Annotated in this window: 103 protein-coding genes, 3 tRNA genes and 1 pseudogene (2 of these 107 cut by a window edge); 54 read left to right on the top strand and 53 right to left on the bottom strand. The window is 43.8% G+C overall.

Features of this window, described 5'->3' with window-relative positions:
* The 12 genes from fabF to rlmN form a co-directional block, all read right to left on the bottom strand.
* On the bottom strand, nt 1–675 hold the 5' portion of the coding sequence (gene fabF, locus AXF12_RS00810; protein WP_066427733.1) for a beta-ketoacyl-ACP synthase II. The gene continues 576 nt to the left of window position 1, outside the view; 675 of the gene's 1,251 nt are visible here — the first part of the coding sequence; the start codon lies at nt 673–675; the stop codon falls past the left edge of the window.
* A 102-nt stretch (nt 676–777) separates the two neighbouring features.
* A complete protein-coding gene (locus AXF12_RS00805; RefSeq protein WP_002675303.1) occupies nt 778–1,014 on the bottom strand; it encodes an acyl carrier protein in 237 nt (78 codons plus the stop codon).
* Nucleotides 1,015–1,351: 337 nt separating this feature from the next.
* Nucleotides 1,352–2,506, bottom strand: a complete 1,155-nt coding sequence (locus tag AXF12_RS00800) for a hypothetical protein (protein WP_066427732.1) — start codon at nt 2,504–2,506, stop codon at nt 1,352–1,354.
* A 25-nt stretch (nt 2,507–2,531) separates the two neighbouring features.
* Nucleotides 2,532–3,104 carry a c-type cytochrome gene (locus AXF12_RS00795; RefSeq protein WP_066427730.1) on the bottom strand — a complete coding sequence of 191 codons (573 nt, stop codon included), beginning with the start codon at nt 3,102–3,104 and terminating at the stop codon, nt 2,532–2,534.
* Nucleotides 3,097–3,633: a DUF3341 domain-containing protein gene (locus AXF12_RS00790; RefSeq protein ID WP_066427728.1), complete on the bottom strand. Its 537-nt coding sequence runs from the start codon at nt 3,631–3,633 to the stop codon at nt 3,097–3,099. The genes AXF12_RS00795 and AXF12_RS00790 overlap by 8 nt, the downstream gene beginning before the upstream one ends.
* The gene (gene nrfD, locus AXF12_RS00785; protein WP_066427726.1) at nt 3,623–5,026 is read right to left on the bottom strand and encodes an NrfD/PsrC family molybdoenzyme membrane anchor subunit; all 1,404 of its coding nucleotides are present in this window, start codon (nt 5,024–5,026) and stop codon (nt 3,623–3,625) included. Before nrfD ends, AXF12_RS00790 begins: the two co-directional genes overlap by 11 nt.
* Before the next feature lie 2 nt (nt 5,027–5,028).
* Nucleotides 5,029–8,079: a TAT-variant-translocated molybdopterin oxidoreductase gene (locus tag AXF12_RS00780; RefSeq protein ID WP_066427724.1), complete on the bottom strand. Its 3,051-nt coding sequence runs from the start codon at nt 8,077–8,079 to the stop codon at nt 5,029–5,031.
* A 21-nt stretch (nt 8,080–8,100) separates the two neighbouring features.
* Nucleotides 8,101–8,838, bottom strand: a complete 738-nt coding sequence (locus AXF12_RS00775; RefSeq protein WP_082752951.1) for a cytochrome c3 family protein — start codon at nt 8,836–8,838, stop codon at nt 8,101–8,103.
* An 888-nt stretch (nt 8,839–9,726) separates the two neighbouring features.
* Complete coding sequence (locus AXF12_RS00770) at nt 9,727–10,452, bottom strand: DUF6261 family protein (protein WP_066427723.1); 726 nt, start codon at nt 10,450–10,452, stop codon at nt 9,727–9,729.
* A 673-nt stretch (nt 10,453–11,125) separates the two neighbouring features.
* Nucleotides 11,126–13,966, bottom strand: coding sequence for a leucine--tRNA ligase (leuS, locus tag AXF12_RS00765; RefSeq protein ID WP_066427722.1), 2,841 nt, complete (start codon nt 13,964–13,966; stop codon nt 11,126–11,128).
* 99 nt (nt 13,967–14,065) lie between these two features.
* A complete protein-coding gene (locus AXF12_RS00760; protein WP_066427721.1) occupies nt 14,066–14,554 on the bottom strand; it encodes a hypothetical protein in 489 nt (162 codons plus the stop codon).
* A 106-nt stretch (nt 14,555–14,660) separates the two neighbouring features.
* A complete protein-coding gene (rlmN, locus tag AXF12_RS00755; RefSeq protein WP_066427719.1) occupies nt 14,661–15,710 on the bottom strand; it encodes a dual-specificity RNA methyltransferase RlmN in 1,050 nt (349 codons plus the stop codon).
* Between the two features lie 377 nt (nt 15,711–16,087).
* On the opposite strand from rlmN, the gene AXF12_RS00750 reads away from it, so the two are divergent.
* On the top strand, nt 16,088–16,627 hold the full coding sequence (locus tag AXF12_RS00750; protein WP_066431648.1) for an isochorismatase family protein: 540 nt from the start codon (nt 16,088–16,090) through the stop codon (nt 16,625–16,627).
* A gap of 62 nt (nt 16,628–16,689) precedes the next feature.
* Here AXF12_RS00750 and AXF12_RS00745 read toward each other — a convergent pair whose 3' ends face one another.
* Nucleotides 16,690–18,336 carry an MFS transporter gene (locus AXF12_RS00745; protein ID WP_066427717.1) on the bottom strand — a complete coding sequence of 549 codons (1,647 nt, stop codon included), beginning with the start codon at nt 18,334–18,336 and terminating at the stop codon, nt 16,690–16,692.
* 751 nt (nt 18,337–19,087) lie between these two features.
* Here AXF12_RS00745 and AXF12_RS00740 point away from each other — a divergent pair.
* From AXF12_RS00740 to dusB, 12 genes are all read left to right on the top strand, one after another.
* Nucleotides 19,088–20,203: a glycosyltransferase family 4 protein gene (locus AXF12_RS00740; protein ID WP_066427715.1), complete on the top strand. Its 1,116-nt coding sequence runs from the start codon at nt 19,088–19,090 to the stop codon at nt 20,201–20,203.
* Between the two features lie 21 nt (nt 20,204–20,224).
* Entirely contained in the window at nt 20,225–21,541 is a 1,317-nt protein-coding gene (locus AXF12_RS00735; protein WP_066427713.1) for a hydroxymethylglutaryl-CoA reductase, degradative, read from the top strand.
* 109 nt (nt 21,542–21,650) lie between these two features.
* The gene (locus AXF12_RS00730) at nt 21,651–22,598 is read left to right on the top strand and encodes a transporter (RefSeq protein WP_066427711.1); all 948 of its coding nucleotides are present in this window, start codon (nt 21,651–21,653) and stop codon (nt 22,596–22,598) included.
* Nucleotides 22,585–23,706, top strand: coding sequence for a GNAT family N-acetyltransferase (locus tag AXF12_RS00725; protein WP_066427709.1), 1,122 nt, complete (start codon nt 22,585–22,587; stop codon nt 23,704–23,706). The genes AXF12_RS00730 and AXF12_RS00725 overlap by 14 nt, the downstream gene beginning before the upstream one ends.
* A gap of 13 nt (nt 23,707–23,719) precedes the next feature.
* Nucleotides 23,720–24,088 carry a four helix bundle protein gene (locus AXF12_RS00720; protein ID WP_066427705.1) on the top strand — a complete coding sequence of 123 codons (369 nt, stop codon included), beginning with the start codon at nt 23,720–23,722 and terminating at the stop codon, nt 24,086–24,088.
* A 76-nt stretch (nt 24,089–24,164) separates the two neighbouring features.
* Nucleotides 24,165–24,881, top strand: a complete 717-nt coding sequence (locus AXF12_RS00715) for a ZIP family metal transporter (protein WP_066427703.1) — start codon at nt 24,165–24,167, stop codon at nt 24,879–24,881.
* 122 nt (nt 24,882–25,003) lie between these two features.
* A complete protein-coding gene (locus AXF12_RS00710) occupies nt 25,004–25,261 on the top strand; it encodes a FeoA family protein (protein ID WP_066427701.1) in 258 nt (85 codons plus the stop codon).
* A 34-nt stretch (nt 25,262–25,295) separates the two neighbouring features.
* Nucleotides 25,296–27,293, top strand: a complete 1,998-nt coding sequence (gene feoB, locus AXF12_RS00705; RefSeq protein ID WP_082752950.1) for a ferrous iron transport protein B — start codon at nt 25,296–25,298, stop codon at nt 27,291–27,293.
* A 24-nt stretch (nt 27,294–27,317) separates the two neighbouring features.
* Nucleotides 27,318–28,085: a patatin-like phospholipase family protein gene (locus tag AXF12_RS00700; RefSeq protein WP_066427696.1), complete on the top strand. Its 768-nt coding sequence runs from the start codon at nt 27,318–27,320 to the stop codon at nt 28,083–28,085.
* 81 nt (nt 28,086–28,166) lie between these two features.
* Complete coding sequence (gene hflX / locus AXF12_RS00695; RefSeq protein WP_066427694.1) at nt 28,167–29,369, top strand: GTPase HflX; 1,203 nt, start codon at nt 28,167–28,169, stop codon at nt 29,367–29,369.
* Nucleotides 29,370–29,378: 9 nt separating this feature from the next.
* Nucleotides 29,379–30,320: a transporter gene (locus AXF12_RS00690; protein WP_082752949.1), complete on the top strand. Its 942-nt coding sequence runs from the start codon at nt 29,379–29,381 to the stop codon at nt 30,318–30,320.
* Entirely contained in the window at nt 30,314–31,288 is a 975-nt protein-coding gene (gene dusB / locus AXF12_RS00685; RefSeq protein ID WP_066427690.1) for a tRNA dihydrouridine synthase DusB, read from the top strand. Before AXF12_RS00690 ends, dusB begins: the two co-directional genes overlap by 7 nt.
* Nucleotides 31,289–31,300: 12 nt before the next feature.
* Here dusB and AXF12_RS00680 read toward each other — a convergent pair whose 3' ends face one another.
* The 3 genes from AXF12_RS00680 to AXF12_RS00670 all read right to left on the bottom strand — a co-directional run bounded on the left by AXF12_RS00680 (nt 31,301) and on the right by AXF12_RS00670 (nt 35,459).
* Nucleotides 31,301–32,131: a hypothetical protein gene (locus tag AXF12_RS00680; RefSeq protein WP_066427687.1), complete on the bottom strand. Its 831-nt coding sequence runs from the start codon at nt 32,129–32,131 to the stop codon at nt 31,301–31,303.
* 78 nt (nt 32,132–32,209) lie between these two features.
* Nucleotides 32,210–34,597 carry an outer membrane beta-barrel family protein gene (locus AXF12_RS00675; protein ID WP_066427685.1) on the bottom strand — a complete coding sequence of 796 codons (2,388 nt, stop codon included), beginning with the start codon at nt 34,595–34,597 and terminating at the stop codon, nt 32,210–32,212.
* Between the two features lie 418 nt (nt 34,598–35,015).
* On the bottom strand, nt 35,016–35,459 hold the full coding sequence (locus AXF12_RS00670; protein ID WP_066427684.1) for a hypothetical protein: 444 nt from the start codon (nt 35,457–35,459) through the stop codon (nt 35,016–35,018).
* Nucleotides 35,460–35,572: 113 nt separating this feature from the next.
* Between AXF12_RS00670 and AXF12_RS00665 the strand changes: the two genes are divergently transcribed.
* Entirely contained in the window at nt 35,573–37,735 is a 2,163-nt protein-coding gene (locus AXF12_RS00665; RefSeq protein ID WP_066427681.1) for a S9 family peptidase, read from the top strand.
* Nucleotides 37,736–37,798: 63 nt separating this feature from the next.
* Here AXF12_RS00665 and AXF12_RS00660 read toward each other — a convergent pair whose 3' ends face one another.
* Nucleotides 37,799–39,163, bottom strand: coding sequence for a UDP-N-acetylmuramoyl-tripeptide--D-alanyl-D-alanine ligase (locus tag AXF12_RS00660; protein WP_066427679.1), 1,365 nt, complete (start codon nt 39,161–39,163; stop codon nt 37,799–37,801).
* 35 nt (nt 39,164–39,198) lie between these two features.
* Entirely contained in the window at nt 39,199–41,997 is a 2,799-nt protein-coding gene (gene polA, locus AXF12_RS00655; RefSeq protein ID WP_082752948.1) for a DNA polymerase I, read from the bottom strand.
* Nucleotides 41,998–42,471: 474 nt separating this feature from the next.
* Here polA and AXF12_RS00650 point away from each other — a divergent pair, with 474 nt between their 5' ends.
* From AXF12_RS00650 to AXF12_RS00630, 6 genes are all read left to right on the top strand, one after another.
* On the top strand, nt 42,472–43,251 hold the full coding sequence (locus tag AXF12_RS00650) for a class I SAM-dependent methyltransferase (protein WP_066427675.1): 780 nt from the start codon (nt 42,472–42,474) through the stop codon (nt 43,249–43,251).
* A 142-nt stretch (nt 43,252–43,393) separates the two neighbouring features.
* The gene (locus tag AXF12_RS00645) at nt 43,394–44,449 is read left to right on the top strand and encodes a cation:proton antiporter (protein WP_317045034.1); all 1,056 of its coding nucleotides are present in this window, start codon (nt 43,394–43,396) and stop codon (nt 44,447–44,449) included.
* A 2-nt stretch (nt 44,450–44,451) separates the two neighbouring features.
* Nucleotides 44,452–44,976 (top strand): cation:proton antiporter domain-containing protein, encoded by a 525-nt coding sequence (locus AXF12_RS12685; RefSeq protein ID WP_317045037.1) that lies wholly within the window; start codon nt 44,452–44,454, stop codon nt 44,974–44,976.
* A 31-nt stretch (nt 44,977–45,007) separates the two neighbouring features.
* Nucleotides 45,008–45,973, top strand: a complete 966-nt coding sequence (gldB, locus tag AXF12_RS00640) for a gliding motility lipoprotein GldB (protein ID WP_449384834.1) — start codon at nt 45,008–45,010, stop codon at nt 45,971–45,973.
* On the top strand, nt 45,973–46,305 hold the full coding sequence (gene gldC, locus AXF12_RS00635) for a gliding motility protein GldC (RefSeq protein ID WP_066427671.1): 333 nt from the start codon (nt 45,973–45,975) through the stop codon (nt 46,303–46,305). Before gldB ends, gldC begins: the two co-directional genes overlap by 1 nt.
* Before the next feature lie 30 nt (nt 46,306–46,335).
* Nucleotides 46,336–47,817, top strand: a complete 1,482-nt coding sequence (locus AXF12_RS00630; RefSeq protein ID WP_066427669.1) for a bifunctional ADP-dependent NAD(P)H-hydrate dehydratase/NAD(P)H-hydrate epimerase — start codon at nt 46,336–46,338, stop codon at nt 47,815–47,817.
* Nucleotides 47,818–47,878: 61 nt separating this feature from the next.
* Here AXF12_RS00630 and AXF12_RS00625 read toward each other — a convergent pair whose 3' ends face one another.
* Nucleotides 47,879–48,817 carry an SPFH domain-containing protein gene (locus AXF12_RS00625; RefSeq protein ID WP_066427668.1) on the bottom strand — a complete coding sequence of 313 codons (939 nt, stop codon included), beginning with the start codon at nt 48,815–48,817 and terminating at the stop codon, nt 47,879–47,881.
* A 317-nt stretch (nt 48,818–49,134) separates the two neighbouring features.
* On the opposite strand from AXF12_RS00625, the gene AXF12_RS00620 reads away from it, so the two are divergent.
* From AXF12_RS00620 to aspA, 7 genes are all read left to right on the top strand, one after another.
* Entirely contained in the window at nt 49,135–51,411 is a 2,277-nt protein-coding gene (locus tag AXF12_RS00620; protein ID WP_066427667.1) for an inorganic phosphate transporter, read from the top strand.
* 99 nt (nt 51,412–51,510) lie between these two features.
* Nucleotides 51,511–51,765 (top strand): hypothetical protein, encoded by a 255-nt coding sequence (locus tag AXF12_RS00615; RefSeq protein ID WP_143325026.1) that lies wholly within the window; start codon nt 51,511–51,513, stop codon nt 51,763–51,765.
* A gap of 343 nt (nt 51,766–52,108) precedes the next feature.
* Entirely contained in the window at nt 52,109–52,252 is a 144-nt protein-coding gene (locus tag AXF12_RS12185; protein ID WP_159429712.1) for a hypothetical protein, read from the top strand.
* Between the two features lie 132 nt (nt 52,253–52,384).
* On the top strand, nt 52,385–53,575 hold the full coding sequence (locus AXF12_RS00605) for a phosphoglycerate kinase (protein ID WP_066427663.1): 1,191 nt from the start codon (nt 52,385–52,387) through the stop codon (nt 53,573–53,575).
* A 207-nt stretch (nt 53,576–53,782) separates the two neighbouring features.
* Nucleotides 53,783–54,919 carry a glycosyltransferase family 4 protein gene (locus AXF12_RS00600; RefSeq protein WP_197697144.1) on the top strand — a complete coding sequence of 379 codons (1,137 nt, stop codon included), beginning with the start codon at nt 53,783–53,785 and terminating at the stop codon, nt 54,917–54,919.
* A gap of 47 nt (nt 54,920–54,966) precedes the next feature.
* Nucleotides 54,967–56,433 (top strand): RNA polymerase factor sigma-54, encoded by a 1,467-nt coding sequence (rpoN, locus tag AXF12_RS00595; RefSeq protein WP_066427661.1) that lies wholly within the window; start codon nt 54,967–54,969, stop codon nt 56,431–56,433.
* A gap of 145 nt (nt 56,434–56,578) precedes the next feature.
* Complete coding sequence (gene aspA / locus AXF12_RS00590) at nt 56,579–57,970, top strand: aspartate ammonia-lyase (protein ID WP_066427659.1); 1,392 nt, start codon at nt 56,579–56,581, stop codon at nt 57,968–57,970.
* A gap of 172 nt (nt 57,971–58,142) precedes the next feature.
* Here the strand turns inward: aspA and AXF12_RS00585 are convergent, their stop codons facing one another.
* The 10 genes from AXF12_RS00585 to AXF12_RS00545 all read right to left on the bottom strand — a co-directional run bounded on the left by AXF12_RS00585 (nt 58,143) and on the right by AXF12_RS00545 (nt 70,430).
* Nucleotides 58,143–62,444 carry a cobaltochelatase subunit CobN gene (locus AXF12_RS00585; protein WP_066427658.1) on the bottom strand — a complete coding sequence of 1,434 codons (4,302 nt, stop codon included), beginning with the start codon at nt 62,442–62,444 and terminating at the stop codon, nt 58,143–58,145.
* A gap of 192 nt (nt 62,445–62,636) precedes the next feature.
* Nucleotides 62,637–63,440 (bottom strand): type I methionyl aminopeptidase, encoded by an 804-nt coding sequence (gene map, locus AXF12_RS00580; RefSeq protein WP_066427657.1) that lies wholly within the window; start codon nt 63,438–63,440, stop codon nt 62,637–62,639.
* An 88-nt stretch (nt 63,441–63,528) separates the two neighbouring features.
* On the bottom strand, nt 63,529–63,891 hold the full coding sequence (locus AXF12_RS00575; protein WP_066427656.1) for a four helix bundle protein: 363 nt from the start codon (nt 63,889–63,891) through the stop codon (nt 63,529–63,531).
* A gap of 89 nt (nt 63,892–63,980) precedes the next feature.
* A complete protein-coding gene (gene pgi, locus AXF12_RS00570) occupies nt 63,981–65,597 on the bottom strand; it encodes a glucose-6-phosphate isomerase (protein ID WP_066427654.1) in 1,617 nt (538 codons plus the stop codon).
* 38 nt (nt 65,598–65,635) lie between these two features.
* On the bottom strand, nt 65,636–66,049 hold the full coding sequence (locus AXF12_RS12020; RefSeq protein ID WP_074860847.1) for a PIN domain-containing protein: 414 nt from the start codon (nt 66,047–66,049) through the stop codon (nt 65,636–65,638).
* A gap of 13 nt (nt 66,050–66,062) precedes the next feature.
* Nucleotides 66,063–66,422, bottom strand: a complete 360-nt coding sequence (locus AXF12_RS00565; RefSeq protein ID WP_066427653.1) for a hypothetical protein — start codon at nt 66,420–66,422, stop codon at nt 66,063–66,065.
* Between the two features lie 18 nt (nt 66,423–66,440).
* Nucleotides 66,441–67,733 (bottom strand): M23 family metallopeptidase, encoded by a 1,293-nt coding sequence (locus AXF12_RS00560; protein ID WP_082752947.1) that lies wholly within the window; start codon nt 67,731–67,733, stop codon nt 66,441–66,443.
* A gap of 385 nt (nt 67,734–68,118) precedes the next feature.
* Nucleotides 68,119–68,532: a hypothetical protein gene (locus AXF12_RS00555; protein ID WP_066427652.1), complete on the bottom strand. Its 414-nt coding sequence runs from the start codon at nt 68,530–68,532 to the stop codon at nt 68,119–68,121.
* A gap of 147 nt (nt 68,533–68,679) precedes the next feature.
* The gene (locus tag AXF12_RS00550) at nt 68,680–69,753 is read right to left on the bottom strand and encodes an MBL fold metallo-hydrolase (RefSeq protein WP_231909883.1); all 1,074 of its coding nucleotides are present in this window, start codon (nt 69,751–69,753) and stop codon (nt 68,680–68,682) included.
* A 74-nt stretch (nt 69,754–69,827) separates the two neighbouring features.
* Nucleotides 69,828–70,430: a nitroreductase family protein gene (locus tag AXF12_RS00545; RefSeq protein ID WP_066427651.1), complete on the bottom strand. Its 603-nt coding sequence runs from the start codon at nt 70,428–70,430 to the stop codon at nt 69,828–69,830.
* Between the two features lie 351 nt (nt 70,431–70,781).
* Between AXF12_RS00545 and AXF12_RS00540 the strand changes: the two genes are divergently transcribed.
* Together AXF12_RS00540 and AXF12_RS00535 are read left to right on the top strand one after the other, a co-directional pair.
* A complete protein-coding gene (locus tag AXF12_RS00540; RefSeq protein WP_066427646.1) occupies nt 70,782–71,288 on the top strand; it encodes a hypothetical protein in 507 nt (168 codons plus the stop codon).
* Nucleotides 71,289–71,410: 122 nt separating this feature from the next.
* On the top strand, nt 71,411–71,767 hold the full coding sequence (locus AXF12_RS00535; protein ID WP_143325025.1) for a hypothetical protein: 357 nt from the start codon (nt 71,411–71,413) through the stop codon (nt 71,765–71,767).
* Nucleotides 71,768–71,834: 67 nt separating this feature from the next.
* On the opposite strand, the gene AXF12_RS00530 is transcribed toward AXF12_RS00535, so the two are convergent.
* Together AXF12_RS00530 and AXF12_RS12420 are read right to left on the bottom strand one after the other, a co-directional pair.
* On the bottom strand, nt 71,835–72,353 hold the full coding sequence (locus AXF12_RS00530) for a transposase (protein ID WP_231909884.1): 519 nt from the start codon (nt 72,351–72,353) through the stop codon (nt 71,835–71,837).
* Nucleotides 72,354–72,389: 36 nt separating this feature from the next.
* Nucleotides 72,390–72,662 carry a transposase gene (locus AXF12_RS12420; protein ID WP_231909885.1) on the bottom strand — a complete coding sequence of 91 codons (273 nt, stop codon included), beginning with the start codon at nt 72,660–72,662 and terminating at the stop codon, nt 72,390–72,392.
* Nucleotides 72,663–72,725: 63 nt separating this feature from the next.
* Between AXF12_RS12420 and AXF12_RS00525 the strand changes: the two genes are divergently transcribed.
* The 3 genes from AXF12_RS00525 (at nt 72,726) to aspS (ending at nt 75,726) form a co-directional block, all read left to right on the top strand.
* Entirely contained in the window at nt 72,726–73,145 is a 420-nt protein-coding gene (locus AXF12_RS00525; RefSeq protein WP_066427644.1) for a hypothetical protein, read from the top strand.
* Nucleotides 73,142–73,294 carry a hypothetical protein gene (locus AXF12_RS12180; protein WP_169792823.1) on the top strand — a complete coding sequence of 51 codons (153 nt, stop codon included), beginning with the start codon at nt 73,142–73,144 and terminating at the stop codon, nt 73,292–73,294. The genes AXF12_RS00525 and AXF12_RS12180 overlap by 4 nt, the downstream gene beginning before the upstream one ends.
* A 686-nt stretch (nt 73,295–73,980) precedes the next feature.
* Complete coding sequence (aspS, locus tag AXF12_RS00520; protein WP_066427643.1) at nt 73,981–75,726, top strand: aspartate--tRNA ligase; 1,746 nt, start codon at nt 73,981–73,983, stop codon at nt 75,724–75,726.
* Nucleotides 75,727–75,810: 84 nt separating this feature from the next.
* Here aspS and AXF12_RS00515 read toward each other — a convergent pair whose 3' ends face one another.
* A complete protein-coding gene (locus AXF12_RS00515) occupies nt 75,811–76,227 on the bottom strand; it encodes a hypothetical protein (protein WP_066427642.1) in 417 nt (138 codons plus the stop codon).
* 280 nt (nt 76,228–76,507) lie between these two features.
* Between AXF12_RS00515 and mutS the strand changes: the two genes are divergently transcribed.
* The 14 genes from mutS (at nt 76,508) to AXF12_RS00445 (ending at nt 93,337) form a co-directional block, all read left to right on the top strand.
* The gene (mutS, locus tag AXF12_RS00510) at nt 76,508–79,099 is read left to right on the top strand and encodes a DNA mismatch repair protein MutS (RefSeq protein ID WP_066427640.1); all 2,592 of its coding nucleotides are present in this window, start codon (nt 76,508–76,510) and stop codon (nt 79,097–79,099) included.
* A 54-nt stretch (nt 79,100–79,153) separates the two neighbouring features.
* Nucleotides 79,154–80,053, top strand: a complete 900-nt coding sequence (locus tag AXF12_RS00505) for a DUF4421 family protein (protein ID WP_082752946.1) — start codon at nt 79,154–79,156, stop codon at nt 80,051–80,053.
* A 242-nt stretch (nt 80,054–80,295) separates the two neighbouring features.
* Nucleotides 80,296–81,321 (top strand): META domain-containing protein, encoded by a 1,026-nt coding sequence (locus AXF12_RS00500; protein ID WP_066427636.1) that lies wholly within the window; start codon nt 80,296–80,298, stop codon nt 81,319–81,321.
* A 371-nt stretch (nt 81,322–81,692) separates the two neighbouring features.
* Nucleotides 81,693–82,337: a peptidoglycan-binding protein LysM gene (locus AXF12_RS00495; RefSeq protein WP_066427634.1), complete on the top strand. Its 645-nt coding sequence runs from the start codon at nt 81,693–81,695 to the stop codon at nt 82,335–82,337.
* Between the two features lie 210 nt (nt 82,338–82,547).
* Nucleotides 82,548–82,629, top strand: a tRNA-Leu gene (locus tag AXF12_RS00490).
* 55 nt (nt 82,630–82,684) lie between these two features.
* A complete protein-coding gene (locus AXF12_RS00485) occupies nt 82,685–83,968 on the top strand; it encodes a Na+/H+ antiporter NhaC family protein (protein ID WP_066427632.1) in 1,284 nt (427 codons plus the stop codon).
* 427 nt (nt 83,969–84,395) lie between these two features.
* Entirely contained in the window at nt 84,396–85,349 is a 954-nt protein-coding gene (locus tag AXF12_RS00480; RefSeq protein ID WP_066427630.1) for a PorP/SprF family type IX secretion system membrane protein, read from the top strand.
* Between the two features lie 8 nt (nt 85,350–85,357).
* The gene (gene folB / locus AXF12_RS00475) at nt 85,358–85,720 is read left to right on the top strand and encodes a dihydroneopterin aldolase (RefSeq protein WP_066427628.1); all 363 of its coding nucleotides are present in this window, start codon (nt 85,358–85,360) and stop codon (nt 85,718–85,720) included.
* 39 nt (nt 85,721–85,759) lie between these two features.
* Nucleotides 85,760–85,830: transfer RNA gene (locus AXF12_RS00470), tRNA-Cys, on the top strand.
* A 51-nt stretch (nt 85,831–85,881) separates the two neighbouring features.
* Entirely contained in the window at nt 85,882–86,262 is a 381-nt protein-coding gene (locus AXF12_RS00465) for a hypothetical protein (protein ID WP_066427625.1), read from the top strand.
* Nucleotides 86,263–86,370: 108 nt separating this feature from the next.
* Complete coding sequence (locus AXF12_RS00460) at nt 86,371–86,850, top strand: regulatory protein RecX (RefSeq protein WP_066427623.1); 480 nt, start codon at nt 86,371–86,373, stop codon at nt 86,848–86,850.
* A 32-nt stretch (nt 86,851–86,882) separates the two neighbouring features.
* Nucleotides 86,883–88,541: a DUF6909 family protein gene (locus AXF12_RS00455; protein WP_066427621.1), complete on the top strand. Its 1,659-nt coding sequence runs from the start codon at nt 86,883–86,885 to the stop codon at nt 88,539–88,541.
* A gap of 159 nt (nt 88,542–88,700) precedes the next feature.
* A complete protein-coding gene (locus AXF12_RS00450) occupies nt 88,701–91,415 on the top strand; it encodes a TonB-dependent receptor (RefSeq protein ID WP_066427620.1) in 2,715 nt (904 codons plus the stop codon).
* Nucleotides 91,416–91,471: 56 nt separating this feature from the next.
* On the top strand, nt 91,472–93,337 hold the full coding sequence (locus AXF12_RS00445; RefSeq protein WP_066427614.1) for a DUF5689 domain-containing protein: 1,866 nt from the start codon (nt 91,472–91,474) through the stop codon (nt 93,335–93,337).
* Nucleotides 93,338–93,380: 43 nt separating this feature from the next.
* Here AXF12_RS00445 and AXF12_RS00440 read toward each other — a convergent pair.
* The 5 genes from AXF12_RS00440 to AXF12_RS00420 form a co-directional block, all read right to left on the bottom strand.
* Nucleotides 93,381–93,456: transfer RNA gene (locus AXF12_RS00440), tRNA-His, on the bottom strand.
* A gap of 66 nt (nt 93,457–93,522) precedes the next feature.
* Nucleotides 93,523–94,200 carry a RadC family protein gene (gene radC / locus AXF12_RS00435; protein WP_066431635.1) on the bottom strand — a complete coding sequence of 226 codons (678 nt, stop codon included), beginning with the start codon at nt 94,198–94,200 and terminating at the stop codon, nt 93,523–93,525.
* A gap of 10 nt (nt 94,201–94,210) precedes the next feature.
* Nucleotides 94,211–95,188, bottom strand: a complete 978-nt coding sequence (locus AXF12_RS00430) for a bile acid:sodium symporter (protein ID WP_066427612.1) — start codon at nt 95,186–95,188, stop codon at nt 94,211–94,213.
* 2 nt (nt 95,189–95,190) lie between these two features.
* On the bottom strand, nt 95,191–96,357 hold the full coding sequence (locus tag AXF12_RS00425; protein WP_066427610.1) for a THUMP domain-containing class I SAM-dependent RNA methyltransferase: 1,167 nt from the start codon (nt 96,355–96,357) through the stop codon (nt 95,191–95,193).
* 62 nt (nt 96,358–96,419) lie between these two features.
* Nucleotides 96,420–97,178 (bottom strand): DUF6261 family protein, encoded by a 759-nt coding sequence (locus AXF12_RS00420; protein ID WP_066427608.1) that lies wholly within the window; start codon nt 97,176–97,178, stop codon nt 96,420–96,422.
* 215 nt (nt 97,179–97,393) lie between these two features.
* On the opposite strand from AXF12_RS00420, the gene AXF12_RS00415 reads away from it, so the two are divergent.
* On the top strand, nt 97,394–98,095 hold the full coding sequence (locus AXF12_RS00415; protein WP_066427606.1) for a hypothetical protein: 702 nt from the start codon (nt 97,394–97,396) through the stop codon (nt 98,093–98,095).
* 7 nt (nt 98,096–98,102) lie between these two features.
* Entirely contained in the window at nt 98,103–99,083 is a 981-nt protein-coding gene (locus AXF12_RS00410; protein ID WP_074860924.1) for a DUF3800 domain-containing protein, read from the top strand.
* 459 nt (nt 99,084–99,542) lie between these two features.
* Here the strand turns inward: AXF12_RS00410 and AXF12_RS00405 are convergent, their stop codons facing one another.
* From AXF12_RS00405 to AXF12_RS00335, 15 genes and pseudogenes are all read right to left on the bottom strand, one after another.
* Nucleotides 99,543–101,429 (bottom strand): amidophosphoribosyltransferase, encoded by a 1,887-nt coding sequence (locus AXF12_RS00405; RefSeq protein ID WP_066427602.1) that lies wholly within the window; start codon nt 101,427–101,429, stop codon nt 99,543–99,545.
* 54 nt (nt 101,430–101,483) lie between these two features.
* Nucleotides 101,484–102,422 (bottom strand): mevalonate kinase family protein, encoded by a 939-nt coding sequence (locus AXF12_RS00400; protein WP_066427600.1) that lies wholly within the window; start codon nt 102,420–102,422, stop codon nt 101,484–101,486.
* Nucleotides 102,423–102,440: 18 nt separating this feature from the next.
* Entirely contained in the window at nt 102,441–102,665 is a 225-nt protein-coding gene (locus tag AXF12_RS00395; RefSeq protein ID WP_066427599.1) for a hypothetical protein, read from the bottom strand.
* Between the two features lies 1 nt (nt 102,666).
* A complete protein-coding gene (locus AXF12_RS00390; protein WP_231909955.1) occupies nt 102,667–103,266 on the bottom strand; it encodes an SDH family Clp fold serine proteinase in 600 nt (199 codons plus the stop codon).
* A 25-nt stretch (nt 103,267–103,291) separates the two neighbouring features.
* The gene (locus tag AXF12_RS12370; RefSeq protein WP_066427592.1) at nt 103,292–103,516 is read right to left on the bottom strand and encodes a hypothetical protein; all 225 of its coding nucleotides are present in this window, start codon (nt 103,514–103,516) and stop codon (nt 103,292–103,294) included.
* A 174-nt stretch (nt 103,517–103,690) separates the two neighbouring features.
* The gene (locus AXF12_RS00380) at nt 103,691–104,584 is read right to left on the bottom strand and encodes a hypothetical protein (protein WP_066427589.1); all 894 of its coding nucleotides are present in this window, start codon (nt 104,582–104,584) and stop codon (nt 103,691–103,693) included.
* A gap of 18 nt (nt 104,585–104,602) precedes the next feature.
* A pseudogene (locus AXF12_RS12750) lies at nt 104,603–105,250 on the bottom strand (DKNYY domain-containing protein).
* On the bottom strand, nt 105,175–105,381 hold the full coding sequence (locus AXF12_RS12015; protein ID WP_066427577.1) for a DKNYY domain-containing protein: 207 nt from the start codon (nt 105,379–105,381) through the stop codon (nt 105,175–105,177). The pseudogene AXF12_RS12750 and the gene AXF12_RS12015 overlap by 76 nt, the downstream one beginning before the upstream one ends.
* An 89-nt stretch (nt 105,382–105,470) precedes the next feature.
* Complete coding sequence (locus AXF12_RS00360) at nt 105,471–106,472, bottom strand: diphosphomevalonate decarboxylase (protein WP_066427575.1); 1,002 nt, start codon at nt 106,470–106,472, stop codon at nt 105,471–105,473.
* 17 nt (nt 106,473–106,489) lie between these two features.
* Entirely contained in the window at nt 106,490–106,660 is a 171-nt protein-coding gene (locus AXF12_RS12175) for a hypothetical protein (protein ID WP_159429717.1), read from the bottom strand.
* Nucleotides 106,661–106,664: 4 nt separating this feature from the next.
* The gene (locus tag AXF12_RS00355; protein ID WP_066427572.1) at nt 106,665–107,276 is read right to left on the bottom strand and encodes a DJ-1/PfpI family protein; all 612 of its coding nucleotides are present in this window, start codon (nt 107,274–107,276) and stop codon (nt 106,665–106,667) included.
* Between the two features lie 81 nt (nt 107,277–107,357).
* Nucleotides 107,358–108,215 (bottom strand): acetyl-CoA carboxylase, carboxyltransferase subunit beta, encoded by an 858-nt coding sequence (gene accD / locus AXF12_RS00350; RefSeq protein ID WP_066427567.1) that lies wholly within the window; start codon nt 108,213–108,215, stop codon nt 107,358–107,360.
* A 206-nt stretch (nt 108,216–108,421) separates the two neighbouring features.
* A complete protein-coding gene (locus AXF12_RS00345; RefSeq protein WP_066427564.1) occupies nt 108,422–108,841 on the bottom strand; it encodes a hypothetical protein in 420 nt (139 codons plus the stop codon).
* A gap of 202 nt (nt 108,842–109,043) precedes the next feature.
* Nucleotides 109,044–110,102: an RHS repeat domain-containing protein gene (locus AXF12_RS00340; RefSeq protein WP_066427562.1), complete on the bottom strand. Its 1,059-nt coding sequence runs from the start codon at nt 110,100–110,102 to the stop codon at nt 109,044–109,046.
* Nucleotides 110,103–110,231: 129 nt separating this feature from the next.
* Nucleotides 110,232–110,669 (bottom strand): hypothetical protein, encoded by a 438-nt coding sequence (locus tag AXF12_RS00335; RefSeq protein WP_066427560.1) that lies wholly within the window; start codon nt 110,667–110,669, stop codon nt 110,232–110,234.
* Between the two features lie 391 nt (nt 110,670–111,060).
* On the opposite strand from AXF12_RS00335, the gene AXF12_RS12680 reads away from it, so the two are divergent.
* The 5 genes from AXF12_RS12680 (at nt 111,061) to AXF12_RS00310 (ending at nt 113,817) form a co-directional block, all read left to right on the top strand.
* Nucleotides 111,061–111,192, top strand: a complete 132-nt coding sequence (locus AXF12_RS12680) for a hypothetical protein (RefSeq protein ID WP_317045042.1) — start codon at nt 111,061–111,063, stop codon at nt 111,190–111,192.
* Between the two features lie 68 nt (nt 111,193–111,260).
* The gene (locus AXF12_RS00325) at nt 111,261–112,181 is read left to right on the top strand and encodes a hypothetical protein (protein ID WP_066427559.1); all 921 of its coding nucleotides are present in this window, start codon (nt 111,261–111,263) and stop codon (nt 112,179–112,181) included.
* A gap of 71 nt (nt 112,182–112,252) precedes the next feature.
* Nucleotides 112,253–112,624 carry a hypothetical protein gene (locus AXF12_RS00320; protein ID WP_143325044.1) on the top strand — a complete coding sequence of 124 codons (372 nt, stop codon included), beginning with the start codon at nt 112,253–112,255 and terminating at the stop codon, nt 112,622–112,624.
* 451 nt (nt 112,625–113,075) lie between these two features.
* Complete coding sequence (locus AXF12_RS00315) at nt 113,076–113,324, top strand: GlsB/YeaQ/YmgE family stress response membrane protein (protein WP_066427554.1); 249 nt, start codon at nt 113,076–113,078, stop codon at nt 113,322–113,324.
* Nucleotides 113,325–113,409: 85 nt separating this feature from the next.
* Nucleotides 113,410–113,817, top strand: a complete 408-nt coding sequence (locus tag AXF12_RS00310; protein WP_066427552.1) for a SlyB protein — start codon at nt 113,410–113,412, stop codon at nt 113,815–113,817.
* A gap of 74 nt (nt 113,818–113,891) precedes the next feature.
* On the opposite strand, the gene AXF12_RS00305 is transcribed toward AXF12_RS00310, so the two are convergent.
* Nucleotides 113,892–114,278, bottom strand: a complete 387-nt coding sequence (locus tag AXF12_RS00305; protein WP_066427551.1) for a hypothetical protein — start codon at nt 114,276–114,278, stop codon at nt 113,892–113,894.
* Nucleotides 114,279–114,564: 286 nt separating this feature from the next.
* On the opposite strand from AXF12_RS00305, the gene AXF12_RS00300 reads away from it, so the two are divergent.
* Nucleotides 114,565–115,343, top strand: the 5' portion of a protein-coding gene (locus AXF12_RS00300; protein WP_066427550.1) for a DUF3108 domain-containing protein. It continues 25 nt past the right edge of the window; only the first 779 of its 804 coding nucleotides appear in the window; it begins with the start codon at nt 114,565–114,567; its stop codon lies off the right edge, out of view.

The raw sequence follows: 115,343 nt of genomic DNA, 5'->3' as shown, positions 1-115,343 counted from the left end.
ATCGAAAGGGCGTGAAGCCTTTGATGGATCTTCATTAAAAGTAGAAAGTGCGTGCAGCGCATTGAATCCGCCAATACCCGCAATGGTTACCGCAGCTTCCGAGCCTCCCGTTACGATCATATCCGCATAGCCAAAGCGAATGTAATTGAGCGAGTCAATCATCGCATTGGCAGCCGAAGCACACGCCGATACAGTCGTGAAGTTCGGACCTCTAAAGCCATACTTCATCGAGATAAGTCCCGAGGCAATATCAGCGATCATCTTAGGGATAAAGAACGGATTAAACCTCGGTGTGCCATCACCCCTTTCAAAGGCGATCACCTCATTCTGGAAAGTCTCCAAACCACCAATACCCGATCCCCAGATAACTCCCACACGGTCGTGATCCACCTTCTCAAGGTCAATCTTCGCATCGCGCACCGCCTCATCGGCAGTTACCATCGCATACTGAGTGAACTTATCCATCTTGCGCGCTTCCTTCTTGTCGATAAAATCCTCAACATTAAAGCCCTTTACTTCACAAGCAAACTGAGTCTTAAACTTTGAAGCGTCAAAGTGGGTAATAGGCGCAGCACCACTTTTGCCAGCCACCAAGCCTTCCCAATACGCCGAGGCAGTATTCCCAATCGGGGTAAGTGCCCCTATTCCTGTAACTACTACACGTCTTCTTTCCATATACGTTTTCAGTTTAGCATTTAGGTTCTTGCTTCTAAAAATCAAAAAGGTACTAAGCTATAAGCCAATCTCTTAGCTTATAGCCTACTACCTTTTAGCCAATTATTGCTTAGCGTCTTCGATGTATTTGATTGCCTGACCCACAGTCGCAATATTCTCTGCTTGGTCATCTGGGATTTGAATATCAAACTCTTTTTCAAACTCCATAATCAATTCAACGGTGTCTAATGAATCAGCTCCTAAATCGTTTGTGAAGCTTGCTTCAGCTGTTACTTCATTTTCATCTACGCCTAACTTATCTACGATAATGGCTTTAACTCTTGATGCAATGTCTGACATAATTTTCTTTATTTATAATTATAATTACTGAGCGCAAAAGTAGAAAAAAAAAATGAATCCCCAACCTTTTTTGTATGAATATCACAAAAAAATTCTTCATAATTCACTTAATTCTATTGACTTTCAGTAACTTAAAAAATCGAACCCAAAGCGTTTTTTCTCTAAATCCCCCTCGAATTTCTCTAAAAAACACAAAAATCACCTTCTATATAGGTGTCAAATCTCCCGAAAAATCATCCTGAAAAATACATCCTCCTCTATCGAAGCCCAAACGGATCGATAACGGATCAGTAACGGAACCACCCCCGATCGCTCCCGCTTCAATTCTCTTCTAAAATCAGATTCCCCGTCTGAAAGCCCTACATACCACCAGCATAAATACACCCGTGATAGTCAATAGAGCTGAAAACTCTGCCATACCAAACCCCCAATAACTGCCCACCGTCGCAGGGTAAACCATCAAGTAAAAGTCCAGAAAATGAGCCACTAAGATGACCGCCGCCATAGCAGCAACCCATCCTCGGCGAGCCTTCGCCCTACTGGAGATGAGTCCCACCAGAGGCACTGCGAACCCCAGCACAATCGTCGCTATGAGTAGTCCCTTATAGCCACCTAACAATCGTGGCACAAAATAAATAGCCTCCTCAGGAATATTTGCATACCATATCAATAAGAACTGTGAAAACCACAAATACGCCCAGAAAATCGAGAAAGCAAACAGATATTTCGCTAAGTCGTGCAAGTGGGTAGTACCTACCTCAGGCAGGTAGCTGCTCTTTTTTAAGAGAATAACTATTATAGTGAGCAACGCAATCCCTGATACAAAGAAACTACTCAGTACATACCACGCCCAAAGGGTGCTGTACCATTGGGGCTCTAGACTCATAAGCCAATCCCAGCTACTGAGCGATTCTGTGATGAAAAAAAACACTAAAAACCCTGCCGACAGCTTAAATAGTCGCTGTTCATACTTCACATTGAGAGTATGGGCGTAGGTGAGCGACGTCCTGCGGATATAATACCTAAAAGCGCTCCAGAGAAGAAGATACACCCCTGAACGCACCATAAAACCCGTTGGATTGAGAAAAGCCCGCTTACTTTTTAATACATCTGCGGTGGGGGAGGAGACTGCCTCCATCCAAGGGAATAACTTCGCATAGCCTAAGCAAGCTAAAACCAAAATAAGCCCTACCACAGCGCCGCCCCAAAAAATATAAGCACTAATGCCTTCCATTACACCGTTGAGAGGCTTGCTCCACTGGGATTTTGTAACTCGGTTGATACAATAAAACACCAGCACCCCTAATGCCATCAGCAAATAGAATAATGCCACAGTATACAAAGCTACCCACGGGCGATTTTGCAGCTCTTCAGCGTATGCCTGTGTGTTTCCCATTGCCTTGCCAAAGGAAAAGAAAAATCCAAGTAGACCTATTGCTATCATTAGCAAGGAAAGGTAGTTGAGCTTTTTATGAAAGATATACTTTTGCATAGACGGTCATTGTTAAGGATACATTTTAGGGTTTTAAAGCATCGTTGCGTAGTTTTTCTACATATAACACTACTTCCCAGCGCTCTTTTTCGCTGAGCTGATAAGAGAAAGCCCCCATTGTGCCACGTCCGTAATACATTACGTGATAGATGCTTCCCTGTGTGATGGGGCGCATCTTGTAGGCTGGCACACCGCTTATCTTCTCTGTTGTTACCAAATTGCCCTGCCCATCGCCTTTTACCCCGTGACAGAGGGCGCAATAAATATCGTACAATGCCTTTCCTTCGGTGAGAAGCTCAGGTTTTTGTGCTACTTCCTTTGCCAAAGGATTGATAAGCGAATCTCTGGCGGCATTATAGCCTTCCGCTGTATTGGGATACGGATATGGTAGCGCCCCGCGGCTTACCGTGTGCTCGGGAGGCAGTTGCGCTTCGGTATTGTTAGGCACTACGCCCTTGGGGATGGGTTCATAGGTGGAATACGCCGCACTTTCCGCCATATCAGGAGTGTACTGCCCTTTGGGTTGCTCCCTATTGGTGCAAGCGCCTAAAGCGAGTGCAAACACTCCGTAAATCACTATGTGAAAACGTTTATTCATCGGTATTTTCTTCTATGATGGCAATGTGAAGCGGATGAGTTTCCGCAAAGAGGCTTTCTACTTGTATGAGTGCCGTTGTGGGGACTTCAATTTCCAGTAAAAACTGGTCGGAAGTGGTTCTCGGGTTGGGATTGTCTGCCTTTTTGAAGGGGAAGAGCTTACTTCTCCATAGAAAAGTGAGTACCAACAGATGGGCGGCGAAAAAAATAGTAAACTCAAAGAGTGTAGGCACAAAGGAAGGTGAGTTCAGCCAAAAAGTAGCATTCGGCTTGCCACCGAAGTTCTGTGGCCAATCGACAATCATCGTATAATAAGTAAGCCACGCCGCTACGAGCAAACCAAGGCTTCCATACACAAAGGCAGCAATACTCAGACGTGACTTTTTGAGCCCCAAGGCTTGGTCGAGCCCGTGCACAGGGAAAGGGCTGTATACCTCGCCAATGATAAACCCTTGTGCGCGCGCTTTTTCAACCCCTTTGAGAAGAAAGGCGTCGTCGGTGTAAACTATATGTATCGTTTTAGTGTTCATCGGTTGTGCTATTTTGAGAGTCGGCTACTGCGAAACTTTCAGCCGAAGTTTTCAACACAGTTTTAAGTTCTGCTTGTGCGATAAGCGGAAACGTTCTGGCATAGAGCAGGAACAATGCAAAGAAAAAGCCAATGGTTCCTAAGAAAATACCTATATCGACATAAGTAGGCGAAAACATCGTCCACGACGAGGGTAAATTGTCACGATGCAGCGATGTTACGATTATTACGAAGCGTTCAAACCACATTCCTACGTTGATAAAAATACTTATAATGAACGTCGCCCATAGATTGTATCTTATTTTTTTACTCCACAACACCTGCGGAAGGATAACGTTACAGCTGATCATTATCCAATAGCCCCACGCATAAGGACCCGCAATGCGATTTAAAAAAGCATATTGCTCTGCTGGGTTGCCCGAATACCAAGCCATAAAGAGCTCGCTTAAGTAGGCGACGCCAATAATGCAACTGGTCACGAGCATTACCAAGTTCATTTTATCGAAATGATAAGGCGTAATGTAGCTCTCCAATCGGCAGGCTTTGCGTGTGAGAATCAAAAGTACGTTCACCATTGCAAATCCTGAGAAAATTGCCCCAGCAACAAAGTACGGAGGGAAAATAGTGGTGTGCCAACCTGGCACTACGGACGTCGCAAAGTCAAACGAGACAATTGTATGCACCGATACTACTAACGCCGTAGCTAAACCAGCTAGTGTGAGCGACACTTCCTCGAACCGCTGCCAGTTCTTAGCTGTTCCCACCCAACCAAAGCTCATTAGCGCATAGAGCTTCTGTTTGTATTTCGACTTTACCTTATCCCTTAGCATTGCAAAGTCAGGCAGAAGCCCAATCCACCAAAAAACTAAGGAGACAGATAGATAGGTACTGATAGCAAGCACATCCCACAATAGGGGAGAGTTAAAATTCACCCACAGCGATCCCATTGTGTTAGGATAAGGAATGTTCCAAAACACTTTCCACGGTCGTCCCATATGTATAATAGGAAAAATGCTCGCTTGCAGCACCGCAAAGATGGTCATCGCCTCTGCACTTCGATTGATGGCTAACCGCCACTTTTGTCGGAAAAGTAAAAGTACCGCAGAAATCAACGTTCCAGCGTGGCCTATACCTACCCACCACACAAAGTTCGTAATATCCCAAGCCCAGCCGACTGTCTTATTCAAGCCCCAAACCCCTATGCCTTCTGTCAGTGTGAGATACATACAGTAGCCGCCCCACGCGAGGAAAGCCAATGCCGCACCCATACAAAGCCACCAAGTGCGACTTGTTTTCGCCTCGACGATCGCACTAATGTCATCGCTTACACTGAGGTAGCTTTTAGCCCCTTGCAATAGGATATCTTCGGTATGTGGAGGGTTGTTTTGGCTCATAATTATTCATCTAAAGGTAGGTTATCACTTTTTCGCACATTTCTCACTTTCGCCTGATAGAACACATTCGGACGCGTGCCTATCTCCTCCAATAAGGCATAGGAACGCTTATTTTCTATTTTTTCTCGCAATCCGCTGGAAGGATCATTAATATCATCAAACATCATCGCCTCACTATTGCAAGCAGCGGCGCAAGCACACGCATTTTTGAATTCCCCCTCAGCCACAGGGCGGTTTTCCTTTTTCGCTTTGAGAATAATCGCTTGGGTTTGCTGAATGCAGAACGAACATTTCTCCATCACCCCACGCGAACGCACTGTTACATCTGGGTTAAGCACCATCCGCCCGATATCATCGTTCATATAGAAGTCAAAAGCGTCGTTCTCACTGTACTCAAACCAGTTGAAGCGCCGCACTTTGTACGGACAGTTGTTAGCGCAGTAGCGTGTGCCTACACAACGGTTATACACCATTTGGTTTTGCCCTTGCGCTCCGTGAGAAGTGGCTGCAACGGGGCAGACAGTCTCACACGGGGCATTATTACAGTGCTGACACATTACGGGCTGAAAATTCACCTGTGGATTGCCTGACGCCTGCTCTAAGCGATGCAGTACGCCGATAGTTTCCAATCCCTCTGCTTGGTCGAGCAGTTTTGCATCATTGATAAAGCTATCGGTCGAGGAGTAATACCTATCGATGCGCAACCAATGCATATCGCGCGAACGTCGCACTTCCTCCTTGCCTACTACGGGCACATTATTCTCAGCGTGACAGGCGATAACGCAAGCCCCGCATCCTGTGCAAGCGTTGAGATCAATCGAAAGTTTAAACAAATGTCCTGCGGTAGGTGCCTCACTTTCCCAAAGAGAAACCGCCTCTTTTTCCTTTGGTGGATCGCTATGTAAAAAATCTTCGAGAGTCGTCTCCTTGATAATCGAACCGCGCCCCATCAAAGTGTTATGTAGCTGAATGCAAGCAAATTCATGTTCGCCCTCCGCCTTTTCCACGCGGATGTTTTGCACTTTGGCAAACTCACTGTACAGCACATACGCATTTACGCCCACTTGCATTTCCTTCTTCAAGCCCTCTTTTTGTCCGTAGCCCAATGACAAACCGATAGTTCCGCCTGCCTGCCCTGGTTGGATGAGTGCGGGCAACATAATCTTCTTTTCGCCTGCGATGAGCGTAATTTTGTGCCCATTCAAGGCGCCGTCCGAGGTGTGCCAATTGCGAATACCGAGCAACTTTGCATCTATTACGGATAGTGTGGCGTAGTTATCCCAAGTAGCGCGCGTAATGGGGTCGGGCAGCTCTTGTAACCACGGATTATTCGCCTGCCTACCGTCGCCAAGGGCAATTGTAGGATACAAAATGAGTTGAAATCCGTCGGTGGGCCTTTGTATAAACGTGTATTGGCACGCCTTGCCCAAAGGAACCAAAAGTGCAGGTTTTTTATGGTTTTCTTCTCCTTGGACGATGAAATACCCGTCTTGAAGCGCCTTTTCCCACGAGCTTCCTTTGAGAATGTGCCTCTTCCAATGGCTTTTTAAGTAGTCATAATAGGTTTTTTCAAATCCAAACCACTCCATTAATGCATCTTGAAGCTGTTTTGTGTCAAAAAGTGGACGAATTACGGGTTGTTGCAGCGTGTAATGCGATTTTTTGAAGCACACATCGCCCCATTGCTCTAAATAATGATGCAAAGGCGCTACATACGAGCTGCAAATGGCTGTTTCATCCAAATGTTGGGTAAAATCGACGATGAAATCCACATTTTTGAGGTATTTTTTAAATCCATTACCGAAGGAAAGCGTATATACAGGATTTAAATTGTGTATCAACAGCACTCCTACTTTTTTATTTTCGAGTTGATCGAGCAAGTGCGCTATTTTTCCGTAATCTCCCTTGCGAATGAGCAACGGCTCGTGAGAGAGGTAGGCTTCACAATGCAAATGCTCGTTGAGCTCCATTGCTGCCTGTTGCAAATCGCGATCGTCAAAATCACTGACAATCAAAGGGTTTTTGGCTTGCTTTACTTCCTCACATAGCTGTTGAACGATCTTTTGCAATCGCCCTTCGAGTGCCTCTTCCTGTGGATTGCCAAAAAGTGCGTTGTAAAAGGCTTTCATCACCTGTGCGCACTCGTAAGGCGTGAGCATTATGCGCCAATCCGCATTAGCGCCCGAAAGTGAGAGATTACTTTCCAATTGAATGTGGCGCGACATCCCCTTTTCGCTTGGCACTCTGCCTTTCGCATACGTATCCTCGTAGGATTTGCCATTCCAATCACCTAAAAAGTCCGCAGCAAAGGAAATTATTAAATCACTTTTTGAGAAATCGTAGTCGGGAAGCGCTCTCTGTCCGTACAAGCGTTCGTAAGCTGCGAGGGTAGGCTCGTACGAAATCGCATCGTATTCCACGACGGAGAAGAGAGGCACTTTGCGCTGAATATCTTCGATGAGCGCATATGTAGAAGGACTGGCTAGGGTTTGCGTGAGGAGTACAATCTCCTTGTGCTCGGAAATAGCTTTTGAGATGGCTTTTTGTGCTTCTTGTGAAAGAAAATCCCACGATACAGTCTCTTTTTTGGCGTTGGTAGGCTTTTTTACCCGCGAATTATCATACAAACCCAGCACTGAAGCAATAATGCGCGCATTAGTACAGCTAAAAGTACCTGCTTCTTTATTTCTTTCGATAAAAATAGGTTGCCCTTCTCGCGTTTTTACTAAAATAGAAGCAAAATCATAGCCATCGTTGATAGAAGTAGCATAATAATTGGGAATACCTGCCCGCAGCTGCTCGGGTGCCACTAAATAAGGAATACTTTTCCGTACTGGTCCCTCGCACGAAGCCATTGCGGCTGCCATAGTGCTAAACCCAACGAATTTTAAGAAATCTCGGCGTGAGGAATGGGTATTTTTAAGCATAGAAGTCTCGCCGATAAATTCCTCTATCGGTATCTCCTCAGCAAACTCTTTAAGTTGATCGTCAGAGAGTTGATATTCTGGGCTGAGTTCCTCTATATTTTTCCAATACTGCTTTTCCTCTGCCATTATTTTGAAAAATATTGCGGATTAATAGTGACATTTGCTACATTCGGTACCACCCAGCTGTGCGACGGTCAACCGCTTCACACCGAGCTTTTTTGCTAGCCGCGCGTGCTCCTCTTTGTAATTTTGATAGTATTTTCCGTTAAGATTTTGCACTTCCATCGTGCGGTGACACTCGATGCACCAACCCATTGTGAGCGGTGCTGCCTGTCGAACAGTTTCCATTTTAGAAACTTCCCCGTGACAGACTTGACAATCGAGTTTGCCCAAAACTACGTGCTGCGAATGGTTAAAATGCACGTGGTCGGGCAAATTATTAACCCTTACCCATTGGATAGGCTTTTTCTGCCCCGTATACTGGAATGTTTGCCCGTTGAAACCCACATACTTATACAGTTTTTTGATTTCGTTGTCGTAGAGAGGCTTATTCCTATTAGCTTTTTTGCTGCCATCTCCGAAGTATTCATTAATCTCCGTGTGGCACGTCATACAAACGCTTAGTGGTGGAATATCGGCTATACCACTGCTTCTCACCCCCGAATGGCAGAACTGGCAATCGATCTTATTGTCGTCAGCGTGCACTTTGTGCGAAAAATGAATAGGCTGCACGGGCTCATACTCTTGGTTAGTGGTTTGCTGCATTAAAAAGTAGTACACCACATAGGTAATCGCCAGGAAGAGCAACACGCCCACTACCCAAACTAAGTACCTGAGTTTGTAGTGTTTTTTTCTTTTTCGTGCTATGTGAATACCGCTGTTCATCTTATGGGTGAAATACGCTGCAAAGTTATAAAATAATTTTGGAATAGACAAGTATTTTTTTCAGTAAAAAAGAAAACGACCTTATGACAGGACAAGGTCGTTGATGAAATTTAATGTGAAATGAAGTATTAACATAAAAAAGAATAGGATGCAAGTAAAATGGAACTGCACACGCACCCTATTCGGATAGCTCAATCATATAATTTTTGTACATATATGGTCTTGCCAAATTACTATGATTAAAAAAAATAAAGTATCTCAAAAAAAGAGATGTAGAGGGAGGGTACCCTCCACACCTCATATCGTCAATATATATAGCGAACAACGAAAAATATTTATTCCATTTTTTTAAAAAACTCCTATGGCAAAGAAGCAAAATCTCGATTTTTAAAAAAAGAAGGCGCAGCTAGAAAAAACTATTATGACAATAAGCAATTTCAAACCCCAACGCTGCGCCTTCCGTACAATGTTTATATTACTATGGAAAGCAAATCATAAAAAATCTAATCACGCACTTTTACAACTATTTCCGCTAATATACTGACTAATTTCTCAAAAGAAACAATACTGCAATATATTTCTTTACTATCTTTTCAATGAACTTATGAAGTAACTTTTACTTCTATCTTTTTTTAAAAGAAAGGTGTAGATTAGTAATTAATAATAATAAGTTTTTTAAAAGTTTTAAAATGAGCTTAAGCCTACACCTTTCAATGTATCAATAACTTTAGTTTTTTCCAACAGTCTTAATGAATTTGAGTAGTAATTATTAATTTGTAATCAAATCATTTTTAAAATCAAAAGGTGCATTAAAAAACTGTAAAAAAAAGCTTTACTATAAAATAACTTACCAAATGAAAGAATAATGCGCCTTTCGATTTTTCATAACTAATTCTTTTTCTTTCTCACTTTCTTTCCACTCCTTAGTTTGATCGCTGCATTCGTGTCAGTGATGATCTGCACAATGGTGTCGTAAAAGTGTTTGTACTTTTTCTCATCTACCATCTTCATAGTATTTGCATAAGGCACTAACTTTACATTAATGCGATCTAAAAGCGTTTTTTTCAGTGCAGTTGCATTCTCCGTCTGTGCCTGCTTGGCTACGGCTTTCTCGTAGGTTACGCGCATTGTGTGGAACTTTGTTTGACTATCCTTCAAGTCGTCTACGCACTCTTTAACCCCAGTGAGGTTTGCAGTGAGGGCTACTGGCTCCTCTCCAGCAAAAGCCTGCAACAAAGATTCAATCATCGACGATTTGTCGGCGTAATTTTTTCTTAATATCTTTACACAGTACTTATTATAGAGCTTGTGTAGCTTTTCGGCAGGCTCTTTTAGGGTAGGTATAGGCATAGCGCTATAGCCTAAAAGGGCGCGGTTGAGGTTGCTTAGCGATTTGTTGCGCACTCTATCTGCCTTTAGCAATTCCGAGACACCTGTGTCGCGCTTAATGGCTTCGGTGATTTGGTCAGAGAGTTTTTGGATCTCAGCAAATAAAGAAGTCAGGAAGGCATCTTTACTCAATCCTGATTCACTCTTATATAAGGTGATCAATCGGTCGGAAGTATCATCTACTTCTGTTACTTTCGCACGTTCTAATAATTTTAGTGTTGCCATAACCTTTTTATAAGTAACTTTTGTTTTACGCGGCAAAGATATGGTGACTTTTTGAAACGTGCAAATTTTTTCGGCAAAAAGTTTTGTAAAGTTATCAACAAAGTTATTAACAATTTCAATAATACAATGATTTACAATGATTTATAAGTAAAAAATTTTTGTTATTTTATATCTTTTATCCGTAGTTTTTATGCTTAATATATAAAATATTTCTCCTTTAATAGGTGCATCACCCGATGACACATTTTTATAAACCTATATGAAACGTTATCAAAAATAAAAACACAAAAAGCAACAATGTAGCAGTCGTATTACTTTTTTGTGTTTTATTCTTATAAAATGTTGCAGTTTGTAGTCATTTTTATTTTTTATCTTATTAAACTACGCAATGGTTGAAGGAAATAAAATTTTATATCATCCCTAAAAATGTTTTTTAAGAAATAATAAGGTTATAATTTATAAAAATGGAGTGTGTTGTAGGTATAATTAGTGTTTATTTTTATCGTTTTATAGACGATTTTTGTAAAATAAAGTTGTATTTTGCTTTTCTTTTATAAAAATAGGTATATTATTGATTTATAAAGAAAGCTATCGGAATAGGACAAAAAAAATACTGCATCACTATCTCAGCGATGCAGTATTAACAATAAACTTAATTAACAATCAATACAATTTACATAACAATATTTATAATTTTGTTAGGAACAACAATAACTTTCTTTGGTGAGGCGCCAGCGAGCTGTGCAACGGTTTGCGCATCGGCAAGGATGGCTTTTTCAATTTCAGAAGGCGCCATATCGGCTGGGAAATCTCTTTTGAAGCGCACTTTCCCATTGAAGGACACGGGGTACTCCTTAGTGCTCTCCACCAAGTACTTATCCTCGTGAAGGGGGTAAGGAGTGTATTCCACACTCTGGTTGTGCCCCAGTAGGTGCCACAGTTCTTCAGCGATATGCGGCGCAAAGGGCGATAGTAGCACTACCAGTGGCTCCAACACTGCCCTACTGCGACACTTTTGGGCGCTGAGCTCATTGACGCATATCATAAATTGGCTTATAGAGGTGTTAAACGAAAACGACTCTATATCTTCATTCACCTTTTTAATAGTCTTGTGAAGTGATTTTAGCATTCCTTCGGTAGGTGTCTCATCATTCACTTGAAGTCCGTTTTCCCCTGCGTAGAGGCGCCATAGTTTGCGCAAAAAGTTGTATACCCCTGAGATGCCAGCCGTATTCCAAGGTTTAGCTTGATCTATCGGTCCGAGGAACATCTCGTACAGGCGCAATGTATCGGCACCATACTGCATACAGATATCGTCAGGATTGACAACGTTGTACTTCGATTTGGACATCTTTTCTACTTCGCGTCCACAGAGGTACCTGCCGTCTTCCAACTCGAATTCGGCGTTAGCATAGTCGGCACGCCAGCTTTTGAATTTATCAATATCCAACTCGTCGGTAACATCCTTCAGTAGGGAAATATCGACGTGCAAAGGTTGTACTTTTCTGCCATTGATGCGGTTTTTGCTCACGAAGGTGTTGGTTCCTTCCAGACGATAAGCAAAGGCGCTCATTCCTAAGATCATCCCTTGGTTGATGAGCTTTGTAAAGGGTTCCTCAACGCTTACCCTACCGATGTCTTTGAGGAATTTATTCCAAAAACGGCTGTACAGCAAGTGCCCAGTGGCGTGCTCACTACCCCCGACGTATAAATCTACGTCGCGCCAGTAATTCACTTCGGCACTTTCGGGGAAACCTTCGCGGTGGGCGGCATCGCGCATATACGAAAGCCAGTACCACGAGGAGCCAGCCCACCCAGGCATCGTATTGAGCTCCATCGGGAAGACGGTAGTGTTGTTCACTTTTGCATTTTCGACTACCGCGCCGCTTTCAGTGTCCCACGCCCACACAGAAGCGTTCCCCAACGGTGGTTCGCCCGTTTCCGTTGGTAAATATTTCTCTACCTCTGGCAGGAGGATGGGGTAATATTTTTCGTCGATCAGTTGTGGCAAATTATTGACGTAATACACGGGGAAAGGTTCTCCCCAATAGCGTTGTCGAGAAAAAACAGCATCTCTCAAGCGATAATTCACCTTGCGGGCACCTGATTTCGCAGCGATTAAGGTTTCTATGGCTTTGGTGAAGGCTTCTTTGTAGTCCAAACCGTTCAACACGTCGGAGTTTTGCAACTTGAAGCCGCCTTTTTCGGTGTACGCCCCCTCAGAAATGTCTTTATCAAAGATGTTTTTGATAGCTGGCATCCCTGTTTTTCCTTTAAAAAATTGTGCAAAGGCGAAATCACGGTCGTCGCCTGCGGGTACTGCCATCACAGCGCCCGTCCCATAATTGGAAAGCACGTAGTCGCCCACCCAAATGGGTATCGGCTGGTGGGTAAGCGGGTGTAGGGCGTAGGCACCCGTAAACACCCCCGAGATGGTTTTAGTATCCGCCATACGATCGCGTTCCGACCGCTTGGAAGCCTCCTCTTTGTATTGCAAAACGGCTTGCTGCTGGGCTGTCGAAGTGATTTGCTCCACCAGTGGATGTTCAGGCGCAAGGGTGAGGTAAGTTACGCCGTAAATAGTGTCGGGGCGCGTGGTGAAGACCTCGATTACAGGGTCATTTTCATTACTATTTTGAAGGTGAAAAGTAATACTGGCGCCGACGGATTTACCTATCCAATTGCGCTGGCTTTCCTTGATGGATTCGCTCCAATCGATGGATTGTAAGCCAGTGAGTAGGCGCTCAGCGTACGCCGTAATGCGCATACTCCATTGTGTCATTTTCTTACGGATCACAGGGTGGCCGCCACGCTCTGAGCGACCGTTAATCACCTCGTCATTCGCAAGGACGGTGCCCAGCGCAGGACACCAGTTTACTTCCGTCTCGGCGAGGTAGGTAAGTCGGTATTTCAAAAGGATTTCCTGCTGGCGTTCAGGCGGAAAAGCGTTCCACTCTTCGGCACTAAAGGTAGGTGTGTCGTCGTCGCAAGCGGCATTGACCTTTCCGTTGCCTTGGGAGGTGAAAATGTCGATGAGGGCGCTTATCGGCTGGGCTTTATCGGCGTTTTTGTCGTACCAAGCCTCGAACAGCTGAGCGAAGATCCATTGTGTGTTCTTGTAGTAATTAGGGTCGGAGGTTTTAACCTCTCTGCTCCAATCAAATGAGAAGCCCATCTTGTCGAGCTGCTCTCTATAGCGGGCAATGTTCTGCGCCGTGGTGATGGCAGGGTGTTGCCCAGTGGCAATGGCATATTGTTCGGCAGGAAGCCCAAAGCTGTCGTAGCCTTGTGGGTGTAATACGTTGAAACCCTTATGGCGCTTGTATCTCGCTACGATATCACTGGCAATATAGCCGAGTGGGTGCCCGACGTGCAGCCCAGCCCCCGATGGATAAGGGAACATATCCAGCACATAGTATTTCGGCTTGTCGGTAGCGTTGTTTGCCTTGAAAGTCTGGTGCTCCGCCCAATAGGCTTGCCAGAAGGCTTCTATCTTTTTATGATCGTAATTCATTGTCCTAAAATATTCTTATATACTACATTACCATTGTTAAAAGCACATAATATTGCATTTAAATACATTATCGTTTGAGTGGATTTTAACATTCATAAGTTATTCAATGCGTTCGTAGCGTAGAATATATTTAACAACGCTTGCTTTGAATCGCGTTTCAGATACGTGTTTATCTCTTGGTGCAAGCTCAAAGGCGTCGTCTGTGATGCTATCTATTTTTAGTTTCTCTCCTTCCCCAGGATGTCCAGGATATTCTGTGAGAATTGTTCTTCCTGACACACGATATGTAAAATCTGTTGTTAGTGAAGGGGAAGCCTTCTTATAATCGGTTGGACATTCTCTGTAAAGAAATACTTGCCCTGACTTTTGAACATTTATGAGTAAATGCTGACACTCATAAGGTGGTGATGCATAGGGGATACGTTCTACTTCTTTATTATTGCCGTTCAAGCCAATGGCAATCATTTTCCATCTGCCTACAAGCATTTTTTCGATAGTAGCATCATTAGGCATTTTGTCATCGTCTTTACTTCCACACGAAGAAAGGAAAGCAAACATCATTACGGATAAAAAAATAAATCTTTTCATTGTTAAATAAATTAAAATTCTTTTCACCGTGCAAAGATACGTTTTTTATTTTACACACGGTTATTCTACACGAATTTTTACAAGATTTTTCTAATATTGCGCCTATCTATTCTTTGGCAGCCTTGTTTGCCAATTGCCCACAAGCGGCATCAATGTCTTTCCCTCGTGAGCGGCGCACCGTAACGGTAATCCCTGCGTCTTCAAGCATTGTTTGATACATTGTGAGGCTTTCGGCAGCGGCTTGCTGGAAGTTGCCATCGTCAATAGGGTTGTATTCTATTAGGTTCACCTTTGAAGGGGCAAACTTGCAGAATTTTATCAGTGCGTCGACGTCTTTCTTCTGGTCATTGATGCCTTTCCACACCACGTATTCGTAAGTAATCCTGTTTTTTGTCTTCTGGTACCAGTGGGAAAGGGCTTCTCGAAGTTCAGAAAGCGGAAACTGCGTGTTGAAAGGCATAATGCTGGTACGCACCTCATCGATCGCTGAGTGGAGAGAGACTGCCAACTTAAACTTCACGCCATCATCCGCCATTTTCTTAATGAGTTTCGGCACTCCCGAAGTCGACACTGTGATGCGCTTGGCTGACATCCCCAAACCCTCCTCCGAGGTGATTTTATCAATAGCTTTAAGCACATTGTTGTAGTTCATCAGCGGTTCACCCATTCCCATAAACACAATGTTTGATAAAGGCCGACCGAAAAACATTTTGCTCTGGTCATCAATCACTTTCACTTGGTCGAAAATCTCATCAGGAAGCAAATTGCGCATACGTTTCAAACGCGCTGTAGCACAAAACGAACAATTCAAGCTACACCCCACTTGGCTTGACACACAGGCAGTAGTTCTGTTCTCCGTCGGGATGAGCACCGATTCCACCAGCAACCCATCGTGTAGCCGCACGGCATTCTTGATAGTACCATCATCGCTGCGCTGCATCACATCCACCTTGATGTGGTTAATGGCAAAATGCGCCTCAAGCATCTCGCGGGTTGCCTTCGGAAGGTTCGTCATATCCTCAAAACGATGCAACCCCTTATTCCAAAGCCACTCATACACCTGATTCCCCCTGAAAGCCTTATCTCCATTAGCCTCAAAGAAGCTCCTGAGTTCCTCCTTGGTCAAGGCGCGTATGTCTCTTTTTGTATCCTCCATAGCGGGTGCAAAGATACAAAAAAGTAGCGAACTGCTAAAATTTCAATAAAAAATCCTATCTTTGCCCTTTCAATAAAGTAAGAACTTGTTTAAACTTTTCCCTTTGCGCTATTCACGGATCGCTTTCACGATCTGGGCTGGCCTTGGAGGCGTGGCTGAGTAAATCAGCGGCACGAGCGTGGAAAATCTTTTCTGTTCGAGCGATAGCGAGTTAAAAGATTTTCAGCGAGGGACGTTGATTTACTCGCCTAAGCATCCACAGCCTTGAATTTTTGGTTCTTTTGTTTCAAGACAAAAGAACAAAGAAATAGGAAAGGATGATTAACATTGGATATATCAACAACAGGTTTAAAAGTTTAAACAGAAATCAAATCAATATGTTACAAATCCAACAAACACAGTTAGTCGTATTAGACATTCAAGGAAAGCTCTCCCAGATCGTTTATAAGTCCGACGAGATGCTTGCCAATAGCCGTATTATGGTGCAAGGAGCCCAAGCACTCGGCATTCCTATCCTTTGGGTAGAGCAAACCCCCGACAAGCTCGGAGCTACCCATCCCTCGCTTGTTGCCCTTCGGACAGACAACGGAGCGATAACGAAGAAAACCTTCTCCGCCTATGGCAACCCTGAGTTCGTCGAGAGGCTGCAAACTCATTACCGTCCGCAGGTGCTCCTCATTGGGATAGAAACCCATATATGTATCTACCAAACGGCGCTCGATATGCTCGAGGCAGGCTTTGAGGTTTATGTCGTAGCCGATGCCGTTTCCTCGCGCACCGCCGATAATAAAGCCACAGCCCTTGCAATGCTACAAAGTGAGGGTGTAAAGCTCACCACCACCGAGTCAGCGCTCTTTGCCCTATTGCGCACCTCAGAACACCCTCAGTTCCGCACAGTGGCAAAGCTCATAAAGTAAACGAAAATCCCCTATGCGCTCTGTATGGCACATAGGGGACTTCTATGAAAAAGCAAATTTAATTATTCTTCTCCGCTTGATTTACTTCTTAAGGGGCGTACCAACAGCAAATTGTAAAGGTATAACGACACCACTGCGAAGATGCCTACCCCGCAGATCACCAGCCATAGCTTATTGGGGTGATAAGTGTCCCATAGCTGTTGTGTTAGCTCCCAAGGCTGCATCTGCAACTGGTTGGCAGCCTCGTTGAAGAACACTTTCTTTGAAGGCAAAGGCAAGGCACTAATGTCGATAGCGTGTTGCTCGGCATAGAGGCGCACCTGTTGCACCACAGCGCTCCAATCCACGTTCTCTTGCCCTATCTGGAAAGTACTGCGGAATTGCTCAGTATTCATACTCAATGCCTGCGACGCCTGCTGAGTATACACATCACTGCTTACCACCTCAGGGATGTTCATTCCCTTAGCACCCATATATTTCTGCAAAAGTGTAAACTTATCCGACCACGCTTGGTACAAGTCCCCAGCGATAAAGCCCGTAAAGAAGTTGCCTGCCGCCACAGGTAAGAAATACGTCCCTTGGTAGAGCGCTTCTTTCCCTTTTGGGGTAATCATTGCAATAAATGAAGATAGGGTAGGGCTTGAAGCCATTTCGCCAATAGCAAAAATCATCGTACCGAGCACAGTAAACACCCAATTATGAGTGAAGAACGTCAGGCTCACCCCAATAGTGGCGATGATAGCCCCACGGATCATCGCGTGTATGTGCTTCATCTTAGTGACGAAGTACGATACCATCACCTGCAAGAGGATGATCATCAGTGAGTCGATGTTAGTGAACCACTCGGGCTTCACTTGTCCATCTTGGGTAAGTAGCTGCCCTAAGAAAGGCAGGTGCTGGTTGATCCAATTGCTCAAGGCTGATGAGTTTACCCAGTCCTCAATGAAGTTAGGCAGGGTATAGAAAAGCTGGTTGAACATCGTCCAGAAAGCCATCATCAGTATAAGGAGGATGGTAAGGCGCTTGTCCTTGAGTGCATCGACGATATTCATTACAGAGTTCTTGATCTCAGTGAGGATGGGTTGTTTTTCTTTGTGGGCTACTACGGGCTCTTTAAAGAAGAACAACACTGTCAGTAGGTTGATGGCGATAACCACCGTAGCTTGAATAAAGATGATCTTCCAGCCAAACTGGGTGCGCAAATACGACGACATAGCAGGACCCACAAAGCCCCCAATGTTTACCATCATATAGAAGATGCCGAAGCCCAGCGTGCCCGTGGTCTCGTCGGTGGAGCGTGCTATTAGTCCTGAGGCTACAGGCTTAAAGAAGGCAGCGCCAAGGGCTACCATCAGGAAGACCATATACATTGCCCAGTAGGAGTGTACGGTGCCCATCAAGAAGTAGCCTACCACCATTATTGTGAAGGCAATCACCAGTGAGAGTTTGTAGCCTATGCGGTCGGCAATTACTCCGAAGAAGAGCGGTAGTAAGTACAAAATGGCGGTTACATTGCTCATTATATTTCCCTTCTGGATATGGTCGAAGCCTAAGCCTCCTTCATCAGTGGAACCTACTAAGTACAGCCCTAATAGGGTGAAGATACCGTACCACGCCCAGCGCTCCATCAATTCTAAAAAACTCGCGAGCCAAAAGGTAGGGCTCATCGATCGGATCGTTTCCTTAAACGATTTCTTATTCTCTGCCATTGTAAATGAATAGTGTTTTTAATTTCAGGGGTGCAAGTTACGCACATTTTCCGAACTGAGAAAATAATTTCCTAAAAAATGTGTATTTTTAACAAACAGCACACCCTTTGTTAGCCTTTTAACAAAACCTATTTACCCCTTTTAAGAAAGTTAAACTTTTTAACTTCTTTTGTCTTGATACAAAAGAAGCAAAAAATCAAGGCTCTGGATGCTTAGGCGAGTAAATCAACGGCTCTCGCTGAAAATCTCTAAACTCGCTCCCTGCGGTCGCTCAGACAGTAGAGATTTTCAACGCTCGTGCCTATGATTTACTCAGCCACGCCTCCAAGGCCAACGCAGATCGTGAAAGCGAGCCGTGAATGACACAAGGGGAAAAAGTTTAAACAAGTTTTAGTACAAAGTTATGACCGTGCAAAGTGTGTAAAAGGGGTGTTTTTGATACCTTTGTAACTCGTTGATTGTTCGGTGGTTTTTTGCTAAACCTAATACTAACCTAATACTAACTTAATACTATGGTAATACTATTGTTCGGCGTTCCTTCGGGATTCCTTCGGCGTTCCTTCGTGATGTGTCCGTAATGTATCCGTAGTGTGTCCGTAATGTGTTCGAGATCCTTGCGAGATCGGTGGTGCTTTGGCAGAGGAATCGTTGAGGGTGGTACATAGATTTCGTGCTATTGACTACGCAAACGCATCAAAGTTTTGCTATTCTCAAATAAATGTGTACTTTTGCCTCTTCATAACCAATAGCGATGAAGATAGGCATTGATGCCAAAAGGGCATTCCATAACAACCGAGGGTTGGGCAATTACAGTCGCGACCTCATACGTCTCTTGCAAGAGCACCGCGTAGGGCAACTCTATTTGTTCAACCCCAAGGAGCGTACTCGTAGCGACCTTACCCTTGATGGAGACACTGTTGTCATTACTCCTGAGTCCTTTCTGGGGAAGTGTTTTAAGGGGCTTTGGCGCAGTTTTGGCATTGGCAAGCTCGCCGCTCCGCTTGGGCTCGATATTTATCACGGGCTTTCGGGTGAAATCCCTGCGGGGATCTACACTCATACGCGTACGGTGGTCACTATTCACGACCTTATCTTTATGCGCTATCCTGAGCTTTACACTTTCTTCGACAGGAAGATACATTATTACAAGTTTCTTTATGCGGCGCTGAAATCGCACCATATCATTGCTATCAGTGAGCAGACTAAGGAGGATATCGTTAAATATCTGGGGGTTTCGTCTGATAAAGTGTCGGTGGTTTACCAAGGTTGTCATAAGGCTTTTAAGCAATCTTACACTGAGGAAGAGAGGGTGCGTGTACGCCAGAAGTACAACCTCCCCGAGCGCTTTGTGCTGAGTGTGGGGGCTATTGAGCCGCGCAAGAATGCCTTAGAGATTGTAAAAGCGATTAAAGACCTTGACCTTCATCTGGTGCTGGTGGGGCAGAAGACGGCTTATTATCATCAGATCGAAGGGTATTGCGAGGTGTATCACCTCAAAGAGCGTGTGCATCACTTGCAAGGTATCTCGATGGAGGAACTGGCGGTGGTCTACCAATTGGCAGAAGTGTTTTGCTACCCCTCTCTATTTGAGGGTTTTGGCATTCCGATTATCGAGGCGCTCTTCTCACGTACCCCAGTGATTACCAGCGAGGGCAGTTGCTTTGCTGAGGCAGGGGGCGCCCACTCGGTATACGTTCACCTCAATAACGCCGCCGAGGAAATTAAACGGGCTATTATTAATATCACTGAGAACCCACAGTTGCGCCACACGATGGTAGAGGAGGGCTATGCCTATGCCCAGCGCTTTACTGATGAGGCGGTATATAATGCGCTTATGGGGGTGTATCAGAAAGTGCTTAATCTATAACGAATTAAAGAATGAAAAAATATGAACACTGACAAACGTGTAGAGGGCTTTTCAAAGCTCACCAAAGAAGAGAAAATACAATGGCTGTGTAGGACGTATTTCTCTGAGGAGACATACGCAGCGACGTATTTCAACCGCTATAATAATGCCGATGCAGCTTTGCAAAAACGCCACGATGAGTTTATCGAGAACGCTGTGGCAAATTACTACTTGCCCTTTGCGGTAGCACCTAACTTTTCTATCAATGGCAAGGTGTATACGGTGCCGATGGTTATTGAGGAGAGTTCGGTGGTAGCGGCTTGCAGTAGGGCGGCGAAGTTTTGGCAGAGTAAAGGAGGCTTTCAGGCAGAGGTGCTCTCTACTGAGAAAAGCGGGCAGGTACATTTCTTCTTCTATGGTGAGAAGGAACATCTGCAAGCCTTTCTCAGTGCTATTAAGACGAAGATGCTCGACAATTGCAAGCCTATCACTGCCAATATGGAAAAGCGCGGTGGGGGTATTACCTCTATCACCTTGCTCGACAAGACCGATGAACTGCCACATTATTACCAGCTTTTCGCCACTTTCGAGACCTTGGATGCAATGGGGGCGAACTTTATCAACTCTTGCTTGGAGAGTTTTTCGAATACTTTTAGGGCAGAGGCAGCACACGACCCAAATATTGATGGCAACTACGAGATCGTGATGTCAATCCTCTCTAACTATGTGCCTAAGTGTTTGGCAAAGGCGAGTGTAAGTTGCCCTGTGGAGCTGCTTACAGTAGGCGATATGAGTGGCGAGGAGTTTGCCCAGAAGTTCGTGCGAGCGCTGGCAGTTGCCAATGCCGATGTATACCGTGCGACGACTCATAACAAAGGGATTATGAATGGTATCGACTCGGTGATTTTAGCTACAGGCAACGACTTTCGCGCCATAGAGGCAGGTGCGCACGCCTACGCAGCACGCTCGGGTAAGTACCAAAGTTTGACAAGAGCTTTGGTGGAGAATGGTATTTTTAGTTTTGAAATAGAAATCCCTTTAGCCTTAGGAACTGTCGGTGGGCTGACCACCTTGCACCCCTTGGCTAAGACTGCTTTGCAGATACTCGAAAACCCCAATGCCGAGACCTTAATGCAGATCGTTGCTTGTGTAGGTTTGGCGCAGAACTTCTCCGCAGTGAGCTCGCTTATCACCCTTGGTATTCAGAAAGGGCATATGAAAATGCACCTGATGAATATCCTTACGCAGTTAGGTGCTACCGAGACAGAGAAGCAATATGTGGTAGATTATTTCAAGAATAAAACTATTTCCCATAGCGAAGTGGAGAAGCTCCTTGCCGATTTGCGTAAAGATAAATAAGAAAAAGAACTTCTTTTATTTGTTTAATACATAAAATAGAACTACCTTTGTCGCCTTAAATTGCAAGAAGTGTATTGTAGGCTTCTTTGCTACTAAACTCGTACAAAAGATGAAAAAGTTATTTTTATTACTGCTAATCAGTGTATTACCAGAGGCTTTGCAAGCGCAATACACTGAGATTATCAACTCTAACCTACCAGGGACCTCGCAGAGTGCTTATGCTGTGGGGGGGCGTGTGCTGCAATTTGAGGGTGGTGTATGGTTTGAAAAGAACCAACATAAGTACACCGACACCCGTATGGACTTCACAGGGGTGAACTACGCCGTGCGCTATGGCTTTTGGCGTGAGCAGTTTGAAATGATGCTCAACGGTACCCTTGCTTACGACTACACTACCGCACCCGCAGGCAACAGTTCGCACTTCGGGTTCGTCAATAATACCGTTGGGGCAAAGTACCTCATCTTTAAACCTGAGTTTTTAGACGAAGAAAAGAGTATATACAGCTGGCGTGCTAACAACTCTTTCCGCTGGAAGAACCTCACCCCCTCAGTGGCGGGCTACCTCGGGCTGAACTTCCTGCCCAACAAGCGTTATTTCTACGAGACTATCCCCGTGCTCTCGCCCAAAGCAGCTGTGATATTGCAAGCAGAACCCATACCGCGCGTAGTGTTCGTGCTCAACGGCATTGCCGACCGCTTCTTGGAGAAGCACCCCGAGTACAGCTTTATTGCTACCGTTACCCACAACCTACGCGATGGGCGTTTTAGCATCTTCGTAGAGCAGCAGGGCGTAAGCAGTTATTACTACAAGGATGCCATCACTCGTATGGGAGGGGCTATGTTGCTCGGCGATTTAGAAAACGCCATACAACTCAACGCTGAAATGGGCTTCGGCTGGAAGGATACCCCCTCGCGCTATATGGGGCTCATAGGTGCCTCGTACCGCATCGACAATCACAACAGTTTTATAAAGAAAAAGCTAAAAGAACAAGTAGAGCCTACAAAGATTAAAGGAGCTAAAAAACCTAAAAAGAGAAAAAAGAATGATCTTGATTAAAGAAGTCGTTACCGAGAAAGAACTCACTGGGTTCGTCAAATTCCCAATGCAACTCTACAAAAACCACCCCTATTGGGTGCCACCACTCATCAGTGAGGAGCGCGCCGTCTTCGACAAAACCCAAAACCCCGCCTTCGACAATGCCCAAGCGTGGTTCTACCTCGCCTATAAGGACGGCAAACCCGTAGGGCGCGTGGCTGCCATCATCAATCAGTACGACCTCAAGGCAGGCGTGAAGAAACTGCGCTTCGGCTCGTTGGATATGGTAGACGACCTCGAGGTTACCCGCGCACTGATCGACAAGGTAAAGGAAAAAGCCCGTGAACACCACCTCGCCTATATCGAGGGACCTATGGGCTTCTCTAATATGGACAAGGTAGGCGTGCTCACCGATGGCTATGACCATATAGGAGCGATGGCAACTTGGTACAACTATCCTTACTACAAAGCCCATTTAGAAGCACTTGGGCTTACCAAGGAGAAGGGCTACATCGATATGTCGTTCTTGGTAGAAAATGCTAAGCCTGCAATCTTTAAGAAAACCGCCGAAGCCATCAAAAAGCGCTATGGCGTGCGTCTGCTCGATACACGCACCAAGGACGATGTGCTCAAGCACGTAGATGCCCTCTTCGACCTCTACAACGACACCTATTCAAGGCTTGCATCGTATGTGCCTGTAAGCGAGCGACAACGCGAGTACTTTAAGAAGAAATACGTACCCTTTATCAACCCTGAGTACATACGCTTTATAGTGGATAAAGAGGGCAAACTGATATGCTTTGCCATCGTATTGCCGTCCTTCTCTAAGGCACTACAAAAAGCCAAGGGCAGTCTTTTCCCTTTTGGCTTTTGGCATCTACTCAACGCCAAGAAAAAGCACGACACGGTGGAATTCTACCTCATAGGCGTAGCCCCTGAATACCAGAGCAAAGGCATTCCTGCCCTGCTCTTCGACTATTATTACGACGTATTTACCAAGAACGGCGTTACGCACTGCGTCATCACTCCCGAACTCGAGGACAATATCCCTATTCAACAACTCTGGAAGAGCTTCGACCCTATCATCCACGCTCGCCACGCAACCTACAAAACAATGATTAATGAGTAAAGAGTAGAGAGTAATGAAGAATAATATTACAAAAGAGAAGAGTTTTCTTTTTGCAATACGAATAGTAAACCTCTATAAGTACTTGACTGAAAGTAAACGAGAATTTGTGCTATCCAAACAAGTACTGCGAAGTGGTACAGCCGTAGGGGCAATGATTAGAGAGGCAGAGTATTCAGAGAGCAAAGAAGATTTTATTCATAAGTTAGCCATAGCACAAAAAGAAATGAATGAAACCCTCTATTGGTTAGAACTACTTTTCAGAACTAATTATATCAATACAGAAGAATTTGACAGCATAGCAAACGAAGGAGTAGAAATTATGAAATTACTTGTAAGTAGTACAAAAACAGCAAAAAACAACCTAAAAAAGAGAGAACAATGAGTAATGAGTAGAGAGTAAATTGCTAACGCGCCGAACTCATTACTCTCTACTCATTACTCTCTACTCATTTAAAAAGATGAATTATTTACTTCCTTTTCTCGCCGTAGTGTTAGGCTATGGCATTGTGATACTCTTTCAGCCTGAGCGACAGCGTTATATCAAACTGTTGTTGTCGTTCAGTGGGGCTTATTTGCTCGCGCTGACCGTCTTTGTGCTCCTGCCCGAAGTCTACCATACACACAATGAGGCATTAGGCAGTGGGGTAGGAGAGGGGCACGACACGCACTACATCGGGCTGTTCGTTACCGCGGGGGTACTCTTGCAGATCGTTTTAGAGTTCTTTTCCCACGGGGCTGAACACGGGCACCCCGACAATGAGGCGCACCCCACAGCAGCCTTTCCCCTTGCACTCTTCGTCAGCCTGAGCATTCACTCCCTCCTTGAAGGCTTCCCACTCTCGCACAGCCATAATGAGAGCTTGGTATATGGCATCTTCGTCCATAAGCTCCCCATAGCCATAGTGCTTACGACCTTCTTTGTGCACGCAGGTGTTAGCCATTGGAAGACGGCACTGTTTCTACTTTTATTTGCTTTGATGACCCCGTTGGGCACTTACCTGAGCAGCACTGTGCCTTCATTGGTACATTACCACACTGAGCTCTCAGCGGTGGTTATTGGTATTTTCTTGCATATCTCAGCAGTTATTTTGTTTGAAAATGCTGAGGGACATCGCTTTAATTTACTGAAATTTATTAGTATCCTTGCAGGTTTTGCGCTTGCGTATTTAACGTAGGTTTGTTGGGGGTTCGTTCGGGCTTCGTTTTTTCAAGTAAATTACAAAGGTTATTTCTTGTGTATTCCACTTTTAGTTGTACCTTTGCGCTCTGATATTCATTCTAAATAAAAAGAAGTCTTATGGAGCCTACAAATGTTAAGCCCTTTACTATTGCCGACCTCAGCAAGGGTGAACGCGGCGTTATCACTGCTATCGATGCCCAGCGGGTGCCGCTTAAGCTCATTGAGCTGGGCTGCTTTATAGGTAGTGAGGTGCAAATTCTTCAAAAAGCGGCTTTTGGCGACCCTATCTATATGAATATGAACAATTCATATCTCTCCATTCGCAAAGATATGGCGCAGATGATTGAAGTAGAGAAGTTAGATAACAGCAATTAGGAATCAATACCTGAAAAGAAAGCAGCAATCAGTGATGAAAAACAATATCAAAATAGCACTTATCGGCAATCCTAATGTAGGAAAGACCTCTATCTTCAACGCTTTGACCGGATTGAACCAAAAGGTGGGCAATTACCCTGGCATTACCGTGGAAAAGAAGATTGGTTCCTGCAACTTAACCCAGCAGCTCAAGGCTGAGATCATCGATTTGCCTGGTACTTACAGTCTTAACCCCAATTCGATGGACGAACAGATGGCAGTGAGCGTGCTAAGCGATCCGCAGGGAGAAGATTACCCCGATGTGGTGGCTGTGGTGTGCGAAGTGGAGAACTTAAAGCAGAATCTGTTGCTCTTCACCCAAGTAAAAGACCTCCATTTGCCCACCGTGCTGGTGATCAATATGGCCGACCAGATGCAGCGCAAGGGTATCAGCATTGACGTCGAAGCATTGGAGCAGGCACTCCATACAAAGGTGGTGCTGGTGAGCAGTCGCAAAGGTACAGGCATCGACACGCTCAAAAAGATGCTCGCCGACTACCAAAGTTTGCCCACCGATAGCTGTGCCGACCTCTCGCGCTTGGGTGAAGCCAATACTGCAAGTGAAGCGGAGGTGCGTCGCATCAAACAGCGCGAGACCATCCTCCGCTATGAGTGTATTAACGCCGCCTTGAAACAGGGCTACACCGTCGATAGAACAAAAGCTACCACCCTGCGCGCCCGTTTGGATAGGGTGCTCATTCACCCCGTGTTAGGGCAGGTGATTTTCGCGGCGCTATTGCTGCTGATCTTCAAATCGGTGTTTGATTGGGCGGAAGTGCCCAAGGGTTGGATTGAGGACGGTATGGCTAAGCTCATTGAATGGGCGGAAAGTGTGCTGCCTGCGGGGGCACTCACTGACCTTTTGTGCAAAGGTATCTTGGCGGGGATTACTGGGATCGTCTCCTTCGTGCCGCAGATCGCCATTTTGTTCTTTCTCATCTCCCTTTTGGAAGAAAGCGGCTATATGAGTCGCGTCGTATTCCTTATGGATAACCTAATGCGCCGTTTTGGGCTCAATGGAAAGAGCGTAGTGCCGCTTATCTCGGGTGTGGCGTGCGCAATCCCTGCGATTATGATCGCCCGCAACATCGAGAACTGGAAAGAGCGACTAATCACCATCCTCGTTACCCCCTTTATGACCTGCTCGGCGCGTTTGCCTGTATATTTGATTATCATAGAGCTGGTAATCCCTGATGGGGATTTCCTGTTTGTCAGCTATAAGGCTTGGGTGTTCTTTGCGATGTACGCTTTGGGTTTTGTGATGGCACTGCTCTCGGCAATGTTACTCAATGCGGTGCTCAAAATGCCTAAATTACAGAGTTTTTTCATCGCTGAGATGCCTGATTATAAGTTGCCAATGCTTAAGAATGTTGGTATTACAGTGTATGAGAAGACTAAGGGCTTTGTATTTGGTGCGGGTAAGTATATCTTGGCAATCTCAGTGATACTGTGGTTCTTGGGGTCGCACGGTGCGGGAGAGCGTTATAACAGTATAGAGACACGAACAGATAGCTTAGCTGAACAGCAAGGCTGGAGTGAGGATGAAAAGGCACATTATATTGAAGGTGAACAATTGGAATACTCCTTCCTCGGGTATTTGGGTAAAGGTATCGAGCCTGTGTTCCGCCCGCTGGGTTATGATTGGAAAATCAGCATCGGAGTGCTCGCATCCTTTGCCGCTCGGGAGACTTTTATCAGTACGCTCTCTACTGTATACAGCTTAGGCGGCGATTTGGACACCGAGGAGGACAGCGGGCGGCAAACTATCCTTGAGCGAATGCGCTCGGAGGTGCGCCCTGACGGCACGCCCGTCTTTTCACTTGCTACAGGCATCTCCCTTCTGCTCTATTACGCCTTTGCGATGCAATGTCTCAGCACGGTAGCCATCGTAAAGAAAGAAACCAACGGCTGGAAATGGGCTTTGCTGCAAATGCTCTTTATGTCGGGGGTTGCTTACATCGCAGCGATGATCGCCTACCAGCTTTTGAAGTGAATTAACAATAAATAAACCTTTGATATGAAGCAATTAGGATTAGTATTCTCGGGCGGGGGCATACGTGCGTTAGCTCACGCGGGACTGTTGAAAGCCTTAGAGGAAGAGGGCATCGCCCCAGCAGTAATTGCTGCTACCAGCGGCGGCGCATTGGTCGGTGGGCTCTACGCCTCGGGCATCAAAGCCGAAGCAATGTTCGATTTCTTCACCCAAACGCCGCTTTTCAAGTTCTCGCACTTCACTTTTAAGAAAGTAGGTTTGCTCGACAGTGCCAAATACCCCAAACTCTTCAAAAAATATATCCCTCAGCAGACCTTTGAGGAGCTTGAGACCCCCTTATGGGTCGCCACCACCAACCTACTCAGCGGCAAGGTACAGTATTTTGGCAAAGGCGAGCTCATACGCCCGTTGGTAGCTTCCGCAGCGCTGCCGCCCTACTTCTCGCCCGTGAAAATAGGCGACGGGCTCTACTGCGACGGCGGCGTGCTCGACAATTTCCCCATCGACGCCCTCAAAGGGCAGTGCGAGGTGGTCATCGGAAGCTTTATCAACCCCTTAAAGACCGTTACGGAAGCACACTTAGGCAGCACGCTCAAGTACTTACAGCGCATTTATGACATTATGCTCGATGGACACTACGCCCGCAAGTTCAAGAAGTGCGATTTGCTCTTCCTACATCAATTGGACAACATCGGGGTGCTTGACGTCAAAGAGTTAGAAGCCGCTTTCACCTACGGTTACCAGCAAACTAAGGCACGTATGGGCGAAATCATCGCGCTTTTGCAGGCGTAGAAAGAGTGAATTGAAAGAGGAATACTGTTTATTCTTCAAAAAAGTACTACCTTTGCCGAAATTTTCTGATAAAACAGCAATATGCTTGAAAAAACAGACCTTAGTTATGAGAAAGTGGTGCTGGTGGGAATCGTAAACCAGAGCCAAGATGAGCAAAAATCAAAGGAATACTTAGACGAGTTGGAGTTTCTGACTTTTACGGCTGGGGGTGAGGTGCTGGCGCGCTTCACCCAAAAGCTTGATGTGCCTAACCCCAAGACGTTCATCGGTACGGGAAAGCTGGAGGAAGTGGCTGCTTTTGTGGTGGAAAATGAGGTGGGTACGGTGGTCTTTGACGATGAACTGACACCTGCCCAACAGAAGAACATCGAACGTGAGCTTAAGGTGAAGATTCTCGACCGCACGGGGCTTATCTTAGACATCTTTGCACAGCGGGCACAGACGAGTTATGCCCGCACACAGGTTGAATTGGCGCAGTATGAGTATCTATTGCCGCGCCTTACGGGCTTGTGGACGCACCTCGAGCGGCAGCGTGGGGGTATTGGTATGCGTGGGCCTGGAGAGACGGAGATAGAGACTGACCGCCGTATCGTCCGCGATAGGATTGCGCTGCTGAAAAAGAAACTTACGGCTATCGATAAGCAAATGGCCACGCAACGTAGCAATCGTGGGGCATTGGTGCGGGTGGCACTCATTGGGTATACCAATGTTGGGAAATCAACCCTGATGAATGTCATTAGCAAGAGTGAGGTGTTTGCTGAGAATAAGCTCTTTGCCACATTAGACACGACGGTGCGCAAGGTGGTGATTGAGAACTTGCCGTTCCTTTTGAGTGATACGGTGGGGTTTATACGCAAGTTGCCTACGCAGCTGGTGGAGTCGTTTAAGAGTACGCTCGATGAGGTGCGTGAGGCGGATTTGCTGCTGCACGTGGTGGATATTTCGCACCCTAATTTTGAGGAGCATATCGCTTCGGTGAATCAGATACTGGGGGAGATTGGCTGTGCGGATAAGCCTGTGATTATGGTTTTCAACAAGATAGATGCGTACCGCCACGAGGTGATCGCCGCTGATGATTTGGCTACGGAGCGCACCTCTCGGCACTTTACATTGGAAGATTGGCGGGCGACGTGGATGCAGAAGATGGGTGCGGATGTGCTCTTTATTTCTGCCCTCAACAAGGAGAATTTAGAGGAGTTTCGGCAGGTGGTGTATGAGAAGGTAAAGGGGATACACATCACGCGGTTTCCGTATAATAATTTTTTGTATGAAAAAATAGAATAATATCTCTCAATGAAAAGAATATTTTTAATAATTGTACTACTTAGTTTTTCTTTGGGGTGGAGTGTAGAACTGCCACCACCTCCAAACCCGTCTCTGTCGCTTCCTTGTCCCCCTTTACTTGTCATTGATGGCGTTCCGTATGATACTTGTGAAGGAGAGTACAAAGGTAAAAATTTTGAGGAGATCCTTCTAATGTTGAATATAGAAAATGAGGATATTATTGGGCTTAATGTATATAATGGGAGTACAGCTATAGCACTTTATGGTAATGCTGCAGTAAATGGTGTTATAATACTCACTACTAAGCGTGCGAACCCTATCAATACCGATCGCCCTGACCAGAGTGAGGGTACGTATGTGATGCACAAAGGGAGTTTTCAGATAGAGAATGGGGTGCAGTTGGGCAAAGAGAGTGCTGAGAACGACTTGATGTTGCGCTATGGTTTGGGCAGTGGTACTGAGGTGCGCTTAGAGGGTGATTTTAACCTCAGAGAGCGTCCGCTGCTTGAGGAACTGACGCTCAGCGCAAAGAAGCGGCTCTTCAAGGGTAAGGGCCGGCTACCTGAAATAACCTTAGTGGGGTACGCGGAGTATGAGGAGGGCATGGGAGGAGCAGACAGGCAGTATATGCTCGATGCTTGTTTGGCCTTTGCTAATGACTTACCCGTGGGGTTTGGCTTGGCTTATAACATTGGCTCTGTGGACTATTTTAAGGCTCTTAAAGCAACCTTTGAGGTGAATTACAGTCCTATGTGGCGAGTGGCGTTCTTTGGGGAGTATTTTGGGCAATACACAAGTACTGACAAGCCAGCGCACGGGCTGGACTTTGGGGTGCAGTATCTCATCACCCGCAAGTGCCAAGTAGATGCAGTGTGGGGCAGAAATATATACAGCAATGAGGCTAACGGCTTTGTAGCGGTTGGCTTCTCATACAGATTTGGAGAATGGTAAAGATAAAAGATATAGAATTGGGTGAGTTTCCGCTATTGCTCGCCCCAATGGAAGATGTGAGCGACCCGCCTTTTCGCCGTTTGTGTAAACTACACGGAGCGGATATTCTCTACAGCGAGTTTATCTCCTCAGAAGGGCTCATACGCGATGCTATCAAGAGTAGGCAGAAGCTCGACATCTTCGACTATGAGCGGCCTGTGGGGATACAGATCTTTGGCGGCGATGAGGAGGCTATGGCACTCTCGGCGCGCATTGTAGAGACTGTAAGTCCTGACTTGGTAGACATCAACTTCGGTTGTCCTGTGAAGAAGGTGGTGAGCAAGGGCGCAGGGGCTGGAGTGCTGAAAGACATCGACCTTATGGTGCGCCTGACAGAAGCAGTGGTAAAGAGCACCTCATTGCCCGTAACGGTGAAGACACGCTTAGGGTGGGACGAGGCGCATATCAACATTGATGAGGTAGCCGAACGGTTGCAAGATGTGGGTATCGCTGCGCTCTCTATACACGCACGCACCCGCAGCCAGATGTACAAAGGGCACTCGGATTGGAGCCACATCGCACGGGTGAAGAACAACCCGCGCATTCACATCCCTATCTTTGGCAATGGCGATATCGATAGCCCCGAGAAGGCGTTGGAATACCGCAATAAGTACGGCGTAGACGGGATAATGATAGGTAGGGCTGCCATAGGCTATCCGTGGATATTTAAAGAGATAAAGCACTATTTTGCTACAGGTGAGCTATTGCCACCGCCCACTATTGCTGACCGCGTGGAGGCAGTGCGCTTGCATTTAGAAGGCTCTGTGGAGTGGAAAGGAGAGCGGCACGGCATCTTAGAGATGCGTCGCCACTATGCCAACTACTTCAAAGGAGTGCCTAACTTTAAGGAGTATCGCAAACAGCTGGTAACAATTGATAGTTATGAGGGGTTGCAAGAGCAACTCAATTTAATAATAGATAGTTTTTAGGACGACCTTATATCAATCGTAGTAAGTGATGGAGCGGATATAGATACGCTGAGGGATGTCATTTCGGTCGTAGGAGATGCATTCTGTCCAATTGCCGTGTGCATCGTACGATGGGTATTCATAGCGGCGATAATCATCCTCTGAGCCGTCTTCATTATACGAAGTAAATGTGCTTATATCTCCTTTGTTGTTGAAGGTGGTTTTTGATCTTATTTTATCACCTCGGTACCTTATCATCTCTCTTTTATTTCCTTTTGAGTCGTAAGTATAAGAGACAGCCTTTATATTTTGTGTTCGGGTAATATTCCAGATCTCAACGAGTCTTTCGTGTTTATCGTACTTATAACTTACACTCTCGCGAAATGTGTCATTAGGAAAGTATTGTGTACTCTCAGCGATTTTACCATTCTTGTTGTACGTATGGCGTACCCAGTCATCTTTTTTGCCCTCTCTATAATGATCCGTTTGGACGAGTTGCCCCTTTTCATTGTATTTAGAGTAGCCTACTGCCTGAAAAATATCATAAGCATACCTACACATCTCAAGCAATTGTCCTTTTTCATTGCGCATAAAAAGTGATTGTTTTAGTAAAGAGCCATCACTGCCGTAAGAGGACATCTCTGTGTTATCGCCCAAAGGGTTGTAGGTCTGTAGTTTTCTTCCGAGATAATCACCCTTGACGATACGCCCTTGCGCATCCTTTGTAGCCTCATAGCTTTGGGAGATGTATTGCTTTATTTTTCCGCACAAATTGTCTTCCTTTGCTGTGGGGACAAGTATATTTTGTGCATTAGCCCAACTGATATACAAGAGTAGTGATAGGACAAATACGGTCTTCTTCATTGTTTAGTAGTTTGTGAATATTAGAGGCTGCAAAGATAATCATTTTCCTTATAAAACCTATCGTGAGTAGAGACTTTTTTATGTTCTGCCTTGTTCTTCTTCATTACCAAAGCCGCGTTTTTGTACTTGCACTTTCTTATTGCCGAAGTTGTACTGTAAATTGAGTTTGAACTGGCGCATATCGCCTTCGTAGTGGAAACGCTGTTTCATACCATTGAGGTGTATGGTGGTGTAGTTAGGCTCAGCACTGAAATTAAAGATATCGTTGGCTGTGAGGCTTAGGATGAGCTTGCGGCCCAGTAGCAACGCCTTGAGCCCTGCATTCACATAGCTATAAAACCCTACGTGAGCGGTAAGCTCGTTATGAGGGGCTATTGTGAGGAAACTAACTTCTGCCATCAGGGTCTTTGTCGGGTTGAGCGTTAGGGTGTTTTCACTCTCGAAATCTACATTCCAGCCGTTGGGAGTAAACGCCCAGCCCATTGTCTCCTCTGTATAGCCGTTGATGGTGTAGCCGCCTTTGGTGTAGATGGTTAGCGCATTAGTTGATTCCCACCAAGGGGCAGGTTGTAGCACTAAGGTCTCAATAAGCCCACATTGCCACATATTAACGTAGTTAGCAGGCTTTAAGTACTGTTGTTGGGTACTGAAGTCAATATGCCCCACGTTGTCAGCCCCGTTGGTATCTAATAAGCCATATACTTCGGTGATGAGTTTCTCTTTGTAGCTGTGCTTGAACTCTATTGAGTTCTCATACTCGGGATCTAAGAAGGGGTTGCCTTCGCGGTACATATAGGCACTTTCGTAGATTCTGAAAGGGTTGAGCTGCCAGTACTGCGGGCGCTCAATGCGCCTATCAAGGCTTAGGTTGAAAGCGTGGTTATCATTAGGGGTATAGCTAAAATAGAGGGTAGGGAATAGCCCCGTCATATCACGCTCGTGTACCTCGCTTGTGGTGAGCTGTGTGCCTTTGGAGAGGGTACGCTCTAAGCGCAAGCCTGCTTGCACTTCCCAGTGCTCACCGAGCTGCTTCTGTGCGCTGAGGTAGAGTGCCTGCACCGTCTCGCGATAGTCGAAGGCGTTGCTTTGCAGGGTATTGAGCACAGGTGTTGAGGGTAGGAGGTCGTAGTTTTTCAGGTCGTTGCGCGTGCGGGTGTACGAGTATTTTGCTCCGTAAGAGAGGTTTGCCCATTTAAAGGGGTGCTCCATATCTATTTTGACACTGTAATTGTCAATCTGGCGATCGGTGAGGTCGCGGGTATGGAAGTTGTTGATCTTATTGCCTATGCGGAAGGAGCTAAAGCGGTTGTCACCCCCATCTTTCAGATGAAAGTAATCGCCTTCGAGGGTCAGTTTGCGCCCAAGAGTGTCGAGCCTCTGGATGTAGTGCACATTGGCGGCGTGGTTACGCTTGTAGGGGTTGTTCGCCCCCTCAGTCACGATTTGTCCAAGAGGGGAGCCTGCATTGCTAATGGTTGTCTTTCCCCAAGAAGTGTTGTCTCTCTCGCTGAAGAACCCCGAATAGATACCGCCGATGCTTGCCCGCTCTGTGAGGTCGTAGTCGATGCCGAGGCGTGCTGAGAGGTAGTCCTGATGTGTTTTGGTTTCTTGAGTGCCAAGCCACGTTTCGGTGGGGTAGTAATATTCGGAGCGGGTGAGTAGGTTGCTATAGCCTTTTTGGGCGTTTGCTGTTGCCGAGATATTCCATTTGTTTTTCTTGAAATTAAAGGTGTTGCTCACATTCGCAATAGGGTACACCGCTTGTGTATAGCCCAGTCGCACGCTGTTGTTCCACGAATCGCTCACCTTCTTTTTGAGTACAATATTTACCAAACCGCCCTTGCCCTCGGCATCGTATTTGGCAGGTGGGGTGGTGATTACCTCAATGCTCTTGATATCGCCTGCGGAGAGGGAAGCGAGGTATTGCTGCAATTCCTCACCGCTCATCTGTACGAGCCTGTCGTTGATAAGCACGCGCATTGATGCCTTGCCTATCACGCTGATTTTGTCGTTAGTAACCAGCAGCGAAGGGGTAGCTTTCAGCGCATCAATGGCGTTGCCACTGCTTGCCATCACGGAGTTTTCTACGTTGAAGATGAGGCGGTCAGTCTTCTGTTCGAGTACTTTTCTTTTGCCCGACACTATTACTTCGCTCAGGACTTGGGTGGCGTTTACCTCTAAATTGCCGAGTTTGAGATCGGTATTTAGTGCTATTACTTTGGTGAGAAGCACCTCGCCCAACTGCCTAACTTCCAAAGTGTAGTTGCCCTTCACTGCCAATAGGCTGAACTGCCCTGCCTCATCGGTGAGCACACTTTTGAGCGGCGTTCTATTTGGTAAATAGAGCACTACCTCTACTGAGGGTAGGGGCGAGGCTTGTTGTAGCACCTTTCCGCTGAGGGTAAGTTCCTGTGCAAAAGTGCTAAAGGCACAGAGAAAAGTGAATGCTAAGAGGATTCTTTTCATAACGTACTGTTTTAGTTTCGGGGCAAAGTTAGGGATGTATTTTATCAAAAGCAAGTTTTTAGTCAATTATTTTTTATATTTATTAATAGTCTAAACAATGAATTATTGTGATATTTACAGTGAAAATACTATATTTTTGATAATATTTCGGTGTTTTTGTTAAATTGTTGATGGGGGGGTAATTTGTGCTTATTGTTGAGAAATTTGGTAGTTGGCGTTGCTTGCTGGGTTTCGACGAGTGATTGTTTCTTGGAGCGTGTAGTATTTCTTCGTTGTCTGTCCGTTATTGCTTCGTTGTTGGTTCGAGGGGAATGTGGGGTAGGAGTGAAAGAGATGTGGGGTGGGTATAAAAAGAGAAGGCGCTCACATCGAGCGCCTTCTCAGCGTTATTAAAATCTAATAAGATGAAAAACTTGTTTTAAATCCAAGTGAGCCATTCTCGCCAAGGGATCATTGATAGGATGAGTACCCAAGCGAAGGTGTAAAACACCGCTATCTTGCCAAATTTGCGCTGTGCGGTCTGTTCCTTCTTGTGCTTGCTCCACCCTATGGTGATCAGGGTTACAGCGATGAGGATCGTCAATGGGTGCTCGACCAATAGCTTGCGGAATAAGGGGTCCTTCATCACGGAACGCATTCCCTCTTCAAATGCCAATAGCTTTGGGGTTACCAACCATAAGATGACGCCTAAGAGCAGTTGGATATGTGCCATTATGAGTGTGAAGAGGCTTATTCGCAGGTCTTTTTCGAGAAAGGATTTTTTTGCGAAGAAGCCTATCAGTGCATTGATAACTGCCACGGTAAGCATTGCTAATACTACGTAGGCGCAAAGTGAATGCACCTGATATACAATTGAATACATATTTCTATTTGTTTATTCGGGCGCAAAAGTACGTATTTTTTTGATATAAAAAGGCTTGCTGTGATTTATTTTTTGTACTTTTGCCCGCTATAATGATATTTTGAATTTATTCTATGAGGCAAGTGAAAAGATATTTATGGGTAGCGGCGGCGCTGCTCGGAGGGTTCTCGGCGGCAGGGCAGGCGCATCGGCTGACGGTTACAGATGCTGCTTATCAGGCTTTTGCTGACCCCAATAGCCCTAATGGGGTTCGCTTTCTTGAGCCCGAAAGTCTTCAAGACCTTCAATGGGTGGAGGGTACGGATCATTTTATTTACAATAAATTGGACTCGTATGTGGTGTGCAATGCGCAAGGCGAGCAATTGCGTGTGATAGGCGATGTGCTGCCTCAGCATTTTCCTTTTCTAAGGCAGGCGCCTGCCATTAAGTACGTCAGCGGTGAGGAGCTCGTCTTTAAGGATGGCGATACGTATTACCGCTATGACTTTATGGGTGATAAGGTGTTGCCAGCGATCCACTTCCCTAAGGATGCTGACCATTTGGAATACAACCCTTTGCGCAAGGTAGTGGCTTATACGCTGGGCAACAATCTGTATTTGGCAAGCCCTGAGGAGAAGCAGATTGCGGTTACTTCGTTTAAGGATAAGAATATCGTGGCTGGACAGGCGATCCACCGCAAGGAGTTTGGCATTACGAAGGGGACGTTCTTCTCGCCTAAGGGTAATTTTCTGGCTTTCTACCAGAAGGACGAGAGCCGCATAGCGGATTATGCTTTTGTGAATTACGACACTGTGCCTGCGCAACCTAAGGTGATTAAGTACGCTTTTGCAGGTGGCCCTAATGAGAAGGCTTCTATTGGGATTTACGATTTTGCTACTAAGAAAGTACATTATTTGCAGGTAGATAATAAAGACGATCACTACCTTACCAATCTGGCGTGGAGCCCCGATGAGAAGTATATTCTCTTGGCTGAGGTGGATAGAGATCAGTCGCATTTTGCATTGAACCGCTACGAAGTGGCTACGGGCAAGAAGGTGAATACGCTTTTTGAGGAACGCAATAGCAAATGGGTAGAACCCGAATCGGCTGCGGTGTTTCTGCCCAATAAGAACGATGAATTTCTGTGGCTGAGTGAACGCAGTGGTTTTACAAACGTGTACCACTACAACCTCAATGGGAAGCTCATTAAGCAGCTGACGAATTTCAAATGGGTAGTGCAATCGGTGGCGGGCTTTGACGCTAAGGGTGAGAATGTGTTCATCGTAGGCACCAGCCCCGATGCGCGTGAGAAGCACGTTTACAAGGTGAACATCAAGAGTCCGAAGAAGGTGGTGCAGCTCACTAAGGTGGCAGGCACACACGAGGCTTCGCTGAGTAGCGATGGTAAGTATCTTTTGGATGTGTATTCCAACGTTACTACACCTGAGGTCACTCAGGTGATCAGCACGGATAATGGAGTGGCGAAGGAAGTGCATAAGGCGGCTAATCCTTTTGAAGGCTTGGCTATCGGCACGACAGAGTTAGTGAGCCTGAAGGCAGACGATGGCACAGTGCTCTACGGGCGTCTCCATAAACCATCGCATTTGGAAGCTAACAAGAAGTACCCAGTGCTCATCTACGTTTACGGTGGTCCACACGCACAGGAGGTAACCAATAGCTGGCTTGGAGGGGCGCAACTGTGGATGCCTGTGTTTGCAGAGAGTGAAGATTATATTGTGTTCTCAGTGGATAACCGCGGTAGTGAGAATCGTGGGTTTGCCTTTGAGAGTGTGATACACCGCCATCTGGGAGATATTGAGATTAAAGACCAGCTCAAGGGGGTGGATTACTTAAAGTCGTTGCCTTACGTAGATGGCAATAGGATTGCTGTGTACGGTTGGAGCTTTGGGGGCTTTATGGCGTCGAGCCTTATCACGCGTGCCCCTGAGGTGTTTAAGGCAGCCGTAGCGGGTGGAGCTGTAACCGATTGGAGTCTTTATGAGGCGATGTACGGCGAGCGCTATATGGATATGCCTCAGGAGAACCTTGAAGGGTATGCCAATAGCCGTGTGATGAAGTATATCAATAAGTTGGAAGGTAAGCTGTTGCTCATCCACGGTAGTGTAGATGATACGGTGGTACCGCAACACTTTATAAACCTCGTACAAGCCTCGCTCAGGGCGAAGAAGTCGGTGGATATGTTTGTCTACCCTATGCAAGCGCACGGGGTTCGTGGCTTGGACTATGTGAACCTATTGCAGCGTATTACGGACTATATCAAGGCTAATAACAAGTAAGCAATAGGCAGGCGTTAGATGAGGAAATAAGATAAGCAGAAACATAGAGAAATAACAGAAGGGCTACTCACTGAGTAGCCCTTCTGTTATGATGCGCTCCAATGCCATACCGCGCGAGCCTTTGATGAGGATGAGGGTATCTGCGAAAGCATCCTTAGGGAAGCTCGCTGCGAATGCTTCAAAGGTCTTGTATTTAGGGTAGGAGGTATCGGTAGCGCTAAACTGTTCGCCTATAAGGTATACACCTGCCCAAGAGTGCTCACTTATCAAATCGACGATACGCTGGTGCTCAGCCGCTGCGTAGGAGCCGAGTTCGAACATATCGCCTAATATAAGAGCTTTTTTAGCAAAGCCTTCCATTGCCACTACGTTGCCAATAGCGGCTGTCATACTGCTGGGATTGGCGTTGTAGGCGTCCAGCACAACGGTATTGCTACCGCATTTCAGGAATTGATTGCGGTTGTTGTTAGGCACGTACTGCTCTATTCCGCGCTTGATAGCCGCAGGAGAAAGCTTGAAATAGCGCCCGATGGCGATCGCTGCTGCCACGTTGGTGAAGTTGTAATCGCCGCGCAGGTGTGCTGCGATGGTAGTATGGGGTTCGGTAAAGCCTTCGATATCCTCAGGGAGAAAGTCGATGGCGTGCGTAGCAGGCTCAGCAGTAAGGCTCTGGCTGCTATCGGTGAGCAAAGCCGTGACTGGCTGGGTGGCAAGGCACTGAATGTGCACATTTGCCATAGGAGTATCGCCAAAGGTGTAAACGTGCTCATAACTTGCTACAAGCCCAGCCTGCAGCGTGTCCTTTGCATTGAGGAAGATAGTTTTATGGTGGGCTTTTAAGTAGTCAAAAAGCTCGCCTTTGGTCTTTACAACCCCTTCAAAAGAGCCAAAGCCCTCTAAGTGTGCCTTGCCGATGCTGGTAATGTAGCCATAGTCAGGTTCGGCAATATTGCAAAGGAAGGCTATCTCCCCAGGGTGATTGGCACCCATTTCCACTACCGCAATGTCTGTTTCAGGCTTTATGGAGAGCAATGTTAGTGGTACGCCAATATGGTTATTGAGGTTGCCACGTGTGGAGACTACCTGCATACCTTGACCAAGCACAGAAGCGATCAGCTCCTTAGTAGTGGTTTTGCCGTTGCTGCCTGTAATGCCTATCACTAAGGTGCCGAGCGTGCGGCGGTGGTAATTCGCCAGCTGCTGTAAGGTGGAGAGCACGTCATCGACTACGAGCATTTGCTCAGATGCCTTCACAGCAGGCTCATCGATGATAGCATAGGCAGCCCCTTTAGCAAGGGCTTCTTCAGCAAATAGATTGCCATTGAAGTACTCCCCTTTTAGAGCAAAATAGAGGCAACCTTCGGTAATAGCACGGCTATCGGTGCATACGCCTGTGGAGGCGGTAAACTTTTCGTATAGAGATTTCATATCTGTTTTCTCAATTTTATAAATTATTCATTATCCTAATGCGCATCCAGCCAATTATCTCCTATCCCTATGTCTACTACCAGCGGCACAGCGAGGTTGTAGGCATTTTCCATCGCTTCTTTGATGAGGGGCTTTACTATTTCTATTTCACTGCGGGGCACGTCAAATACGAGTTCGTCGTGCACTTGTAGCAGCATCTTGGTCTGTAAGTGCTCACGTTGTAGCTGCTCGTAGATGCGTATCATCGCTATCTTGATGATGTCCGCCGCAGAGCCTTGTATGGGCGCATTTACGGCATTGCGCTCTGCCCCTCCGCGTACCACTTGGTTGTGCGAGTGTATGTCGGGCAGGTAACGCCTGCGCCCGAGCACCGTCTCCACATAGCCGTGTTCGCGGGCAAAAGCAATCTGTTTATCAATATATTCACGCAGGTGCGGATAGGTAGCGTAGTAGGTGTCAATCAGCTCCTTGCTCTCGGTGCGGCTCAGCTCGGTCTGACTGCTCAGCCCAAAGGCAGAAGCACCATAAATAATCCCGAAGTTCACTGTTTTGGCGTGGCTGCGCTGCTCGCGGGTTACCTCCTCAAGGGGCACCCCAAAGACTTTAGCAGCGGTAGAGCGGTGAATATCTTCCTTGCGCAGAAAAGCCTCAATCATATTGTGTTCCTCACTCAATGCAGCAATGATGCGTAGCTCTATCTGCGAGTAGTCGGCAGAGAGCAACACATAATCGGGGTTGCGAGCTACAAAAGCCTTGCGCACCTGCTGCCCACGTGGGGTACGGATCGGTATGTTTTGTAGGTTAGGCTCGTTGCTGCTGAGTCGGCCTGTGGCAGCTACGGTCTGCATATAGGTGGTGTGCACGCGCCCTGTGGTGTGGCTCACCTCCTCGGGCAGCGCATCTACGTAGGTGGATTTGAGCTTCTGCAAGCCGCGCCACTCCAAGATATTCTTTACAATGGGGTGCTTATCCGCTAAGGGCGAGAGCACCTCCTCTGAGGTTGCGTATTGCCCTGTTTTGGTCTTCTTGGGCTTACTCACGAGCTTTAATCGCTCAAAAAGCACCTCACCCAACTGCTTAGGCGAACCGAGGTTAAAGGGTGTGCCTGCCTGCTCGGCTATGCTCGCCTCTAATTCCAGTATATCGCTGTCTAATCCTTTGGAGAGTTCTTTGAGATAGTCCACATCGAGGCGAATCCCCTCGCGCTCCATCGCTGCCAATACTTTGATCAGTGGTGCCTCGAGGCGGTAATACACCTTGTCGGCATTTACTTCGGGCAACTTCGCCTTAAAGAGCACGCCCAATTGCCACGTAACATCGGCGTCTTCGGTGGCGTATTCTTTTAGCTGCTCTATCGGCACGGTGCGCATTGAGCGTTGTGCCTTGCCTTTGCCTATCAGGCTTTCAATAGCTATCGGCGTGTAATTGAGATAGGTCTCGGCAAGCAAATCCATATTGTGGCGCGAATCGGGGTTGATGAGGTAATGGGCGAGCATCGTATCGAAGAGCATCCCCTGCACGTCTATATGGTAGTTTTGCAGCACTTTTAGGTCGTATTTGAGGTTCTGTCCTACCTTGCTGATATTCGGGTTCTCAAAGAACGGACGCAGTTCGTCCACTACTGTCTGCGCTGCTGCTTGTTCCTCAGGGATAGGCACATAATAGCCCTTGTGCGCATCCCACGAGAAGGAGATGCCCACCAACTGCGCCTCCAAGGCATTGAGCGAGGTTGTTTCGGTATCAAAGCACACTTCCGATTGTTGCAACAGACTTTTTAGCAGCATCTTGCGTGCCATTGGGCTATCGGCTACTTGGTAAAAATGCGGCGTGCTCTCAGCCGTCTGCTTGCTGCTCAGTGGGGCAGAAGTAGCACCTGTACCCTCCTCCATAGGCGGTGCAAAGAGGTCTAACTGTCCGCTTGCCTTCGCCTTAGGTTGTGGCGGGATATATGTGTCGGGGGCGTAAGTGCGCAGCAGGTTTTGCAGTAGTGCGCGGAACTCCAATTCCTCAAAGAGGGCCGTTACGGCCTGCATATCGGGCTGCGAGAGTGCACAATCCTTCTCATCAAAATGCACAGGTACATCGAGCATAATGGTTGCTAATTGCTTGGAGAGTACCCCCTTTTCCTTGTTGTTTTCAATGTTCTCGCGCAGTTTTCCTTTGAGCTTATCGGTATTAGCCAATAGGTTTTCCATACTGCCAAACTCAGCGAGCAGTTTCTTGGCGGTCTTTTCGCCTACGCCAGGCAGACCAGGGATGTTATCCACCGCATCGCCCATCATACCGAGAAAGTCGATTACCTGCTCAGGACGTGCTACCTCAAACTTCTCCTGCACCTCCTTTACGCCCCACACCTCAATGTCGCCTCCCTTACCCGCAGGGCGATACATAAAGATATGCTCCGAGACGAGCTGTGCATAATCCTTGTCGGGGGTAACCATATACACCTGGTAGCCCTGTGCCTCTGCCTGTTTGGAGAGCGTTCCGATGATGTCGTCCGCCTCGTAGCCCTCTTTTTCGAGGATAGGGATATGCAGTGCGCGCAGTATCTCGTGGATATAGGGCACGGCGATGCGTATCGCCTCGGGCGTCTCATCGCGATTGGCTTTGTACTCAGGGTAGAGCGCAAAACGTGCCTCACTGCCCCCTTTGTCGAAAGCCACAGCGAGATGGTCGGGGCGTTCGCGCTTGATAACATCAAAAAGTGAGTTCATAAACCCCAAGATAGCCGAAGTATTCAGCCCTTTGGAGTTGATACGCGGATTCTTGATAAAAGCGTAATAGCCCCTAAAAATAAGGGCATACGCATCTAAAAGGAATAGTTTTTTCATCAAATTCTTAACTTCTACTTTCCAGTTCTTAGCACTTTAGCTAAACAGCACCTTCTTTGCTGAAAGCCAAAAGCTAATAGCTAATTAGGAGGCAAAGATACAAAATCTTCCTTTACCATCAGCTATTTTGATAAATAAAAACAAGAAAAACCAGCTATACATAACAGCCGCAGCCTTTTACACCTCAATAATAAATCACCCACTTAATCACCATCTACAACAAAACTACCCACTAACCATTACAAAGCTAAAACGGACACAGAACGGACAAACTCCATAAGCCAATGCTTCGGTGAACCGTCGCTATATAGCCCCCTCTTGGCTACTCTATCTTTCCCTGCTTTTTCTACAAGCTATCTACCCATTAATAAAAACTAAATAAAAATAGCTGCATAATTAAATTTATTCGCTACCTTTGCGCTTTCTAAAGGAGATAAAAATATCTTTATTGTTCAACAAATTTAATCACATCAGTTTATGAAAGTAGAAAACACTTTAAACGAAAAGCAAGGGCACTGGATTCTTGCTAAGCTCGGTAAGCGTGTGCTCCGCCCTGGAGGTCGTGAGCTTACCGAAAAACTCATCAATGGGTTGCAAATAAGCAACGATGACGATGTAGTAGAATTTGCCCCTGGCTTGGGCTTCACTGCCGCTCTTACTTGCGCACGACGCCCACACAGTTATACAGGGGTCGACCTCAATGAGGCTGCCGCAGCAAAAGCGCGCAAAAGCCTCAATTATGACAAGGCTAAAATCATCATTGCCGACGCTTCTGAAACAGGCTTGCCCGATGGCTCAGCCACCAAAGTATACGGCGAGGCAATGCTGACGATGCAGCCTTTAGAGCATAAAAAAGCTATCATTGGTGAGGCATACCGCCTACTGAAATCGGGAGGCTATTACGGTATCCACGAACTGGGATTGAAGCCCAATGATGTGTCCGACACTGTAAAAGAGGACATCTTTAAGGAACTGAGCTCCACCATACGCGTACATGCCCGCCCAATGACAGAAGCCGAATGGACGGAACTGCTCAAAGAACAAGGCTTTAAGGTCGTCAGCGTCTTTGAAGCCCCAATGCACCTCGTCGAAAGAAAGCGTATGATACAAGATGAAGGCTTTCTACGCTTCCTGAAAATAGCCTTTAACCTCTTGCGCTTCCCCGAACTGCGTAAGCGTGTCAAGAAGATGAAGGCTACTTTCCGCAAGCACGATAAAAACCTTTCAGGTATTGCTATCGTAGCGCAGAAAGTCTAATCACAGAGGTCAGCGAACAGGGGTCAGAGATCAGAGAACAGAAGTTAGGGATGTTAGTTTCTGCTTTCTGCTCTCTGATCTCTGCTTCTCATTTCTAAAAAAAGTTGTATCTTTGCCGCCTGAGAACTTATAAATAGCATTTATGGCAATCAATGTATCTTTATTCTTGTTGTTGCTTTTGGTGATTATTGCTCTGATGCTCGTTGCCAATAAGCTGAAAATCGCTTACCCTATTCTGTTGGTAATTGGCGGTTTAGCTTTGAGTTTTATTCCGAATTTGCCTAAGGTACATATCAATCCTGAACTGATATTCATCGTCTTTCTGCCACCTTTGCTTTATGAGGAGACGTGGGCTATCTCGCAGAAGGAGCTATGGAAATGGCGACGCATTATCATCAGTCTGGCATTCCCTGCAGTGTTTATCACGGCAGCGGCGGTGGCGTGGGTTGCCAATATGGTCTTCCCAGGGTTTGCACTTCCTTTGGGTTTCTTGCTTGGGGGAATAGTATCGCCTACGGACACTGTGAGTACGAATGCGATTGCTAAGTTTGTGAAAATACCTAAGCGCATAGAGGTGATTTTGGGCAATGAGAGTCTGCTCAACGACGCTTCTGGCTTGATTGTCTTTCGTATGGCAGCCATTGCCGTTACTACGGGTCAGTTTTTGCTGGGGAAAGCCTCGCTAAACTTTGTATGGATGGTGCTTGGGGGTATTGCCATAGGGCTGGCAGTGGCTTGGCTGATGTATAAGATGCATAAATACTTACCCACAGAGCGCAATATGGATATTATCCTCACACTGATCACCCCCTACGTAATTTATATATTGGCAGATTTTGCTCAGACTTCAGGGGTGTTGGCAGTGGTAGCTGGGGCGCTTTTCCTCTCACGCAAGCGAGATGAGATCTTCGCGGCAACTACGCAGATCAATGCCATTGCGGTATGGAACGTATATGTATTTATCCTCAACGGACTGGCGTTTGCCCTCATCGGGCTCGACTTGCCACAGATATTAGAAGGCATTCAGGCAAAAGAAGGCATTGACTTGTGGACAGCTATCACCTATGGGCTTATCGTTACGGGGGTGCTCATCGTGGTGCGCTTTGGCTGTATGCTTGGGGCAGTGGTGATTACCCAGATAATGAAGCACTTCATCACAGTAGCTGATGATCGTTTGCCAGCAAGGCAGGTCCATTAGTGATGGGATGGGCAGGGATGCGCGGGGTAGTGTCGCTGGCTACGGCACTCTCTATACCGCTGACCCTTGCCGATAAGGTTACGCCCTTCCCGCATCGCGACCTGATATTGTTCATTACCTTTGTGGTGATATTAACCACCTTGGTAGTACAGGGGCTCACCCTTCCGTGGCTCATCAAGGCGGTGCCCTTCCCTGACTATGGCGACCATATTGAGGAGGCAGAGGCAGAGGATTTGATACGCAAGGAGATGGCGCGTGCAGCAGTAGCGTATATGGAAGCGAACTTCCCCGATGAGATAGAGCGCTCGTTCTTGCTGACCACCAATAAGCAGATATGGGAGCATCAGATGAGTCGCCCACTGTGTACCCTTACCAAGCACGCACGAGGACACTACATAGAGGTACTACATCATCAGCGTGAGGTGCTCACCAAGCTCAATGAAGACCCAAGCATTGATGAGGAAGTAATCAATGCCTTCCGCTATCGACTCAACTTAGAAGAAGAGAAGTGGGTGCATAATGAGTAGAAAAAAACTGTAATAAACAAATCATCATATAATGAAAAAGATATTTATACTTGCATTTATACCCTTAACCTTATGGTGCTGCACCGCTTGTGGCGATAAAAAAGAAAAGGAAATCAGCCAGATACAAGTGCCTTTCCAAGTGGTAAGGCTCGACTCTCTTTTTGTGAATACCCCTGATGAGCAGCTCTCGGACTTACAGCGCAAATATCCTCAGTTCTTCACAAAAGCCATTAGTGATGAGGAATGGCACAAGATACACCGCGATACCATCTACAAAGCACTCTATAAGGAAGTCAACAAGAGTTTAGGCGACTTTTCAGCTCAGAAGAAGGAGATAAAAAGCCTCTTTCAGCATATCAAATACTACTTTCCTAAGTTCACTCCGCCAAAGGTAGTAACCCTCCTTACTCAGGTAGATTACCAGTCGCGCGTCATTTATGCCGATTCGCTCCTGCTCATCGGTACGGACAACTATCTGGGAGAAAAACACCCTTATTACGAGAATATTCAGGCTTATATAAGCAACGAACTACAACCTCAGTACCTTACAGTAGATATCGCTGATGCTTTTGCCGACCAAATCGTACCCCACGTAGGGACGATCACCTTCTTAGATGAGATGGTCTATGAAGGCAAGAAGCTCTACTTAGAAAGCCTCTTACTGCCAGATAAAACTGAGGCGCAACTACTGCGCTACACTCCTGAGAAATACAGTTGGGCGGAGGCTAACGAAGCAATGATATGGCGCACTTTTATTGAAGATGAAGTGCTTTACCAAACCGATAAAAAACTACTGAGCCGATTTATCTTCCCTGCACCTTTTTCAAAGTTCTACCGTGAGATTGATAACGACACCCCAGGGCAGTTAGGGCGCTACATAGGCTTGCAGATCGTAAAGGCGTATGTTGAGAAACACAAGGGAGAAGCCCTCCCCAAGCTACTGGCAATGAAAGGCGAAGACCTTTTCAAACAATCACTTTACAAACCTCAGAAATAATGGTACACAGCACTTCCACTATCACACTTACCGTCGGCTTAGACGAAAATAAGATCGCTGAAGCCTTACACTTCTCAGCAGAGGACGGCGATATCACTGAGCAGGAAACCCCTTCCTTCTTCCTATCGCTATGGGACGCAGAGAACAAGCAAGCCCTGAGCGTCGACCTATGGACAAAGCAAATGCCCCTCAACGATATGAAGTTCTTCTTCTACCAGATGTTTGCCACAATGAGCGAAAAGTACCTCCAAGCCACTGACGACGAGGAGATGTACACTACAATGCAGGACTTCTGCAAGCAGTTTGCCAAAAAACTCATTGTTGAGCCTTAGGGAGCCATTCTTATTTAAACCCTTACAACTATGAAGATACTCAATACCGAACAGCTCCGAGAAGCTGACCGCATCACCATTGAAAGGCAAGGCATCACCTCTTGGCAACTGATGGAACGCGCCTCCACTCAGCTATTCCTATGGATAGAAAAGCACCTGCCTGAGGCACAATCTTTCTGCATAATGGCAGGAGTGGGCAACAACGGAGGCGACGGCTTAGCCTTAGCACGGATACTCCTCCAAAGCGGCAAGCAAGTGAGCGTATACTTAGTGCAGTTCAGCGAGCAACTCTCGGCAGACTGCCAAGCAAACCTTCATTTATTGGAAGAACTTCACCTCCCAATACACCCTATCACTGCCGAGAATGCCTCCACAATAACCCTACAAGGCGAGGTAATTGTAGATGCGATCTTTGGGGTAGGACTCAATCGCCCTGCCCCTACGTGGGTACAATCAGTTTTTGAGCGTATCAACAGTGCTGGTGCTTATGTCGTAAGTGTAGATATACCCTCGGGGGTATATACCGACAAAGCCACCCCAGATCTCTTTGTAAATCCTTCGGTAGTACTCACCTTTCAGACACCTAAATTACCGCTCTTACTCCCACAGACAGGGGTACACATCCCACAGTGGAAAGTACTCGATATCGGCTTAGATACCGACTTTATAGCCTCGCTTTCCACTGATTTTACCTATCTCACTGAAGAAATTGTTACCCCACTGCGAAAGGTTCGTAATAAGTTTGCCCATAAGGGTACCTTTGGTCACGCACTGCTCATAGGGGGTAGTTATGGCAAAATAGGTGCTGTAGTGCTCAGTGCTACGGCTGCTTTGCGGATAGGCACAGGCTTAGTCACTGCGCTTATCCCCCGATGTGGATACCCTATCCTACAAACGGCAGTGCCAGAGGCAATGGTATTGACCTCAGATAAGAAGAAACACATTAACACTATCACAGTGCCTTTCCAGCCCTCGGCAATAGGCGTTGGCGTAGGCTTGGGCAAGCATCCCGATACAGCAGAAGCACTTTTTGAGCTATTCGATTTGTACGCCCAAGTGCCCTTTGTAATTGATGCCGATGCACTGAATTTGCTCGCTCAGCACAACGAAGCGCAAACGAAGATACCACGGAGCGCTATCCTCACTCCTCACCCCAAGGAATTGGAGCGCCTTATTGGTAGTTGGAATGACGACTTTGAGAAGATAGAAAAAGCGAAGACTTTTGCCCTTAAGCATAGCATTATTCTTATTGTAAAAGGGGCACATACCCTTATCACTGATGGTGTACACTGCTGGCTGAACTCCTCAGGCAATGTGGGGATGGCTACGGGTGGCAGTGGCGATGTCCTCACAGGGATCCTCACGGGGCTACGTGCCCAAGGCTATAGCCCTTTGGAGGCTGCTTTGCTGGGTGTATTTGAGCACGGCAGAAGAGGGGATGCCGTAGCTCAGCGTATCGGCGAGGAGGCTTTAATAGCGCGCGATTTGGCAGGAAGTTGTTTCTCCCTGTAACGCACAAGGGGCAGTCCTAAAATAGTAGGACTGCCCCTTGTACACTTCTTGTAGAGGAAAGTTATTCCTCTTTTTTCCTCTTGCTATGCTCCTTCATCTTCTCTGAGATCTGTGCAGAGGCTGTAAAGGAGGTAATCATATTGTTGAGCATCTCGTTGCCTGCTTCAGGCGAGTTAGGTAGCAAGATAAGATTGCTGTTAGCCTGTTGCCCTACTGATTGGAGCGTATCGTAATGCTGGGTCACCACGATAAGGGCTGATGCCTCTTGCGAACTGATCCCCACCTTGTGCAGTACTCCTACGCTTTCCACCAATCCACGGGCTATTTCGCGCCGCTGATCGGCAATACCTTGCCCTTGCAGTCGCTTGCTTTCAGCCTCGGCTTTGGCTTTTTCTACAATGAGAATACGCTGTGCATCCCCTTCGTACTGTGCGGCTACTTTTTCGCGTTCAGCAGCGTTGATGCGGTTCATTGCCGCTTTTACTTGGGCGTCAGGGTCAATGTCGGTAACGAGGGTTTTGATGATGTCGTAGCCATAGGTCTCCATCGACTCCTGCACTTCGCGCTTTACAGCAATAGCGATATCGTCTTTCTTCACGAAGACGTCGTCGAGCTTCATCTTAGGTACTTCGGCGCGCACCACATCGAATACGTAGCTGGTAATCTGGTCGTGAGGGTACTCGAGCTTGTAGATAGCATCGTAGACCTTATCCTTAATCACGACGAACTGCACCGATACTTTAATCTTTACAAATACATCATCGAGGGTTTTGGTTTCGACAACCACGTCGAGCTGCTGTATTTTCAGGCTGATACGGGCTGCAATCTTGTCGAATACAGGTATTTTAAACTGTAAGCCTGAGTGGCGTATGCTCTGGAATTTGCCAAAGCGCTCAATAGATACGGCGGTTTGTTGCCTCACAGTAAAAACTGCTCCTAATAGAAGGACTACTCCTATGAAGACAACAATAATAAAACTGAAATTAAAACTTTCTATCATAATGGTATAATTAAAATTTGCGGCTAAAATAGTAATACTTTTTTAGTTATGCAATAGTTAGGTTTATTTTTTTTAGGACAGCACTTTATAAGTAGTTTATAAATAAGGTATTAAAGAAGAAAAATAAATTTAGACACTTCCTCTTGCCTAATACAAGAGAACCTTTTATACAACTATAAAAGTATATTTTTCTACGGTATTTGGTGGGTGATGTGTCAATTGGTAGTGCACAATTTGCTGTGTTATTTTTTTCTGTTTTTCTATTGTGGTTTCATCAAAATATTGTAATTTTGTGCCGTAAATGTAAAACAAGCGTAATGGAGCAAGTTTATATCTTTATGCTGTTCGTGTTCTGCGCCTTGGCTATCGTGGATTTGGTAGTGGGCGTGAGCAACGATGCAGGCAATTTCCTCAACTCGGCAGTGGGCTCAAAGGTGGCTACGCTGCGTACGATAATGATTGTAGCCAGCGTGGGGGTGGCTCTGGGGGCTATCTTTTCCAGCGGGATGATGGAGATCGCTCGTAAGGGAATTTTTAACCCTACTCAGTTCTATTTCAATGAGGTAATGGTAATCTTTATGGCGGTAATCTTAGCCGACATATTGCTTTTAGACCTCTTCAATACGCTGGGGCTGCCGACCTCTACTACGGTCTCCATCGTCTTTGAACTGCTGGGGGCATCGGTGTGCGTGGCGTGCATCAAGATATTCAAGGCAGGTGCGCCGCTTACGGATATCTTCCAGTATATCAATACGGCAGAGGCAAGTAAGCTCGTTTCGGGGATCTTTATTTCAGTGGCAGTTGCCTTTGTGGTGGGGACGATAGTGCAGTGGCTGGCGCGCTTGGTGTTTAGCTTTAATTACGACAGGACGATCAAATACATAGGGGGCATTTTCGGCGGTATCTCGCTGACGGCACTCTCTTATTTTATTATCTTCAAGGGGCTGAAAGGTGTGGCGTTTATCCCTGTGGAGGCGATCACTTGGATGGAGGAGAATATGTTATGGTTGCTCTTGGCTTGCTTTGTGCTGTGGTCAGTGCTCTCGCAAGTGCTTATTGCCCTGCGGGTTAATATCTTCCGCATCATTATCCTGAGCGGTACTTTTGCCTTGGCAATGGCTTTTGCGGGTAACGACTTAGTGAACTTTATTGGGGTGCCTGTGGCGGCGTATCAGTCGTATGACTTGTGGCACGTTTCGGGTGTGGAGTACAACCGCTTTACGATGGAAGGGCTATTGGGCAATATGGGTACGCCTACCGCGATATTGCTTTTGACGGGCTTTATTATGATTCTCACGCTGTGGTTCTCGAAGAAGGCGCGCAGTGTGATTGAAACAGGGGTGAAGCTCTCGCGCCAGAGTGAGGGTGGTGAGGAGCAGTTCTCGGCGAACTTCCTGTCGCGCTTTTTGGTGCGCATCACCGTGTTGGGGGCGGCGGCAGTCAATGCCATTACTCCTAAATCCTTACAGAAGAAGATAGACGCGCGCTTTGAGGCGGCGGCAGAGGATAAGACCATTAAAGAGGAAGATCGCCCAGCGTTTGACCTCGTGCGGGCGGCGATCAACTTGGTGGTATCAAGTAGCCTTATAGCTATCGGTACTTCGATGAAGCAGCCGCTATCGACTACCTACGTAACGTTTATGGTGGCTATGGGTTCGTCGTTGGCTGACCGTGCGTGGGGTAGGGATAGTGCTGTGTTCCGTGTGGCAGGAGTGCTGAATGTAGTAGGCGGGTGGTTCCTCACGGCGATTGTCGCTTTCTTGGGGGCGTTCGTAGTAGCGGGCATTCTCTACTATGGCAACATCATTGGGCTCATCGTGATGATCGTAGTGGTGGCACTTTTCTTGCTTCGCAGTGCGGTGGTGTACCGCAATCGGCAACGTGCCAAAGGCAGCGTACGCCGCTTTGAGAGCAGCGACTTGGCGACTATCGGCGGAGTGATTAAGGAGAGCTCTAACTATGTGGCTGAGACCTTTGAGCGCATTGATGAGCTCTATGCCAAAGTGGTGAAGAACCTCAGTGCGCAAGACCTCAGTAAGCTCACCAAGAACAAGAAGAATGCTAAGAAATTAGAGAAGGAGCTCGATGCCCTCAAGGGGAATATCTATTACTTTATCAAGTCGCTCAATGAGAGTTCGGTAGCGTCGAGTAAGTTCTACATTCTGATATTAGACTATTTGCAGGATATGGCACAATGCCTTACCGCCATTACCGTCAGTGCGTACGACCACGTGAATAACAACCACAAGCCGCTGAAGTTCTATCAGTTGCGCGATCTGAAGAGTATCGCCGATAGAATAGCCGATCTCTTTAAGCAGGAGGCTGAGATCTTTAAGAAGGAAGATTATAGCAAGATACATTTTGTGTTGGAACACTGCAAGACACTCAAAGGCGAGCTATCGCAGACGGTGCAAAAGCAGATAGACCATATCCGCACCACCGAGACGAGCCCTAAGACTACGAAACTCTATTTTAGTATATTGCTTGAAACCAACGCCTTGGTGAGGGCTAATAACAATCTGCTAATGCAGTTCGACGAGTACAACAAGCAGCGTAAGACCCCTAAGAGTAAGCTCACGGCGTTGATGCGGTAGGAGGAGCTTTTAGACAGTAGCTTTTAGAATTAGAATAGGTGAAAGGGTTGTTCTCAAGGTGTAGGGATAGATTGTATAATAAATTAAAGGAATGATATTATGCAGACATTAACGATAATGAATAATGCTTCGGCAGCAAACATACAGAAATTGTTAGACATCGGTAAGATTTTAGGAATCCAATTGCGTTGGGATACCACGATAGAGTCTATGGACTTTGAAAAAATCAGGGCCGAAAAGCAACAAAAGAAATTTAAGGCAATGCTCAGGCAGGGACTTGAAGAAATGGAGTTATGTCGTAAAGGAAAGTTAAAACCCAAAAGTTTAGATGAATTGCTTAATGAATTGGATTAATGGAATATGCTTTTGACACGACACCAGTATTTGATAAAGAGTTTAAGAAACTCTATAAGAAATACAAGTCTATTAAAGATGATATAAAAACACCTTCGAGACGAATTCATTACCAATCCTGATCTTGGAGAGTCGTTAGGAGGAGGTATTCGTAAGATAAGAATGAATATCACTTCTAAAAATCAAGGGAAAAGTGGAGGTGCAAGAGTTATTACACACGAAATATTGCTACACATTGATCAAAAGGATATTAACTCCGTTTACTTTATCTCTATTTATGATAAATCAGAATATGATACAGTAGACATAGATACGATCAAGAAATATATCAAAGAAGTGAGAAATGTGGCAACTCAAGAATAAAATAAAAGCTATAGAAGAACTACCTGCGGATGTACAGCAATGTGCGTTAGATAGTACCGATAAGGATATACCTGAGTGGCATAAGTGTGAATTAGATTGGTGTATAACACACTTTGATGAGTAGTATGCTAAGGCAGAGGACTTTTGGGAGGTGATACAATCTATAAAAGAGATTATGCCACTAAATAAATTAGAGTAATGTAATTTAAAAATTATTTGTAATTTTGCACCTTGAAAATAATAATATAATTTATATATGAAGACCATAGACAATTTTAATTTTGCGGGCAAGAAAGCCTTGATTAGAGTGGACTTTAATGTGCCATTGGACGAGAACTTTAAGGTTACTGACAATACACGTATTGAAGCAGCGAAACCTACTATTGAGAAGGTACTAAAAGATGGTGGCACTGTAGTGCTAATGAGCCACCTTGGACGCCCCAAAGGAGAACGCAACGACAAGTATTCACTGCGCCATATTGTGGGTGAGGTGGAGAAAGTATTAGGAAAGAAGGTTATTTTTGTTGATGAATGTGTAGGGGCAAAGGCAGAGAAAGCTGTAGCAGAGGCACCAGCTGGCAGTGTAGTGCTTTTGGAGAATTTACGTTTCCACAAGGAAGAAGAAAAAGGTGATGAAGGTTTTTCAAAAGAGCTTGCTAAACTTGGTGATATCTATGTAAATGATGCTTTCGGTACCGCACACCGTGCACACGCTTCTACGACTATTGTAGCGAAATTCTTCCCTCAAAATAAGTGCTTTGGCTACCTTTTGGCAAAAGAAATTGAGAGTATCGACAAGGTGATGAAGAGTGGTGAGAAACCAGTATTGGCAATCCTTGGTGGCTCGAAAGTGTCATCGAAGATCACTATTATTGAGAATATCTTAGACAAAGTGAACCATCTGATTATCGGGGGCGGTATGGCTTATACCTTCATCAAAGCACAAGGAGGTAAGATTGGCAACTCTATTTGTGAAGATGACAAACAGGAGTTGGCTTTAGATATCTTAGCGAAAGCAAAAGCGAAGGGTGTACAAGTGCACTTGCCTATAGATGTAGTTGCAGCTGATGGGTTTAACAATGAGGCTAAAACCCAAGTAGTGTCTGTAAATGCTATTCCTGATGGTTGGGAAGGCTTGGATGTAGGTCCTAAGACCTTAGAGAGCTTTAAGAAGGTGATTTTAGAGTCAAAGACGATCCTTTGGAATGGTCCTGTAGGTGTGTTTGAAATGCCTAACTTTGCAAAGGGGACTATTGAAGTAGGTAACTTTATTGCTGAAGCTACTAAGAAGGGGGCTTTCTCACTCGTTGGGGGTGGCGACTCGGTAGCTGCTGTAAAGCAATTTGGCTTTGAGCACAAGGTGAGCTATGTATCTACAGGAGGTGGTGCAATGCTTGAGAGCCTTGAAGGCTTAGTATTGCCAGGTATTGCTGCAATCAATGAATAATAAGATAAAATATTTTATTTACAGGAATAGTATGAGGGGTGGTTCTGAAAAGAACTACCCTTTTTTGTATATTGATTTGCAGTGCGTTATGATTTTACTTAAGGAGAAATAGTTTCCTAGTTGTTATAAATTAAAGGATTTTGCTTGTGGGGGTGGTTTTTTTGTTGTATCTTTGCGGGCAATCTTTTGTCAATTTATTTAGTATTTATGAACGCTTTTTTTGCAGAGAATTTACTTTTCGTGGCGATATGGGTGTTCGTGCTATCGTTTGTGGTGAGTTATTTTGCTTTGCCGAGTATTATCTATGTGGTGAAGGAAAAGAACTTGATGGATAAGCCGAACCAGCGAAGCTCGCATAGGGTAAAGACGCCAACTTTGGGAGGGCTTTCGTTCTTTATAAGTGTGGTGTTTACGCTTTTCTTTTTGCGCGCGTACGACTATGACTCTGTGGGTATTAACATTATCTCTGGCTTAGGGGTTTTGTTTTTTGTGGGCTTGAAGGATGATTTGGTTGGGGTTTATCCGAGTACAAAATTACTGGGGCAGATCATCGCCACACTTATCTTGTTGTTTGGTACTGGGCTGAAAATCACTACGTTTGATCATTTTTTGGGGATTGATGAAATACCGTATTGGCTCTCGCTGCTGTTTAGTTGTAGTATTGTGATGGCTATTGTGAATTCGTATAACCTTATCGATGGAATTAATGGCTCGGCGGCGATGGTTGGTATTGTGATTTTTGGGGTTTTTGGTTATGTTTTTTTCTTAGCCAGCGATTATTACTACTTCTTGCTGTCGGTGCTGTGCATTGGTTTCTTGTTGGCTTTTTTGCGTTACAATCTTTCTGCGAGGAAGCGAGTGTTTATGGGTGATACGGGGTCGATGACGGTGGGCTTTCTGTTGGCTGTGTTGGCAATTAAGTTTTTTGCACTCAGGGCTGATGGGCTTGAGGCGTTGGAAATTCATCCGATGAATAAGCTGTGGGTGCTGTTGGCGATTATTTTTATTCCTTTTTTTGATACTACGCGGGTTTTTGCCAATCGATTGATACGCAATGGCAGACCTTTTCAGGCGGATAGAAATCACATTCATCACGTGATGATTGACTATATGAGGCTGTCGCATACGCAAGCGAGTTTGCTGTTGGCGGCGATTAATTTTCTCGTTTTTGTGGTGGTCTTGTCGTTGAATAAAGTGCTTTCGACGCTTTACTTGGGGATTGCTTTTACTGTGATTTACACAGGTTTGGCGCTGCTGCTCTTTTATGTGAACAGGAACTATCATACGCGTAAAAGTAAGCAAAAAATACGTAAGGTGATCCGCAGGGTGATTAAAAAGAAATAATTTTTGTATCTTTGCACCCTATTAATTCCGAATGATTTGAGTAAGAAATGTTAAAACAGAATTTACAACTTAAACTCTCACAGAAGCTTTCGCCTCAGCAAATACAGCTAATGAAGCTCGTGCAGCTTCCTACTTTGGCTTTTGAGCAATATGTAAAGCAAGAATTGGAGGAGAATCCTGCCTTGGAATCGGGCAAGGAAGAAGCTGAGTACGATGAGTTTGCAGATGAATTCGACAATACAAGTGATGAATACAACGACAGTGATGTGATCGATATGAATGACATTGATATTGATGCATACCTAAGTGATGATGAAATCCCTGACTATCGATTGCACGCTAATAATTACAGTGATGATGACGATGGGCACGAGGTGACTTTCAGTGCAGAGGTGTCGTTTCATCAATCACTTATCAATCAGCTGAATACTTTTAGTCTTTCGGATGAAGATTACATCGTAGCTGAATTTTTAGTGGGTAGCATTGACGACTCTGGCTATTTGCGCAGGAGTGTTCAAGAGCTTACTGATGACTTGGCTTTTTCACAGAATATCTATGCTGATGAGACGCGTGTGGCACAGATACGCGAGCAGGTGATCTTTCAGTTAGACCCCGCGGGAGTAGGAGCTTTTGACTTGCAGGAATGCTTACTGATACAGCTGCGTCGCAAGAAGCCTTCGGAGACAATTGACTTAGCAATACAGATTATTACTTTGGCTTTTGAGCCTTTCAGCAAAAAACATTACAGCAAGCTACAACAGAAGTTCAATGTGTCAGACGAACTCCTTAAAGATGCTATTCAAGAGATTGAACGACTGAATCCTAAGCCAGGAAGCTCTTACTCGGGAAGCAATGTACAGGTGGAGCAGATCGTTCCTGACTTTACTATCAAAGTAGTAGATAATGAGTTAGAGCTAAGCCTCAATGGGCGAAACGCTCCTGAACTGCACGTCTCAAGGGACTACACGACAATGCTTGACACTTACAAGCATTCAAAAGAGAGAACAAACTCACAGAAAGAAGCAGTGTTTTTCATCAAGCAAAAGTTGGACTCGGCAAAGTGGTTCATCGATGCTATTAAGCAGCGGCAACAGACGCTTTTAATCACGATGGGTGCTATTATGGAGGCACAACGCGATTATTTCCTTACGGGAGATGAAGCCAAAATAAAACCACTGATCTTGAAGGATATTGCTGACAAGATTGGTATGGATATCTCAACGGTATCGCGGGTGGCGAGTAGTAAGTATGTAACAACTCCATACGGTACTCGCCTCATAAAGGACTTCTTCTCGGAGGCACTGAAAAACGATCAAGGAGAGGATGTATCTACACGTGAGGTAAAACAGATCCTACAGAAAATTATTAGCAAAGAAGATAAGAACAACCCGCTGCCTGACGACGTGCTGGTACAGATGCTCAAAGAAAGAGGCTATCTTATTGCAAGGCGGACAATTGCAAAATATCGCGAGCAGATGGATATCCCTGTGGCACGCCTTCGAAAAATTCTTTAAGATAATTTTTTCATTTTTTCTTGGAGGTTATATATTTTTTTTCGTACTTTTACCGAAAATTTCAGAAAGCATAGAAAGCTAAGGCTTTTTGCATTTGTGTATTGTAGAACGAAATCAAATATAATAGTATCAATTTAAAGAAATTATGACAAAATTTAGAACAGAATCGGATTTGATTGGCGACTTACAGGTGCCAGAACAAGCGTATTACGGGGTACAAACCCAACGTGCTATTGATAACTTCCGCATCTCAGGAAGTAGAATGAAGGATTACCCTGAGTTTATCCGTGCTATTGGCTATGTAAAGCTTGCTGCAGCACAGACTAACAACAAATTAGGCTTGCTCAGTGATGAGTTGCTCAAACCTATTAGCGAGGCTTGCAAAGAGGTGATTGCAGGTAAATTTAACGATCAGTTTTTAGTGGATATGATCCAAGGAGGGGCAGGTACTTCGGTAAATATGAATGCCAATGAGGTTATTGCTAACCGTGCCTTGGAGCTTATGGGAAAGCAAAAAGCTGAATATACTATAGTTTCGCCTAACGACCACGTGAATCGCTCGCAATCTACTAACGATGCTTACCCTACAACTATCAAGTTAGCGATCATCAAGATGAATGAGTCATTAATGAAGCATCTCACCAAACTTATTGAGGCTTTCCGCAAGAAAGGCAAAGAGTTTTCTGATGTCATCAAGATGGGGCGCACTCAGCTACAAGATGCGGTGCCTATGACCCTCGGTCAGGAATTTGAAGCCTTTGCCGCTAACTTAGAAGAGGAACTGGCGCGCCTGCAAACCAATGCTAATCTTTTCTTAGAAATCAATATGGGAGGAACTGCCATCGGTACAGGGCTCAATGCTCCAAAGGACTTCCCTAAACTATGTGCTGAGAACTTAGCAAAACTCACTGGTGAGAAATTTGTAGCTGCGGGCAACTTAGTAGAAGCCACTCCCGATACTGGAGCTTATGTGATCTATTCATCAGCCTTAAAACGTATGGCGGTGAAACTTTCAAAGATATGCAATGACTTGCGTTTACTTTCTTCAGGACCAAGAGCGGGCTTACGCGAAATCAACTTACCACCAATGCAGCCTGGCTCGTCAATTATGCCAGGGAAAGTAAACCCTGTAATTCCTGAGGTGGTAAACCAAGTATGCTTCAAAGTCTTCGGAAATGACTTAGCAGTAACCTTCGCTGCTGAAGCAGGTCAGTTACAGCTCAATGTGATGGAGCCAGTACTTTGCCAGTGTATCTTTGAATCAATCGTATTCTTAGAACGCGCTATCGAAACACTGCGCATCAAATGTGTGGAAGGCATCACTGCTAATAAAGACATCTGCCTGAATATGGTAAAGAATAGCATCGGTATCGTTACAGCACTTAATCCTCACATCGGATATAAGAACAGTACGAAGATTGCCAAAGAAGCCTTAGAGACAGGCAAGTCGGTATACGATTTAGTACTCGAAAAAGGCTTGCTGACCAAAGAGCAATTAGACAAGATTTTAGACCCTAAGAATATGTTAGGAATTTAAGTACTTTTTTCATAGGTGAGGTAGCCATTCGCAAGTGCAAATGGCTACCTCTTTTTTATGAAGAAAATTACTGTATGTTCAATAGCGGTTCGCTATCTCTTCACTTCTGTAAGACACAGATCCCGTGAGTGGCTGTCAGCCACTCACGGGATCTGTTTATGTGTTATGTTTCTTATTTCCTTCGTTTTCTGATAAAAACTACTAATGCTATGAATACCACTAAGCCTCCCAGTCCAATCCATAAGCCATTGAAAGAAACTTTCTTCTTTTCTTGTGCTGTAGAGGTCTCTTCCTTCTGCAAGTGCTTTGCATTTTTGGTATCAATAGTCTGCCCCTTGCCTTCCTTAGCATTAGTGAGCTGCTGCTTATAGGCAGCAGCATTCTCAGGGCTTGCTTTTTGTGCGATATACTCCTGCAACTTCACGTTCTCTGCTGAGAATTGCGAGGAGGTTACCCCTATTTTCTTCGCTAAATCAGTATGTACTTCCGCCAGCGTGCTCACTTGCTCGGCTGAGGCCTTCCAGAGCCCCTTACGGGCAGCTTCGAGCATCACAGCGGTAGTCTCTTCAAGGGCACCAGCGTTCTCACGCTCAATAAAGGCTTTTACGCCCAATCCCTGCTTATCTTTGATATAAGTGTCATACACCTCATTCCACAGCGCATCGTCGATTACCTCAGGGCGGGTCGCCTCCCAGCCGTGCATATTGGTAACGATTTCAGCTATTTGCCCTGCACTGTTGCTATTGCCCTTCATCATCTCCTTGATGTACTTAGGGTTCAGTATGGTGGTGCGCGCCTCTACGCCTATCGCCTCTTTGAGCTCTTGCATATGCATATTCTTATGGTTGCGATAGTCGGCGAGGTAAGCATCGGGGTCTTTGCCTGTTACGTCCTTAATGGCAGCATTCATACCCCCCATAAACTCAAATACGTGGTCGAGGCTCAGTGCCCCCCAAGTGTTGTTCTGCCTTGCGTGGATGAGCACATCGGTGTTCTTAATCGCAGCGCGGAAGAGCCCTTCTTGAAACTGCTGCCAATCTTTTTCCGAACCGTAGTAAGCCCCCATATTGTTGAGGTACACCTTGGCGATGTCGGCAGTGGTATCCCACTTGTCGCCACGGTTGATGTACTCCTGTATGTTTGTGCCATAGTTGCCATTGACACCCCCAAAGATGCGGTGTGTTGAGAGCTCACGCGCTTCCTTGGGCGAGATACCCGCCGCTACGAGTTCTTTCTCAATGTCCACCGTGCCTGCACTCACCTCATTAGCGTACTTCTCTTCGGGCAGGGCGGATACGAGTTCTATCGCCTTGGTGATGAGGAAGAGGCGTGAGGCAGCCAAGTCGCGGAACTGACCAGAGGTCTGCACTACCACGTCAATGCGTGGGCGACCCAATTCCTCTGACGGGATAATGCGCACATCGCCGACGCGCCCGAAGGTATCCCATACAGGCTCTGCCCCCAGCATATAAAGCACTTGGGCAATGCTCACCCCTTCGGTTTCCACAAACTCTGAACTCCAGAAGGTGTAAGCGATCTTCTTAGGGTAAGTGCCGTGTTGTTTTTGATACTCAGCGATGGTGCTCTGTGCCAAGGCTACGCCCCTATCCCAAGCGAGCTTGGTAGGCGTTGCCTCTGCATTGATGGCATAGAGATTGCGCCCTGTAGGCACTGCCTTGGGGTTGGCTACTGCATCTCCTCCTGAGGAAGGTGCCGTGTAGCCCCCATTTAAGCCATTGATGAACGCCTTCAATTCTGCCTGCGGACTGCCCCCAAGGGCTTCGCGATAGAAGGCTACGTTCTTTATGGCGGTTTCTACGTCCAAGATGGCACGGGCTTTCTCCTTAGCCGCTTTCTCCATTGCGATGGCTTTCTTTTGCTGCTCAGTAAGGGCTGCTCGCACACCGTATTCATTGACGTCCGTCTTGCGCTTCTTCAGCTGTGTAGGCTTGCCTACGGCATCAGGCTTTTTTGAGGCGTTAGGCTTCAGGTTTGAGGCTTGAGGGGGCATAGTGTTAGCAGCTGACCCCTGACCTCTGCTCTCTGAACCCTGACCACTCATCGCTGGCTTCTGACCTCTGTTCCCTGAACCCATCATCTTCTTCATCATCGCAGCCATAGGGTTGGCATCCTCTTGCTCGGTGCGCGCCCAATCGAGGTCTTTCTGGGTAATCTTTGCCACGCTACATACAAGCGCATCATTCACTGCCTTACCTGCAAAGAGTTGCTGCACTAAGGCTTTAGCAGGAGTGAGGTAGTGTTGAGTGAAGTACACCTTCTTCTTGATTTCTTTATCGGTAATCTTGCCGTTGAGTTTATCCAAAGCCGCCACGCTGTAAGCAATAGGGTCTACACTCATCGCCTCTACGGTGCTCTTCACCTTCTCGGGGGCAAACACCTCGCCTGTGGTATAGAGCTGCCCGTTGATCTTCTCAGTGGCAAGCTCTTCGGCAAAGTTCTCCAAGCGTTCAAGGTCTTCAGGTTTGTAAGGCTTGGTCAGCACACTATCCAAACGCAGGTCGCGGTGCAAGCCCATCTGTACGGCAATCTTTTTGATATGCAACCCAATCGCTTGTTTGTCCACCTCATTAGTCGCCTTTTCGTAAGCGCGGAATTCATCTTCCAAGCCCCTAAAAGTGTTGCGCATCTCGCTTTCGGTGAAAGGTGGCGTGAGGTACGAAAGTATCTCCCCATACGAGCGGCGTTTAGCCATTATGCTCTCTCCGATGTTGCCAATGCAGTAGTAGTAAAGGTGCGGCACGGTGCCCACGCAGATATCGCCCCAATCGTAGTCGGAGAGGGCAACCTGCTTCTGTGGGGTAAATTCCAGCGAACCGTGGGTGCCGAAGTGTACCAGCGCATCTGCCTTAAAGCCATTCTGTACCCACAGATAAGCCCCCATATAGGCGTAAGGCGGTATCTCCTTCACCCCGTGTTGCACCTTAAAGTCATCATCCGTACTGATAGCAGCTGGCGGCTGTGGCAGTATCACCACATTGCCAAACTGCGCCCGCGCTACACCAAGGTATTCCTTACCTTCGCGATGTATACCGAGATAGCCATCGCCTACCGAGCCATTCTTTGCCAACACCTCCTTATAGAGTTTTGTAGGCAAAGTGTTTTTAAGCCAATTGTTCAGTTGTCCACTTTCCACCAAGGCGGGATTGCTCTCAGCAAAGAACTGCGCAATGTCGCCCTTCGCACTGCTGCGGTACACGTTAGCCTGCTTTACGAGTTGCGCCTTAAACTCCGCCACCGTAGCGGGCAGTCCTTCCACGGTGTAACCCTCAGCCTTTAAGTGTTTCAGCAAGTTATAAAGAGACTCGTACACTTCCAACGCCTGCGCCACAGGAGGCAACTCGCCCGCCCCTTTGTAGTACACAATGGCGACCTTCTTCTCAGCGTTAGGCTTATGCTTCAAGTCGGTGAAGTTACGCACGATCTGTGCAAACTTAGCGGCGCGATTAGGGATAGCGTCCAAGTAGTAATAGCCCTTCTCATTCTGGCTCTGTGCAATCACCACATAAGGGTAAAGCGCGCCATCGAGCTCAGGCATCACCACCGTTTGCCCCATAAAGCCACCCACCAATCCCATCGGATCTTCCTCCCACTTATCCTTAAGCGAAAGGATAGAGATAGGCGTAAAGAGCGGTATGTTGCGCGCTTTGATCCAGTCGATAAACACCTCTGGCTTACCCATCATCATCTGCCCGTGAGGGAAGTACACCACCGCATCGGGCTTTATTTCCTCTAAGAACTCTATGCGCTTGCCAAAGGATGTGAAGGGGTATACGTTCATCCCTTTATCTTGAAGGGCTTTGATCACCCCATTGAGGTGCTCCTTATTCCCTCCAAAAGGTTCGTGGATACCAGCGACCATCGCAATGCGCGGTGCTCCTTCTTTGTAAAAACCCTTCTGCCTCAGATAAGCCTCGTAGCTGGCAAGGTCAGCAAAGGACTGCTCATCGTCTAAGTGGAAATACACATTCTCCTTGCGCGCTACGGCAGCCTCAGGTTCAGGGGCAAAGAGCACCTTCTTGTCGATATACTTACGCACATAGCGCATCAAGTTCTGATAGTTCTTCTTATTGCCACTCTCAAGGTAGGTAGAGAGCTTTTTCAGTTGCAACGAATCGATGGTAGTAAACTGATTATTAGGATTCGTTGTCATAAAAGTGTGGGTAGGCACCTTCATCGATGCCCGTGCGATCTGTGCGTGTTGTGCATCGTTGAGCTTCATACCCATACCCCAAATGAGGATAAAGTCGTAGCCTTTGAGGCGGTCGAGTTCTTCTAATGGCACAGCGTCCATTTTGATAAACTTATCCGTATTGGAGAGCTGCATATTCGAGGCTTGATACGGCTGGAAGTTTACCAACGCCACCCGCGTAGTGGCAGCATAGCGATGCCACGCCCAATAGCCTAACCCAATGATTAACAAGGCTGCACACAGCCATAAGATTTTCTTTTTCATAAGATAAAGTGTTATTTCTTTATTGTTATGATTATTTAATTAGAATGAGTTAATATTAAATAACCCTGCAAAGGTACAAACTAATTTGCAATACACAATAATTAATAAACAATTTTGCATGATTTAACAAAAAAAGCGCAGTACTCTGAAAGGGTACTGCGCTATTATACATTATAAATTATTGATTATACACTAAAATAAAAATTCTTCTTCCTCATCGCTCTCTATGCCCAACGCCTCATAGACGTACTTAAAGGTCGAGAGCAGTCGCGGCTTGCCATCAATAAGAGCCACATCGTGCTCAAAGTGTGCTGAGGGCTTGCCATCGGCAGTGAGGATTGTCCATCCGTCTTTCAGGTGCTTCGTGCGGTGTGTCCCCATATTGATCATCGGTTCGATAGCTACCACCATTCCATCTTTAAACTTCTTGCCATCGCCACGCTTGCCATAATTAGGCATTTCAGGGTCCTCGTGCATCTTGCGCCCAACCCCGTGGCCTACCAGTTCGCGTACCACCCCGTAGCCGTGTGCCTCGCAATACTTTTGTATCGCATAGCCCACATCACCCACGCGGTTGCCCCTGCGGAACTGCCGTATCCCCACATACAGCGACTCCTTGGTTACCCGCAGCAGTTCCTTCACCTCAGGCGACACCTCCCCCACTTCAAAAGTATAAGCGTGGTCGCCATAGAAACCGTGTTTGATAGAGCCACAGTCAATAGAGATGATATCGCCCTCCTCCAACGGACGGTCATTCGGTATTCCGTGTACCACCTGCGCATTCGGACTCATACAGAGCGTATTCGGGAAGCCATACAAGCCTAAAAAACCAGGCAGAGCCCCTTGACTGCGGATATATTCCTCTGCTATCTTATCGAGGTATTTGGTGGTAACACCTGGCTTTACCTCTTTAGCCATCAAGCCCAAGGTACGCGACACTACCTGCGCCGCATCGCGCATCATCTCAAGCTGTTCTAATGTTTTTATATGAATCATTTCTTTAGTGGTTAGTAATTAGTGATTAGTGGTTAGTAGTCAGTGGTTAGCTCCTATGGACTAAACACTAACCCCTAATCATTGAGCACTAACTCCTAATTTTATCTTTAATTTTAGTTATTGTGGCATTAAGCATCTTACCGACTTCATCTATCATATTGATTATTTCAGCGTGATGTGTTGTAAAGCCTAAAGATACTGCTATCTGTATTTGAGTTTCCATTTCATAAAGAGAGCCTCTTGCTATGTATAAAAATCTCAAGTAGTCCTGACTTGAATTGCGTCCAAACCCTTCTGCAATATTTGAGGGTATAGATATTGTGCTTCTCCTCATCTGATTTGTAATTCCAAATAGCTCACTCTGTGGAAACTTACTGCTTATTTGGTAAACAGCAGTTACTAAAGCCATAGATTTTTGCCAAACGACAAGTTCTTTGTATGATTTAATCATTTATTTTATAGTTAGGGGTTAGTGATTAGTAGTTAGTGGTTAGCAACTGTGCACTAACCCCTAATCACTAATCACCAACCCCTAAATCCCTATTTCTTAAATCTCTTCAACAGATTGGTCGTAGAGCTATCGTGTTTAGAAACCTCAGCTCCATCAATATCCTTCAATATCTTACTTGCCAGCTGCTTACCGAGTTCTACACCCCACTGGTCATAACTGTAGATATTCCAAATAACCCCCTCTACAAAGATCTTGTGCTCATACATCGCAATGAGGCTACCCAAAGTCTCAGGAGTGAGTTTATCAATGAGGAAGGTAGTCGTTGGGCGGTTGCCTGTAAACACCTTAAACGGCACCAACGCCTCATTTACGTCCTCCATCTCAGCGCGTACCTCTGCCTCCGTCTTGCCTTTGAGCAACGCCTCAGTCTGTGCAAAGAAGTTCGCCATCAACTTGTTGTGATGGTCAGTATTGCCGTGCAGCGAATGCTTAAAGCCTATGAAGTCCGTAGGGATAAGTTTCGTACCTTGGTGTATCAATTGGAAGAACGCGTGTTGTGCATTCGTGCCAGGCTCACCCCAGATGATAGTCCCTGTCTGATAGTCGAGCACCTTGCCATCACGCCCTACATATTTGCCGTTGCTTTCCATTATACCCTGTTGCAGGTAAGCCGCCAAGCGGTGTAAGTATTGCGTATAAGCAATGATTGCCTGACTTTCAGCCCCGTAGAAGTTGTTGTACCATACGCTCAGCAGTGCCAACACCACAGGGATATTCTCCTTAAAGGAAGCTGTGCGGAAGTGCTTATCCATCGCATTTGCCCCTTTGAGCAGCTTTTCAAAATTCTCATAACCCACAGAGAGCGCAATAGTCAAGCCCACAGCACTCCACAGCGAGAAGCGACCCCCTACCCAATCCCACATAGGGAATACATTCGCAGCATCGATGCCAAACTCATCAATCTTCTGCATATTAGTAGAGACCGCCACAAAGTGTTTGGCAATATCCTGCTCCTTGCCTTTCTTCAAAAACCACTCTTTGATAGTCAGCGCATTGCTCAGCGTCTCTTGGGTGGTAAACGTCTTAGAGACAATCACAAAGAGGGTAGTCTCAGGGTTGAGGTGCTTAATGGTTTCCAGTACGTGGTCGCCATCTACATTGCTCACAAAGTGAATGTTAAGGTGATTCTTGTAGAATTTCAGTGCCTCAGTTACCATTACGGGACCCAAGTCAGAGCCGCCAATCCCGATGTTTACTACGTCCGTAAACGCCTTGCCTGTAAAACCCGTACGTTTGCCTGTGATTACTTCCTGAGAGAACGTCTTTATCTTTTGCTTTACAGCAGCCACCTCTCCCATTACGTTCTTCCCATCTACAAGGATAGTGCTACCCTCATCGGCACGCAACGCCGTGTGCAACACCGCACGATTTTCTGTAGCATTGATGTGGTCGCCACCGAAGTATTTCTCGATAGCATCCTTCAAGCCACATTCCTCAGCCAATTGCAAAAGCAATTGCAGCCCTTTCTCATCAATGCGGTTCTTAGAGTAATCCACAAAGAAATCGCCCCATTCAATGGCAAATTGTTCCCCTCTATTAGGGTTCTTCTCAAATAGTGAAAGGGTATGCACATCCTTCACTTCCTTAAAATGCGCCTTCAGCGCTTTCCACGCAGCTGTCTGCGTAGGGTTAATATTTTGTAACATTTTAATAATGATTTAATTCACTTTTTAGTGGTCAGGGATTAGGGGTTAGTGGTTAAGACTAACGGTCGCAAGTCCAGTCCAAATTCCACCATTGGCCTAAAATGCTTTACATTACAAGTGTAAAAAGGCAACTCATAATAAATAGCTGTCACCCCAATCAATATATCCGTAGGCTCTAAACCTACCCATTTGTTAGAAATACTTAATCCAAGACGCGAAATAGCTTCGTTGATATGAAAAACCTCTCGTGAACGAATAAACCGCTTATAAGAAATTCTATCTTCTTTTATTATTCCTTGATAACTACTCAACCAACGATTAAGCTCTATTGAGATAATAGAAGTTAAGCATATATTCTCCACTCCTATCTCGTAATCAACTATATAACTAATTATAGGATACTTTCTTTCTAAATACTGGCTTACCACATTAGTATCACATATCGTTTTCATAACTTAGGTCGCTCTATTTATTAGCTGGTTCTTTTACTCTTTGAGCTATTCGTTTATCAACTTCTTGATTATATGCTCGTATCTCTTCCTCAGTCATCATTCTTGGCAGTGAGTCCTCATCATCAGGATGATCGTTCACCATATACAGATACTTCTCATAATCAGATGGATATTCCTTTTTATACGACCTGAGTTTTCCTTCTGCTATCAATCTAACCGTTACCTCTTGTGCATCTTTTACAATTTTACGATGCTGAGCCTCCGAGAGAGGAATACCATTGTCAAGACAGTAATCTATGTACTCCTCCTCTGTCATAGCTGGCACATTATGCTGTGCCTCTCTATGTACTGTCTTTCTCACTACTGTTTCCATACATTTTCACATATTAATTCACGCCTTCCCTCCTTCAAGAATAGGGGCAGACTCATCTTCATAGTCAATAGGCGTTGCTTTGATAGCATCGAGCTGCTCTTTTAACGGTTGAATACTCTTGAGGTACTTCTTTTTAAGTTTCGCGTCAATAGGCACTGCATTAGGCATCTTCTCAGTGAGCGGATTCACCTGCTTGCCATTCTTCCAAAAGCGGTAGCACACGTGCGGACCCGTAGCCAAGCCCGTGCTGCCCACCAGCCCGATCACTTGTCCTTGCTCTACGTGCTGACCGCGGCGCGCAATAATACGCGACATATGCAAGTACTGAGTGGTATAAGTGCCATTGTGGCGCACTTTCACATAATTGCCATTCCCTGAGCTATACCCAGCCTCAATCACTGTGCCCGAAGCCGTTACACGTATCGGAGTGCCCGACGGAGCCGCGTAGTCCGTACCGAAATGCCCTTTCATACGGTGCAACACTGGGTGAAAACGCATCCCAAACTTAGAGGTAATGCGGAAGATATCCAACGGCGCTTGCAGAAACATACGCTTCATCATATTGCCATTCTCATCGTAGAAACCACTCTTGCCCTTGAGCGAATCAGTGGTGAAGTTAAACGCATAAAAAGGCTTACCCTTATGCTCAAAATAAGCCGCCTTCACGCGCTCTACCCCCGCAAAAATAGTATCATCAACATAACGCTCCTGGTAGATAATCTTAAAGTTATCACCTTTTTGCAAACGGAAGAAGTCGATGGTATAGTCGAATATCTGCCCTAATTGATAGGTAGCATTCGCACTGAGCCCTGCCGCACGCGCATCCTCGCTGAGGTTAGAGGTGATGTACCCCGCTTTCTCGCGCTCCACCACTGTAACCTTGCGTGACTCCTTGCGTGCATACACCGAGTCGCCCATACGCACTACCACATACTCAGCGATATTCGGCTGATAGATAAAGCTATGCGGCTTGCTCGGGTCTTTCTTGTCGTAAAGCAGTGCGTACACGTGTCCTGCACGGAAACTGCGCGGATCAATCACTTGCTTCGTCTGCGCTGAGATGTTATGAATTTCACTCACATCAACGTGGTTCTTCTCTAAAATTTGACCGAATGTGTCGCCCGACTTAATCGTATCCTTTACGATGGTAAAGTCATTCAGATTAAAGCCGTATTCAAACTTCGGAGCTTGCACCACTTCGGTGGTCGGGCTCTGGGTAGTAGTTGCATTATTTTTTTTCTCGTCACCACACGAACTTAGCGTCAAAACCGCCAAGCCCGCGAGCGTAATTTTTTGAATAAGAGTGTTCATCTTCGTTGTTATATTTTTAAATAATTAGTTTAATATCAATGTATTAAGTGCTTACCAAGCCTACTTCAACAACCCTAAAAACCTCATTAAATCACACAAAATAGCTGACAAAATTACAAATAAAAATTTAACTGAACAAGAAAAAACAAAATTTTAACGATAAATTAATACAATACCTCCATCAAATCTCCCTATATAAAAAGGCAAAATACCCTCTGAGTGCACACCTGTCCGCTCAGAGGGTATTCCTCTATAAAATTAAGCACTACACAGCCACCCGTGCCTCACAATACACTCTAACCCAAAATAATAAGCATATTACAAAGTCAGCAAGCTGCTCAGTAAACGCACGTCTTACGCTTCCTTCACAGAAGCACACTCGCGTTTAAAAGAAACTGTCTAACAATTTCCCTAACTTATCTTTACCTCTATAAAGCAATGTCCTTGAAATAGCGAGATTAGCCTTCTCTCTATCCAACGCCAGAAGTGCAAAATACTTCCCTTCAGGTGAAATTGAGAACATAAAGGTAATCTTATCCGTTTCAATTAAGATAAACTGTACCTCCAATTTACCCGCGGTTTCGTTGGTATCTGCCACCTTCTTCACTTGGTTTACAATCAGCAAGTGCGAAGCCGATTCTTGCTCTACAAACTTCGCTACATCACCGTTGTTGCTTGATTTAGAAATCGTTGTACCATCAGCACAACTCAAGATGCCCAAATACAGAAGTCCTGGCATTGCATTTCTCATTTCTTCACAGTAGTCATCGAGTTCCTTTTGTAATTCTTTTCCTGTCATAACTCTATTATTTTATAAAATTAATACTGCCGCAAAGTTACAAAATTAAAATCAAAACAAAAAATATTTTTTACCTTTTTTTCAAAAAACTTATACCGAATCCTCCCTATCCCTTACAGTATAAGCCTTCCCAGATGTAGCGAAAATCTACAAACTGATCACCTTGCCTATTTTAGGTTCTTCAATAGCCCAATCGGGGTGTTGCTCACGTATCTTCTTGAGGTTCTCTAAGGGTTCGTGCCAAGGGTGCTTACCAAGTTTAAACTTAGAGTTATGTCCTGTGAAATAACGTTTGGCACGTAGGTCGGCCATTACGATGGGGAGTTCCTTAGGTAGGGTATGAATATGGCGCCAATCCTCATTGTATTGTCCATTCTCCAGCAAGGCAAGGTCAATGGATGGGAATTGTTTTGCAATCAGGGCAAAATGAGGCCCGTAGCCGCTGTCACCGCCGATGTAAAGAGTTTTGTCTTCGCTTTGTAACATATACGACCCCCAGAGCGTTTTTGCACGTGTGATTCCACGTCCTGAGAAATGTCTTGTAGGTAAACAGGTGAAGTGCAACCCACTCAACTGAGTTTCTTCGTTCCAATCCAGTTCAGTGATATTTTCCTCGGGATACCCCCAATATTCGAGGTGTGCCCCCACTCCAAGAGTACAAAGTACGTGCTTTACACGCCCTTTGATTTGCTTGAAAAGGTTATAATCAAGATGGTCCCAATGGTCGTGAGTGATGATCAATAGGTCAATGGTAGGGATATCGTTAGCAGAATAGTTATATTCGGCCCTAAAAGGTTTTATCATAAAAGGGAAAGGCGAGGCTGCGTGAAACACAGGGTCAACGAGTAGCTTCTTTCCACTGATATTCATAAAGTAAGAGGAGTGTCCGAGCCAAACCAAGCTATTCTCTGGCAGCGTACTAAGGTTGGTTTGCACAGCAGGTACTGGAGCTGAAGGATAGAGATCTTTTACATCGGAGAAGAAGAACTCTTTCAGTTGGGTGAAGAAGCCTTTGTCGCTAGTAAGCTGTGGTGTAGGCAGTTGGTTTTGGAAGCTACCTTCTTTGTAATTAGGTGAATGCTCAATACGCACCAATCGTTTGCCCACTGGGTGTTTGCCAAAGCTGGGTAGGTTGAGAACGACAGCAGTAATAATAGCCAGTAGTGCAATGATTATCAAAAGGGTGTAGAGCATTTTCTTTAATATATTTTTAAGTTTCACTTTTTAGTTTTTAATTATTAGCTTATCGCGCATTTGTCTTATAGGGAGTGCTGTCAGCTCTTGTGCAGCACAGACTATAAACTAAAGTCTCTAACGACTTCAGCAAGGGGGAGGCGCGTTTTTGGGCGCTGTGAGGGTTGGTTGCGGTCGTCGTCACTGCGATAGCCAATAGCTACAGCAAAGAGAGTTTTATAGCCTTCTATCTTCAATAGACGATCGTAATCCTCAGTAATGATCCCTTCCATAGGGGTGCTATCAATGCCCATCGCAGCACACGCACTGAGGAAAAACCCGAGGGCGATGTACACTTGTCGGTAGATCCACTCCTGCACGAAGGCTGTTCCACGAGGCTTTTGTATACTTTGATAGAAGCCATAACCGATCTCGCTTGTAGCCCTGTGGAGATGTGTCTCGAAAGCAGTGTCGTTATTATGTGCAAGGAATACTACCAAGTGGCTTGCCTCATTTACGCGCTGCTCATTGATGTACGACACACGTGCAAACTGCTCCTTAGTTGCCTCATCACCAACAAAAACAAATTGCCAAGGTTGAGAGTTGATAGATGAAGGCGTAAGGCGAAGTATCTCTTTGAGGTCTTGTATCTTGTCCTCAGGTATTTGCTGTGGGCGATATGCCTTGGTGGTATATCTGGTTTGTGCTAATTCTAAAAAATTCATACATTTATTATTTTAATGATTCTGGCGGCAAAGATACGGATTAATGTATAATCAGCAATGGATAATGTATATTTTTTTAGAGTGTGATGGCTAATAACAGTATTATTTCTTCTTTTCTAAATACCTTCTTTCCTAAAAAGGGTGAAAGAAGTATATGCTTTTTTTAGCTTTATATTTCGTTGGTTTTTCGGTGGTTGTTTGCTAAACCTAATACTAATGTAATATATGAATCCGTACTGGATCCGTATTGGATCCGTATCGAGCGGCAAGTGAACTTGTGATCATAGGCGACTGTTGTTTTGTATATTCTAAGGAATATTTTGTATATTTGCGGCGTAAAACACAAACATTATGCAAATATTAGAGCAATTAGAAGAAAAGTATGGGTTTGCGTACCCTGAGTTGTACAAGCGGCTGTATGCTGATGGAATGCTGGATTGGGGACAAAGTAGTCCTGATTGGTTTAGGGAGGTGTATCCCGCGATAAAGGAGAATCCTCCTTTGTTGTTGCTTATGAACGACTTTGAGGTGCTGCCTGTAAAGGATATTGATGAAATGTTTTTAGAAGCTTCTCTAAAAGGTTGCATAGAAATTGGCTTAAAAGCAGAGTTACTAGCAGCTAAAAAATATGTTGATTTTTACGTAAGTGGTTTTGGAGAGGGGTGTGGTTCAGGGAAACTTAAATATAGTTTTACAAAACAAGAATTTGAAGGAGGGGTTTATCTTGACCCTATTATATTGGGAGTTAAAGCTAAGATAAAATCAAAAGGTGTTTTAGAGTTTGAATTAGTAGATATAGACAAAAGTTGGAGTATTACGGATAAGATTCCATTAAAAGAAGGGAGGTTTAAGTTGTGATAAAATTAAGAATCTTTTACTATATAACTTTTTTCTTATTGGGTATTTTAGGAATCCCTTTGATAATTTCTTTTCTTAATGTTTTACAGCATCGAGATTTTATTATAAATCACACAGAATATGTGAAGAAGAATATTGAAATAGATTCTTTTTATATCAATCATTCCAAAGCAGTAAGTAAAGTCGCATATTTTAGAGGATATTCAAAAACATTAGATAACTACTCTACAGCTATTGAATTTGGAACACTTGATTGGGAAGATTTTAACTCTTATATAGAGAAAAAAGAGGGTAAAAATTTTTCATATATTTGGTATCGGAAAGGAGCTAAATACGCATATCCAGGGAAAGAGACTGAAAAAAAAGTTCCTATAACGTCCTATTTAATGAAACAGTTGATTTTTTTCATCTATTGGTTATTTCTACTAATTATTAACAGATTCTGTAAATATATTATTAAACGTAAGATAAAAGAATAGAAGACAGAGAATAATAAATTAAAATTTGATAAGATGAAAAACAAGAAAATTTACATATTAAACGTGTTTAAACTTTTTTGAGGAACTTGGAGATAAACCCTAATAGGAGCATTCCAATCCAAGTTACATCAAGATATTCATATCTCATTATCAAACCTTTATATCCGTCAAGCCAACCATTTGCTTGTTCAATTTTAAACCTATTTTTGTACAATTCTTCATCAAAATAAACATCTGGTTGCTCTCCATTTCGGGGATTAGGTTTAATATTTGCTATAATTTCTTTGCTTTCTAAAAACTCTCTAAGAGACTTACTATCAAATCCTGCATCAGCATTGAGAAACAGACCTTTGTACTCTATTCCTGCTTCTTCTAATAAAGCTAAGATTTCTTTTAGTACTTCTTCTATTTCATATAAGTCATTGTGATTTCCAGCTTTAGGACTTCCCATTGCTATCATTTGCCCTTTATTATCACACAAAAAAATACTATTGGTGGTTACGGCTTTTTTTCTTGCTTGATAACCTGCAGATTCTCCTTTTTGGCGACAACGTGTATGACTACCATCCAATTGAACGCAAGACATATCTAATTTTCTTTTCTTCTTGCTTAATAGATTTAATCATATTCGCTGAAAACTACCGTCTTTACTCCATTTATTGAAGTAGTAATAGACATTTTGCCAAGAAATTTCTCCTTTTTCAAAATAGCTCTCAATTGGAAGTTCTCTCCATTGCACCCCTGTTTTTAACCTTTTGAGAATCAATAAAAATATTGAAGCTAAATCAAAACTACTTTTAAATCCTCTTTTTCCTACACTTAAAAAGGGAATAATCCAATTATTTATTGTATCTTTGCCCAAAGTTCCTAAATTTTGGTGTTCTTTTTTTTGCAAACACAAAATTACTAATTTTCGGGAACTTTTATTTTATTATAAGAAAAAGTTTAAACAGCTTTATTGTCAAAAAAGTTAAAAAACAATCATAATATTGATTATATTTTTGTAAGAAATAAACTTGTTAGCTACTATAGAGAACAGAATGTTTTTAATTATTCAGACATTATTTCAGCAATTGAGAATTATGAGCCTTTGACAGAAAACTTTCCTAAAGAGGTTTTGATAGATAGACTAAGAGATCTACCTTCAAAAAAGAATTTTGATTCACAATTTACTGTTGTAAGGAAGAATATTAAAAAAAGATTAATTCAAAGAATTAAGTTGGATAATAATTTGTACTTAAGTATTGACGATTACATTCCTAATCTTGAAGAACTAATTAAATTAGAAGAGGATGGACAAGGTAATAAATATATAAAAATTTTTTCTACAGAGGGATTTGGTCAACTAAAATCACTTTTTAATAAAATGAGGAGATGACACATAATATTTTTGCTTATTTTACTGAGATTGAAAAAATCAGTCATATTGATAATTTTGAGAAGTATGAATATCTTGGAAGGGTAAAATTACATACAGATGAAATTTCAAAGTTAAATAATGAATTGAGAAAACTCAATTTTTTTTAAGGAACTAAAATATACTTGGGAACTTACAATAAATGAACTAAACTATAATATCAATCAAGAGAATTTTTCTGAAATAAAAATTGAAGAAGATGACACCACAGATAATTTATATTTAAAGTCTGTCTTGTGTTTCAAGCAAAGAGAGAATATACTCCAATTTCAATAGCTCTTTATCGGTGAGTGTATTTTTGAAATCATCGTAGTAATCTCCGAATGCTATAATTTCTCTTTTCATTTTGCAAAGATACGAATTAATTTATAACTGACAATTCATAACTTATGATTTTCTTGTGATAAAGGGTGTAAGAGGCTATTTTTTAGTGTACAGTGTATAACGCATAGTGCATAGTAAAGCGGCTGCATTTAAGCGGGATTCAAGAGAAAATCATTCATTATTCATTGCACATTGTAAATTATTCCTTAATTTTGCGGCGTGAGAGGTATTGAGGGGTATTTATAGCGGGAAATAAGAGTGTGGTAAAATGAGGTAAATCGCGTTTTTGTAGTTTATTTTTCTGTATATTGTGTAATGTGTAGAAATTCTATTGTTGAAAAATGCAAAAAGTGAACCCAGAGTGAACCCTATCTTAACCCAGAGTGAACCCTATCATCTCCCTAACAGAAAATTATTCTGTTTTGTGATTCCTTAGTCCTTAATCCGTAACAGCTAAAAAATAAACATCTATATGTACAGAACACATACTTGCGGAGAGCTCCGCGCTACGAATGTAAACACAACGACTACCCTCAGCGGTTGGGTGCAACGCGTACGCAACAAGGGGTTTATGATATGGGTAGACCTGCGCGATCGCTATGGGATTACCCAGCTGATATTTGACGAACAACGCACTGATGCCGCACTCTTTGAGCAGGCAAAGTCGCTTTCACGCGAGGACGTGATACAGGTAGTGGGCACGGTGATCGCACGTGAGGCTGTCAATACTAACATACCCACAGGGGAAGTGGAGGTGCTGGTGCAAAGCCTCACGCTGCTCAACCCCTCAGAAGTACCACCGTTCACCATTGAGGACAATACCGACGGTGGGGAAGACCTGCGGATGAAGTACCGCTACCTCGACCTCCGCCGCACACCCGTGCGCGAGAACCTTATCTTCCGCCATAAGGTGGCGATGATGGTGCGCAATTACCTCTCGGGCGAAGGCTTTATTGAGGTGGAAACGCCCGTGCTCATCAAGTCCACCCCTGAGGGGGCACGCGACTTTGTGGTGCCCAGCCGTATGAATGCGGGGGAGTTCTACGCCTTGCCACAGTCGCCACAGACCTTTAAGCAACTGCTGATGGTCGGTGGACTCGACCGCTACTTCCAGATTGTAAAGTGCTTCCGCGATGAAGACCTACGCGCCGACCGCCAGCCTGAGTTCACCCAGATAGACTGTGAGCTTTCCTTTGTGGAACAAGAAGATATACTGAACATCTTTGAGGGAATGACCAAGTACCTCTTAAAGGAGCTTAAGGGCTTGACTTTCGACAAGTTCCCGCGTATCACCTACGCAGAGGCAATGCGCCGCTATGGCAATGATAAGCCCGATATCCGATTCGGAATGGAGTTTGGCGAACTGAACGACCTTGCGCAACATCGTGATTTTAAGGTATTCAACGAGGCAGAACTCGTGGTGGGCATTGCGGTACCTGGCGCAAATAGCTATACTCGCAAGGAGATAGACGCGCTGGTGGAGTGGGTGAAACGCCCGCAGATCGGTGCCAGTGGTATGGTGTACGTGAAGTGCAATGAGGACGGCAGCTTTAAGTCGTCAGTGGATAAGTTCTACAACGAGGACGACCTCAGGGCGTGGGCTGAGCGCACAGGGGCAAAGGCAGGCGACCTTATCTGTATCCTCTCAGGCAAAGCCGACAAGGTGCGTCCGCAACTCAGTGCCCTGCGTATGGAGCTGGCAGAGCGTCTCGACTTGCGCAAAGCCGATGAGTATGCCCCACTGTGGGTGATAGACTTCCCGCTATTGGAGTGGGACGAAGAGAGCGGTCGCTACCACGCGATGCACCACCCTTTCACCTCGCCTAAGCCCGAGGATATCCCTCTCTTGGACACCGACCCAGGCAAGGTGCGCGCCAATGCGTACGACCTCGTGCTCAACGGCAATGAGATAGGCGGCGGCTCTATACGTATCTTCAATCAGGAGTTGCAGGCGAAGATGTTTAGCCTATTGGGCTTTACCCCTGAGCAAGCACAGGCACAGTTCGGCTTCTTGATGAATGCCTTTAAATACGGGGCACCTCCACACGGCGGTATCGCCTTTGGCTTTGACCGATTGGTGGCAATACTCGGCGGGCAAGAGACTATCCGCGACTTCATCGCCTTCCCTAAGAACAACAGCGGCAGAGACGTGATGATAGATGCACCATCCCCTATTGACGAAGTGCAGTTGAAGGAGCTGCATATAGTATTAGAATAAAAACAAGAGGCAATAAAGGGGGAAGCCCGAAAGTTAGCAGACGCTAACTTTCGGGCTTCCCCCTTTATTGCCTCTTGTTAGGCATTAGGAGAAGAATTGTTCTAACATTGTGCCCAACTTTTCTTTCCCTTTTTGTAGTAGCATCTTCGAGATAGCGAGGTTGCTTTTTTCTCTGTCTAAGGCGGTAAGAGCGAAGAACTTACCTTCGTCAGCAATCGAGAACATAAAGGTGATTTTATCGGTTTCAATCAGGATAAACTCTAACCCTAATTTCCCAGCCGACTCATCGGTAGCAAGCACCTTAGTAACCTGATTGATGATCATCAGGTGAGAAGAGGATTCTTGCTCAATAAACTTTGCTACATCGCCATTGTTACTTGCGTTTGCAAGGGTTGTACCATCAGTATAACTGAGAATGCCAATGTATAAAAAGCCTGGCATTGTGGCTTTCATCTCTTGACAATACGAGTCAAGCATTTGTTGTAATTCTGTACCTGTCATAACTTTACAATTAAATTAATGAATACGCTCGCAAAATTACGAAGAATAAATAATGTGGCAAATATTATTGGCTTTTTTTTTTGTAAAATGAGTTTTTTTAATATATTTGAAATGTAATAGGGTTGAGAAAGTGGTAGTTAAGGAATTAAACCTTCTGTGATTAAAGATGGACTAAGAGCTTCTAATACTGGGAAGTAGCGATAAATTTAGTAGATATGTTTGTATGCTAAGATTAAAATACTTACCTTTGCCCCAAGATTAAGCGTAAAAATAGATACTTATGGCAAAAGAAACCCCCTTGATGAAGCAATACAACAAGATTAAAGCGAAATACCCTGATGCGCTGCTGCTCTTTAGGGTGGGGGATTTTTATGAGACTTTTGGTGAGGATGCGGTTAAGGCGGCTAAGGTGCTGGACATCGTGCTGACGAATCGCAATAATGGGAGTGAACGCAGTGAGCTGGCGGGCTTCCCTCACCACTCTATCAATACGTATTTGCCTAAGTTAGTGAAGGCGGGCTTTCGGGTGGCTATCTGCGATCAGCTTGAAGACCCTAAGCTCGTGAAGGGGATCGTAAAGCGGGGCGTTACCGAGCTGGTAACCCCTGGGGTGGCACTCAGCGACGACATCTTGCAGAGCAAAAGCAACAACTTCTTGGCTTCGGTGTGGATGGGCAAAGCGACCAATGGGGTGGCTTTCTTGGATATCTCCACAGGGGAGTTCTTAGTAGCCGAAGGGGATACGCACTACATCGATAAGCTCTTGCAGAACTTTAAGCCCAGCGAACTTTTAGTCGCCAAAGAACAGAAACGCAGCTTTGCAGAGACTTTTGGTGATGATTTCCACTGTTTTTATTTAGAAGATTGGGTGTACAAAGAGGATTACGCTCAGCAGATCCTCACCAAGCACTTTCAGACGACTTCACTGAAGGGTTTTGGGGTAGACGAGTTGCCCGAGGCACTGCTCACTGCGGGGTCTATCCTCTACTATCTATCGGAAACACAGCACAACAGGCTACAACATATCTCAAAAATACAGCGTATCGCCGAAGAGGAATACGTGTGGCTCGACAAGTTCACCATTCGCAACTTAGAGCTTTATGCAGGCACAGGGCAAGGCTCGGTGTCGCTCTTGGACGTAATCGACAAGACCATCTCCGCTATGGGCAGTCGCACACTGAAGCGCTGGCTGGCATTGCCCTTAAAGAAGCTCAGCAAGATACAGCAGCGGCACGCAGTGGTGGCGTACTTCATTCATCATATCGATGCATTGCAGCAGTTGCGGGAGTATATCACACGCATTAGCGATATGGAGCGGCTTATCTCGAAGGTGGCAACAGGGAAGATCAATCCGCGGGAGGTGATACTACTAAAAAACTCGTTAGAAGTAATCCCCCCCATCAAGCAGTTGTGTATGAAAGCCGACAGTGAGCCTCTTAGGCTCTTGGGCGATCGGTTGCACGAATGCGAAGCACTACGGACACGTATCGGATCTACCCTCAATGAGGACGCCCCTGTGAATATCCTCAAAGGCAATGCCATTGCAGTGGGCTTTTCAGCGGAATTGGACGAGCTGCGGGGCTTATCGCATTCGGGCAAGAGTTATTTGGAGGAAATGCTACAACGGGAGACTGAGCGCACGGGGATTCCCTCGTTGAAGATAGACAATAACAACGTTTTCGGCTATTACATAGAAGTGCGCAATACCCATAAAGATAAAGTGCCTGAGGATTGGATACGCAAGCAGACCTTAGTGAATGCTGAGCGTTATATTACCAATGAGCTAAAGGAGTACGAGGCGAAGATATTGGGGGCTGAGGAGAAGATAGCCCAAGCTGAGCAACAGATATATGCGGAATTGGTGAGCCATATCGCGGAGTATATCGCACAGATACAGACCAATGCCACCCTCATCGGGCAGTTGGATTGCCTTTGCGCCTTTGCTACCTTGGCACTTGAGAACCACTATGTGCAGCCCATAATGGACGAGGGCTATGCTATAGATATTAAGGCAGGGCGACACCCTGTGATCGAGCGGCAATTGCCTGTGGGAGTGCCTTATATCGCCAATGATGTGTACTTAGACAGGGAGGTGCAGCAGCTGATGATGATCACAGGACCGAATATGTCGGGGAAGTCGGCAATACTCAGGCAGACGGCACTCATAGTGCTATTGGCACAGATCGGCAGCTTTGTGCCTGCTGAGGCAGCGCGTTTGGGCATCGTAGATAAGATATTTACCCGTGTGGGAGCGAGCGATAATATTTCGCTCGGCGAATCGACCTTTATGGTAGAGATGAACGAGTCGGCATTGATACTCAACAATATCTCCGAGCGCAGTTTGGTGCTTTTGGACGAGATCGGGCGCGGTACGAGCACTTATGATGGCATCTCCATCGCTTGGGCGATTGCTGAGTACCTACACGAACATCCTGCCCGTGCTAAGACGCTGTTTGCCACCCACTACCACGAACTCAATGAGATGAGCGAGACCTTTGAGCGCATTAAGAACTATAACGTTGCGGTGAAGGAGACCAAGGACACGGTGCTCTTTATCCGTAAGTTGCAGGCGGGGGGTTCGGCGCATAGCTTTGGTATCCACGTGGCTAAGATGGCGGGAATGCCGCAATACGTGATACAGAAGGCGAACGCTATGCTGGCAAAGCTCGAAGAAAACCACAATGTATCGCCCACTGCCGAGCAACTCAAGGAGGCACAGCGGGAGACACAGCTGAGCTTCTTCGACCTTGAAGATCCACTGCTGGAAGAAATCAAAGGACAGTTATTGGCCATAGACATCAACACCCTCACGCCTATTGAGGCACTGATGAAGCTCAATGAGCTGAGGAGAGTGGTCAGTGGGAAGAAGTAAAAGGTTAGAGAGCAGGGATCAGAGGTCAGAGAACAGGGATCAGTGAGATGAATAATGAGAGGTTGTTATAGATATTTGGCATTGTTGTTGCTGTTATGTATGGGGCAGATAGCCGCACAGCAGCGCGATAGCACGTACGTATATACTTTTAAGCAGCGAATGTGGGGGCAGCTTTATGGGGTAACGCAATACCTGACTATCACGCACGAAGGGAAGAGCTATATGCCTAATATCCCTGTGGGTTTTGGGGCGAGTGTCGGTTGGCGAGGGAAGCATAGTATGAGCATCGGTGGGGCGATTAATGTGGCACAGACTACCCCCGAGAATGGCTTTAGAACGCGCTCAGACGACTTTCAGTGGCATAACTATTGGCGGCACGTGATTGTTGATGCTTACTATCAGAAGTACAAAGGTTTTTATGTAGAACTGCCCGATGATCAGCAATATCTGAACTATCCAGAGCTGACAATGCAGCAGATAGGGCTGGACATTACCTACGTGTGGAATGGCAATAGGCTCTCGGCAGCTACAGCTTTTGACCAGAGCGAACTGCAATTGCGTTCGGCGGGGAGTTTTCTTTTTGGCAACAGCTTGTTTTGGCATCGCGTGGTGCCTTTGGGTACGGATGTGGCAGGTGAGCCTTTCGAGAATTGGCAGGCAGGCTTTTCGGCAGGCTATATGTACACTTGGGTGTTGGGAAGGCGCTGGGCGATGACCATCGGCAGTACCGTAGGGGCTAATATTGGCAACGAGAGTGTCCTACTCCGGAGAGGGAAGCTCAAGGTGTACCCTATCTCAGTGGGGCGCATCTCTGTGTTGTACAATTGTGGCACGTGGATTGCAGCCGTACAAGGGGTTTTCACCAATAAAGGGATTCATTCCGCAGAAGGGCAGCAGGTGAATATCTATATGCCAAGTCTGCAATTGGGCATAACGAAGCACTTTAATCTGTAAGGCTTAGGGATAAAGGATTAAGAAATAGGGTGTTTGTAAATATTTTCTAAGTAAGTGTATTTACGCAGAAATATATTTTTTGAATTTTTCGCGAGATGTGTTCGAAATGTGTTCGAAATGTGTTCGAGATGTGTTCGAGATGTGTTCGAGATGACCTCGTAAGTAATATTTTCTGAAAAAGAGGCTTTAAGCAGTATTTTGGGAAATCACAGGTTAGCGCAAATTTTAAAATAATAGATAAAATGACACATTTAAAAACATTAGTGGCTGTGATGGCAGTGGTGCTGTTGCAGTCGTGCGGGACAAAGCAGGCTACGGAGACCTTATGGGTAGCAGGCTTCAAGGTAAATTGCGGCGAAGAAGCACAAGGCGAGTGCTTGCTTGTAAGCAAAGGTGATGCGCTCGATAAGGCGCAATGGACGCTTTTCCGTCAAGGGATTGAAGGCTTTCAGTTTGAGGAGGGCGTGATCAAGAAGGTGGAAGTAGCGCCACTTACAAAGGAAGCCCAAGGAGAGGCTGCTGATGCCTCGGCTGTTGCCTATAAATTGGTGCAGGTGAAAGAAAGTCAGCCTGACCCTCGCATAGCGTTGGCAGCTTCGTGGCAGCTCAAGACTTTTAAGGGAAGCGCAGTGCTGGACAAGGTGATAAAGCCTACTTTTCAGGTAGACCTGAAGGAAATGCGCGTCTATGGCAATGCAGGTTGTAATGATTACTTTGGTGGGGTAAGCCAGCTTGGCACTCAGCAGATTACCTTCAAGGCTATGGCGAGCACTAAGATGCTTTGTACAGGTGAAACGATTGAAACAGACTACCTTATGGCTTTGCCTCACGCAGCGATCTACAAGGTAGAGGGTGAGGAGTTGCGCTTCTTTGACAAGGCTGGCAAGGAGCTTTTTGCTTTTGTGAAGAATGACGGCAAACCCAATCAGCAATTGAACGGTAAGTGGGTTGTAAGCCATATCAAAGGGCAGGCAATCAATAAGAAGGATAGTCAGCCGCGTGTGGAGCTGAACCTCAATGAGAAACGCATCTCAGGGAATGATAGCTGCAATAATTTCAGTGGTTCTATTGAAAAAGTGAGCGACAAGGAGTTGGCATTTGGCAAGGACATAGCGGTTACGCAAATGCTTTGTCCTGATAAGATGAAGGTAGCAGATGCCTTTGAACAAGCCCTCACTGAGGTAGCGCACTATAAGATTAGCGGTACGGATATGATGCTGTACAACGCTGCTGGCGAGGAGCTCTTGGCATTGCAGAAGGTGGAGTAAGGAGTGTTAAAGTACAGAAAGCTGTTCGAGAGGTCGAACAGCTTTTTTTGTTGTTGGTGGGGTAGGAGAGGGGTTTGATGGGGGTTCATTATATAATAGGTGTGATTTTGGTGTTTATTATTTTAGGGTAAAGAAAGTGAAGGATGTATTTTTTTAATAGGAATACCACCTTAGGAATGTTTTCTTTTAGTGTGTTGTAGATTAGTTTTTTAGGGATTGAATTTCAAAGTGTTTTAGCTTTGAATGGTTCAAAATAAGGGTTTGAATTTTCTCAATTTGGAGAAAAGCTGTAATTTTGCCGCCGAATTAATTTTAAGCTGGTATGCTTTTTGATGGGAGCATAGGTGTAAGTCTTAAAGAAAACAAAATATATGAAAAATGTACAGAAGAGGTATTTGTTGATTATTTTGGCGACCCTATGTTTTGGGTTCACCGTGAAGAATGAGGAAGAGAAGCGTTCAATAATTCCTCCGAGTTTTGTAGTTGACATACCTCGTTTGGTTACCACTATGCCAAAAGAAATAAGTAGTGACCCTGAGTTGTTTAGCTTTAAAATGCTTTCAACGGGAAAGAGTTTTATAGGCTTCAGGGAGGCCTTAGCTTATCGGGAGTCAAGGGGTGATTACTCCATCGTGAACCGATATGGCTATATGGGTAAATATCAATTTGGTAAGTCGGCTTTAGCATTTTATGGTGTGAAAGATGCCGATGAGTTTTTGAAATCGCCTGAGCAACAGGAGCGGTTGTTTACCCTGAGTTTGCAGCGTAATAAGTGGTTTTTACGCAATGAGATTAACCAATATGCGGGTAAGCGTATCAATGGGATAGAGGTTACCGAGTCGGGCATATTGGCTGCGGCGCACTTAGTAGGGGCGAGCAGAGTGAAAAAGTTCTTAAAGAGGAAAGGGAATTATGCGGCTGCCGATAAGAATGGCACTACGTTGCAAAATTATTTGAAGCATTTTGCAGGGTATGATACTACGCATATTACGCCTGAGAAATTGCCGCGTTTTTAGGGTTTTTGCAGAGATAATGCAGTGAGGTGTGTTGGGTTTTAAGTGAGCTTAAGATCTGACAGGGTAGCTATTGTTTGTTTTTTACTCGCTATAAGCATTTGAATGATAGGGTGTTGATGATTATTTTTGAAAATAATTGTCGAAATACTTGCAGGGAATAAAAAAGATAGCTACTTTTGCGCCCGAAAAAACGTTTGGAGTTCATCACTTGCGGGTGTGGTGAAATTGGTAGACACGCTAGACTTAGGATCTAGTGCTTCACGGCGTGGGGGTTCGAGTCCCTTCACCCGCACAAAGCCTCAGCCCATCATAAGGGTTGGGGCTTTTTTCTTTTTAAAACTGTGTGTATGCGTAAGCCTAATATTATTTCGATTGTTCCGCTGCTGCTGTTTGTGGTTATTTTTCTGGTTAGCGGGCTTTATTTTGATAATTTTTACTCGTTGCCAGCGCCTATTATAGCGTTGTTTGCGGTGGTAGTTGCGCTGCTGGTGTATAGGGCGCCTTTGGAAGAGAAGATAGAGCTATTCTTTAAGGGGGCGGGTGATAGCAATGTGCTGAAAATGTGTGTTATTGCCTTGCTTGCAGGTGCTTTTGCTTCGGTGGCGAAGGCTTCGGGGAGTATCGACAGTATTGTGAATATGGGGATGTATTACATCTCGCCTGCGTATTTTCCTGTGGGGATATTTGTGATTGCGTCGTTTTTGTCGTTTGCTACGGGGACGTCGGTAGGTACGATTATGACGCTGGCGCCAATAGTGTTTGATCTCTCGGCGCAGAGCCATTCGAATACGGCGCTTATTGGGGCTTGCTTGCTGTCGGGGGCGATGTTTGGGGATAATCTCTCGCTTATTTCGGATACTACGATTGCTGCCACACAGTCGCTGGGGTGCCAGATGAATGAGAAGATGAAAGCTAATGCGAAGATTGCTTTGCCGATGGCACTGCTGACGGTGGTGATATTGTTTTTCATAGGGGACCCTGAAGCACAGCAATATAGTGTGCAGGAAGTGCAGAAGGATTTCAACGTGGTGTTGATACTGCCATACTTGGCGGTGGTGGTTATCTCGCTTTTTGGGGTGAATGTGTTTGTGTCACTGTTTTTAGGGGTTATTTTTGCAGGCATAACGGGACTTTTGTATGGGAAGTTTGGGTTTCTGGACTTTACTAAGTATACTTATGAGGGATTCACGAATATGTCGGAGCTATTCTTTTTATACTTTTTTGTAGGAGGATTGGCATTATTGGTGGAGTATTTTGGAGGGATACAGTTTTTGATGAACTTGATAGCGAGGCGTGTTAAGAGCAGGGCTTCAGCCTTATTGGGTATGGGGGTGTTGGTGGCAGTTGCGGATGTGTGTGTGGCTAATAATACGGTGGCAATACTTGTGGTTTCGAAGGTGAGCAAGACGTTGGCAGAGCAGTTTAAGGTGCCTTTGCGCAGTGCGGCTTCGGTGTTGGATATTTTTTCTTGTTACGGGCAAGGCTTGATCCCTTATGGGGCGCAGGTTTTGGCTTTATATCATTTTGCTCATACGATGGATTATGTCGATTTGGTGAAGTATTCGATATACTTACATCTTTTGTTGATAGCGACTATATTTTACATCAAAAAGTCTTCAAAATCGTTGTAATAACAACGATAATTTTGAATGAATTGTGATGCAAAATGAGTTTGGATAGGGTCATTTTTGGCTCAAAATAGCTTTTGTGAAAAGTTAAAATATTTTTTACACAGGTGTGTAAAGCGTCTATTTCTCAGCTGGCGATTTATTACACAATACGCGTGAAAAGTGAATATATTTCACACTATAGTTTTTTATAATGAAAATTATATACAAAAGAGAGGAGTTTTATAGAATATTTGACGGTGCTCTTAAAATGTTAAATAAAAATTAAATATGTTAAAAATGATCATAAGATTGAAAAAAGAGTAGGATAATAGAAAAATTATAAAGATATTTGCGGAAAATTTTGTGCGTTGTACATACAACGAGAGTGCAATGTTTTTTTAGTTTATATTTATAGCAAGAAAGTAGTTTAAGTTAATTTTTATCGACAATGAAAAGAATAGTATTGTTAATTCTGGCAGTATTTGCATTAGGAGGAGTAAGTTTTTCTCAAGAGATGAACTTACCTCAGCAAAATCAATATCTGGCGGATAGTGAGTTTTTGATCACTCCGACGTATGCAGGTATTGGGGACTTTGTAAGGATCCGCTTATCGGGAGTGACTCAATGGGTAGGTGTAAAGGGTGCTCCTGATTACCAGTCACTTGCTGGAGATATGCGTTTAGGAGAACGCAGTGGAGCAGGCTTGATGCTCTATAATGACAAGAATGGGTTTACTCATCAGATGGGTGGTAAGGCGAGTTTTGCGCACCACCTTACATTAGACCGTTATGACAACCACTTTGTTTCTTTTGGTATTTCATACGCGGTGAACACCTTTAGAATAGATATTGATAAATTCAACAGGGCGATTCCAGACCAAGCGGTTACTAACGATCGTTTTACAGTGAATCACAACTTTGATGTAGGGGTGCTTTACCGTTATAAAAGATGGTTTGCAAACCTGACAGCGATGAATATCTTAAATAAGGATACAGAAAAATTTTATAAGTTGGAACCAAAGGCTTTGCGCAATTACTTGCTTTATGTGGGGTATCGTTATAAAAGAGATAAGAATAGCAATTTTGAGATTGAGCCATCAGTATTATACCAATATTATGAGAGTGATGGGCGTTCGGTGACTGACTTCAACTTGAAGTTTCGTTGGATGGATTTAGAGGATTATTACTGGGTAGGGGTTAACTATCGTTCACTCAATGACCAAATATTTAAACCTTTAAATATAGGACCTGCAGCTGGTTTAAAGAAAGGAATGGTGTACTTTGCTTACTCTTATCAGTTAACACTGAATGAGATTATAGGGTATAACTCAGGGACGCACGTAGTAACACTTGGGTTAGACTTGTTCCAAGGGGTTAGTAACTGTAAGTGTGCACAGCGATAGGCGTAAGAATGGGAGCAATACTACTAAAGAATATACGTGTATGGGCTAATCACGGGTGCTTGGAAGAGGAAGGAGCGATAGGGAGTGATTACAGAGTAGATGTAAAAATAAAGTTAGATTTGAATAAGGCGGCACAGACGGACGCCCTGTCAGATACGGTGGATTATGTACATTTGAACAAAATTGTTAAAGAAGAGATGGCAATTCGTTCAAAATTATTGGAACACGTAGCTGGTAGAATTATTGAGCGTACGTTTAAGGAACTCGCTGATATTAAGGAGATAACAATAAAGATTTCAAAAATAAATCCGCCCATCGGAGGAGATGTGGAGGCTGTAAGTGTAAAAATAAATCGAAAAAGATTTGGTTAGTTTGAAAATTTGTTATACATTTGCAACCTGAAATTAAAAGGCATCATGGCCGAGGGGCTAGGCAGAGGTCTGCAAAACCTTATACAGCGGTTCGAATCCGCTTGATGCCTCTTCTTTTAAGCGTAACTGAGTAATAATTATTAATTAAATTTTAACAGACAATGACAAATGTATTAGACAAATTTATTCAGGACATCAAAGTGAATGTCCCTGGATTTATCGCGGTATCTGTAACAGAGGTCCGTTCAGGAGTATCTTATGGATCTGAGTCAGTAGACTCTAATTTTGATCCTAATTTAGCTTCGGCTTATAACTTAGAGGTAGTGAAGGCAAAGCAAAATGCTTTGCAAGTATTAGGTTTGGCCTCAAAAGAGAAGATAGATGATATTATTATCAACTTGACAGACCAAATTCATCTAATTGATATGGCCCCAAGTGGGACTTATTTCATCTACTTAGTAGTGGATTCAACAAAAGCAAATCTTGGTATTTCAAGAGCGTTGCTCGGAAAATACAAAAAGGATTTGGAATCGATATTCTAAGAATGAAGTTCCTCATATAAAAGAATTTAATGTAAAAGAGAAAAGTATAGAGATGTATATTTCTATACTTTTTTTGTATCTATAAACTATTTTTGTACTTTTGCGCTTATGAATGAAACGGTAAAGGTATACTCGGTAGATGAAGCAAAGCTAAAATTGGAGGCTTATTGTGCTTATCAGGAGCGGTGCCATCGGGAGGTAGTAGAAAAGCTTCGGAAGATGCGGATGATACCACTTGCCATTGATGAGATTGTGGTACATCTTATTAAGAATGGCTACCTGAATGAGGAGCGATATGCTAAGAGCTATGCTCGAGGGAAGTTTCGAATAAAGAAGTGGGGACGCGTGCGTATTGAGCGAGAATTGAAGATGAAAGGACTATCATCATATATTATAGATGCAGCCTTAGAGGAACTTGATGAAGATGAATACGCAAGTGTTTTCGACGATATTGCGGAGCGAAAGTACAATTCTATTAAGGAAAAGAATCCTTATAAGGCTCGGGCTAAATTAGTAAATTATTTGCTTTATAGAGGGTGGGAGAGCGACTTGGTGTACGAAAAGGCAAGTGAATTATACGACATATAACTTTTGAGCAATAATTTTATTACAAGAAAACTATGAGAAACAGAGTTCAAGAATCGACAGCTGCTATTGAGCGTATGTATGTAACAATGCGTCATTTATTTTCGCGTGGATTTTATAAACCTATGGGGGTTTCAGGGGAAACTCTCAGGGAATCACTTTTGGTGTTAAGACCTGAAATATACGGTACAATTGCTGAGTCAAAGGTAGAACTCAGTGGACTTACATACGTACTTGAGCGCCTTCCTGAGGGGATTGAACAATGCAAGTTTATCAACCTTATTGCCGATGAAGGTTACCGTAAATCGCATTTTAAGCCTATTATTCCGCCCAAGCGTAGGCGTAATTGTTATCGAATTGACGATCAGCAGATGAATATTGAGATTACTCGTGGACGCTCTGATATTTACGATGTGCTAACGCACCTTACTTTTTTATTTATCGAATCACATAAGATAGCACAGCATATTTTATTGGATGAAAATAAGATTTCACACGATTGGGAAAAGGTGGAATGGGCAGTGTCAAAAGGTAAACTCACGCAGGCAGAACGAGAGGCTACATTTATTCACATAGGCAATATCTTAGGACGTACTTTTGAGGAGATTTTAGAAGTTCATAAATCATTTGCAACAACTTCGCAGCCAGACCGCTTTATCCACATTATCTATTGGTTGGGCAAGCGGGCTTTGAATGAATTGCTTAATGATGATAAGCGCACCATCACCTTTAGTACTGTGCTGCGTGAGCGCTTAGGTCACCACGTGCACGGTGAGATATGGGCAGAGAACATTAAGCGACTGTTGTACAGCAAAGGTCTTCTGCAGCGTCCATTACACATTATTAGTGCTAATATGCACAGTGTGATGAATAGTTTATTTGCAGAAAAGGCTCTACATAACGAGGTAGAAGTGACTTCGAGGATTGAACTTTTTGAACTTCTCAGCAAGTCGGAAAATGAAGCACTTCGCAAGAAGGTAAAGGATTATGCCCAGAAAAATGGAATGGTATCATTGGACGACACTTCAGGGACGAATATTGATATACAGATCTTTGACACTGCGAAGATTGACTTTTCAAATACCCCTTACCAAATTAAAACGATCAAAGGTCAAGAACCTCCTGTTATCATTGTGATGGACTATGCTTTTGGTGAGCAGGCGTACGAAACGATTGATGAATTACTGAAGCCTTTCCACAGAGAAGGAAAAACGTACTTTCTGGATGTGCTTTCTATTTCTATTATGGGGAAGGCGGGTATCTTAGAGGGTGAAAAAGGAGATTTGATGATTCCTACGGCACATATATTTGAAGGTACTGCAGATAATTATCCTTTTAAGAATGAATTTAGTAAGAAAGACTTTGAGGGTAATGGCTTAAAGGTGTTTGAGGGTTCGATGATTACGGTGTTAGGCACTTCTTTGCAAAACAAAGATATTTTGAAATTCTTCTTGCACTCTACTTGGAATGCCATAGGCTTAGAGATGGAGGGAGTGCATTATCAGAAAGCGATTCAATCGGCTTCAAAGGTGCGCAAGAGTATCCGCGAGGATGTGAAGGTACGCTATGCTTATTATGCCTCAGATAACCCCTTGGAAACGGGAAGTACATTGGCTTCGGGAGGCTTAGGCACCACTGGGGTAAAACCTACTTATTTGATTACATTTAAAATATTAGAGCAAATATTTTCGTAGCGAATAAAAAATAAATATATTCGAAGGTGGTTGTATTTAGCTGAATATCAATATTGAATTTATAGGTGTCCATTTTTAATACAAAAATGGGCGCTTTTTATTTTGTTGATATAAACATTTTTCGTACCTTTGGCTTCTAAATAAAATCAACCTTATATTATGTTAAAGACGTTTTATTTTTATGTGCTATTATTCATATCCGTTTCGATCTATTCGCAGACTGTTGTGGAGGGAACTATTGTAGATGAACAGACTCGGAATCCGTTGAAAGGGGTGAAGGTACGTGTAGATAATCCACGGCAGGAGGTGCTGACTGACAGTGAGGGGCATTTCACGATGCAACTCGCTGAGGGGAAATACCTTTTGCATTATTCGCTTCCAGGGTATATTGAGAAGCGAATCCAAGTGAATGTCAGCGGTTCAACATTTGAAGTTCCTACATTTTATATGAGTTCAGATGTGGTGCAGGAAACTGAGCAGCTGGCGGTGATTTCTGAGAGTGAATTGGAGGACGATGAAAGCACTGCTGATATGATGTCGGGGCTGTTGCAGAGTTCACAGGATGTGTTTACACGCCGTGCTGCCTTCGATTTCAGTTCGGTGTTTTTCAAACCACGCGGTTATGACTCTAAAGACCTCACCGTGTTGGTAAATGGTATCCCGATGAATAAGCTCGAGAATGGGCGTGCGCTCTGGGCAGATTGGGGCGGGCTGAACGATGTTACGCGCAACCAAGAGCTCACCAATGGCATCACAAAGTCGGGCTACACTTTTGGTGGCTTGCAGGGTTCGACTTACATCAATGTGCGCCCTTCGCTCAACCGTGCGGGGCTGCGTCTCACTACCTCGGCGAGCAATCGCAGCTACGCTGGGCGACTGATGGCTACTTATAATTCGGGGGTAGGGCGCAATGGGCTGGCGTATATGCTTTCGGTATCCAAACGCTGGTCGGCACAAGGCACTTGGGTTGATGGTACGCTCTACGATGCTTATGGCTTCGCGGCGGCGGTAGAGTATAAGCTCAATGACCATCACAGCTTTAATCTGATGGGCTTATACGCCCCTGTGCAGCGTGGTAAGAGTTCGCCATTGACTCGTGAGATGATTGACCTGGCAGGCTATCAGTACAATCCGTATTGGGGCAACCAAGAGGGCGACAAGCGCAATTCGCGCAACCGCATCATCTCTGAGCCTATCTTTACGCTCTCGTACGCCTATGAAAAGGATGATACGCGGCTGAACATTGACCTCGGCTATCAGTTTGGCGAAATTGGCAATACGCGTATCAGCTATGCCAATGGGCAGAACCCCGAGCCGAATTACTACAAGAGTATGCCCAGCTATTATCTCAATCAGCAACAGGGACCTGACCGTTCGATGGCTGAGTTGCAAAGGGATTATTTCCTCAGCCATAGGCAACTCGATTGGGCTGCGATGTACTTAGCCAACAGCAACGTCAGCGGCGGGCGCAGTGCGTTTATACTCAGCAACGATGTGAACCGTGAGCGTACTTTCTCAGGGAATATCAACTTCTCGACTCCGCTGCACGAGCACATCAAATGGACTTCGGGCTTGGTGTACCGCAATGTGTATTCGGATAATTACGCACAGGTGGACGACTTGCTCGGCGGTAGTTATTTTATGAATTACGATTACTTCACGGGTAAGGCTTATGACTTGAATGAGGCTAATCGGCAGAAAGGCAAGGGTGATAAGTGGAACTATTTCTACGGCTTGCAGAGCAATGTAGGGGAGGCTTTTACGCAGTTGGAGTTCAACTTTAAGAAGGCGGAGCTCTTTGTGGCTGGGCGTTATCACTACACTGACTACCAGCGTGAGGGCAAGTTCAACTACGAGCTCTTCCCCGACTCTTACGGCAAGGGTGCAAAGCAGGTGTTCAGCGGAATGAGCACCAAAGCAGGGATTACCTATTCGCTTACGGGCAGGCACTTGTTGCAGGCGAATGTCGGCTACTTCAATACGCCGCAATCGGTGCGCAACACTTATGTGAACATTCGCAACTCCAACCGCCTATTGCCCAATATTGAGAATGAGTTGGCATACACTGCCGATGCGAGCTATATACTGCGGTTGCCCAACGTAAAGGGACGCTTAACGGGCTATTTCACTCAGATAGAGAATACCGCTGAAACGAACTTCTTCTACACCGAGACTTCGCTCACTGACGAGATCAACAACGACTTTGTGGCGCAAACAGTCGATGGCATCAAGAAGCAGCATTTCGGCTTAGAGCTGGGTGCAGAGGTGCAGTTAATCCCTAATGTGAAGCTCACGGCTGCTGCGGGTATAGGGCAATACACTTATGTGAACAATCCGAAGATGTACATCTCCTCGGGCGAAATAGGCATACAGCAGGTGGACGAAGTAGCGATGAAGAACTACCACGTACCCAGCGGACCTCAACAGGCATATTCCTTGGGACTTGAATACCGCAGTCCGAAGTATTGGTGGGTAGGGGCTACGGCTAACCTATTGGCACAGAACTACGTGTCGCTCTCGGCGATCAACCGTACTTCGCGCTTCTTTATCGACCCTAATACGCACAACTATTTCACTAATATTGACACCGACTTGGCGCGTAAGCTCCTCAAACAAGAACGCTTGGACGATGTGTTCTTAGTGAACTTAGTTGGTGGCAAGTCGTGGCGACTGAACAAGACGTATGTGAGCTTGCTTATCAGTGTGAACAATGTGCTTGGCACAGAGTTTGTGTCGGGAGGCTTTGAGCAATCGCGCACGGCAAACTACGGCAAGATGGTGCTTGATAACGCACAAGGGGTTCCTACCTTTGGCAATCGCTACTTTGTAGGCTACGGACGCACTTATATGGTGAACTTAGCGGTGAGCCTGTAAGGAAGTCAGACAGTAAAAATTGGAAGTTAGATAATAGAATTTAAAAGAATAACCATATGAAACTAAAGAGATTATTGGTAGCAGGGAGTGCATTGGCACTTGGGCTACTTACTATTACGGCTTGTGTGAAGGACGATGATTACGATCTTCCTGATTTGAACAAGCTAAAGAAAGACGTACCGAGTTTCAGCGGTACGGTGATCACCTTTGATCAGGCCATAGGCAAGGCAAGCAGCACAGTAACCACTTACACTGGCGATGAGGCTATCGAAGGCTATGTGATCAGTAGCGACGAAGGGGGTAACTTCTATAAGAAGATATACCTGCAAAATGCTGAAAAGACGAAGGGTATTTCGGTGGCTATTGACAAGAGCGGTTTGTACACAGAGTTTCCGTTGGGAGCAAAGGTGCAAGTGCGCTTGAAGGGGCTTAGCACTCAGATAGCCAATGGTGGGTTGGAGATAGGTTACAGCACTTACACTAACAAATCGGGGCGTGTGAGCGTGGGCACAATGGCGCAAGCGGTGTACAGCAAAGCTGTTTACAACTTGGGTGAGACCCCTAAGACAATCGCTGAGCTGACTAAGGCTGATGCGTCCATCGATGCTTTGAAGACGGAAGCTAACCTCAACCAGCTGATAACCTTAAAGGGAGTGTCGTTCAAAGCCTCTGATGTGGGGAAAACTTTCCACCTAAAGGCAAACGACAAATATCAAGGCACTGATTACACTCTTACCGATGCCAATGGCAAAACGATGCCTTTCCGCACCAGCAGATATGCGAAGTTCAAGGACGAGAAGGTGCCTGCGGGCAGCTTAGAGGTTACAGGGGTGCTCACTAAGTACAACACTTCGTATCAGTTTATGATTAGCAACCTTTCGGACATAAAAACTACGGGAGGCACAGTAACACCTTCAACAGATGATAAATTACAAACATTAGAGGTTGATAAACTAAACCTTTCAGATTACGAAACCAGAAAAACCAAGGGAGAAGAGCTTAAGTTGCACGGCACAACTGTCTTTAAAGGGGGACGCCCTTATTTTAAGTTTTCAGATGGAACAATGGTGCAGATTCAAGCGCCTTCTTTTAAGATCTTTAGTGCGCTTCCTACTGCTGTTAAGGATAAATTACTCACCGAAGGTTATGAACTTACTGTAAAGGGTAAATTCAAAGATTATACCCCTAAAAATGGTGGAGATGTCATTAAGGAGCTTATTTATGAGTCAGAAAGTGATCTGACCTTCGGGAAAGCACCTAATACACCCCAGATTACTCCTTTGGAAGCAAAAACGGCCACTAATGCTAATTTCCAAGAAGGTAAATGGGTGAAACTACACGGAACTATCACAATGCAAAGCAAAAAAGCGTATGTGAAATTCTCAGATAATACAATGCTGCAGCTTTATTCTCCTTACCTTAATTCTTTTTCAAAAGATATCCAGACAAAGTTGCAAACAGATGGACAAGAAGTGACTATCACAGGTAAGTTTGAAAGTTTTGAAGAAAATGGCAATACAATAAAAGAACTTATTTATCTCAAAGAAAGTGACGTTCAACTTGGAGGAGGAACTACACCACCAGCGCAAATTGAAACTATTGAGGCTTCAAAAGCCACTATAAGTGATTTTATCGTAGGAAAAGAAGTGAAACTCCACGGAAATATTGCTATGAAGGAGGTTGAGGATAACAAAGGTAAGATGGTGAAAAGATCCTCTATATTGTTTTCTGATAATACAGCAATACAGCTTTATACAAAAGGCTATACAAAGAATATCCCACAAGATATTAGAACAAAACTCGAAACAGATGGGCAGGAATTAATTATCAAAGGAAAGTTTCTTGAGTTTGAGGATAAAAATACTCATACTGTAACCAAGCAAATCCAGTATACCTCAGCGGATGATATAGAGTTCAAATAGAAACAAAAAGAGAGAGTGAAAATCACTCTCTCTTTTATTTAAAGGGTGGAATATGGGGCTCGAACCCACGACCTTCGGAACCACAATCCGACGCTCTAACCAACTGAGCTAAGACCACCATTTTTACTTTTGCGGTGCAAAGGTACGCAATATTTTTAATACGCCAAATTTTTTCAGCAAAAAAATTAAAATTTTATTTCATCAGCTAAACTAATGAAGCCTTCGTTGGTGATGATAACGTGGTCTAAAAGTTTGATATCCAAGTTGTCGCCAGCTGCTTTTACTTTCTTAGTAAGAGAGATGTCCTCCTCACTTGCCTTCAAGTTTCCCGCAGGGTGATTGTGAACTAATACAATGGCCACAGCGCTGCATTCTAAGGCAGTCTTAAAAAGTAAACGTACATCAACAGTTGTGGACGTAATTCCGCCTTTTGAAAGCATTGTTTTATGTAAAACTCTGTGCGTGTTGTTTAGGAATAATACCCAAAATTCTTCGTGTGGGAGCTCGCCAATGATCGGTTGCATCAGCTTGAAAACACTACTTGCAGAAGCAATCCGAATGAGTTCCGTTGGCTGTTCGTTGCTCCTTCGTTTTCCCAGTTCTGTGGCAGCTAAAATGGTAACCGCTTTTGCTTCGCCAACGCCTTTGAACTGCTGTAATTGCTGTAAACTCAGTTTCCCTAAATTTGTCAGATTATTATTTACCGAAGCCAAAATTCTTCGGCTGAGAGAGACTGCGCTTTCATTTTTACTACCCGATCCTATTAAAATGGCTAATAATTCAGCGTTACTAAGGCTATTTCTGCCTTGTGCGATCATCTTTTCGCGAGGTTTATCGCTGTCCGACCATTCTTTTATCGGAATATAGCCTTTTTCACTCATTTTTACTTCCAATTTTGTTTGCTAGATAGCTTACATAGAATAATTGAAAGCTATGATAGAGCATTATCGGTAATAAAAACATAACTTTCTCTGTTTCGGGTATGCCAAGCACTAAAATGAACAAACTTCCGTGTACTAACGACTTTTTTGATCCGCAGAAGGTCGCAACGATAGTATCTTCTCTTGAGAAACCTAATTTTTGCGAAATACGTTTTAAAATACCATAAACAATGAAGAAAAGTGCTACACACGAGACAGCAATGATCGCAAAAGTTATCGCAGGAACTTTGCTAAATATTTGATTTACAAAAGCATCTGAAAAACTCTCATACACAATGAGCAAGATAATTAATCGGTCGAATTTGCCAATCCATTTGTTGTATTTAGTGACTAACTTTTTCAAAAGTGGGTTTAATAACAATCCTAAAATGATAGGTAACAACACTTTCAGTAATAACTGTTGTACGATCTCGCCTTGTGATGCCGATTGCGCACTGTGTTGTAAAAAAGGTTGCATCAGTAGGGGAGTGGCAACAATCCCGATAAGCCCTGATATTGAGGCATTAAAGATTGCTGATGTTATGTTTCCTCGCGCTATCGACACCATCACAACTGAGGATGATACAGTGGATGGTAAACTCGCTAAAAAGAATATCGAACACCATAAAAGATAGTAATCTGTTCCTTTTGCGAAGCCGTAAAATGCAAAAACCAACGCAGGGAAGAGCACAAACGTGCCAAATTGTACTAAAAGATGCAATTTCCAGTTTTTAATATCCTTAAAAACCTCTCTAATGTTTAGTTTTAAACCGTAAAGAAGGAAAATAATCACAATCCCCCAATCGATAAAGCTACTTAAATTGAAATATGGCTTATATTCTTCTCGAAAAGGAACTATTTTTCCGAGAAATACCATTAAAACTAATAACCATAAGAAGGTATTTCCTCCTCCAAAGATCTTTTTTAACATAATTAATTCTCTTTGTTGTATTTTTGTTTTTTACTACCCTCGTACATCTTATATTGTAACAATTTACTCTCCAATTTTCCGTTAAAAAGTGCAATTTTACGTGAAGGTCGTAGCCCAACGTGCTTAATTCCTTCCAAATTTGAAGTAATAAACCACGCATCGGTGTTAGGATAGTGTTTTTTAAGCGTATCACCGATCGATTCGTACATTTTTACGACGTCAATAGGCAATCTTTCGTTATACGGAGGGTTAAAAACAATATGAAGAGGCTTTTCCTTGTCTATTTTCTCCGTTTGAAAGAAATCTTTTTGAAAAACCTCCACATAATCCAGCAAATTCGCATTTTTGAGATTTTCCTTTGCTTTTGATACTGCCGAAGGCGCTTTGTCGTAACCTGTGATCTGAAAATGAAACTCACGAACCTTTTTCAGGCAACTATCGAACACTACATCAAAAAGACTTTGATCGTAATCATTCCACTTCTCAAAAGCAAATTCTCGCCGATGAATATTTGCGGGAATACGACACGCAATCATTGCAGCCTCAATAAGAAAGGTGCCACTTCCGCACATCGGGTCGAGAAAATCGCATTGACCTTCCCAGCCGCTAAGAAGCAAAATTCCAGCTGCCAAAACCTCGTTTATCGGCGCAATATTCGTCGCCGAACGATAACCACGCTGATGCAACGACGCTCCCGAACTATCCATCGACACAAACACCTCATTGCGCTGAATATGAACGTGCAGCTGCACATCAGGATGCTGCACATCCACACTGGGACGCTTTCCACGACGATCCCTAAACGAATCGACAATCGCATCCTTCGCCTTCAAAGCCACATACTGACTATGGTTGAAAATATCTGTTTGCAAGGTCGCCGACACAGCAAACGTCTGGTTTACACTAAAATAACGCTCCCAATCTTCCTCATACAGCTTTTGATAATACTCCTTTTCATTGCGAATACGGAAAGAAAACAACGGTTTTAAAATCTTCAAAGCCGTACGCAGAGAAAGATTCGATTTGTACATAAAACCCTTGTCGCCCTCAAAAGAAACACTTCTAACGCCCTTTTGCACATTCTGAGCGCCCAATTCACGAAGTTCCTGCGCTAAAATCTCCTCAAAACCAAAGAAAGTCTTAGCTAACATTTTAAAATTTCTTTCCATATCGTGAAAAATCAGAAAATATCCTAAAATTTAATTATACACTTTTCACTATTCACTATTCACTACCTAATTATCGTCCTTATGCTTCTCTTTTTCCTTCTTTTCCCTTTTCCTCTTCTCGATACAATCACATTGCTAAAATACGCCCTTCCGTGGTTGATAACTGCCAGAACCTCTTTATAATACGCATCAACACCCATCACAGCCATCGCCTGAACGTAATTGCAGAAATTCTGATAATCCTCGGTAAGTTTTTTACGGATTTCTCCCGTATTGCTTGGCGTCTTTTGCAGAATTACCGAACTTCTCCCCGAAAACAGCGTGTTAAAATCCTTATTCGACTTCTCTAAGCGATCGGTGAACTTGCTAAGCTCGAGCGTATCCATTTGTGCGTGATAATCCGTCTTCAAGCGCACTACTAACGTGTTGATAGTGTTCGTTTTCGACTCGTACGTCTCCTTTTTCAGGTCTTTGTACGTATTCATCAGTAAGATCAACGAATGATACGCCTCTCTTTCAGCCTCTATGGGCGCAATGCGAAACGCTTTGACCGCATTTTTAAGCATTTGCATATATGCCAAACGCTCCTTATCCGCTGCCAAAATCTTCTCTGATTCCTCGTTGGCTTTCACCTGTTTAAGCGCTAAATTGTACTTTTCAACATCTGTTTTGAGCGTATCCAACGCTTTTTTAAGATGCTCATCCTTATCGGATGGTTTTCCTAATTTTTCGTAATCTTCGAAAAAACGAACTAACAATTGCCCAAATTCAGGATGTTGTAACTTCGCAATAGCTAATTTTTCTATTTTTGTTTCGTTCATATACTTCTATGATTTTGATTATATTCGGCAAAGGTATAAAGAATTTTTTAAACTGCAAAAAAAATTTAAGGAAAATTTTGTGGAGTGGAGAAAATTGTGTAATTTTGCGGGGTTAAATTTTTAGATTATTTATATTATGAGTAATACAAGTAAAAATATTCCTCAAGAAAATAAAAAAGAGGAAAAAAAAAGATGAAAAAATATGTGGTATTATTATGCCTATATCTCCTGTAGATGATTATCCTGATAATCATTGGAAAGAGGTTAAGACTGTATTAGAAGAAGCTATTAAAAAAGTAGGCTTTGAACCAAATATAGTTAGTGATGATTCAGCTATAGGGTTAATTCACGAAAGAATTGTGAATAATATATATAATAATGAGATAGTATTATGTGATGTAAGTAATAAAAATCCAAATGTAATGTTTGAATTAGGTATGAGATTAGCTTTTGATAAACCTATAATCATTATTAAAGATGAAAAAACTAATTATATTTTTGATACAGGGGTAATAGAACATCTTACTTATCCATCAGATCTAAATTATTGTAAAATTTTGGAATTTAAAAATTTACTTGGTAGTAAAATTATTGAAACATATAAAAAATCAAAAGATAAAAATTACTCACCTTTTTTGAAAACATTTGGCACAAGCATTATTCCAAAAGAGATACAAAAAAATGAAATATCAAGTAATGAGTATATAATTCAAGGAATAAATGCAATACTTAGAAAATTAATTTTAATTGAAAACAAAGATTATATGAGTTATGAAGACACTAAAATGGCACTTAATGATGTAATGTTAGAGAGAGATGGACTTGTAAGATTAGGAGAAAGAGTTATAACAAAAGAAGATTATGATGAACTCACAAATGAAAATAGAAGAAAAATACGATTAGTAAGAAAAAGTTAAATATAATATGAATACGATTTATTTTGATGAATCAGGTTATACAGGTAATAATATGATGAATAAGAATCAAAGGATTTTTATATTAGCATCACATAATTATAATCAAAAAGAATGTTTATATTTTAAAGATAATATTTTTAAAATTGATAGAAATATAGAATTAAAATTTTCTAGTTTTGATAAAAAAGATCCTATTATACAGAATAGAATAATAAAATTTTCAAATGATAAGTTGATAGATGAAAATAGGATTATATATAATGTTATAAACAAAAAATATGCAATATTAAGTCAAATAGTTACTTTATTTGTATTACCTAATAATTATGATAGTGAAATGTTAAACTATATAGCAACATATATGTATCGCAAACATAATAAAGATAGTATAATTAAATTTGATAAAATGTTTCTTAATTATGAAAAACTTATAATGGATAAATATAAAAAATTATTAATACCTTTCTTAGATAGTGTAGATGAATTAAAAATATATGTAAATAATAAATATAAAAAGATATTAGATTGTATTTATAAGAATATTAATAATGTATTTTCATTTATAATCTCTGATGCTAAATTTTTATTGGATCCAACTTTTGCATCTTTTGCAAGTATATATAATAGATGGGATAAGAAATATAACCCTGTTGAAATTATATATGATGAATCTTATGTAATGAAAGATTATATTAAATATTTAAATGAATTAAAGAAATATGATATCATAAATAAGTATATAAAAAATTTTAATTCTAATGATATACGATTTTTAGATTCAAAAACTAATGAAGGTATACAAATATCTGATATACTATCTGGTATAGTTTATTATAAATGGAATATAAAAAATAAAAATAATAAACTTTATAAATTATTATGTAATAGTAAACTTATAAGATTAACTAATATAAAATGTATATTTCCTTATAATAGATCTATTTTGAATAATAAAAGAGCGTTAGATTATATATTAGAAATTATTTAAAAGAATAATATTATATAATATTTCATAACTTAAATAAAAAATATATTATTTTATTTCAAACTATTAAAATTAATATCCATATACCCAAACAACACTCAAACATCACATCCACTCATATAAGTACTCAAATACTTAGATATTTTTTTTATTTAAACATATTTATTAACTCAAAAAATCCGTTTTTTTATTACTTTCAAAAGTGAAATAAACAAAAAATCCGTTTTTTAGCGTATATCAAATGTTATCAACGCTAAAAATCGGATTTATTGCTTTATTATATATGTATTCTTATAAAAAATCGTAAAAATGACATTCTTACTAATATAATAAATAGATTTTTGACATAAAAATACCCCTTTTAAAAGGGGTGTATGTTTATAAATTCATTTTTTATGCTTTATTTATTATTATCTACGTTACCATCATTAATCTCTACTCTCTACTCATTACTCATTAAAATTAGTATGCTCTTTCTTTGTTTCCTTCGTAGAAATTGATAAACGCGCGGTTTACTACGCGGTTGCCACCTGGGGTAGGGTAGTCGCCCGTGAAATACCAGTCGCCAGGGTGGTGAGGACACGCGCGGTGCAGGTTTTCTACCGTTTGGAAAATCACTTCCACCTCAGAAGCAAAGTTTTCAGGCAGTAGGAGTTCCATTATCTTGTGCGACAGCTCCTCGTCGGTAAACGGCGTGTAAATATCCTTAACGTAGTTTACAACCGCGCTATCGCTAAGCGATACTTGCGAAAGACACTTCGCATACACCTCCTCCACTATGTGATAAGTACCACGCTGGCGATGAAGGGCGAGGGCAGCCTGAAAAGCAACTAAATCCTCCAAGCGAGCCATATCGATGCCATAGCAATCGGGGTAACGTATCTGTGGCGCGGACGAAACCACTACGATTTTGCGCGGTTGCAGGCGACCCAAGATACTCAGAATGCTCTTCTTGAGCGTCGTCCCACGCACGATACTGTCGTCGATAATCACAAGGTTATCCCCGCGCTGCACCGAGCCGTACGTAATGTCGTACACGTGCGCCACGAGGTCGTCACGGCTGCTGTCCTCAGTGATAAACGTACGCAGCTTCACATCCTTGATCGCCACTTTCTCAGTACGCACACGCTGGGCGAGAACGCGCTCTATCGCCTCCGTTCCACCTTGGCGAATGGCTTGCGCCTTTTGTCCGTTGAGTGCCACCTCCGCCGCCTCGACGAGTCCGAGGTAAGCCGTCTCTGCCGTGTTCGGAATGTAGGCGAACACCGTCTTTTCGAGGTCGCCCGCGATCGCCTTTTCCACGGCGGGGTAAAGCAGTCGCCCAAGAGCTTTGCGCTCCTTATAAATATCCTGATCGCTACCGCGCGAGAAGTAAATGCGCTCAAACGAACACGCCTTGTTTGCAGTCGGGGCGTTCACCTGCGAGATGCGCACCGCCCCGTTCTTCTTAATGACGATCGCGCACCCAGCGGGCAATTCCTGTACCGCATCAGCATCGACATTGAAGACGGTCTGTATCGCTGGGCGTTCACTTGCCACGACCACCACCTCGTCGTCCTTGTAATAAAACGCAGGACGAATGCCGGCGGGGTCTCTGAGCACAAACGCATCGCCGTGACCCAAAATGCCCTCCATAACGTAGCCTCCGTCCCAGTGTTTGGACGCGCGGCGGAGGATACGCTCGATGTCGAGTTCCTGTCCAATGAGGTCGGTGGCGTCTTTCTTGCTTTTGCCTTCCGATTTAAACCGTTGGTAGAGCGTCTCGACCTCATCGTCTATAAAATGACCCACACCCTCCATCACAATCACCGTATCGGTCTTATCTTTAGGATGTTGCCCGAGGCGAACGAGGTTAGCAAAGAGCTCACTGACGTTCGTCATATTGAAATTGCCTGCCATAATTAGGTTGCGGTACATCCAATTGTTTTCCCGCAAGAATGGGTGTACATTCTCGATACTATTCTTGCCGAAAGTGCCGTAGCGCACGTGCCCGAGCAGCACCTCGCCGATATAGGGCAATTGCTGTTTCTGCAACGCCACATCGTCGCGCAGCGCAGGGTTTGCCTTCATTTCGGCGTTGATACGCTGATTGATTTGGGTAAAAATGTCCTGCACAGGCTGGGCGTCGTTGCTTCTGATGCGGCTAATGTAGCGATTGCCTGGTTCCACATCGAGTTTGACGCTGGCAATACCCGCGCCATCCTGCCCGCGATTGTGCTGTTTTTCAAGCATTAAGTACATCTTGTTGATCCCGTAAAACGCCGATCCGTACTTCTCTTTGTAATAAGCCAGCGGCTTTAACAACCGGATGAGTGCAATGCCGCACTCGTGTTTGATAATTTCACTCATTTTTTGACAATAAAAAGACGCTACCTTGTGGGTAACGTCTTCATTTATATAGATTTAAAGCTGATATACTACTTCTATTTTATGTCCAGCGAGGGTACGCTTCGCCCGCTCGATGTCCTCGGTAAATCCGAGTATGTAACCCCCACCGCCCGAGCCGCAGAGCTTGAGGAAGTAATCGCCACTCTCGATACCCTGTCGCCAAAGCGTATGGAATTGCTGAGGGATCATCGGCTTGAAGTTTTGCAGTACCACACTCGATAGCTTCTTCACATTGGCAAACAGCGACTTGAAGTTGCCTTTGAGAAAGTCGTCGATGCAAGCGTCTGTATATTTTATAAACTCGGTTTTGAGCATACTCTGAAAGCCCTCGTTCTTCATATTCTCCATAAAGATGCTGACCATCGGGGCGGTCTCTCCGACAGTTCCACTATCCAAAAGGAAGACCGCGCCCTTGCCTCCAACAACTTCGGAAGGCAAACCTGTGGGCTCGATGGAGTCTTTGGAATGGATAAGAATCGGGATACTGAGATAACTGTTCAGTGGGTCGAGCCCTGAGGACGTCCCGTGGAAAAACGACTCCATTTTGCCGAAAATAGCCTTGAGGGCGAGCAGTTTTTCTCTGGTGAGGCTCTCCTCAGCGGAGATTTTATCGAGGGCGTAGGCGTCGTAAATGGCGGCAACCAATGCACCGCTGCTTCCCACGCCGTAGCCTTGTGGAATGCTGCTATCGAAGTACATTCCGCTTGCCACATCTTCCTTTAAGTGCGCCATATCAAAGGCGATAGTTTCGGGGTTTTCGGCAGATAGTTTTTCCAAATAAGCGACGTAAGCCGCCAGCGATGTATTCGAACGGCAGGCTTCTTCGCGCTTCTCATCGGGGCGTTTGAGGGCACCCTTATAAAAGTTATAGGGGATCGCCAGCCCTTTGGAATCCTTGATGATGCCATACTCGCCAAAGAGTAATATTTTGGAATAAAATAACGAGCGTTTCATTCGTTTTCTTTTGTAAAATTAAAACAAAGAAGCAATATTGCTATTGATAACTTCTATTCTAAATGGAGTTTTATCAATGGTCATTAGGTTATATCCTCTCTTTTGAGTATAACCCTTTTCTACCAATTCATCAAAGAGTTTAGAAGCTTCTATATAGTCTTCTAATTGCTTCTTTGATGATTTTGCTACGGCATCCTTTTCTTTTAAAGATCGTATTTTATTTGTTAAGCTCTCTTCTCTCATTTTAAAAAATTTTTTTAGTATGAATAAAAATTCCTTCGTTCTTGATGAATTTTAAGTATGACATTAATAATTGATAGTAATCATTAATTTTCCTACTAAGTAATTCATTTTCTGAGTAATCAATAATTTCAAGTCTTAAATCTCTTAGATGATTGATGTTTATAGGTCTGTTATGTGTTTTCCACAGATTATTATCACTGAGTTTTTTTGCAATATCTTTCGCTCTTTCTCTTTTTTCTTCTTCTTTAACTTTTTTACCCTTATTCTTTGTTCTATGTTCTTCCCAATTCTTAAATTTATATTTTACTAACCATTTTTCTAATAAATCTATAGATAACTCTCGTGCTTGCTCATAATAACGAAGTTCTGCAAGGTCAAAATCTTTTAATATTAAGAATTCTGCTTGTGTAAGTTCATTTCTCTTAGCTTTTTCGAGCATTTCATTAATCTTATCTAAGTATCCTAATGCTGGAACGTATTTTCCATCTTTATTAGGTACTTGAGGGTCAATAGGTCCTAAAACAGAGAAATAATCCATATAGATACTATCGCCACTCATACAAAATATAGTACCAGCACTATAGGCATAATTAGGAACAATAAAATGGACTTCATCATAATGATGCCTAATTGATATTCACAAAACGTTCAACCACAGCAGCAGATCCTCCATTAGAAGTAAGGATAATATAGATACTTTTTTTCTGACCAACTAAATCCTCTATGATAGACCTAAATGCTGTTTCTGTATCAGTAAAAAATCCTCCTGTATAGGAAAGTACATCCCCATTGAGATACTCTTCTAAGGCAATCAATCTGTTATTTAACTCTATTTTGGCAATTTCATTCATAATAATTGAAGGTTAGTTTTTGGGAACTAAAAAATCAGCACTTTATTGCCTACCTTAAAGGCAGTTGAAACGGCTTGTTTTTGTGATGCAGTTTGCATAAATTTATTTTTATAGGATTATAATTAAATCGGGGGCAAAGGTACGAAATAATGTTTAATTATAAATGATAAATGATTAATATTTTTGTGAACGTAGTTCCTTAGCAATCCCTTCATCTATGCCCATTGCACCACGCCAACCTGATGCAGGGAATACGGGTTCTGCTCTTGCGGGGGCGTTGTCGTGGAGGATGTTCTCGTATTCCTTGCGCAAATCGTAGGGGTAAAACGCCTTGATGATGCTGTAATGCTCCACAAAGAGATTGGGCAACACGCCCAGCTCTGCCAAGATGCGTACCAGCCAAACCCTGCTGGTGCTCGTGCTACCTTTGAGTACTTTCTCTGTAGCGAGTCGCTTTACGAGTGCCGAAGGCGTTTCATTGTCCTCAGCCCTGCGAAGACTCTCAAGAAGCGCATCGTAAGCAGCTAGATACTCAGGTGTTACAGCTACCTCATCAAAGGTTAGCACCTCTTCTAAATCCAACACCATTTCAGCACAAGGTTCTAACCTACAATAGCCAATATAGAGGTGATACAGGTTCACACCATCGTTCTCCCACGTCTGTTTGGGGATACCCGAAACGCGACAAGAGCGACCACTCAGGCTGTAATCATTCTCTTTTTTGGACGCACTAAAAGCGTGCTCAGGGAGGTGTTTTGCCGTGTAAAAACTCACTATCGGTTGCAAACCTCGCGCCCAACCCTCAGCAATAGCCTTCAAGAAGAGTGCTCGCACTTTTTGCTCCAAGCCCTCAGCGGAGGCAAGCTCTCGCAGGCGACTTACCACTTCATCGTGGGTGTATTTATGCGGCGCGTTAATCACATAGTCCGATGCGCTGAGCAGCGCGCTCTCTTTCTCGCTGAGCTTAGCTTTATCCACATCGTACCAATCGATATGATTCTTGTTGTAAGTACAACACTGCCAGCGGTATACTTTGCTGAGTACTTTTATCAGTTTAGTCTCTAACATCATAGTGCTTGTTTAAGATTATTCATAGCCTTCAGGGAGTTCTCCTCTTTTCTCATAAGCCTCTTTTGTGATGGGATTACCCCTATCGTAGTAGGTATTCTTATCGCGGGCGTATTGATAGTAATTTCCACTTTCTTCTTCCTCAGCGTCAAAAAGCAACTCAAAAGTCTCTACATCTACCCCCTTCATCAAGCGGTTCATATAGTAAATACGGTTGCCATCGCGGGTATAGTAAAAACCTTCGTGGATATAGTCCCAGGTAGCGGGTGAGGCTTTTGGTAAGGAATATTTTTCGTAAAACACACGCTGCGCATCTTTGGCATAGTTATCACCAAAGGACACAAAGGTGGCAGGGTCGGCGTTCTTTACTATGGTAGGTTTGCCTCAGAAGCCCATATAATACACGTTGTTAGCATCTTTGCCGTAGCCTTTTTCCGTGATTTCCATATACGGCTCGATGGCATCTTTCCTAATAGAAAGCGGTTGCGCCCCTGCATCGCACGCCTCAAAGCTCGCTGCATCGGCCTCTTTAATGCGTGAGCCAAAAGCCCACACCATTGCCTTATCCTTGGCATAAGTAGGGTTAAGCACTACAAAGCTCTCACGGTCTGCCCCAGCAAGGCGATTGCTCTGAAAATAACAATGTTTCTTATCACGGGCATACAATCCCCAAGGACTTCAAAAGAGTCCTTATCCACGCCTTTAATCTCATAATGGCGGTAATAAACTTTCTTGCCATCTGTCCAAAAAGGATGCTGGCTATAACGTTCATCGTACTCGGTTGCTGTTCTTAACATAGTGTTTATGGTTTAATTGTTTAGAGTAAAATTGGGGGAAGAGATACAACTTTTATACCAATGCAAGCAAGGATTTTTAAAAGAATATTTTACCCCTTTACCGCATCCGCAATCACCTGTCCACCTTCACATAGTTCCTTCAGTTCCGCAGTGATAAACGCCTGCACTGCTTCCTTGCAAAAGGCGGGATAAAGCAGATGTACATTCGCCCCTGCATCAAGGGTAAAGCCCACGGGAGTTTTTGTCTCTTGGCGGAACGCCCATATCCGATTGATAGCCTCCAAAGTGTTGGGCCTCATCAAGATAAAGTAAGGTTGTGAAGTCTGCATCATCGCGTGGAGCGTTAAGGCCTCACTCTCAATAATAGCGATAAACCGCTCCAAATCACCCGCAGCAAACACGGGTATCAATTCCTCTATATGCTGATGCGCTTGTGCAAAGCGCGCCTGTGCAAAAGGATGCCCGTGCATCAGGTTGTGCCCTACAGAGCTGCTGACCTGCTTCCGCCCTTTGTCAATGAGCAGTATGGAGTCTTGATAGTTCTTAAAGACCTCATTCACCGTGAGCGGATAGGGAATCCCATAGTCGTCAGAACTCCCTGCAATCGACTTGTGTGCGCCCCATACCACCAAACCGCTGTATACACTGCGGCAAGCACTCCCTGAGCCCAACCGTGCCAATACCGATGCTTTCTGCAATGCCTCCTCTTCAGTCATTGGTGTGCCCAACTGCTGCTCCATACGCACCAAACACAATGCCAACGCCGCCATTGCGCTCGCCGATGAGGCAATGCCACTGCTGTGAGGAAACGAATTGTGCGAGTCAATCCGTAGGTGATACTCCTTTATAAAAGGCACTAAATCAGCGATACGCTCAAAGAAAGTCGTTAGCTTTGGGTGAAACGAAGGCTTTGCCTCCCCCTCAAAAAAGAACTCAAAACTTGCAGTATGTTCGGGGTTATAGGTTACACTCGTCTCTGTATAACAATTCGTAAGGGTAAAACTCACCGAAGGGTTTGCAGGTAACTGCCCCTCACGCTTCCCCCAGTACTTTACTAAGGCTATATTACTCGGTGCTTTCTGAGTTATCATTATAGTTGTTTGTAGCACTACATCCGTGCTACTTTATCCTCTAAATAAGCTTCCATTTCTTCAATGGTCATTTCTGTCTTCTTGCCAGCTCTTGCCCTATCAATTATCGTAAAAAATGCTTCTTTGGTCATCAGAGTATCGTCCCTTTCCTCTTCTTCTCTATCGGTTATTGTGTAGATCCTGTCCATAAAACTACATTAACTCCATTGCTTTTTCAAAACCAAGAGAGTGAGCAGTATAAAATATACGAATACCTTGCTCAGGTATATCTCCTAAAGCTCTTAATACACTTGCAGCAAAATGTAATGCACTATCTCCTTTAGCTGTAACTATTTTCTTATCGCTAACTGCTTCGAGAGCCGTATGAACGTAATTGTCTTCATTAGTGTATGCTCCAACTCCCTTAATTTCTTCCAATCTGTTTGTAGTGTGCTTGCAGTCATTTAACAACCCATTGACAGCCAAAAAATAAGCCCCGTCACAGATAGCAGCTACTACTTTGTTAGCCTTTTTGAATTGCTGTACAGTGGTAATAATCTTACTTTGTGCTTCTTCCCCTAAGGTTCTCCAAGACTCATTTGCGCCTATAAGTACTAATGCTTCAGCTGATGAGGGAATAGCATCAATGGTAAGATCTGGCAACACTTTCATATTCCCAATAGATGTCTTCACATTTTTATCTGTTGAAGCATAACTGATTGTGTAGTTATTTGTAACAAAGTCAGTCTCTAAGGCAGCCGCTAAATAAGCAGATTCCCAATTAGCAAATTGATCTAAAATGATAAATACAACTTCCTTTTTCATAAGTTAATTATTTTAAAATGTACTGTACTATCCTCTATAATAAGTCGCTTTCTGAAAGCTGACAGCTGAGACCTGACCCCTCTATTGCCTCACCGCCCTATTGAGCACCAAATCCAAATACAAATTGACCTTATCCTTAAGCTCCTTACGGTTTACGATAAAGTCCAAAAAGCCGTGTTCTAAGACGAACTCAGCCGTCTGAAAGCCCTCTGGCAAGTCCTGACCTGTGGTGTCCTTTACCACACGCGGACCCGCAAAGCCTATCAGTGCCCCTGGCTCGGCGATGTTGATGTCGCCCAGCATCGCAAACGATGCCGAAATACCCCCTGTGGTGGGGTCGGTACAGAGCGAAATATAAGGCAACTTTGCCTCGTCCAGCTGTGCCAACTTTACTGAGGTCTTAGCCATCTGCATTAGCGAGAGTGCCGCCTCCATCATACGCGCACCTCCCGACTTTGAGATCATCAAGAAAGGCAACTTGTGCTTGATAGCGTAGCCTATTGCCCTTGAAATTTTCTCTCCTACCACACTACCCATCGAGCCGCCGATAAAGGCAAAGTCCATACAGGCAATCACGAGGTCTTCCCCTTTGGATTTGCCCACAGCAGTGCGTACTGCGTCCTTTAAGCCTGTCTTCTGTTCGGCTTCCTTGAGGCGTTGCTCGTACGACTTTGTGTCCACAAACCCCAGCGGGTCTTTAGAAGTCAGGTTCTCGTCAAGCTCCTTAAACTCATTGTTATCAAACAATATCTGAAAGTATTCCTTACTGCCGATACGCACGTGGTAGCCATCTTCAGGGCTCACATACGCGTTTGCCGCCAACTCATCCGTCTCTACGATATTACCACTGGGCGACTTATACCATAATCCTTTGGGGACGTCCTTCTTCTCCTCCGTTGAGGTCTGTATCCCCTTTGCTGTTCTTTTAAACCACGACATAAATTCCTATGTTTTACTTTTAACGCACAAAAGTACAATAAAAAAATGGTTCCACAAGCAAACTATGTGCTTTTTTAACTTGTGAAATATGTAAATATTTGATTATCATAAGTGCAGCTTTTAGAGCTAATGCCTCAAAACTCATAAAAAAAGATTGCCCAAACACTGCTGAACAATCTCTCCTTTATCGTTATTTGTGATAAACCTTATAAAGTGTGCCAATGTACGCCTATCAAATATTGGAACTCTGCTGAAAACGATAGCCGTACGGCGACTATCAGCAGAAAAGCCAATGCCGATAAGCCTATCTTCTGGTAGGTTTTGCTCACTGTGGCAATGCACATCCCCAGCAGATAAGCCACCACAGTGCCAGCAATATAGCCGAGTGCCAAACTCGTATGTGCATCTTGCAAACTTCCAGCGATGAGCATTAGTACCGCAAAAGGACTCACCACACGCAAGAAACTGTCCCATTTCTGTTGAGGTCTATCCCTTACAAACAAGTAACTCACGATTACTACCCCCGTTAAGTACAGCGGCAGTGTTACCAAGTGATCTCCATAGGCTATCGCACCGATAAACAAGTAAATCGCAATAGCCGAGATAAGTTCTAAAAAATGCTTCATATCTAAGTATTTAAAAATTCACAGCAAATATAAGCAATAGCACCTTGATTGTCAAGTACTTTAACAAACCTTATCACTAATTTAACACAACCGACAAGGAGTTTATAAAGTTTTTAATAATTCTAAACAACACACCTTAACACTATCTGTCCTCTGCTCTCTCATCCCTGCTCTCTCATCCCTGCTCTCTGCTCCCTACTCTCTAATAATACCTAATCACCCGCTCCTCAGTGGCTTTAAAGTCCTTACTGCTACGCTCTGTTTTGCGGGTGTAGTTACCCTTCTCGTCATAAGTGTAAGTGTAGCGATAGGTCTCGCTGCTCTTGGTAGCATTATCGGTGCTGACCATCTGCGAAACGTTGTCCTTATCGTCATACTCGTAAGTGTAAACGACCCCTACGCTCTCTATGTTTGCCTTCACTAAATTGCCTTTGCGGTCGTAAGTATAAGTATTGCGTTGCTCCCCTTTGCCCGCAGGGAGGTTCCATAGCTCTTCGGTAACATTGCCTTTGCGATCGTACTCATAAGCCGTAGCGGTGAGATTGCCCTCTTTGTCATAAATACTTGTTTTCAGTAGGTTACCCTTCTTGTCATAGAGACTTTCAGCCCACAGTTTGTTATTTCTGTCAAAGGATTTCACCTCCGTCTCGTTGCCTTTACTGTCGTAGGCAAAGCGATAAGTGCGGTAATGGCGACCCATACTATCGCTCACTGTGATTTCACTCACATTGCCTTGCGCATCGTACTTGTATGCGAATGTAACCTCAATGCTGCCGAGCTCACTCTGCCAATAGCGCTCAGCAATCCTGCCTTGCGTATCCTTCTTTACGTGCGCCGTCCCAGTGATGATCACCTCTTCATCGTCAAAGAAGATCGTAGTGCCATTCTTATCACTGAGGAACACCCTTTTAGCGGTTTGCACCCCGTCGGGTGTATAGGCCACTACCTCCTTTACATCCCCGTCGTAGGCAGTGCGAGCGATGCTGGCAACCACAGCGATGGTCTTCCCTTGGGCGTCAGCCGTAATCTCGTAGAAAGTCTCTTTTACCTGCCGCCCTTCCTTGTCGAAGGTGATGGCGAGCTTGTTGCGCAAGTCTTTCACCGCCTCACCCAGCTCATCATTTTCAGCATAATAGCTGATCTCCAATTCCTTGACAGCCCCTTTGAGTTCGTATTTCTCGGCGTCCGTAGGCTTATGGGCACGCTCCTGATGGCAAGCACATAACAGTAGTGTTATCAATGAGGTGAATAAGTGTTTCATAATCGTTTAATTTATCAAATAATTCAACAATAAAGCGCAAAGATACAAAAAAAATATTTTATAAGTAACAAAGCATAAAAAAGGTTGCCCAGACTTCTGAGCAACCTCTTTCTATATTCTATTAGATGATTAACTTCCTAAGGTATACCAATGTACGCCTATCAAATATTGAAACTCCGCTGAAAACGACAACCGTACGGCAACTACCAGCAGAAAAGTCAATGCCGATAAGCCTATCTTCTGGTACGTCTTGCTCACGGTGGCAATGAGCATTCCTAATAAAAAAGCTACCCCTGTGCTCACAATATAAATCAGAGCTAAACTGAAATTTGCATCAGGCAGACTCCCTGCAATAAGCATTAACCCCGTAAACGGAAGAACAATGCGTAAGGCACTTTGTAGGCATTCTTGGGGTCTCTCTCTTACAAAGAGATAACTCATAATCACTACCCCTGTTAAGTATAGGGGTAGGGTTACCAAATGATCTCCATAGGCTATTGAATTTATAAACAAGTAAAGTGCAATAGCTGAGATAAGTTCTAAAAAGATTTGTACTGACTTTTTCATAATAAAAATGATTAATTATGGGAGTATTAGTTCTTCTCCTTCTTCTGGATTAAATATTTTAGAATTTTGCGACAAAGTTATAAGATATTCTCTTCTCTGTCAAGTAAGTTAACAAAGGTTAAGATTGTTTTAACTTTTAATTGTAGACTTTGTATTGTTTTTAACAAATTGTTGTTATCAATCACAAAACTACAAAATTTGAAGGCAATTCACAACACACTACAACTGTCTCTTAACATCAGTAAAGTTGTTATCAATCACAAAACTACAAAATTTGAAAGCAATTCACAACTATTTCTTTGTGCTATGCAACTTATCAGTCAGAAACAACGCAAACAGCGCCTACAGAGGCGTAATGAAAAGATACGTGAGCTTTTTAGTGAGCATACTAATGAGCATACTAACAAGTACCCCCCAGTGGCGTATAGATGCCGTAATTGAGAAGGTAGCAGGTAGGGTGTTCTTATCAGCTCGTACTGGAGAAGCTATCCTCTCTTATGAGGGTATTTATGCAGAAAGTTAAAAAAAGTTTTGGTAGTTTACCTCTATTCTTTTTTATTTTGTACTTTTGCGGTCTAAAATATATTTTCTATGAGTAAACCAAAGAATGTAAAATGTAGAGCTTTTAGAATTAGTACAAATAATTTTACTGATAATGCTAAAAGTATTTTTTCTTTATTATGCGAGCAACTACCTAAAAGTAAAGCTAATGAAAGGAGAATGCGCTTAAATACTAAAGATGAAAGTAGGGAAGAGGATTTGATATGCGATTATGAAATATCAGAGGGTGTTATTTTTGGTACTCTATTGCGAATTAAGAGTAGTGATAATATACCAGAAATTCCAGAAGAAGTGTTTGAGGAAAATATTGTTCATTTAGAGCAATTAAGAGATTTAGATGTTAATTCTTCTTTATTCTACAAAGACCACTATTATTTTCTACTAAATGACAAGTATTTAATAGTAACATTAAGAGGAAATATTACTATCACCCATTTTCAAACATATACGAATTGGTTATTAGAGTCATTAAGAGCAAATACTCTTTTTGAATTTACCCCTATTATAAAAGAAAACCCTAATATTTCTCTTAGTGATTTGAAATCTTTAAGAATACAAGATCCCGTACGAAAAGAGGAAGATAATTTTGATTTAACAGAAACAAAGAGTATTAGCTTTAAACTACTTAGAGAAATGCTTACGGACGTACTTTCTTTTGATGAAGTGAAGGCTTCCGAAGTAATATCAGCTGAATTATTACTTAAATTCAGCAAGCCTAAAAAAATGAAAGAGAAAGATTATCAAAACTATTTTGGGGCACAATTAAAACCTATTTCTGATTTAGAAAATGTTACTTTTATTACTAAAAAAGGAAAAACTATAAAAGGAGATGAAATGCAGGAAATGCAGGAATTTAAAGTAGAAACTACTGACTCTGGTAAAATATCAGAACCTGAGCTAAAACAAGCAATGGAAAAATATTTAAGAGAACTCGAAAAATGTTTCAATTAAAAGACATATTAGTTTTACTATTTGCAGTTATACTTTCATTATTCTTTAAATGGTATTTAAATGATTATTATATGAATACTTTATTTACTATTTTAGGAATAATGTTTTCTATTGCTATGGGATTACTAATAACTTTTAATTTACAAGGTATTAAGAATAAGAGAATCATTGATTTATTGCGAAGTAATATAAAGAAAGTACGCCATTCTTATATCAAGTACTTTGCTTTTTCAACATTATTCTACTTATTAGAAAAATACCTTAGAGATAAAGGAAATAATCTCTATGCTTTTTCAATAAGAGAGATAAGTATAACTATAAACTTTTCACTTATTACGGTTGTTATATTAGTATATAGTATTATTTATTTCATAATGAACTTTATTGCAATGCAAAAGCTAAGTGATAGTTTGTATGATGAGGTAAATTCAAAAAATAATTAGTAATTATTTTGGTAGTTTAAAATAAAGTTGAACTTTTGCAGTGGTGAGGAGGATACATAAGAAAACTTTTGACCCCAACTCAGGCAGGTAAGTAACTCATATTTACCTGCCTGTTTTAAAAAGACTTACTTAAACAAGTATAAAGATGCAAACGCAGTCAACAGCTAAGTTTGCCCCAAAATAAAGCCTTACCTTTATGGTGGGGCTTTATGATTATTTGATGTCATTAAGAGCTTTCTAATCTCCATTAATAACATCTTCCCTTGATAAATATACGGCTTTTCCTTTATACTGAAAGAATATTGCTGCTATATTACCTCTTTTTCTGTGCGTACTCTGTTGTTGTCAATAACAAAATTTGAAAGTGCGGCTCGCACCTGCCCGTGTGGCTCGCATTGTTTTTTAGATAAAAATTCTTATCTTTGCACCCTAATTTCAAATATTAAAAATTATGGGTATTATTGCAACACTTATTATTGGAGCCATCGCAGGATGGTTAGGAGGCACTATCTATAAAGGTAGTGGATTAGGTCTCATCGGGAATATCATCATTGGTATTCTTGGAAGTGGCGTTGGGTATTGGCTTTTAGGCAATGTGTTCCACATCTCACTTGGAGAAGGGTGGATTGGCACTATCCTAACAGGAGCTATTGGTGCTATCGTTATCTTATTTTTGATAAATTTGATATTTAAAAAGTAAGGTATAAGCAGCGAAGAGCAGATATTTCAATGTCTACTCTTCTATTTTTAAATTATTACAATAAACTAACATACAGACATTTATCATGAAAAAAACATTAATTATTTCTACTTTTGTGTCTATTTTTATAGCAAGCTGTGGAACTTCTAAATCTCCAGAGATCAAACGACTGGAAGCTAAAAAAGAATATTTAGAGTTAAAAACTAAACTAAATGCATTAGAGATTCAGCTTGTTAATGAGGAGAATGAGAATGAAGCTTTACAATCAGAGGCTATGAAAGCCAATGATAATGCAAATAGTCATACAGACAAATTCAACGATGCTAATTCAGCTTCAATAGCTGCAAAAAAGGCACGTAAAGCTGAAAGGTCATTGAGACGTGCAAGAAAATCAAACAGGAGATTAGCAAATAGTAACAAGCGTATTTATAAGCTAAGAAAAGAAATTAAAAGTTTGAATGAAAAAATTCAAAAATTAGAACTTGGAGAATGATAATTCCATTGTATAAATGGAAAAACCCCGAAAATATTTGATATTTTCGGGGTTTTTTAGTAAAATGTTTTAAATTACCTTTTTGCGTTAGCAGTCCAGGTCTTTCCATCTGTAGTATACAAAATGTTCAATGAAGAGGCGTTGATTCTAATGATTTTCACACCATCTTTTAAGTCGATGTTTACTAAAGTGTTATCTCCTTCTTTTTTGAAGCTAACACCAGTAAGGTTAGGAATTCCGTCTGAAAAACGGAAATAATAGTCATTTCCTGTTTTAATAACTGTTACGGCTCCATTATCAGCGGATTTTTTCTGTTGACTATCGGAATAAGAGACTTTACCTTTGTAGGTTCCTATAAAAAGGTCATTGTCAGCTGGGTCATCATTCTTGCTACAAGATATACAAGAAAAAGCTACTAGTGATAAACAAATCACTGATACTAAAGCAATAATTTTTTTCATACTTGATTCAATTTAAAAAATTAATATTAAAGTTTGTTGCAATAATTATACCATTGGAATGCGTTATGCAATTTTTAATAGTTGTTATCAATGGCAAAACTACAAAATTTGAAAGGGATTCGCGACTATGTGGCTGTACAACTGAATGTCCGTAATAAGAGTTAATGTTTTAGGCGAAATTATAAAATTATCCATTATCCATTGTACATTATGCATTATTTTGTATCTTTGCAACTTAATTTCGGCACGGTAATTGTAGTGCACTACTCAAAAACTGATATTATATATGAAAAAGACACTAAAAACAATCACTTTTGCCTTGGTAGCATTGCTATGCAGCCCAGTTGTCGAGGCACAAAATGACAATCTGCCCTTTAAAAACGGCGAATGGTTGCGCTTTAAGGTTAAATATGGCGTCTTTAATGCCAGTATTGCCACAATGCAGCTCACCGAGGAGATGTATAAAGGCGAAAAAGTGTTTCACGCAGTGGGGAAAGGTTCTACTACGGGACTGGCGCGCGTGTTTTTCCGTGTAGATGATATTTACGAAAGTTATTTTGGTGTGAAGGATGGTCGTCCGCGTGTGTTTGTGCGCAATATCCACGAGGGAAGCTACACCAAGCACCTGAAGATGTTCTTTAATTACACCGATAACAAGGTCAAAATCGATAATATTGAGAACGGCAATACTACTGAAATCGACTTCAAGCCAGGCTTGCAAGATGTGATTTCGGCTTTCTATGCGCTACGGCATCACCCCGAGGTTGATAACCTCAAAGTCGGTGGACAGATAGCCCTTGATATGATTTTCGACGACGACGAGATTTATAAGTTCAAACTTAAATTCTTAGGCAAAGAAAAGGTGAAAACACGCTTTGGCACGGTCAATACACTTAAATTCTGCCCCTTAGTGCAGGACGGACGCGTGTTCAAAGAGCAGGAAAGCATCACAATGTGGATCACCGACGACAAAAATAAAGTGCCCGTAAAGCTCAAGGCATCATTGCGTGTAGGCTCGCTGGTAGCTGAGTTGGACGGCTTCAATTTGTTGAAAAACGATACAAA

It is taken from the genome of Capnocytophaga haemolytica (assembly GCF_001553545.1).
Classification (GTDB): domain Bacteria; phylum Bacteroidota; class Bacteroidia; order Flavobacteriales; family Flavobacteriaceae; genus Capnocytophaga; species Capnocytophaga haemolytica.
The sequence above is the reverse complement of the archived record's forward strand: the minus strand, read 5'-3'. Positions and strand labels throughout refer to the sequence as shown.

Coding starts and splice junctions, on each gene's coding strand:
- AXF12_RS00645 (WP_317045034.1), top strand. CDS start 43,394: ATGGCAATCAATGTATCTTTATTCTTGTTGTTGCTTTTGGTGATTATT.
- AXF12_RS00775 (WP_082752951.1), bottom strand. CDS start 8,838: ATGAACAGCGGTATTCACATAGCACGAAAAAGAAAAAAACACTACAAA.
- folB (WP_066427628.1), top strand. CDS start 85,358: ATGGGAGCAATACTACTAAAGAATATACGTGTATGGGCTAATCACGGG.
- AXF12_RS00455 (WP_066427621.1), top strand. CDS start 86,883: ATGAGAAACAGAGTTCAAGAATCGACAGCTGCTATTGAGCGTATGTAT.
- mutS (WP_066427640.1), top strand. CDS start 76,508: ATGGCAAAAGAAACCCCCTTGATGAAGCAATACAACAAGATTAAAGCG.
- AXF12_RS00430 (WP_066427612.1), bottom strand. CDS start 95,188: ATGTTAAAAAAGATCTTTGGAGGAGGAAATACCTTCTTATGGTTATTA.
- AXF12_RS00505 (WP_082752946.1), top strand. CDS start 79,154: ATGAGAGGTTGTTATAGATATTTGGCATTGTTGTTGCTGTTATGTATG.
- AXF12_RS00625 (WP_066427668.1), bottom strand. CDS start 48,817: ATGATAGAAAGTTTTAATTTCAGTTTTATTATTGTTGTCTTCATAGGA.
- AXF12_RS00395 (WP_066427599.1), bottom strand. CDS start 102,665: ATGAGAGAAGAGAGCTTAACAAATAAAATACGATCTTTAAAAGAAAAG.
- feoB (WP_082752950.1), top strand. CDS start 25,296: ATGAAAAACAATATCAAAATAGCACTTATCGGCAATCCTAATGTAGGA.
- AXF12_RS00540 (WP_066427646.1), top strand. CDS start 70,782: ATGCAAATATTAGAGCAATTAGAAGAAAAGTATGGGTTTGCGTACCCT.
- map (WP_066427657.1), bottom strand. CDS start 63,440: ATGATTCATATAAAAACATTAGAACAGCTTGAGATGATGCGCGATGCG.
- AXF12_RS00410 (WP_074860924.1), top strand. CDS start 98,103: ATGAATACGATTTATTTTGATGAATCAGGTTATACAGGTAATAATATG.
- AXF12_RS00460 (WP_066427623.1), top strand. CDS start 86,371: ATGAATGAAACGGTAAAGGTATACTCGGTAGATGAAGCAAAGCTAAAA.
- AXF12_RS00615 (WP_143325026.1), top strand. CDS start 51,511: ATGCAGACATTAACGATAATGAATAATGCTTCGGCAGCAAACATACAG.
- AXF12_RS00530 (WP_231909884.1), bottom strand. CDS start 72,353: ATGTCTTGCGTTCAATTGGATGGTAGTCATACACGTTGTCGCCAAAAA.
- AXF12_RS12020 (WP_074860847.1), bottom strand. CDS start 66,049: ATGAAAACGATATGTGATACTAATGTGGTAAGCCAGTATTTAGAAAGA.
- rpoN (WP_066427661.1), top strand. CDS start 54,967: ATGTTAAAACAGAATTTACAACTTAAACTCTCACAGAAGCTTTCGCCT.
- AXF12_RS00415 (WP_066427606.1), top strand. CDS start 97,394: ATGCCTATATCTCCTGTAGATGATTATCCTGATAATCATTGGAAAGAG.
- AXF12_RS00565 (WP_066427653.1), bottom strand. CDS start 66,422: ATGGAAACAGTAGTGAGAAAGACAGTACATAGAGAGGCACAGCATAAT.
- AXF12_RS00305 (WP_066427551.1), bottom strand. CDS start 114,278: ATGAAAAAAATTATTGCTTTAGTATCAGTGATTTGTTTATCACTAGTA.
- AXF12_RS00605 (WP_066427663.1), top strand. CDS start 52,385: ATGAAGACCATAGACAATTTTAATTTTGCGGGCAAGAAAGCCTTGATT.
- AXF12_RS00405 (WP_066427602.1), bottom strand. CDS start 101,429: ATGAGTGAAATTATCAAACACGAGTGCGGCATTGCACTCATCCGGTTG.
- AXF12_RS00670 (WP_066427684.1), bottom strand. CDS start 35,459: ATGTATTCAATTGTATATCAGGTGCATTCACTTTGCGCCTACGTAGTA.
- AXF12_RS00690 (WP_082752949.1), top strand. CDS start 29,379: ATGAAAAGAATATTTTTAATAATTGTACTACTTAGTTTTTCTTTGGGG.
- dusB (WP_066427690.1), top strand. CDS start 30,314: ATGGTAAAGATAAAAGATATAGAATTGGGTGAGTTTCCGCTATTGCTC.
- AXF12_RS00770 (WP_066427723.1), bottom strand. CDS start 10,452: ATGGCAACACTAAAATTATTAGAACGTGCGAAAGTAACAGAAGTAGAT.
- nrfD (WP_066427726.1), bottom strand. CDS start 5,026: ATGAGCCAAAACAACCCTCCACATACCGAAGATATCCTATTGCAAGGG.
- AXF12_RS00400 (WP_066427600.1), bottom strand. CDS start 102,422: ATGAAACGCTCGTTATTTTATTCCAAAATATTACTCTTTGGCGAGTAT.
- AXF12_RS00445 (WP_066427614.1), top strand. CDS start 91,472: ATGAAACTAAAGAGATTATTGGTAGCAGGGAGTGCATTGGCACTTGGG.
- AXF12_RS12180 (WP_169792823.1), top strand. CDS start 73,142: ATGACACATAATATTTTTGCTTATTTTACTGAGATTGAAAAAATCAGT.
- AXF12_RS00800 (WP_066427732.1), bottom strand. CDS start 2,506: ATGCAAAAGTATATCTTTCATAAAAAGCTCAACTACCTTTCCTTGCTA.
- aspA (WP_066427659.1), top strand. CDS start 56,579: ATGACAAAATTTAGAACAGAATCGGATTTGATTGGCGACTTACAGGTG.
- AXF12_RS00720 (WP_066427705.1), top strand. CDS start 23,720: ATGAAGAATAATATTACAAAAGAGAAGAGTTTTCTTTTTGCAATACGA.
- AXF12_RS00620 (WP_066427667.1), top strand. CDS start 49,135: ATGGAGCAAGTTTATATCTTTATGCTGTTCGTGTTCTGCGCCTTGGCT.
- AXF12_RS00345 (WP_066427564.1), bottom strand. CDS start 108,841: ATGAAGCATTTTTTAGAACTTATCTCGGCTATTGCGATTTACTTGTTT.
- AXF12_RS00725 (WP_066427709.1), top strand. CDS start 22,585: ATGATCTTGATTAAAGAAGTCGTTACCGAGAAAGAACTCACTGGGTTC.
- AXF12_RS00780 (WP_066427724.1), bottom strand. CDS start 8,079: ATGGCAGAGGAAAAGCAGTATTGGAAAAATATAGAGGAACTCAGCCCA.
- AXF12_RS00700 (WP_066427696.1), top strand. CDS start 27,318: ATGAAGCAATTAGGATTAGTATTCTCGGGCGGGGGCATACGTGCGTTA.
- AXF12_RS00340 (WP_066427562.1), bottom strand. CDS start 110,102: ATGAAACACTTATTCACCTCATTGATAACACTACTGTTATGTGCTTGC.
- AXF12_RS00795 (WP_066427730.1), bottom strand. CDS start 3,104: ATGAATAAACGTTTTCACATAGTGATTTACGGAGTGTTTGCACTCGCT.
- AXF12_RS00380 (WP_066427589.1), bottom strand. CDS start 104,584: ATGTTAGAGACTAAACTGATAAAAGTACTCAGCAAAGTATACCGCTGG.
- AXF12_RS12185 (WP_159429712.1), top strand. CDS start 52,109: ATGTGGCAACTCAAGAATAAAATAAAAGCTATAGAAGAACTACCTGCG.
- gldB (WP_449384834.1), top strand. CDS start 45,008: ATGAAAAAGATATTTATACTTGCATTTATACCCTTAACCTTATGGTGC.
- AXF12_RS00480 (WP_066427630.1), top strand. CDS start 84,396: ATGAAAAGAATAGTATTGTTAATTCTGGCAGTATTTGCATTAGGAGGA.
- AXF12_RS00575 (WP_066427656.1), bottom strand. CDS start 63,891: ATGATTAAATCATACAAAGAACTTGTCGTTTGGCAAAAATCTATGGCT.
- AXF12_RS00335 (WP_066427560.1), bottom strand. CDS start 110,669: ATGAAAAAGTCAGTACAAATCTTTTTAGAACTTATCTCAGCTATTGCA.
- AXF12_RS00545 (WP_066427651.1), bottom strand. CDS start 70,430: ATGAATTTTTTAGAATTAGCACAAACCAGATATACCACCAAGGCATAT.
- AXF12_RS00450 (WP_066427620.1), top strand. CDS start 88,701: ATGTTAAAGACGTTTTATTTTTATGTGCTATTATTCATATCCGTTTCG.
- AXF12_RS00730 (WP_066427711.1), top strand. CDS start 21,651: ATGAAAAAGTTATTTTTATTACTGCTAATCAGTGTATTACCAGAGGCT.
- AXF12_RS00790 (WP_066427728.1), bottom strand. CDS start 3,633: ATGAACACTAAAACGATACATATAGTTTACACCGACGACGCCTTTCTT.
- AXF12_RS00745 (WP_066427717.1), bottom strand. CDS start 18,336: ATGGCAGAGAATAAGAAATCGTTTAAGGAAACGATCCGATCGATGAGC.
- AXF12_RS00485 (WP_066427632.1), top strand. CDS start 82,685: ATGCGTAAGCCTAATATTATTTCGATTGTTCCGCTGCTGCTGTTTGTG.
- pgi (WP_066427654.1), bottom strand. CDS start 65,597: ATGTTACAAAATATTAACCCTACGCAGACAGCTGCGTGGAAAGCGCTG.
- AXF12_RS00310 (WP_066427552.1), top strand. CDS start 113,410: ATGAAAAAAACATTAATTATTTCTACTTTTGTGTCTATTTTTATAGCA.
- AXF12_RS00515 (WP_066427642.1), bottom strand. CDS start 76,227: ATGACAGGTACAGAATTACAACAAATGCTTGACTCGTATTGTCAAGAG.
- AXF12_RS00630 (WP_066427669.1), top strand. CDS start 46,336: ATGAAGATACTCAATACCGAACAGCTCCGAGAAGCTGACCGCATCACC.
- AXF12_RS00675 (WP_066427685.1), bottom strand. CDS start 34,597: ATGAAAAGAATCCTCTTAGCATTCACTTTTCTCTGTGCCTTTAGCACT.
- AXF12_RS12370 (WP_066427592.1), bottom strand. CDS start 103,516: ATGAATGAAATTGCCAAAATAGAGTTAAATAACAGATTGATTGCCTTA.
- AXF12_RS00420 (WP_066427608.1), bottom strand. CDS start 97,178: ATGAACGAAACAAAAATAGAAAAATTAGCTATTGCGAAGTTACAACAT.
- AXF12_RS00660 (WP_066427679.1), bottom strand. CDS start 39,163: ATGAAATCTCTATACGAAAAGTTTACCGCCTCCACAGGCGTATGCACC.
- AXF12_RS00665 (WP_066427681.1), top strand. CDS start 35,573: ATGAGGCAAGTGAAAAGATATTTATGGGTAGCGGCGGCGCTGCTCGGA.
- AXF12_RS00425 (WP_066427610.1), bottom strand. CDS start 96,357: ATGGAAAGAAATTTTAAAATGTTAGCTAAGACTTTCTTTGGTTTTGAG.
- AXF12_RS00710 (WP_066427701.1), top strand. CDS start 25,004: ATGGAGCCTACAAATGTTAAGCCCTTTACTATTGCCGACCTCAGCAAG.
- AXF12_RS00465 (WP_066427625.1), top strand. CDS start 85,882: ATGACAAATGTATTAGACAAATTTATTCAGGACATCAAAGTGAATGTC.
- AXF12_RS00500 (WP_066427636.1), top strand. CDS start 80,296: ATGACACATTTAAAAACATTAGTGGCTGTGATGGCAGTGGTGCTGTTG.
- AXF12_RS00805 (WP_002675303.1), bottom strand. CDS start 1,014: ATGTCAGACATTGCATCAAGAGTTAAAGCCATTATCGTAGATAAGTTA.
- leuS (WP_066427722.1), bottom strand. CDS start 13,966: ATGAATTACGATCATAAAAAGATAGAAGCCTTCTGGCAAGCCTATTGG.
- AXF12_RS00315 (WP_066427554.1), top strand. CDS start 113,076: ATGGGTATTATTGCAACACTTATTATTGGAGCCATCGCAGGATGGTTA.
- AXF12_RS00650 (WP_066427675.1), top strand. CDS start 42,472: ATGAAAGTAGAAAACACTTTAAACGAAAAGCAAGGGCACTGGATTCTT.
- accD (WP_066427567.1), bottom strand. CDS start 108,215: ATGTCGTGGTTTAAAAGAACAGCAAAGGGGATACAGACCTCAACGGAG.
- hflX (WP_066427694.1), top strand. CDS start 28,167: ATGCTTGAAAAAACAGACCTTAGTTATGAGAAAGTGGTGCTGGTGGGA.
- AXF12_RS12685 (WP_317045037.1), top strand. CDS start 44,452: ATGGGATGGGCAGGGATGCGCGGGGTAGTGTCGCTGGCTACGGCACTC.
- AXF12_RS12175 (WP_159429717.1), bottom strand. CDS start 106,660: ATGGACAGGATCTACACAATAACCGATAGAGAAGAAGAGGAAAGGGAC.
- AXF12_RS00715 (WP_066427703.1), top strand. CDS start 24,165: ATGAATTATTTACTTCCTTTTCTCGCCGTAGTGTTAGGCTATGGCATT.
- AXF12_RS12015 (WP_066427577.1), bottom strand. CDS start 105,381: ATGTTAAGAACAGCAACCGAGTACGATGAACGTTATAGCCAGCATCCT.
- AXF12_RS00560 (WP_082752947.1), bottom strand. CDS start 67,733: ATGAACACTCTTATTCAAAAAATTACGCTCGCGGGCTTGGCGGTTTTG.
- rlmN (WP_066427719.1), bottom strand. CDS start 15,710: ATGGAGGATACAAAAAGAGACATACGCGCCTTGACCAAGGAGGAACTC.
- AXF12_RS12680 (WP_317045042.1), top strand. CDS start 111,061: ATGAGCATACTAACAAGTACCCCCCAGTGGCGTATAGATGCCGTAATT.
- AXF12_RS00680 (WP_066427687.1), bottom strand. CDS start 32,131: ATGAAGAAGACCGTATTTGTCCTATCACTACTCTTGTATATCAGTTGG.
- AXF12_RS00360 (WP_066427575.1), bottom strand. CDS start 106,472: ATGATAACTCAGAAAGCACCGAGTAATATAGCCTTAGTAAAGTACTGG.
- AXF12_RS00740 (WP_066427715.1), top strand. CDS start 19,088: ATGAAGATAGGCATTGATGCCAAAAGGGCATTCCATAACAACCGAGGG.
- gldC (WP_066427671.1), top strand. CDS start 45,973: ATGGTACACAGCACTTCCACTATCACACTTACCGTCGGCTTAGACGAA.
- AXF12_RS00600 (WP_197697144.1), top strand. CDS start 53,783: ATGAACGCTTTTTTTGCAGAGAATTTACTTTTCGTGGCGATATGGGTG.
- AXF12_RS00495 (WP_066427634.1), top strand. CDS start 81,693: ATGAAAAATGTACAGAAGAGGTATTTGTTGATTATTTTGGCGACCCTA.
- AXF12_RS00585 (WP_066427658.1), bottom strand. CDS start 62,444: ATGAAAAAGAAAATCTTATGGCTGTGTGCAGCCTTGTTAATCATTGGG.
- AXF12_RS00555 (WP_066427652.1), bottom strand. CDS start 68,532: ATGACAGGAAAAGAATTACAAAAGGAACTCGATGACTACTGTGAAGAA.
- aspS (WP_066427643.1), top strand. CDS start 73,981: ATGTACAGAACACATACTTGCGGAGAGCTCCGCGCTACGAATGTAAAC.
- AXF12_RS00325 (WP_066427559.1), top strand. CDS start 111,261: ATGAGTAAACCAAAGAATGTAAAATGTAGAGCTTTTAGAATTAGTACA.
- AXF12_RS00355 (WP_066427572.1), bottom strand. CDS start 107,276: ATGAAAAAGGAAGTTGTATTTATCATTTTAGATCAATTTGCTAATTGG.
- AXF12_RS00750 (WP_066431648.1), top strand. CDS start 16,088: ATGTTACAAATCCAACAAACACAGTTAGTCGTATTAGACATTCAAGGA.
- AXF12_RS00735 (WP_066427713.1), top strand. CDS start 20,225: ATGAACACTGACAAACGTGTAGAGGGCTTTTCAAAGCTCACCAAAGAA.
- AXF12_RS00760 (WP_066427721.1), bottom strand. CDS start 14,554: ATGAAAAGATTTATTTTTTTATCCGTAATGATGTTTGCTTTCCTTTCT.
- AXF12_RS00320 (WP_143325044.1), top strand. CDS start 112,253: ATGAATACTTTATTTACTATTTTAGGAATAATGTTTTCTATTGCTATG.